Below are 82,542 nucleotides of genomic sequence, written 5' to 3' on the forward strand. Positions count from 1 at the left end.
TTGCGGTGTGTAGCTACTTTACATATGAGTTTTTCCAAGGGAATCTAAACTCATCAAAAGTATTTTGGATTATCCCTATGAGCGACCCTTTATCTATCGCACAGATTTTTATATCTGGTGGAATCGTAGGATTCGAGGCAGTTTTGGGATTGATTATAGTTTTGCTAATCTATGGGATTATTATGGGGCGCGGATATTGTGCCTTTGTGTGTCCTATGAATATGGTAACAGATTTGGCGAATTTCTTAAGGAGAATCCTAAAAATTGATATGATGCAAAAAAAGCTAAATATCACTAGAAGAATAAAATATGGTGTTTTGGCTCTATCTTTATTATTAAGTTTTATGTTTGCTATTCCAGCATTTGATTTGATAAGCCCAATTTCTATGCTTCATCGAGGCATTATCTTTGGAATGGGAGCTGGAATCTTTGGTGTTTTAGCGGTATTTTTATTTGATTTATTTTTTATAAAAAATGGTTTCTGTGGCTATATTTGTCCGCTTGGAGCGACTTATTCACTAATTGGGAAATATAGCTTACTTAGAGTAAAACACGATAAAGATAAATGCACTAAATGTATGAAATGTATCGTAGTTTGCCCAGAGCCACAAGTTTTAGATTTAATTGGTAATAGAAGCGGAACAATCAACAAAATTGATTGTATGAAATGTGCTAGATGCATAGAAGTATGCGATGATGACGCACTAAAATATGGAATTTTTGATTTTAAAATAGGGAGAAAGAAATGAAATATATAAAATTAGCTTTAGCAATGGTTTGTGTTGTATTATTTATTGGTTGTGCGGGTGATACACAAAGCAATATTGCTTTAGATGAAGATGATATTGGGCTTAGGAATACTCCGCTAACTAGCGAAGATGTGAGGTTGAAAGATTTTGCTTATATCTCAACTCCAGCAGGTGAGGGAAAAGTGGTGGATAGGTCATTTGAGAATGCACCACCGATGATTTCACACGATGTTACAGGTATGATGGATATTACAAAAGATTTTAACGCGTGTATTAGTTGCCATGCACCAGAAAATGCTGCTGCGATAAATATAATATCCGTTCCAGCATCTCATACCTATGACACATTTAATGATAAAAAAATAGATGGCATTGCAGATAGTAGGTATAATTGCACATTATGCCATTCTCCACAGGCAAATATAGCACCTATAGTTGGCAATACTTTTAAACCAGATTTTAGAAACGAATCTGATAAGAGAAAATCTAATCTTTTAGATATTCTTGATGAGGGTGTAAATTGAGAGATTATATTGTGATTGTAGGTGGATAAATATTGAGACATATATTTAAAAAATATAGCAATGTATTACCTCCATATTGCAGTGATTCTAAGATATTAGAATCCTGCAATAAATGTTTAGATTCTCCTTGTATTGGAGTTTGTGAAGAAAATATTATCAAAAAAGATAGTAATGGAATCTATTTAGATTTTAAAGAAAGTGGTTGTAGTTTTTGTAAAAAATGTGCCATTGCTTGTATGGAAAATTCATTTGGTTTGCTTGATTTGACTTTAGGCGATAAAATCGTTGCTACTATTCAAATCAATCAATCTAAATGTCTAGCATGGCAAAAAACACTATGTTCTTATTGTCTTGATGTATGCGATAATAAAAGTATAAAATTTATAGGTAGCTTATATCCTGAAGTTGGAGAATCTTGCACTAAATGTGGAATGTGTAAGAGCGTTTGCCCCGTTGATGCAATCATATTAAAATCTTAAGATTAAGGTGTGCTAATGAAGAAAATATTTTTTTATCTTTTATTGTTTAGTTTGATACTATCTGCGAATCAGCCATATAAAAAAATCACTACAAACAATTTTATAACTTCTCTAGATTTATATAAAAATACATTATATGTGTCAACCGATAAAGGCGAGGTGGAAATCTACAATACCAATACAAATAAAAAAATAGGAAGTATAAAATTAGATAGTATAAATGATTATTTTGGTAATAAATTATTGCCAAAAGTTTTTCATACACATACATTAGATGGTAAAAATATATTAATAGTTAGCCAAGACAATAATAGTGGCTCAAAAATATCTATCTATAATAATAAAAAAATGTATGAAGTCAAACCAAATAATCAAACATCAATGATAAGTAAAGCATATTTTATTGATAGCGATAAAATATTATTTGGTTCTTTAAGTAATGAAATATCTCTTTATAGCTTAAGTCAAAAAAAGATGATTTGGCATATACAACCAAGTGAAGCTGTTTTTTCGGATTTGATTTTTGATGAAAATACTGCCATTTCTACGACTGAAGGTGGCATTATATATTTGATTGATTTAGAAAATGGCAATATCATTAAAAGTTTAGAGGGTGCAAATTTTGATAATGTTTATATGTTAGCAAGTGCTAAAAATATTATTTTAAGTGCTGGTAGAGATAAAACTTGTGGAATCTATGATAAGGTAAGTGGCAATTTTAAGCGATTAGAAACAGATTTTTTATCCTATGCTGTTGGAATCTCAAAAGATTCCACACTTGGAGCTGTTAGCTTAAACGAAAATAATGATATTTTGATTTTTAATACAACAACTTTAAGTAGAATTGATATTTTAAAAGGCGGAAATGCTCTGCCAAACACGATAATATTTATTGATAATGAAAATATAATTAGTGGATTTGATAGTAAGAGTATTTTATTTTGGAAAATAGGAGATAAAAAATGAATATTTCAAGCATAATCATTAAAACATTAGTAAAAAATAGAGAGAAATGTGCAGATAATCTCTCAAAAATTGATGGCGTAGAAGTGGCTTTAAGTCAAGATTCTACTATTATTGTAACTATAGAAGCACCAAGCACTAATGAAGAAATAGAGATATTTAAGAAAATAGAAGCAACAGATGGGGTTATTGCCGCTTCAATGCATTATACATATTTTGAAGATGAGCTAAAAGAGGAAATAAAAAATATGAATGATGAATTTACACATATTTTAAATGATGATAGTATCCCAATAGAGCAAGTAAAATATACCGGAAGTGTTAATTATATGATGAATAATAAAAAGAAAAGAATGTAGAATCTTTATAGATATTTTATAAGCAAATATTTTATTAAAGGAAAATTCTATGGAAATTTATCTAGCTGGTGGGTGCTTTTGGGGAATCGAGGCTTATTTTGGATATATAAAAGGCATTAAAGAAACAGATGTAGGTTATGCTAATAGCAAAATACCTAATCCAAGCTATGAGATGGTTTGTTCCGGACAAACAGGAGCTACAGAATGCGTTAGATTGGTTTATGATGCTAATATTATTACATTAGAGCAGATTCTAGGCGAATTTTTTAGTATTATTGACCCAACAACGATAAACAAACAAGGCAATGATATAGGCACACAATATCGCAGTGGAATCTATTTTGTAAATCCCAATGATGAACAAATTATTAAAGATTTTATTATCAAAATAGCCCCAAATTACACAAAACAAATTGTTACAGAAGTTAGCAGATTAGAAAATTATTATAAAGCAGAATCTTATCACCAACAATATTTAAGAAAAAATCCAAGTGGATATTGCCATATTGATTTAAGTAAATTTATTTAAAATACTATTGATAAAATAAGATTCCACATATAGAGCCACTCTACTCTAAAATTATTTAACTATATTAGAAATCGTCTTAAACTCTTCTGCAGTAGAAGTTTTAAGTAAATCAAATAATATACTTTCCATATTTGCTACATTTACATTAAGATTACACATCAAATTTAATGCATTTTGCTTATTAGATATATCCCTTGAGATAACGCAATCTTGTGGCACGATTACATCAAACCCAGCTTGTTTTAAATCTCTAGCAGTTTGTAATACACAAACATGGGCTTCCATTCCAGATATAATTACTTGCCTTATATGTGGATTTTTGGCTAAAAAGTCCAATAATTCACTATTTTCATAGCAACAGCTAAAAACTCTTTTTTCAAAATCTATTTTCTTAATATTTTCTCCAAATAATCCCTCTACACTCTCGCCCAAACCTTTTTTATATTGTAAGGATTGCAAAATTGGCAAACCCAATATATTACAACCATTAATTAGAATCTTATTCTTAGCTAGAAAAACAGCAAATTCCTCTTTTTGCATACCCTGAGCCAATCTATCTTGAATGTCAATTACCAATAAAAGCGATTTTTTTCTATCCATATTAAACATTTTAATCTCCTTAATTTAAGTTTAAATAACATCTTTGTATTTGTAGTATGCCGCACAAGCTCCCTCATTGCTCACCATACAGCTACCAATGGGATTCTGCGGTGTGCAAACCTTGCTAAATACCTTGCAATCAGTTGGCTTTGCAATCCCTCGCAATATATCACCACAAATACAAAGTTTATTATCACTAATGTGCTCTTTAGGTAAGATATTATCAAATATTACCTCAGCATCTATTCTACTATATTCATCTCTTAATCTTAAAGTGGAATCTTTAATATTTCCCAAACCTCTCCACTCAAAATCCTCTCTCGTAACAAAATACTTATTAATCAATTCCTGTGCTCTAAGATTCCCCTCCATTGTAACAACTCTATTGTATTGTATGTCAAGTTTTGCTTGATTTGCATTTATTTGCTTTATTATTCTAAATACAGAATCCATAATATCAAATGGCTCAAATCCACCAACCACAATTGGAATATTATATGTTAAAAGCGGTAGATAGATTTTTGCTCCCGTAATGACACTTACATGAGATGGTGCTATTAGGGCATTAATATTACAAGGTTTAGAATGCAAAATAACCCTCAACGGCGGAGGAACTAAGAGGTGATTAATATGAAAAAAAAGATTATCTACGCCCTGCTCTAATGTTTTATCTATTAATGCAGCAGTCATTGGCGTCGTAGTTTCAAACCCTATTGCAAAAAATACAATCTTTTTATTTTTATTTTCTTTTGCTATCTTTAAGGATTCTAATGGAGAATATACAAATCTTACATCACAACCTTCACTTCGTGCTTTTTGCAGACTTCCATTGCTTCCGGGAATCCTAATCATATCGCCTAAAGTTAGCAGGATTGTATCTTTTTGCTGGGCTATTTTATATGCTTGATTGATTCTATTTTTTGGCATTACACATACAGGGCAACCCGGTCCGTGTATAAAATCAATATTTTCTGGCAGAATCTTATTTAAACCATATTTCATAATACTATGAGTATGACCGCCACAAACCTCCATAATATTCACTTTGGAATTAAGCTTTTTTGCTTCCAATTGTATGTTTTTTAAGATTCCTAGAATCTTATCTTTATCCCTAAAAGAATCAATCAATAAATCCATATTTACCCTTAAAATCATTAATCAAAATATTTGCTTATTATAGATGATATTTTTTTAAAAAGTTTTATAAAAATTAGCAATAAAGTTATAAATAAGAATCAATGTTACAATAACAATATTTGCAATATTTGACAAAAACAATATGATATTATAAAATTTTGCTATTTTTAATTTCAACAATAATAGAGTAAGAAAGGATATTTATGGCTATCATTACAGGATTTCCTAGAATTGGTAAAAATAGGGAGTTAAAGAAAGCATTAGAGGGTTTTTGGGCAAAAAAAATCGATGAAACAGCCCTACATAATGTGGCAAAAGAGCTTAGAAAAGCACATTGGGAGATTCAAAAAAATCTAGAATTTGTAAGTGTAAATGACTTTAGTTATTATGATAATATGCTTGATTTGGCTTATTCACTAGGGGCAATTCCAGAGAGATTCAAACCATATAAAGATTTGGAGTTATATTTTGGAATGGCAAGGGGAACAAACGATGCAATTGCCTGTGAGATGACAAAATGGTTTAATACAAATTATCATTATGTTGTGCCAGAATTAAGCATTGATGATGAATATAAGATTGATGCTAGTTGGATAATAGCACAATACAACGAAGCAAAAGAATTAGGCTATAAGCCAAAAATAAATCTTATCGGGCTTTTTACATTTTTCGCTCTAAGTAAGATTGTTAAGGGTAATCCAAAAGATGTATTTAGAAAGGTTAAAAGTGCGTATTTTGAGCTTATCGAAGAATTAGAAAAATTAGATTCTAATATTGTTATAGAGTTTAGTGAGCCTATTTTTGCTTGTGGCATAGATAAAAAACTAGGTGATTTACAATGTATTTATGAGATTCCAGCTATTGAATGTATCTATAATCATTTATCAAAAAAAGTAAAAACGATAGTTACTACATTTTTCGAACATAGCACGGAATTAACAGAGATTCTATTAAAAACAGATATTTATGGGCTTGGGCTTGACTTTGTTTATGGTAAAAAAAATATAGATTCCATTGAGAAAATTGCAAAAACTAATAAGATTCTCTATATTGGAATAATCGATGGTAGGAATATCTGGCGAAGTGATTTAGAAACTAAGCTTGAGATTTGCAATAAAATCGCACATAAGATTCCAAAAGAAAGGCTTTTTATTAGCTCTAGTTGCTCGTTGCTTCATTCGCCATTTAGCAAGGAAAGTGAAGTAAAAATGGATAAAGAAATACTTTCTTGGCAATGCTATGCAGTAGAAAAGGTTGATGAGATTTTATTACTAGAATCTGTATTTAAAAATGGAATTACAGAAGCAAATGAAGAAAAATGGGAAGAATCTAAAAATATAAATCACCATAGAAAACATTCATCTAAGATTCATAAAAAAGATGTTCAAAATAGATTAAAAGAAAATATTAATATAAATAGAAGTGAAGAGTTTGTAGATAGAATCGCTATCCAAAAAGAAGAATTAGGCTATGAAAGTCTTGCTACAACTACAATTGGTTCATTTCCACAAACTCCGGAGCTTAGGGCATTAAGGTCAAAATACAAGAAAAATGAAATCTCAAAAGATGATTATGATAATGGGATTAAAGAGTATATTAAGGATTGCGTAAGATTCCAAGAAGAAATTGGGCTTGATATTCTAGTGCATGGAGAGCCTGAGCGAAATGATATGGTGGAGTATTTCGGGGAGCAAATGGAGGGCTTTGTATTTAGCCAAAATGCGTGGGTGCAAAGCTATGGAAGTCGATGTGTGAAGCCACCTATTATCTATGGAGATGTTTCTCGTCCTAAACCCATGACCTTAGAGTGGTCAAAATATGCTCAAAGTTTAACTAATAAGATTATGAAAGGAATGCTAACAGGTCCAGTTACGATACTAAATTGGTCGTTTGTTAGAGATGATGTGGAGCGAAAGGAAGTTTGCAAGCAGATTGCATTTGCTATTCGTGATGAGATTAATGATTTACAAAATGGTGGGATAAAGATAATTCAAGTTGATGAAGCAGCATTTAAAGAGGGCTATCCATTACGAGCGGAGAATATCAAGGAGTATGAAACTTGGGCACTAGAATGCTTTAAGCTATCCACTTCAATAGCAAAGCCAAATACGCAGATTCATACACATATGTGTTATAGCGAATTCAATGATATTATAAAAACCATTGAGGATATGGATGCCGATGTAATAAGTATAGAATGTGCTAGAAGCGGAAATTCTCTATTGAAAATATTTAAAGATATTGGATATACGCATGAGATTGGTCCGGGCGTTTATGATATACATAGTCCTAGGATTCCAAGTGTTGATGAGATGGTAGAGCAAATTAAATTACTTCTAGAAGTGTTACCAAAAGAGCAACTTTGGATTAATCCAGATTGTGGATTGAAAACGCGAAAATGGGAGGAAGTCAAACCTGCATTAAAAAATATGGTGGAAGCTGTTCGTCAATTTACAAACAAATAATAATCAAAAATATAGGGATTTTAGATGGAATCTCTATATTTTAACTCTAGTTTTTAAGCAGCGATAATTAAAAAAAATTAAACTAATATAAGTTTGGGTGTAGCTAAAGATTCTAGTTCAGCTACTAGTATTGAGTGAGTGTCTTACCACTTCTAGGCTTACCAGCAAGATAAGCATATCCTTTATCTCTAAGTAAGTGATGATGTTTCAGTGGCTTCATATTAACCCATCAGCTTTTTAAATTCATCAAAAACACCCCTACGAGTAAGGAATTCCCCTAAGCTCTCATTTTTATAGTCATCACAATGGTCTTGTATGATGACTTCATCTAGTTCAGGGAGATTAATCTCAATACTAGGTTTTCCACCCCACATAAGCAATTATAGAAGTTTTTATTAACACAGAAATCAATAAAATTATCATATTCAGCTATACTCATCTATTATCTTTTAAATCTATTTTGGAGTAATGGAATCTATTTTAATCTTATTTAATAAATTTGCAATCTCATCTATTTTAAATTCTAACTCTAATGCCAACTCTTTGTATTCTTTAAAATTCTTTAAAATACCAATGCAATATTTGCAATTTTTCAAATCCATTTCATAAAAAGCTTGTAATAATTTATAATAATACTTTTCTCCATCTTCCATCATATTTTTACTTTCTTGCAAAAAGCCCACAAATTGAAAATCTTTTTTTAATCTAAAAAATGTTTTATAATCCTTGTTTTTAATTGCTTGTAGAGCTTCATCTACCTTTTGCGGATAGGATATGACTTCTTGTATTGTGCGAATCTTTGATGGAATCTTTTTATAATGCATCATTACGGTATTTGCGTCGGTTTTTTTACCTTTTTTTACTAATTCCTTAGCTAAAATTAGCACTTTTCCAAATCTATTTTTAAAATCAATATAGCTTTTTAGCTCTCTAAGTATTGGATTTTTTGCTACCATAGGAATAGCACGAATCTCCATATTATTATTCATTAATTGTTGAAATTCATCAATTGCTTTAATATTTGCTATTAGGGTTGATATTTGATTGTGTTTATCTGGAATGTCTAAATATTTATTTAATATGTCTAATGCCATAAGTTGATTTTTACTACAAGCTAAGGCTTTTGCCTCTAAAATATCAGCCTCAAATTTTGCTTCTAATTGCAGATAAAAATCCTCATTTTGTAAAAATTTATTTTGTGCGACAAATTCATAAGCATCCGCTACATTATTATTTTGTAATAGTGATATGCCATATTCAACAAAAGAATGCAGATTGTAGGCACAAACATTTTTATCCACACTTGCCAACACAACTAAATCATTATCAATAATAAAAGATTTATATTTTTTATTTGGCATAAAGCTATCTAAGATTTTTTCCTCTTTAGAAAAATTCACTATGCCTATCACTCCATTATCATTGAGATAGAAAATATACGAATCTTTATAATAATATATATCAATAATTTGTGCGAAAGTGGCTTGAAATTTATGCACGATAAATTTTGTATCTGTATTTATAATATAAAGCACTCCATTTGTATCACCAAGTGCCAAAAACTTACAATCATCAAAAAATCTAGCACATTTAATAGTCGAGTTTGCCACACAAATAAGAACGCCTACTTTATCCTTGTATTTATCAAATAAAATAACACTTCTATCATATCCCACAGAAACGACAAATCTTTTATTGGGGCTTTCTTTGGCAAATAAAATAAAATCTTTATGTCTATTTGGTATATCAAGCAATTTGCCATTATAGATATTCCATCGGCTCAAAAGCCCATTTTTGCCACCTATTAGAATAGTATCGCCATTATCACTTATTGAAATACTCTCAATCTTAGAATCTTGAATCTTAAATGAGCGAATAGCCTTTGCTTGCTGTGTATCTACAACTATGGCATTTGATTCGCTTGTGTCTATATATGCAAAAAGTGGTAAGGATTTACATATAGAAATCTTGTAAGAATTAAATGAATTCTTTGCTATATTAATCGATATTGTTTTACTGCTATTATTATCTAAAATATCGCTAATCCAATAAACTTCTTCTTTAAAGTCAAATGCAAAAATGGAATTTTGAAAAAGATTTATAGAATCTGCACTAAACTCATTTGATATATTAAATACCGGCTCAATCATTATCGTTCTTTATGGCAAGTATTTTTATAGAATCCACTTCTTTACCTTGCGATAGTGTTACTCTTTTGATGGCATTATTGGCACTTGCATTAATGTGGAATCTATGTTCAACACCATAGAAATTAATAAATCTAATATAAAAATCAACCATACATTTATTTTCAAATATGATTTGTATATCAAACATCTTTTCTAATTTTTTCCTTATTGTTTCGTTAATTATAGTATTATTTTTATCAAAGCTTTCCATTAGAGCATTGTATTCATTTAAAAGCTTGCTACTATTTTCTAGTCTTTGCATTTGTTTGTTTAATATATTTTTATTCCAATCATATAAATCGCTATCAATTAAATCTGTATGTTTTGCCTTTAATTGCTCATATAAAAATTGATTTTTAGTATGTTCGTATTGCAATTTATTACCACTTAAAAAGATTCCCTTTAATTTATTAAGATTAAAAATCTTATTTTTAAGGGAAATTAACTCCTCCTTAGCTTCTCCATAGAGGCAGGGATTTAGAATAAATTCATTATTTTTGCCAACCACATTTCCCACGACTAAAGATTCTTGAATAAATAAAGTATTGTTTGATTGAATCCGCGATATTTTACCTCGTGAAAAATATAATTTAGAGCCATTTACATAATTTATAAGCAAATCATCACATTCAATAAAGCTATTTTCGCAATATCTTATTTCCGCATTCTTTGCTTTTAACTTGCCTTTAAAGTGCAGTATCGAAGCTTTTTGCGTTTCGATATTACTTTTTATATGAACTTGCCCATTTATAAATAAATCTTTGGAGATAATATTCACAGCCCCAATATTCCCAATAATTTTTAGTTTATCGATATTTAGACTAAGTCCGGAGCTAATTATATCTTTTGTGAGATTATCATTTTTCACTACTAGAGAATCGATTTCTTGCTCTTGGATATTAATGATATTTTTGGAATTAATATTATCAAGTGTAACAGTATTTGAGATTAGCATAACCTTACCGACAATCGATACATAGCCATTTGTATCTGCTATATATAGAATCTTATTATCCCTCTCCTCTACTCTAATGCCATAACCCGCTTCAATCCCTATAGGATAAGCTTTTCCTATACCATAAATATTTCCATAAATATCCCTCCAAGGAGAATCATAAATAGGTTTTGTATAATCAAGCAAAACCTCTCCCTCGCTAACCTTAAAAAATCCTCCATTTAATAAAAGGCTATCGTGGGATAAAATGGTGATTTTATTACTTTTTGAGATTATTAACTTAACGGCAAGACTTTTTATTTTTGGCTCTAGGAGTTGGGAGATATTTATCGCATAGTATTCAGGATGACTTTCATTACTACGAAGTTTAGAAGCTATATCAATAATATCTGGATTTATATTATTCCATCCAAGCCCAATTATAATCCCCCTATACGCACATATATTTAATATAGTTTGTTTTATCAGCTTTTCTATATTGTTAGTTTGTGGGATTCTTTGTGTGTATATCAAAGCTTTTAATGTCGTATCATTCTCATTGCTTTGAAGTTGGATTAAAATAGGATAAAACGAACTTTGTCGTTTAAGAATCTCTATTGTGTAGCTTTGTATTATTTTGTATGTTGTATCTATATGTGAATTAATCTCAGCATTATCAATTAAGGTTCTAGCATTTGTATCAATAGAATCCTTTAATAAGAAAGTTTTATATGATGACAAAGAATAATCAAGCAATAATTCATTAATCTTGTATTCTAAAGCAAATTGCTTTAGAATCGATTTAATATTATCGCCATTACGAAAATGCCTATTTTCCATTAATCACCTAAAATAATAATTAGGGAATTTTATCAAAAATATTCATCAAAAGTTTTTGTCATTCATATTTTTATAACTTTTAATTAAAATACACTTACAATCTCACCTTTATAATTTTGCTCTATAAATTCTTTTGTTTTAGGACTTAAAAGAGCATCTTTTAATTTTAGTAATTTTGGATTATTTACATCAACACTCCTAACAACCAAAATATTTGCATAAGGTGAGCGAGAATCTTCCAAAAATAACGCATCTTTACTGCTTAGATTTGCCTGCAATGCGAAATTGCCATTAATCACTGCTCCATCAACATCAGCCAATACTTTTGGTAACATCGCAGCTTCTAGCTGTTTTATTTTTAGATTTTTTGGATTTTCTATAATATCAAGTTCAGTGGCATATAAGTTTGTAGGGTCTTTTAGCTTTATAAGCCCATTATTATGTAATAAAATCAATGCCCTCCCACCATTACTTGGGTCATTTGGAATGACTATTTGAGATTCTGGTTTTAGCTCATCAATATTTGTTATTTTTTTAGAATAAAATCCAAGTGGCTCAATATGGACTTTTGCAATGGATTCAATTTTTAGATTCTTATCTTCAACCATTTTATCTAAATAAGGTTGATGCTGATAGAAATTCGCATCGATTGAGCCATCATCAAGGGAGAGATTCGGTAACACATAATCACTAAATTCTACAATCTCTAAATCTATTCCATCATTTTTTAAATCTTCTTTTATATTTTCTAAGATTCTTGCGTGTGGATTCGGGGTTGCTCCAATTTTTATAGTTTCTAATATTTCATTAGATTCTACATTAGATTCTGTGCTAGATTCCCCACCACAAGCCACAAAGAAAACTCCAACTAACGCCACAAAAACATATTTTATAAATTTCATATTTTCTCCTTTTTATTAATTTGACTTCGCGGACTAGCCAAGCTAGTCCTTGCGATAAGGGGCTTTGCCCCTTTAAACCCCCTAAAGCTACCCACCAATAGTGGGAGAGGCAAAACTTAGGTTTCGCCGACATTAGCGGAATCACTGGTTTTTTTAGATAAGGGGCTTTGCCCCTTTAAACCCCCTAAAGCTTCATTTATTTAGGCTTCGCCTAAAAAACGAGAAAGGTTAAGGTTTTTATTTCGTATTCTGGCACTACTAGACTTTACGACAAGGGATAATTTCTCAGCTACCCACAAAGTTTTTGCGGGAGAGCGAGAAAATAGCTCTCACACCAACTCTATCTGCCAATAGAAACTCACTTTATTGCTTCCCTAAAAATTATTTGTATGAGTTTCGCCAAAGATTCTACCTTAATTTTTTGTTACAGGCACGATTTCGCCCTTATATTTTTGCAAGATAAATTCCTTTACTTCCTTACCCAACAACACTTCTTGGACTTTTAAAATATTTAGATTATTTTCATTGCCTTTTTTAGTGGCAAAAACATTCACATACGAACTTTTATCATTCTCGTGGAAAAATGCCTCTTTGATACTCATACCCGCTTGAAGTGCGTAGTTTGCGTTAATCACCGCCGCATCAACACCATCAACAATTTTTGGTAACATCGCCGCTTCGACTTGGTGAAATTTGAATTTCTTAGGATTTTCGATTATATCAAACTCGGTAGAATCCAAATTATTCCCATCTTTTAGCTTAATTACGCCATTATCATGGAGTAAAATGAGTGCGCGAGAGTAATTCGTAGGGTCGTTTGGAAGTGCGATTGTAGAGCCTTTTTTTATAGAATCTACACTTTTATATTTTTTAGAATAAAAGCCAAGAGGCACGACATACACAGGCTCTAAAGCTATTAAATCAAAACCTCTATCTTTATTTGTTTTCTCTAAATAAGGCTTATGCTGATACATATTTGCGTCGCTTGAGCCATCATTTAGGGCGATATTTGGCGTAACATAGTCGGTGAAACTCTGCACGATTAGATTAATCCCCTGTTTTGCCAAAAGTGGTTTTGCAAACTCTAAAATCTCTGCTGCTGGAACAGGCGTAGCACCGACTTTCACATCAACTAACTTGCCATTTTCTGCCATTAAGCTAGTTAAAAAGACTAATAAAACAAATGCGATTTTTTTCATATTTTCTCCTTTTTATTTTGACTTCGCGGAGGAACTAAGTTCCTCCTTGCGACGAAGGGCTTCACCCTTTCGAAACCCCTAAAGCTACGAATATTTTTGCTAAAGCAAAAAATTCGAGAAAGCTAAGGTTTTTATTTCGTATTCTAGCACTACTAGACTTTACGACGCTTTCAAAACCCCAAAACAAGGCTTTAGCCGAAGTTTCCTGTCAAAGCTATCCACCAAAGGTGGGAGAGGCGAAACCTAGTTTCGCCGGCAATAGTGGAATCACTAGTTTTTTAGCTAAGGACTTAGCCCTTTAAAACCCAAAGTGTAGCTTCCTTAAGCATAGCTTCGTGTAATATTGGCTTTAGCTAATTTCTTTGTCAAACCCCAACGACGCTTCTTGCGGTGTTATGCTTCGCCCAGAATCTAAGCTAATCTAAAAATTGCAAAGTAATTTTTAAGAATCTCGAAAAAAGGCGGTTGGTAAAAAATGCATTTTAGCCACCTAGCAAAGCTTTTTATTACTCCACATAAAATCAATAATCTTAGATTCTAGAATCTAAAAACCCTTATTTTACCTATATTTTCTTAAAAATTTCACTACCAAATCCCCGCTTGTTTGAATGATTTGCACTAAGATTATAATCGTAACAACGGAATACATAAGCACATCTGGGCGATATGTTTGATAGCCAATTCTTATCGCCAAATCTCCCAATCCACCCGCTCCAACTGCTCCTGCCATAGCCGAATAACCAATTAAACTTATTATTGTTATGACTATTGCATTGATTATCGAGGGCAAAGATTCAAGAATCATCATCTTTACAATGATGAATTTTGTTGCACCCATACTTTTTGTAGCTTCTATCAAACCTTTATCAATCTCATCAAATGCCCCCTCAAAAAGCCTAGCTATAAATGGTGTAGCTGAAATGGTAAGCGGAATTATCGCTGTTGTGCTTCCCACACTCGTCCCAACAATCAATCTTGAGAGAGGTAAAAGTAATATGATTAAAATAATAAATGGGAATGAGCGGACAATATTGACAATCCCACCTAGAATCTTATTTATCTTAGGCATTGGTAGAATGGAATTTTTCTTTGTAATACATAGAAATACACCAAGCGGAAGTCCAAAAATCACCGATAAAATGCAAGAAACTGATACCATATAAAGCGTTTCTAATAATGCTTGTAAAATACTATCAAATATCATTTAGCATTCCCTTATAGTAGAATCTTCTTTAGATTCCACTTTTAGATTTTGTATCGTAATGCCCTGCCCTTTTAGCCATTTTAGACATTCATCTACTATAAAATCATTCCCTAAAAATTTTACCACCAAATGCCCCACTTCCGCACTTTGAAACTCCTCGATACTACCACTTAAGATATTTACATCAATATTAAATTTCTTAATCATTTGGCTAATAAGCGGACTAGAGGCGTTTGGACCTGTGAAAATGACCTTATAAACATTGCTTTTATCGCTTAGTTTATCGATGATATTTTTCTCACTTAGTGGCGGTAGATAGGAGATTAGCTCTTTTGTAACTGCTTCTTTTGGATTGATGAAAACCTCTTCTACCTCGCCTCTCTCGATAATCTCGCCATTATTAATTACACACATTTTATTGCAGACCTCTTTTACAACCTCGATTTGATGTGTGATTAGCACCACGCTCAAGCCAAAATCGCTTTGAATCTTCTGCAACAAATGCAAAATTGACTTCGTAGTCTTAGAATCTAGTGCCGAAGTCGCCTCATCGCAAAGTAGCAAATCTGGACTATTTGCCAACGCCCTTGCAATCGCTACTCTCTGCTTCTGTCCGCCACTTAATTGGCTTGGGTAATAATCCACCTTATCACTTAGTCCAACTACCTCTAAAAGTTCATAAACACGGGATTTTATCTTGGATTTTTCCCATTTTGCAATCTCTAGGGCAAATGCCACATTTCCAAACACATTCCTAGAGCTAAGCAAATTAAAATGCTGGAAAATCATACCTATTTTTTGTCTGGCTAGTCGTAATTCGCTTGGATTTAGCTTACTTAAATCCTTGCCATTTACGATAACCTCGCCGCTACTAGGCGTCTCTAGCAAGTTTATAATCCTAATAAGCGTAGATTTCCCCGCCCCGCTAAAGCCGATAACGCCGTAAATATCGCCATTTTCTACCTCTAAATTGATATTTTTTAAAGCATGGAATCCATTTGGATAGATTTTATTAATATTATTTAGCTTAACTATTGAAAATCTCCTAATTATTTATTGAATTCCCTATTTTGGGATAAAAATAGATTTATTTTTAGGTTAAATTGCCCATAAATTCTTATAAAAAATATTGGGATTATAGCAGAAATTATTAAATCTTAATATGTATTTTTAAAAAAATGCTATATTTTTGCTACATAAATTAATTTTCTATTTGGCTTAAAGCTCGTATTTTAAGGATTTTATTAGATTTTATTTCACAAAGCATATTATCTATAATAATTTTAATTTTGCGATTATTTCTGCCAATGTTGGCAAATATGTGGAATCTAGCGAAGAAAATGAGAAAAAAGCCATTGCAGAATCCGCCATAGAATCCAGCGTAGATTCTATGGAATCCACATTGGAATAATCCGCTACAGAATCTAGCATAGAATCTACAGCATCCACACTAAATTCTTTAGATTCTAGCAACCCCAAATCGCCCAAAAATCGCAATATAAATAAAAAACGCCAAGATTCTAGAATCCAAGCTAGATAAATTAGGCTATCTCTACTTTAGATTGCGTAGTAATAAGGCATAAGTGTTACAATCTAGCAACAGAGCAGTTTTTATTATTTATATTGCGGATTTGGCGGAGTTTTTAAATGCGGTGATTTTGTGGATTTTGGCTAAAGTTTGGATTTCATATTTTGCAAGAATTGTAGAGCTTATTTAAGAATCTTATAAGGCTAGGAGAAAGTTTATAAATTCTGCTATACTCTAGGCTTTTAATTTTATGCTTAAAGGGAAAGAAATGCAGAGATTGCAGATAAAACATATTTTTTATTTTTGTATGGTTTTAGTGCCATTTTTGGCTATTGTGCTTTTTAATATCAATAGAGAATCACTTTGGGGAGATGAAGCCTTTAGCGTTATGACAATAGGGGGGGGGGAATCCCAAATGGAATCTAAGTCAATTTTGGGAGATAATATTCTACGATGTCCATCCATTTTTATATAATCTTTTACTTCTTTTCTATTCGAAAATCTTTGGCAATAGCGACTTTATTTTAAGATTTTTTAGTAGCATTTGGATTATTTCTTGTGCTTTTATAAGCTATATCTTGCTACTTAGGTTTATAAATTTTAAAACTGCCTTAATATTTCTTGCTATTTTTATGCTAAATCCAAATACTATTTATTACGCCCAAGAGCTAAGAAACTATGCAATGCTACTTGGAAACTCAAGTATATTTTGCGTTATTTGCTTTATTGTTTATAAAATAATGCAAGGGAAAATAGACAGAAAATATGCCAATAGATTCTACATCGCCCTAGCATTGCTTGGTGTAAGCTTGGTTTTAACGCATTATTATGCATATATTTTTATATTCTCAAGTGGGATTATTATGATTTGCCTTAGTCTAAAGCAAAAAAGATTTATAAAACAAACATTGCTAACATTTATTTTTATTGGACTAGTTGGGATAATATGGCTTGGTGTGCATATAGAAATTGGTGGCTTATTAGATAAGATTCTAGATTCTCACAAGGGGCTTACTTGGGTTCATGATGGGAATCTATTCTCATTAATATTTTCTATTATATTAGCTAGTTTGGGGAAATATGGCTGGGGGATTTTTATTATATCTTGCATTTATTTAGTAGTGAAATATAAGCTGGAGTTTATAAAGATAGTAGCAGATTACTTGCCTTTTATCTTGATTATTATCTTAGAGCTTGGGATTATTAGCCTTATATATCATTTTGGGACAAAGACAATGACAACTAGATATTTTGTGATGCTTTATCCATTTATTTATCTTTTTATAGCAATTGTTTTTAGCATATATTTTAAGAATCTAGTTCCAATTATTTTATTATCTGCACTTATCTTGCATTCGATTTATTTAAGCCATATTTATAAAAAAGAAGATATTAGGGCTGCAAGTGAGTATGTAAGGGGAGAATTTAATCCAAAAAATTGCAAATTACCGATTGGTTGGATTGCCTATGCTAGGTATTTGCCAGAATATGAGATTATAGAAAAGCCTATTTTGCAAGAAAATTGTGATTTGATTTTCTTTGGTGTGGATAACTCTAGTGATTTTAAATCCACGATTGAAACCTTAAAGCAACACAATATTAGCTCATACAAGATAAAAAGCTTTAATGGCGGAATTGTGGTGGTTAAAGATAATTGATTTATAGAAAATGAAAAATAATGATTATTAATCAAATAAACTTCGCTCCACACCCTTAAGTCGATAGAATCCAGAATCTATAGATGCGATTTCCTCTAATGTATCGCGGATTAAATCCTTGCTTGGGATTATGCCATTTTTAAGTAGCGGGATAACCTCCAAGCAAATATCATCAAAACTCACTTTTTTTCTCTGTCGTTCGCAACTTCGTAAAAATGAAATAATAAAATATTTAGTCCTATCTCTAATATCTATAGTATGATTTTTGAATTTTTCACCTTTTTTGATATGGTATTTTTTACTCGTCTCATCGTAATCAAAATGCTGATTTATAATTGGCGTTAGATTCTCAAACATTTTTCCTAGTTCGTGTAAAAATCCAAGCTCCAAGCCTTTTATAGTAAGCTCACCATAGATTTCCTCTAAACTCGCCCCATTATCTTTTGCAATAATTGCTTCAATATTATTCATAACCAAGCCCAAAATATCGCCAAACTGCTCTTGGGTTCTTGCTTTTGGCTTGTCTATTTTTTTGAAATGCATTATAAGCTGTCCGCTTAGCACGGTGAAAGGATTTTGTCGTTTTTTAAAGGTTGTTTGCCCATTATTTTGCCTAACACTTCCAATATATTCAAAGCCGATTTTTTCTGCCTCTTCTACTAGAATCTGCCATAACTGCGGGTCTTGGTGTTGAAAAACAAAGCTTAACCATCGATTATATTTTAATACCCTATACATTTCTTGTAGGCTTTTTATCATTAGTTCGTGGTATTGTGCCCTACTTTTTTCTAAGCTACCTTTTTCTATACATTCTTTTTCTCTTAAATTTTTATCCACTTCAAAATCAAGCCAAGCATTCCACATTGTGCTTAAATCAAGGTAGGGAATCTTAGCTCCATAAGGTGGGTCTGTATAAATATAATCAATGCTTTTAGATTCTATTTCTTTTAGATTTGTTGCGTCTGCTTGAAAGATTTTTTCAGTATTTTCTATAGATGAATTGCTTTTATTTGATTCCCTATTCTTTAGCGTAGAGCCTTGAAAATCTTTAATAATATCTTGCATTGAATGGGAGTAGAGTTTATAAAATATGGGGTAGTTTTCTAACTCCTCTTTACCTTTTATAACTCGTTTAATTTTGCCTCTAAAAACATCATCTATATTAAGAAAATCCGGTTTTGGTGCTATTCTATAACGATAATAGCGACTTATTGCAGATGCTGGACCCCCTTTTGGGGTATTATGATATGTTAAATTAATCAAGGTAACCGTATTATAAAACGCCAATAATAGGCTATATCTAAGATTTCTTTTATGGATTCTAGATTCTTTATTGCCACTTGGAATGGTTTTTTTAAAAATAATTTTTCGCAATATTGCAAGTTCTGCTAATTGCATAGGGCTAAATAGCTTTAAAAGCGAATCCACATCGCTACCTTTTGGCAATATCTCATCTTTTGGAATCCACAGTAAATCTTCTTGTTTTTTAATACTAGCAGTTTCACCAAACTCCTTGTCTATGGCATTTGGATAATATGTTGCATTTTTTAGAATCTCTTTTGCTTGATTTTTATCTTTTGGCTTTAATGTTTCCAATTCACTTATAATCTCTTCGCTTAAATCATAAAATTCGCCTAGATTCACTTTCGCACTCAAAGCTTTTGTTAGAAAAATCGAAAGTGGATTTAAGTCTGTGTGGATTCCAAGTCGATTATTCATCATCGCTTCTATAGCAGTTACGCCACTACCGCCAAATGGGTCGAAAACAACATCTCCTTCATCAGTAAAATTCTTAATATTTAAAGCCACTATATCCCAACTCTGCCTTGTAAAATACGCCGTGCAACCAAAATATCTCGCTTTTGCTTGTTTTTTTGGATTATCAATTGTTTTTGGCAAAGGGCGAGAAAGATACCATTCATCGTCTTTTTTAGGGCTTTTTAGGTTGGGCGTTAGTTGTTTTAGTGATTGCAATGGAGTTGTGAGATATTGCTTTAAGAGTGGAAATTTAGCTTGAAATTCATCTCTTAGATTAATCTCTAGCAATAGATTCTGCCCTAATGTCTCAAAAAGCATAAAATAATATCCATTGCAAAGGGCATAATAAGGGGATTTAATATCTGGATTGATAGCGTAATAAAATGCTTGTCGCTCGGCTTTAGAGCCTAAGTTTATATTTATATTTGGTGCTTTTGCATCTAATACACAATGTGGCTTAGAATCCACATAAAGCACATAATCTGGGAATCTCGTTAATGTGATTTTTTGATTTGAGCCGAGTATGGTTTGGCTTGTGATTTTTAGCGAGAGAGCTAATTCTAATGGCTTTGGATTTTTAGAATCTTTTGCGGTAAAATCGCAGTGTTGCAAGAGTGGCATAATGATAAATTCCCTAATGGAATCTTCCTTAATCCCCCCCCCATATCGTCTAATAAATTAAAATTTATCATAGTTTGCCTTTGAGATATTTATAAACATTGTCAATCTATACGATAGTGAGCCCCAAGGCTTTCTTTTCGATTTAATGCTTGGGTGATTATTTGTTTGGCGACTAAAAGTCTTAGTTTTAATAATCTCCCAATCTCACTAAGAAGCATCACTTCAATCCCACCAAGTGCAGAATCCAAACCACTTTGCGTTCTTGCTATGCCGACTTTATTCCACATAATTTCTCGTAAAATATTTTTTAATCGCTCATCGCCATCTTTTTCTAAGATTTCATTATTTAATGGAAAGTGTCGTTCTCCTGTGCTAATTGTGGAATCTATGATATTATTTGCAGCGATTTTGCCAAATACAAGTCCCTCTAAAAGCGAATTTGAAGCAAGTCTATTTGCTCCGTGTGTGCCGTTATTCGCACATTCACCTATTGCATAAAGATTTTCCATATTTATTACCCTAGCATCTACATCTGTGGCGATTCCGCCCATAGAGTAATGAAATGCTGGTGAAATAGGGATTCTATCTTGCGGAATCCTAAGCCCATAAGAAGTAAGCTGACGATAGATATTTGGAAATCTACTCTTAAAACCATCTTCGCTAAAATTACTTAAATCCATATATGCTTGTTGCTTATTCTTCATACAATAATCAAAAATAGCCCTTGATACAATATCTCTTGGTGCTAATTCACCCCTTTTATCATAATCAAATAAAAATCTCTTATTATTTCCATCTACTATCATTCCTCCATCGCCTCTAACTGCCTCGCTAATTAGTTGTTTTCTGGCGTGTGGAGATTCCACATAAACGGTTGGGTGAAATTGTAACATCTCCATATCTCTTAATTCCAAATTATGTTCTAGCATAATCCCGTGTAAATCACTGCTTATTGTATATGCATTTGTATGATACTTGAATAATCCACCTACTCCGCCACTGGCTATCACAACATTATTAGCATATATATTTAGAATCCCTTTTAGTGTCCTAACACAAACACCATATACTTTTTTATCCTCTATTAATAAGTCTATAATAGTAGCATTCTTCCACAATGTATGTTTAAGATTCTTGATTAAATGAGTATGTAGCATTCGCCCTGTGCCATCTCCATTGCTATGAATTATCCGCGATATGCTATGTCCGCCCTCTTTGGCAAATAAGATATTATTATTAGAATCTCTATCAATATTAAAATCTTCTTTTATTAATTCATCTAAAACTTCCAAACTACCTTCACTTAAAAGCTTGAGAGCATTTTTATTGTTTAGATTACTTCCTGCATCAAGTGTATCTTTGATATGTAAAGGAATATCATCTTTGCCATTTGCAATAGTGATTCCACCTTGTGCATAGAATGTATTGCATTCCCAAGGTTGAGCTTTGCATAATATCAAAACCTTAAGATTCTGTGGCAAATGCCTAGCACAATATAGCCCTGCAACCCCTGCTCCAATGATTATAACATCGTATTTCATTATTTATCTTTCTTCTATTGTTTTTGACGTTGTTTCTTGGGATTCTGTGGAATCATTTGAATAAAATGGGTCTGCCTTATAACCACAACCAGCTAAAATAAAACAAATAAAATATGCTACAATTACTCTATGAAAAATATTCAATCTATCATCTCCAATATTACAAAACAAAGTCAATTTAAACCTTTAAATAGATTTAAAATTATAAACAAACTAATAGCCACATTACCATATAATCTAAGAAAATCCGCTCTTTATTCTAGCATAAAAGGTGAAATGCTTCTAATCGCATTTAATCACCCAACAAGTGTGAGCGAATTTAATAATTATAAACAAAAAATTATGTTAGATATATTAGAGCAATTAAAGATTCTATATAAAGATACCAAATATTTTGATGAAATAAAGGATATTAAAACGATAAAAGCCTATTTGCCTAGAAATATTTTAAATAATTTTGATATGCCCGGAATGGAAAATATAACTGAAAATGCTATGATTGAATACTACAAAGAGCGTGCAAATGGTAGTTTTTATATCTCCAAAGATAGTCCATTTTATAATCACTTTAAGGAAATACAATCAATCATAAAAAATAATCAATGACATTAGTAGATAAAATTAAGCAAATGCCACCAAATAGTGGAATCTATCAATATTTCGATGCACAATCTAAGATTCTATATATTGGCAAAGCTAAGAATCTAAAAAAACGAGTAAAAAGCTATTTTAATATAAAAGATAATATTGTTTTACCCGCACAGAATCTAAGCCCCAGAATCTCAAATATGGTGCAAAAAATAGATGATATAAAAACTATTCTTGTTAATAATGAACACGATGCATTGATATTAGAAAATTCGCTCATAAAGCAATTAAAACCAAAATATAATATTTTACTTCGTGATGATAAAACATATCCATATATCTTAATCGATAAAGAAGTTGATTTCCCACGATTAGAGATTGTAAGAAAGATTGATAATAATAAAAATTTTCTATATTTTGGACCTTATTCAAGCGGGATAAAAGATATTATTGATAGTATTTATGAATTTATTCCATTAGTGCAGAAAAAAAGTTGTATAAATGCCAAAGAGGCTTGTTTATTTTATCAAATAAAACGATGTTATGCACCTTGTGTTGGAAAAATCAGCAAGGAAGAATATGCAAAAATATTATTAAATGCTATAAATCTTTTAGAAAATCCAAATAAATTAATACATATGCTAAATGATAAAATGCAAAACCTAGCAAAAGATTTACGATTCGAAGAAGCAAATATACTAAAACATAGAATCCAAAAGATAAAACAAATAGCAAATGTAAATGTGGTTGATTTAGCGAAATTATATAATTTTGATATTTTTACTATTTTGACAATGGATAATAAAAGTGTTTTGGTTAAGATGTTTATGAGAGATGGCAAGATTACATTTAGTGATTATTATTTTATTCATCATAATGATAATGATGTTAATCTAGATTATCTCTACACCCAAGCATTAATAAGCCACTACAAGCATAATCCGCCATTAAAGTTGGATTCTATCTTATTGCCAATAGAGTTAGAATCTAAGCAAGATATTATGGATTTTCTCTATTTTAATTTTAATAAAAAAATAAAGATTCTAGCACCAAAAAATGGCGATAAAAAAAATCTTATAGACTTAGCACTTAAAAATGCAAAAAATATCCTAGAAAACAATAAGGAAAATAAAATAGCAGAATCTATCAAATCCCTATTATCTTTGGAAAATATTCCTTTTAGGATTGAGGTATTTGACACTAGCCATCATAGCGGAAGTAATAGCGTTGGAGGAATGGTTGTTTTTGAAGATAATAATTTTGTTAAAAATAGCTATAGAAAGTATTTACTTCAAGGAAATGATGAATATTCACAAATGCAAGAAATGCTAACTAGGAGAGCAAAAGATTTTGAGCTAGTCCCACCGCCTGATTTATGGCTACTTGATGGCGGAAAAGGACAGATAAATATTGCTCTAGAGATTCTACATTCAAGTGGGGCTAATGTCGATGTAGTCGCTATAGCAAAGGAAAAGATAGATTATAAAGCACATCGTGCAAAAGGTGGGGCAAAGGATATTTTACGCTCCAAAAATTTAGAGATTCACCTTGATAAAAACGATGAGAGATTATTATTTTTACAAAAACTGCGAGATGAAGCACATAGATATGCTATAGCTTTCCATAGAAAGAAAAAAACAAATAGCATTAAGAATCTCTCCTACACACCATCACAATTGAAAAAATTATTAAATTATTTTGGTTCATTTGAGAATATAAACAAAGCTAATAAAGAGTTTATAAAGCAGATTCTAAGGCAAAAATAGATACGAATTTTTCTTTACTTGCAAATATTTTAAGCAATATATTGTAAAATTATCTCTTTAAATATCTCTAGCATATAAGGGTGAAATTGGCTGATAAGAAACTTTTTTTCTATGTGGTATTCCTACTATCTTTTAGCGTTATAATAGCATATTCACTCGGTGCTTACGCAATAGAATACTATGGCTATAATGAATTTCATTTCCTTATAAGACAATCATTTGCCGTTATACTTGGAATCTTGATTATGTGGATATTCTCACAAATTCACCCATCAAAGCTTATAAATAAATTTGGATTCTTTATTTTCTTTTTCTCTATTTTTCTTATTATAATAATGCAATTTTTACCCGATAGCTTTGCAAGTAGTGCTGGTGGTGCTAAAAGATGGATTAGATTGCCGGGATTTTCACTTGCACCATCAGAGTTTTTTAAGATTGGATTTATTGTATTTTTAGCTTGGAGTTTCTCAAGAAAATTTGTAGGCAAAGAGCGAGATAGCATTGGAGCGGAATTTCTAGCATTATTGCCTTATATTGTGGTTTTTGCTTTTATTATATTTTTTATCGCAGTTATGCAAAACGACTTAGGACAAGTTGTCTTAATGGCGATAATCTTAGGGATTATGCTACTTTTTGCAGGTGGAAGCCTAAAATTGGTTGGAATGCTATTTCTCGGGGTTTCAAGTTTGGCTATTATATCCATAGTTACAAGTGCGCATAGAATAATGAGGATAAAAACTTGGTGGGGCAGCATTCAAGATTTAGTTTTATCCATATTCCCTGAAAATATCGCACAAACAATGAGGATAGAAAATACGCCTGAACCATATCAAATATATTATTCCATCGTTGCTATGAATAATGGCGGAATCTTGGGCGAAGGGTTAGGGAATGGCGTTATTAAACTTGGATTTTTAAGTGAGGTTCACACAGATATTGTTTTAGCTGGGCTTACTGAGGAGCTTGGTTTGCTTGGACTTAGTATTTTTGTATTAATATTTGCATTGATACTACATAGAATCTTTAAGATAGCAAATCGTGTAAAAAATAATGTTTATTCGCTATTTTGCATAGGAATTGCTGTTATGCTTGGATTCTCATTTTTGATAAATGCATTTGGTATAACAGGAATAATCCCCATAAAAGGTATCGCCGTGCCATTTTTAAGCTATGGTGGAAGTGCTATTTTAGCATCTTGTGTGGCGATTGGAATGGTGCTTTCAATAAGCAAAACAATAAAATAAATTTATCTAGGAAATATTATGAAAGTTACACTTTTGCATTACACTCCCATTTATATTTGTTCTCACGCAATCAGGACTTGTTGGCAGAGTTTTTCTAAAGGCGATTGTGGTGGCGAAAAGGATTTGGAGCTAATCGATAGAGTGGGTAATAAATTTAAACACGCAAGCACTTTGGAACATTTATATTATAATTTTTACATTCAAGGGATTTCTAGGGCGTGTTTGCAAGAGTTAGCACGACATAGAATCGCCTCTCTAAGCGTAAAATCCACTCGCTACACACTAAAAGAGCTAAAGGGCGAAGAATCTTTTCTACCAATAAATGCGGAAAATATAAAAAGGGCTAAAAAATATGTAGTTTTAATGGGGGAATCTAGTGGAGATTCCATTGTGGAATCCAAAGTAGAATCCGCAGAATCTAGCATAGATTCCGCCACAAATCTAGCAGAATCTATAGAATCCAAAGCAGATTCCAAGCTAGATTCACAAATCGCTAAAGTAGATTCTGCCTCGATTCACGCACTAGAAAATTTACGATTGATTTTATTAGAAAATACCAGCTTAGATATTGCAAAATACGCTTTAATAGAATCCTATAAAACAGAATTGACTTGGAGTATAAATGCACGAAGTTTGCAAAATTTTCTAATGCTTCGTAGCTCTAAGAGTGCATTAAGAGAGATTCGACATTTGGCATTAAGCATATATGAGGCATTGCCAGAAGAGCATAAATTTATTTTTCTCCCATATATCAATGAAAAATAGCTAGATTAATCTAATCTTTTGCTAAAAATTCATTATAAGCATTGATAAATCGTTCATCATTGACTTGTCTAAAAAATGGCAATCCATATAAATTTAGCTTATGATTTATCCTAATATCTGGATTTTTGTATTTTAGGTATGCTAAAAATTCCTCTTTCCAAGAATCATTTCCCTCCAAATGCTTACCTTTTGCTTCAATAAAACATTCTATACTAAAAAAATCCTTATTTTTCTTTTTTCCAAAAAATATAAAATCTGGCTCAAATCCCACTAAATAGCTTTCTTTGTCTTTGCGGTCATCATATAGCTTGAATTCTTCAAATCCCTCATTTCTCACAACAAACCATTTTGAAAAAATATTATCAATTTCATTTTTTCTGCTATCTATAAAATTTAAAAAATCAATCTCTAATTGACTATCTTTTAATATGGTTTTATAATAAAGCCATTCGTAGTTTAAATCATCTTTGTGTTTAGTGGTAAATATGATTCTCTCTTTCATCTCAAATTCATATACTTTAAAATCGCTAATCTCATATTCTTGTTTCATTTTTTCCTTGATGGTTTTAAAACTCTCAAGTATGAATTTAGCAATTTCTAGTTTATTTTCTGTAGTAAATGATTGTTTTTTATGAAATAAAATAGATATTTTCCCTAAGTAGTTTTCAATAAAATCCTTCTTGCTAGAACAATTAAATATTTCTATATCATTAAAACTTATTTGTAGAATATTCATAGCCTTTAAAAAATATTGATTCTCAATAGAATTGATATTTTTAGCAACCAAATCATTACTATCTTTTTTGGATTCCTTAAAATCCTCTTCGTTTAGTAAAATATCTTTAGAAATCAATGGAATCTCAATCTTTCTAATTTCCGTTTTTACATCCTCTATATTTATTTTAAATTCTTTTTTTACTTGCTTATTATTTTTAGCATAGAATATTTTCTCATTTTTGATTTTTTCTTTTAGTGTTGGATTGGGCTTTAAGTGGATTTTTTCTTTAGTATCTTCTAGGAGCAATCCATACTCTCTTATAGATTTATTTAGGTCTTCTATAAAACTAACTTCATTTAAAGTGTGGTAAGTTAATCTTTCTAATATGCTTAATTCATTATTCAAATCATTGTCAAATTTTCTTTTATATCGTAATTCGTCATCAAATTCATTTATCAAAAAAGGGCAATATCTCGCACCCCGCCCTATTAATTGAGCTTCTTTTGTTGTATAACTTTTTTTTGAGCCTTTGCCTAAGCGAACTATATCAAATAGATTTAAAACATCCCAGCCTTCATTAAGCTTATCAACTGCAAAAATTATCCTTATAAGATTATCTCTATCCTCTAATGAGTTTAATAAAAGTTGGTTTTGCTCTACTTCTTTATCATCATTTGTATTTAAAATATATTCTTTCTTAAAATTATTTTTTAAAAATCTTGCCAATGTCCCAAACATTGCCTCTTTAAACTCTGTTTTATAAAAATCAAAATGTTGTTTTAATATCTCATTATTTTCAAAATTAATATTTTTATAAAAATCCTCTATAACAAACCCATCTATATTATCTAGGAAATCGATAAATTTACATTGATTTTCTTTTGAAGTGGCAATATTTTCGCTTTTAAATAAAATGACAGGCTTTAGCTTTTCACCTTTTTTATTTGCCACAAGCTCTCTATATAAACTCATAAGCAATGCTCCTAAAAATCTATCATTTAAGTCATCACTTTCATATTTAAAAAGAAGGATTCTCTTGGCATATCCATCTCCACAAAATTTTTTTAAATCATATTCATAGATTATTTTATCTTGGTATTTTTCTGCTACATTTTTATCCTTAGGTATAGTCGCACTAAATTCAAGTAGTAGATTTTCATCATTTGTATTAAAAGCTTTATTGATGATAGTCTCCCAATCATCAATATTTTCTTGTTCTGTTTTATTTAGCTTTTTAGTGTTTGAGTTTAGATGATGTGCTTCATCGGCTAGAAATACAAGCTTTTTGTTTTCCAAATCTTGCAGAGTTAAAGCATTTTCTCTCTCATATTTAAAAAGAGAAAATAAAGATTGAATAGTAGTAAAATATATATTTATAGCATTTTCCTTGCTTTCATCAAGATTATTAATTGTATTAATCTCTATATTTTCACTTTTTATTAATATATTTTCATTAAATAAATATTTATTAGAATATTTATTTACAAAATTTTCTTTTGTTTTCTCTAAAATTGAATGTGAATTAACGAAAAACACAAAATCCCTATATCCCCTTTTATAGCAATCCAGCATTAATGCCGCCATTACTACCGTTTTCCCACTACCAGTCGCCATATTAAACATTAGGTGATTTTTCTTAAATGTATCATTATTTGCCATATAGAATTTTAAGGCTTCTTGTTGATATTCCCTTAATTCCTTGCTTAGATTATCCCTAATATGGCTTGGAATCTCCATTTTATTAAATGTCTGTTTGCCGATTTCAATTAGAATATTTTCATATAGCTTACTCATTTTCGCCCCCATTTTCGGCATTCTTATAGAAAATATCATTTAGCTTTTTAGTCAATTCATCGATATTGTAATCCCCATCTTTAATGTCCCCATAGAGCACATAGTCCATATTAGAATCTAGTATTAAGTGCAATATTTTCTTTTTAGATTCTAACTCCAAGCTCTCAAACTCCCCATCTTTCAGCATTTCCCTTATATCCACGCGATAGTCTATAAACGCCTTAGTTTTTAGCTCATCATAGATTTTTGTAAGATTAGATTCATCATTTAGATTCTCTATCTTTTCCTTATATGCCACATTTAACGGCATTAGCTCCATATAGATAAAGGAATTTTTAGCGTAATATTTATCGTTTTTATCTAAATCCGGATTCTTAGGATTCCAACCAACCGCCTTGGAGATTCCCCCTTGTTCGCCATTTACTACTTTTTTAAGTCGCTCTTTTGTGATAGATTCTATATAGTCCATTTGCTCGATACCGATATAGCGGCGATTCATCTTGTGAGCGACGGCAAGTGTGGTGCCACTGCCGGCGAAAAAGTCCATAACAAGGTCGTTTTCTTGTGTGGAGATTTCGATTATTCTTTTTAGGAGTGCTTCTGGCTTTGGAGTGCTAAAAAGCTTGTCTTTTTGCGATAAATCGGGGAGTTTGCCTTTCGCTTCGTCAATAGACGCCCAAGTCTTATTTCCTTGCTCAAGGCTACACAACCCCAATTTATCATCAAAAATACTTCGCTCATTTTGAGAATCTAAAAATAGGGCTTTGATTTCATCTTTTGCATTTGCTGTATTCGATAGATTTATCCAAATTGTTTCAGGTATACTGCCGTCATGTTCATTCAAAAATAATTTTCTATAAAGATTGTTATTTATTACAATCAATTTATTTGCATTGTCTAATTCTTGCATTGTTTGTTGTGAAACAAGCCACTCTTTAGAATCTATGAAAACTCCGCTATTTGTAGTATAAGAATAAGCTCTACTTCCACCTTGCCCCCTTCTTCTCCACAATGCCAATTTTCTATATTTTCCACGCGAATCGTTATCTGGATTCTGATATTGCTCTAATGTTTGTTGCTCCAATTCAATTTTTGAAAATGCCAAGTTTTGTATACTTTTGGCGTAAACTAAAATATATTCACCTACCCTACTTAAAAATTTTGCCGAATTGTCTTTACCCCTTTTTCTGTGCCAAGTAATATTAGCCACAAAATTTTCCCGTCCAAAAATCTCATCGCATAGCACTTTTAAATATGCCTGTTCGTTGTCGTCGCATTGGATAAATATCACGCCGTCATCTCGTAAAAACTCCCTTGCTACTTCAAGGCGATTTTTCATAAACACAAGCCAAGTGGAGTGGGAAAATCTATCATTATAATTAAAGCTATCATTGCCCGTGTTATAAGGCGGGTCGATATAGATTAGCTTTACTTGCTTTGCGAATTTTTTCTTTATGGAGTGAAGTGCTAGGAGATTATTGCCCTTTATAAGCAAGTTTGGAGAATCTTTAAGGGCGGAAATTAGAGAATCTAAATCGCTAGAATCTGTATTTTTGGGGGTTTTGGAATCTTGGGAATCTGAATCTTTGGAATCTGCATTTTTGGAATCCACATTCGCAGAGTCTAAATTTAAAGAATCTTTAGAATCTGCGGAATCCGTGCTTTTAGAATCCGGATTCTTAGAATCTTTAAAATCCGGATTTTTGACATTTTTGGAATCTGTATTCTTGGAATCGTCCGCAGAATCTGCGGAATTTGTAGAATCTAAATCGTTAGAATCCGGATTCGCGAAATCTAAGCTTAAAGATTTCTCAAGATTAGATTCTAAGCCTTTAAGCCCCCCCCCCATACATACAGAATCTTTTAGTGAATCACCACTAACGGCGAAAGTAAAACTTTCGCTTCTCGGGGCGTCAGTCCCTGAATCTTTGGCAAGGAAACTTCGCTCCGCTTGTTTTGGGTGGTCAAGGGGGCGAAGCCTTTCGTCGCAAGGAGTAGTTTCGCCACTTCGCGAAGTCAAACTAATGAGTTCAAAATTACAAAGAACTTTCGGTTTAAAAAGCACATCGATTTCATCAAATGCAAGGACTTCGTTAAAGAAAATCTCATTTTGCTTTTGGCTATCCTTGCTCTGTCCTCCCTTCAAAACGCAATCTTTAAAGGCAAAGTTAAGCACCACTTCATAATTTGTTTTTAAAAATGCTTTGTTTTTATTGCCAAGTCCAATCTTACTTGAAAATGCACTATAGCTACCATTTAACATTTTAAAATCTAAAAAAGTTAAAAAATCGCTTTGTTTAAACAATAAAATATCATTAATTTTTATAAAAAATCTATTCTTAAATTCTTGTGAAAATTTACTTTCATTTAACAAATATTCTAATAATTCTTTATCGTATTTTTGTGCTAGATTCCGCACGAAAGATAATGTTTCAAATCGTTTTTTCAAGTCTTGCAATAGCTCATTTATCATAATAAACCCTTTTTATTTTTAAAGTCAATATTATAAATTTTATATTTTAAAATCTAGCTTTGATTATAAAGAGATGAAAGATTTAGATTTGGTGGAGCTGTGGAGAATTGAACTCCAGTCCGAAAACTAGCCTAACAAAGACCTCGACATACTTAAGAAGAAATGAAGCTAAATCTTTTGCATATTACACTTCAAAAATATGCAAGTGGCGATTTTGCACTTTGTTATTTTCTATTTTCGCCATTAGAAATAACGCATCTAACTTAGGTTTAAGAATAAATGTTTAGTTAGAATCACAAAAATCCCGCTCCAAAAGCGTTGTTAAACCTACGCTGCTCTCGCGTAGGCTGGAGCTAGTTTATTATTGTTTGCGTTTAAATTTATTTGATGATTTTACAGTGTCAATCAAACTGGTATGCAATCTCTGCTATCTAAATCCTCGTCGAACGCCAAATCAGCCCCAAAACTTTTAATAAACATTAAAAAATGATTAAAAGTTTGCCATTCTACACTCTTAAAATAGTTTTTGTCAAGAATCTAATTTATTAATTTTTATGTATAATCCAAGCCTAAAATTAAAAGATATTAATTTATGAAAGAAAAACAATGAAAGAAAAATTTTTTTTAATGAATATAAACTGCGTAATTTGTGGCGAAAAAATAAAAAATAAATTAGAAAAATTAGATTCTGTGAAGTATGTAAATATTGATATAAATAATAATATATTAGAAATAGACACAGATAATATCCATCTTGTAGAAAATACAATAAAATCAATAGAGCCAAATGTAAGATTCCAAAAAAATAAGCCAATTGAAGAAGAATTTAACACTAAAAAGAACTTCATATTATTAGGAAGCCTTATAGTGGCATTTTTTCTTAGCCTTATTACCATTCACTTTAATGAGAATCAAATATTTACAAATATTGCCATAGTCGTTTTAGTCGCTATTTATCTAATATCTGGAAAAGATATTTTTATAAATGCTTTTAGGAATGTTAAAACATTAAATTTCTTTGATGAAAATTCATTAATGTTTATTGCTACTTTAGCGGCATTTGCCATAGGTGCGTATGAAGAAGCTGTGGCTGTTATGCTCTTTTTTAGAACTGGAGAATTTTTACAAGATTTGGCAGTGCATAATTCTAAACATTCAATAAAGGCATTGCTTGAGATTGCACCAAATATAGCACATTTAAAGCAAGATTCTAATATCTTAGATATTTCACCACAGGAATTAAAAATCAATGATATTGTTTTAGTAAAGCCCGGAGAAAAGATACCAATTGATGGCATTGTGATAAATGGCGAAAGCAGTGTTGATACAAAAGCACTTACAGGAGAGCCTATACCAAAGATAGCAAAAAAAGATTCTAAGGTTTTAGGCGGAACATTGAATCTAAATGGTATTTTAGAAGTCAAAACAACAAAATTATATAACGATTCTAGTGTATCAAAGATAATAGATTTAGTCCAAAATGCAAGTATGAATAAAGCAAAAACAGAGAGTTTCATTACGCAATTTGCTAGAATCTACACTCCTATAGTATTTTGCATAGCTTTAATTATTGCGATTTTACCACCATTATTTGGAATGGGTGATTTTCAAATGTGGATTTATCGCTCTTTGGTAGTTCTAATGGTAAGTTGTCCTTGTGCACTTGTGATTAGCGTTCCATTGGCTTATTTTGGCGGTATTGGAAGCGCATCTAAAAATTCTATTTTAATTAAAGGTGCAAATTATCTAGAGGCTTTAAGTAATGTTACAAATATAGCATTTGATAAAACAGGGACACTTACAAAAGGTGTTTTTAAAATAACGCAAATAATCCCATCAAATGGATTTAGCAAAGATGATGTTTTACAATATGCTTTTTGTGCTGAAAATTTCTCAAACCACCCTATTGCATTAGCCATAAAAGAAGAATATAAAAATACGCTAAATAATAATCACAAATGCCATAATACAAAATTCGAGCAAATAAGTGGATTAGGTATAAAAGCGACTTGTAATTATCAAAATATATTAGTTGGAAATGATAAAATCCTACACATACACAATATAAAGCACGATACTTGCAATATCAATGGAACTGTCGCACATATAGCTATAGGCGATACTTATGCAGGATATATTTTAATAGCTGATGAGTTGAAAGATGACACAAAGGAAGCAATAGAGAATTTACGAAAATTAGGAGTAGAAAAAATCGCTATGCTAACAGGAGATAATGAATTTGCTTCAAAAGAAATAGCCACAGAATTAGGGTTTGATGAGGTGAGATATAATCTTTTGCCAGAAGAAAAAGCACAGATTTTTAGTGAATTTAAACATAATGCAAAAGGTAAAAGTATTTTTGTTGGAGATGGTATAAATGATGCTCCAAGTATAGCAATGGCAGATGTGGGCGTTAGTATGGGTAGTCTTGGTAGTGATGTAAGCAAAGAGAGTGCAGATGTTTTAATCATCAATGATAAGATTTCAAGTTTAGTAAAAGTGATTCAAATCGCAAAGAAAACAAAAATAATAATCTGGCAGAATATCGCATTTGCACTTGGTGTAAAAGTATTGTTTATCATACTTGGATTATTTGGCGTAGCTACGATGTGGGAAGCGGTATTTGGCGATGTTGGTGTAGCACTTTTAGCATTACTAAACTCAATGAGAATCTTAAAAGTTTAAAATCTCAATAATCTTATAGATTGCATTTTAATATAGAATCTTAAGTTTAGATTCCAAAGCACGAGTAAGGGAGAGTTTATCGATATTATCTAGCCCTATGCCTATTGGCACAACTTGTGCGATTTTAGAAAACCTTAGATTTAAGTCTTTTAGTTTATCCTCTATAAAATCATCGCATCACTCGCAAATGTCGGGTAGAAATTTACTTTTTACGATGTGTAGAAACAAATCCTTAAAATATTAAATCTCATAAATCTTGCAATTAGAGTTTTGCAATCTTAAGAATCTAAAGGATTGAATATTTAATTAAATTCCTATTTTGCAGTTATATAAATATAAGAATTAGATTTAGCTTATTTTAATCTCACATAATGGGAATCTAGAATCTTATAAAATTCTTACAATTCTTACGAATCCTTAGAATCTAAGATTTTATAGATTTGGATAAGCCACTCTAGCTTAGGACTCTTTTACAAAATTATAGAATTTTGAATTATAATAGCTTGATTGGCAATTAATAACTGCCCCAATTATTAGGAAATCATATCTTTAGCAAGTTTCCTGCTATAGTAATTCTAAATCTCCTTTTATTTAAGGTTGTTTGGATTTATGTAGCTTCCACTGCTGAAATTATATAAAAAATTTATTTTCATTATTTCTTTTTTTATTACTATTCTATAAACTTTTTTATAAACCAATATTATATTTTTTATTCTCATTATTTATAAAGCTAGGTTTTAATTATTTAGCATTCTATAGCCATCACAGCCGGATTGACTTCCTAAATCACAGGCTTTGCCATAAAATTCTTTTGCTTTTAAAAAATCTTGTTTGATAGCTTCTCCTTTATGAAACATAAGTCCAAGATTATCACAACCACTCGCATTTCCATCATCACAGGCTATTTCAAAAAGCACAACTGCCTTAAAGTAATTTTGTTTAACTCCTTGTCCTTTGTAAAACATCATCCCAAGATTATAACAACCACTTGTAAATCCGCCATCACAGGCTTTTTGATATAATTCAAGTGCCTTAAAATAATTCTGTTCAACTCCTTCATATATGCCACTAAGTTCAAAGCAACCTAAGGCATAACCACCATCACAAGCTTTTTCAAAATATTTAATTGCTTTAAAATAATCTTGTTTAACTCCTTTTCCGCTGTAATACATACGACTATATGTATACCCAAGTTCAAAACAACCAGCTACTTCCTTACTATCACAGGATATTTGAAAATATTCAATTGCTTTTAAATAATCTTGTTTAATGCCTAGTCCATATGCATACATAAAACCAAGTTCAGTGCATGCCTGTATAATTTTACCATCACAAGCTTTGTTATAATACTCAACTGCTTTTTGATAATCACCTTTTAGAAACATTTCAAATCCTAAAGTAAAATCATCTCCCCACGATAAAATCACTAATCCTAATAACATTACTAGTTTTTTCATCGTCAACCCCTGTTTTTAGAAATCACAATTTTACATTAACTACAAAAGCTATTCCTCTCCATAGCTAAAATGAACCTTTGTTTCTACGCCTAGATTCTCACGGATATTAATATAACTTGGTGAAAAATATAAAAATAATGCAAAGTCGTCATATCCACTTCCCTGCCGAACTTTCACATTAAAATCCCCCGGAATGCTCGATTGCAATGCTAGTGTTTGCACTCCATAGACGATATTTCCAATTGAATAAATGCTAATATTTTCTGGCAAAATAAGATTATTTTCTAGCACTTTTAGATTACTTGGGTGGGCAGTGTTGATATACCAATCTTGCGTTTGAGACTTTGGAAAGCGGCTATTTGGCGAAAGAACGCTTTCAAAATCCACGACCTTACACACTGGTGATTTACAAAAAAACTCATATTGGATTTTTGGATTTGCCACTAGAGCGGTGTTTTTATTTGCATTTTCTACAAGTGAGATTCTCCCACGCATTAGGGCGATACGCCAATCACTCCTAATCTTTGGCTTTATAAAATACACAGGATATTTTTCATTCTCATTATAAAACTCGATTCTAAAATAAGTATCATTTAGATTGATAATATTTGAATGAAAAACATCAAGTGGCGTTAGATTTCTATCTTTTATCCCAGAGCTTGAGAGACGACGAACCACCCTAGACTGCGAGTTTTCCACGAAAGTATCTTTTGGTATTATGGAATCTGGAATATTCTCACTAATAAGCAAAAAATTATTTTTATTATCTTCTAGCTTTAGGCTAATATCCCTAGCAAAGCAGTCTTTAGTAAAATTCCGCAAAAGCTCATTTTTATCATTTATCGCATTTATGCTAAGCCTAGCAGTGGGGAGAAAGGGAATCGCTGGGATAAAAGTGTGCTGATTGTAATAGAGCTGTTTGCCGATATTTTCATAATCAATAAAAAACGAATATGGCAGAATCTCCACTCGCTTTTTAATAATAATTGGCTTTTGGCAAGGGATTTTGCCGACATTTGCGATATTAATATCTCTTGGAATCTCACTTAGACATTTTCCAGACATTCTATCATCACTATCTAATCTATGCCCTAAGATAATCTCTAGCTCACCACTTGCCACATCTAAAAAATCTATATTAATGTTATTTTGTATATATCTACCATTTTTAAACACAAAACTACCATTTATACTTTCCCCTATTGGGTTACAAAGACCATTATCACGATTAAATCTAATAGAAAGTGGCAATAAAACATCACTAAAACCCTCATCAATCTCACCATTTATCGTTCTAGCTGTCGCATTTGCATTAATATTTATAGGATATGTTTGCGACTTTAAAATCAAATCAACATTATTTTGCGTTGAGAGTTGAGATATATTTGACGATGGAATCCCTTGTGTATTTAGACTAAATATAGAATCTTGGGCAGTTTTTATTGTTAGGTTTATATCAAAATCATTTGGCACAACAGTTATAGGCTGAGTTGTTTGCGATACTATTGTATTATTTTGCATAAAATGACAAGAAACATAAGCTTTATTAAATGATGAAGAATAAGCAAAATTATAATTTAGCACATAACTAAATCCATTACCGCTAAGCTTTGAAACACTTTTTCTGCCAAATGTATCGATAAATTCACAATATTTTGAATTAATATTTTGTGGATAGGTAATCCTACCATTGGCATCTAATGCATAAAATAAAACATTGATTTTACCATTTTGACCACTTACTTTAGTGTAGATTCTATTATTATAATTTTTTAGTATCTCAACTAAACAAGCAATCTTTGTATAATCGCTACCATTGCATAATTTTTCTGCTTCTTTAAAAACAGGAAATTCTACGATTAATGGTGCTTGAGTAATCTTATCTTGTGCATTCAAAAGATAAAAAAATGTAAAGATTAAGAGTATTTTTTTCATAATTTTCCCCAAAAATTTTCCCTAATTATAGAATCTTCAAACCTCATATTGCAAGATTCTAGCAAATCCGCTTTGTTTTGTATCTATCAACTTAAATGGCACTTCAAATGCCCTATTTTGTGCGATATGGCGGAGGGTTAGACCACGATAATGCTTGGAAAAATGTGTGCTTTTCCTACTATTTTCCTTGCCATTTTCCTTGCCATTTTTAAAAAACTCAATTTTAGTGTGTGGGAAAGTAAGCTTATAGGCTTTTGTGTAAAATTCCGCCCTTAAATCTAGGACTTCGCTAGACTTAAGGAGAGAATCTAAATGCGTTTTAAAATCTTTATAAATCGCTACAATATCGATATTTGCGAACTTTTCGCCCTGCTTTAGCTTATAATATGGAATCTTATCGCCCCCTAAAATCGCCCCAAAAAGATTGCTAAAAATAACCACATTTTTACGCAAAAACTCCACGCTTGTTGTATCTAGCGAGGCTACATCAAGTGCCTTAAACGCCACGCCGCTATAAAGAAAAATAGATTCTATGGTATTAGCGGAATCTAGATTGCTACAGGCATTTAGCGTATCTATGCCAATTTTGCCGACTAACTTTTTAGCGCCAAAAATCCGTGCAACTTCGCTACTTGGAGATTTACGCAAGACTTCCAAATAAGATTCCAAAATCCGCATACGATTTGTGCGTAAATCCTCCCCAAAAAGCAAGGAATCTAAAAAGCCAAATTTGGGATTTGAGCTCCCCTTGTAGATAAAATTCTTATCCTCGCTTGGGCTAAATAAAATCTTTAAATCTTTCATTTAGAGCCTATATTTAAAGCTTGTTTGGGGGCGGGATTTGGCGTTATTTTTTTCGCTAGATTCTACGCTAATTTTTATGCTAGATTCTGTGCGATTTGCACTGGATTTCACGCCGTTTTTTATGCGGTTTATGCCGACTTTCACGCTAGATTCCACGCTATTTTTGATGCCAATCACGCTATTTTTCACACCAAGATAATATAAACCTGCTGTGGTCCGTGCACTCCAAAGACGGTTTGAAGCTCAATGTCCGCAGTTCGGCTTGGTCCAGCGATTAATATTAGATTGCTAGGGAGTTTCTCGCTAGATTCCACGGATTTGGCAGATTCCCCAGATTCCCCAGATTCCACGGATTTCGCAGATTCCCCAGATTCTGCTGATTTAACGCCACCGCGAAGTAGCTCCAATCCCTCCGGGAGCGATTTAACGATATTTTTCCGCTCCAAAATCACAATGCAATTTTTTGTAATTAGCGAAGCCAAGCGCGGGTGTTTTGGCGAAGACGCAAGTCCAAAAATCCCCACATCAGCGATACCGCATTTCGCATACACTATCGAAGTATCCACGCCAAAAAGCTCATCTCTGGCATTATCCACGCTTTTTTCATATGGCTTGATATTAAAGCCGCTCAATGCCGAAAAGTCTAATTCGCTTAATTCCAAGTTATAAATCACATTTTTTGCCTCAATTTCTTTTAGAATCTCGCCGATTTTTGCCACAATCGCTTTGGAATCTGCACTAGATTCCACGATAATCGCCTTATTTGCACTCTGCATAGCGACATAATCGCCCTCTAAATTCCCAGAATCTTTGATTAGATTCTTGTAATCTTTTTTCACGCCTCTTAATTTATTTTGTTTCAGTGCGTTTTTCGCACTTAGTAAAATGGCTTCTTTACTCATAAATCACCCCTTTAAGATTTTTTACCTTAGAGTGCAAACTCGCATCTAGGGCTGGATAGCTCCTACAGCTTAGCCACTGCTTTAGCCCCGGGATAATCCCGCCAAAGGCTTTCCCAAGCCCTCCAAAAATCCGCACTTGCGTAATTAGCAATCGCCACTTAAAGCCACTGGTCGCAAAGCTAGTGAAAACCGCAAAGCTATTTTTTTCTAGCGAACTTCTATGCGTCTCTTTATAGCCCACAACGCCCCCTCTGCCCTCTCCAGCCTTCTCACTTCGCAAATCTCTAATTAAACTAGCAAGTGGAATCTTAACTGGGCAAACCTCGCTACATCGCTCACAAAGGGAGCAGAAGTTTAGCATTGGGGCACAGTTATTTAGCCCAAAAATCTGTGGCGATATGACCTCGCCGATTGGTCCCGGGTAGGTCGATAGATAGGAGTGTCCGCCGATTTTATCATACACTGGGCAGTGATTTAGACAAGTGCCACAGCGGATACAGCTCAAAGCTCGATAATAGTGGCTATCAGCTAGAATCTTGGAGCGATTATTATCAAGCAAGATTATATGCACTTCTTTTGGTCCATCTAACTCGCCCTCTTGGCGTGGGGAGGCGATGATATTATTATAGCAGCTGATATTTGCCCCAGTGGCACTTGGCACAAGGAGCAAGTCTAAAATACTCGCATCTTCAAAGCTCTCCACAATCTTCTCAATCCCGCAAATTGCGATATGTATATCACACGCAGTCGTGCTCATACGCCCATTGCCCTCATTTTCAATAAGCCATATCGCGCCCTCATTTGCGATAGCAAAATTCACGCCAGAAAGACCTATTCTAAAATCCTTAAATTCCTTTCTTAAGTGCGTCCTTGCGATGTTATTTAGCTTTTCTGGCTCACTTTCAAGCGGTGCATTTAGCTTATCTTTAAAGATTTCGCCAATCTCATAGCGATTTTTATGAATGGCGGGAGCTACGATATGCACTGGTGGCTCATCGATTAGCTGGATTATAAGCTCACCTAAGTCCGTCTCAATGGCGTTTATACCATTATCTTTCAAATAATGATTTAGCCCAATCTCCTCGCTTGCCATTGATTTCCCTTTTAAAATCACATTGGCATTATTTTTTTGCATAAGCGAGAGAATGATTTCATTCGCCTCTTTAGAATCTTTCGCCCAATGGACTTTAAAGCCATTTTTAGTAGCGTTTCGCTCGAAGTTTTCTAGCAAAGTTGGCAGGTTCGCCAAAGCATTTTGCTTGACTTTTCGCCCTAGCTCACGCAACTCCTCCCAGTTTGTATAGCGATTGGCAATGGTATTTTTTCGATTTTTCTTTAAGATTCCCATTGCAGATTTTAAGTTCTTCCGCATTTGCTTATCGTTTAATTTATTATGGACAATTTCCTCGTATTGCTCTCCGGAATGAAAATTTTGTGAATGATTTTCGCTCATAATGTCCCCCTTATAGATTTATGCGCTGGGCGATGAAGTCGTATAAATGCACGCTTTTTACCCCAGCCCCGCTCTTTTCCATTGCCCCAGTGATATTCATCAAGCACCCCGCATCACCAGACACGAGATAATCAACGCCCCTACTTTTAATATCTGCAATTTTCTCTTCCACCATCGCTTTTGAAATCTCCGGCTCTTTTATGGAGAATGTCCCGCCGAATCCACAACATTCCTCTTCCCTCTCTAGCTCCACTAATTCCACATTATTTAATTGGCGGATTAATGCTTTTGAAGATTCTATACTTTTTGCGACCCGCAAAGCATGGCAGTTTGAATGCCAAGTAACCTTGACCTTTTCGCCCTTATCCTCGTATTTTACTTTTAATTCTTTTAGTAAAAAGTCGCTTAGCTCATAAATTCTAGAGCAGAACTCTTTTACCACACTATAATCCCCGTCATCGGCGAAAAGCTCCAAATAATCGACCTTCATCACCCCAGCACATGAGCCAGATGGCACGATTATGGGATATGGTTTGTCAAATAATGCGATATTATGCATTGCGATTTTTTTCGTGTATTCGTAGAATCCAGAATTATAACTCGGCTGACCGCAACAAGTTTGGTCTTTTTTGAAAATTACCTCAACGCCTTGCTGTTGTAGTAATTTGATTGCATTTAAACAAGTATTAGAATACGCTATTCCCCCAAGACAAGTAGCAAAAAAATACGCTTTCATCTCTTTCTATCTCCTCCTTTAAAGTTGAATGCGTTTAAATTTTATCGTAAAAAGTTAAAAGTTTATGCCACAATGTTGTATAGTTGGATTAAAAATTCAGCAAAATTACTGCAAAAATAACTACAACAATTCCCAAAATGCTAATGGCATTTAATTTTTCGTTATAAAGCAAATATCCGCCAATGCAAGTGCCTAATATCCCAACCGCTCCCCAAGTAGAATAAGCCACGCTTAAAGGAAAATATTCCAATGTAAAAGATAGTAAAATAAATGCTACAATGACTAAGAAAACCGCACCAAAACCGAATATTTTATGTTTAAAACCATTAGATTTTTTTAATAATAAATTAGCACATATATCAAGAAAAGCGGAAGCGATAATAATCAATAAATATACACTCATTTTTCTTTTGCCTCACCGATATTAATTAATACAATCCCTGTAATAGCAAGTATTATCCCTATAGCTTGTTTAGTTGTTACAATCTCATCAAATATAAATAATGACATTAAAACAATCAAACTAGAGCCTAAAACCTCCCATATGGCATAGGCTATACCTACTTTAATCTTTGTAAGTGCTAGTGCTAATAGATAATATGAAAGTGTTATAAAAACTACCATAAAAATGTAGCCAAATAATCTACCATCTCCAACTTTCAAGAATCCAGCTGAAACTACTTCTGTAATAATTGCTAGTAGTAGAAAAAACCAAGCAAGAATCTTTTTTCGTTCAACATTATTCATAATTATCCTTATATGCAAAAAAAATTAATCTTTGCTAATTATAATATCCTCTATAATATCGCCCTGCTCTATTTTATCAAGCACTTCAAAACTTTTTTCGTCATTTCTTTGGATTCCGCCAAATACGGTATGCACTCCATCTAGATGTGGACAAGGCACAAAACATATAAAAAATTGGCTTCCGCCTGTATCTTTTCCTGCATGTGCCATACTTAAAGCCCCTTTTATATGTAGTTTTGGATTGTTTTCCACTTCGCATTTGATTCTATATCCCGGACCACCCATACCAGCTAACTTTGGATTACTTTTACTAAAAGGACAACCGCCCTGTGCCATAAATCCTTTTATCACTCTATGAAATGTTAAACCTTTATAGAATCCGCTATTTGCCAAAACAACAAAATTAGTAACCGCCTGTGGTGCTGAATCTCCATAAAGCTTTAGCTTGATTTTGCCTTTAGAAGTGCATATAGTTGCATATTTGCTATTTTCTAATAATGTTTCATCTATATCAAATATTTTTAAATCTTCCATTTATATTTCCTTATCATAATTAATTTGATTGCAATTTTACCGATATTTTTGTGAAGTTTTAGATATTTGGAGTAATCGTTTGTTCTTAAAAATAATATTATGTATTCTTTTAAGCACTTTTATCTACTCAAAAGAATATATGATAATAGATAAAAATGATTGGATTGCAGGTGCTATAAAACTTGATATAAATTTCGCCAATGGTGCATTTGGAAGTAAATTTGGAATCTTTTTAGATGATAATACGATAATTACAAGCTCCGCTATAACAAATATAGGATTCCCAAGTGATATAAATGTAAAAATAAAAGATAGCAAAGTTGATTTAATAATCTGCATTGCAAAAGCAAGATTAGTGGTAAGTGATGAAAATACTGCTTTGGCGATGTTAAAAATCACTCATTATACAGATGATTATTGTAATTATTCTAATAAAAAGCTATATCACCAAGAATTAATAAATAATCAAAAAATAAATTTCCGCAACAATTATAAATCTAAGGAAATAGAAACGATAAGCGACAATAGTCCGTTTTTAATACAAAACTACAAAAAAACAATTATTTATGAGCAAGGATTCCCATACTTTGATAAAAATGGAAGATTTATCGGCATATCAAGCAATAATAATATAATAAATATAGATAGTATAAATAAATTTATGCAACGATTTAGGTATTTCAAACTACAAGATTAAGATTCTCTAAAACATTGATATTAATAATATATAAAAGTAAGTGTTAAAGTGGAAATTTGGAATTTTTATTTTAGAATACAAACTTAGAAATTTTATTAAAAAGGTATTAGGATTTGAATATTTTATTTTTTGGGACGCCATTATTTGCAAGGATAATTCTAGAATCTTTGATTAATGATGATTATTTTAAGATAATTGGGCTTGTAACACAAATAGATAAACCATTTGGCAGAAAGATGGAGCTAAAAGCACCACAAACAAAGGAATTCTTGCAATCTATTAAAAGCAATATTCCAATCTATCAGCCAAAAAATCTTAATGATTTAAGATTTATATATGATTTAAAACCAGATATTATTTTGGTCGTAGCTTACGGGAAAATCATACCAAAAGAAATTATTAATAATTTTTATTGTATTAATATTCATGGCTCTATTTTGCCAAAAAGTCGCGGAGCTAGTCCTATACAAGATATGATTTTAAAAAATCAAAATCTTATTGGAACAAGTATTATAAAAATGAGTGAAAACCTTGATAGTGGCGATATACTAGGAATAAGATATATGATAAATAAACAATTAGATATTGAATATACAACCAAGATTCTAGCCCAAAATAGTGCAAAATTAATTATAAAAATACTAAAGATTCTAGATTCTATAAAGCCTTTACCACAAATACATGTAGATTCTAGTTATTGCAAAAAAATTGAAAAAATTGATGGGTTAGTTATGTTTGATAATGCAAATAAGATTTATTTAAAATATTTAGCATATAAAATTTGGCCAAATATATATCTAAAAAATGGCACAAAGCTTTTTGATATTAAGATAAATGATATAGATTCTAAGAATAAAGAAGGGGAGATTCTAGCTATCAATAAAGATTCTATTATCATTGGTTGCAAAAAAGGAAGTTTAAGCATTAAAATATTGCAAGATGTAGGGAAAAATAAGGTTGATTCTGTATCGTATCTAAGAGGAAAAAGATTAAAAATAGGTAGTTTGCTTATAGATTAATAATATGAAAATAGTAACATTTAAAACACTACCATCAACACAACAATATTTAATAACATTAATTAAGGATAATAAAATAAAGCAACCTACTTGCATTGTAGCAAATAAGCAAGATTCTGGTATCGGCTCAAGGGGCAATAAATGGGTAGAAGTTGAAAAGGGTTTGTATTTTTCATTTTGTATGCCTTTAATTAGCCTACCAAATGATTTAAAATTAGAATCTATGTCGATTTTTTTTGGATTTATTTTTAAGCAGAATCTAGCAAATATCGGCTCTAAAGTCTGGCTAAAATATCCTAATGATTTATATGTAGAGCAGAATAAGATTGGTGGGATAATCTGCAATATAGTAAATGGCTTTGTTGTTTGTGGCATTGGTTTAAACATAGAATCTAAAAACTTCGCCACTATTGATAATGGACTTATTGTGGATTATGATGATTTTTTAGAAACATATTTTAGCAGTATAGATAATTATAGTTGGAATAAGGTTTTTACCAAATATAGCCAAGAATTTCATCAAAATGAGCGGTTTTCTTTTCATTATAAAAATAAGATTCTATCCTTTAAAAATGCTAAATTACTCCCAGACGGTGCGATAAAAATCAATAATGATATTATCTATTCTATAAGATAAATGATAATCGAATAAAAGTAAAATTAAACTATTTTTTATAATATAGTAAGATTTAATTTATATAAAAAAAGTTACAATACCTAATCTAGTTTTAGAGAGTTAAACTAAGATTTAGGAAGTTAGAGCTTTTCACAAATAAATATTTCAAAATAACAATTATTAAGGGCTAATATAATGAATAAGTGCGAGATAATAACCATTGCAAACCAAAAAGGCGGTGTAGGTAAAACTACTACAGCAGTGAATTTATCTGCTTCGTTAGCATATAAAGGTAAAAAAGTATTATTGATTGATGCTGACCCGCAGTCAAATGCAACTACAAGCTTAGGTATTTATAGAAATGATGTGGAATTTTATCTTTATCATGTTCTTACTGATTCTAAGAAATTATCTCAAATTATTAAAAAAACTGATACTAAGAATCTATTTTTAGCACCTTCAAATATTGGATTAGTTGGTTTTGAAAAAGAATTTTATAATAAAAGAACTCAAGGTAGGGAATTAATATTAAAGAAAAAAATAGCCGAAGTAACCGAAGATTATGATTTTATTATATTAGATTCTCCTCCAGCATTAGGACCACTTACAATGAATGCTTTGAGTGCATCAGATTCTGTTTTAATACCAATACAATGTGAATTTTTTGCATTAGAGGGTTTAGCACAGCTACTAAGCACGATTAAAATGCTAAAAGAGCAAATCAACCCAAATCTAAGCATTAAAGGTTTTTTACCTACAATGTATGCATCTCAAAATAATCTTGCAAAACAAGTTATTTATGATTTATCGCAACATTTTGATAAATATATGTTTAAGGATATTAATTCTCAAAATTTAACCATTCCAAGAAGTGTGAAATTAGCGGAATCTCCTAGTTTTGGTAAGCCAATACTGCTTTATGATATGCGTTCAAATGGAAGTATTGCCTATCAAAATCTAGCTGAAGCAATATTGCAAGGAGTATAATGGCAAAGAAAAAAGCACTTGGTCGCGGATTAAGTGCATTAATCGGTGAAGTAGAACAAGCTTATGAGAATAATTTAAACGATAATTCTGCTTTGGTTGTTGAGATTGATATTGATTTAATAAAACCAAATCCATTGCAACCAAGAAAAACATTTAACGAATCTTCTTTGATTGAGCTGTCAAATTCAATCAAAGAGCACGGGATTCTGCAACCCATATTAATATATGAAGATAATAATGAATATTTTTTAATAGCAGGTGAAAGAAGATTAAAAGCTTCTAAAATCGCCAATCTTCAAACGATTAGAGCTATTGTTGTAGATATTAAATTAGAAAAACTTAGAGAATTAGCCTTAATAGAAAATATACAAAGAGAGGATTTGAATCCTATCGATTTGGCACTTTCCTATGACGCGTTGATAAAAGATTATAATATTACGCAAGATGAGCTTGCATCAAAGCTACAAAAAAGTAGAACGCAAATTACAAATACACTTGCTTTATTGCGTTTGCCAAAAGACGCACAAAAGCTATTAATCGAAGGTAGAATCTCACAAGGACATGCAAAGGTTTTAGTAAATCTTAGTAATGATGATTTCACTTTGGCGTTAAACTCGATAATTGGTCAAAAGCTTTCAGTAAGGGAAACGGAAAATTTAGTTAAGAATATTAAGACTGCTCCTAAAAATCATAATAAAAAGCAAATCATTGAATTTAAAGATGATTTATCAAAGCTATCAAATATATTCCAATCTATTGATATTGATACAAAAATTAGTAATAATTCATTAATTTTAAAATTTAAAACTAAGGAAAAAGTAAATAGGTTAATAAAAATTTTAAGTAATTTGAATAATTTATAACAAAAAATAATAACTAATTTGTTAATATTATGTCATTTATTTTAAATAACTAAAGTTAGCTACTTTGCTAAAGAGGAGAGGTAATGGGTATAAGTTTAAATCCGGAGTTAATGTTACTTGTATTTTTCTTATTCATTCTATGTATGATTCTATTGAATAAATGGCTTTATAAGCCAATTTTAGAATTTATGGATTCTAGAGATAATATGATTAAAAATGATTTAGAGAATGCAAGTAGCAATGATAGTGAGATAGAAGAAATACAAACTAAGATTAACAATATCTTAGAAAATGCCAAAAAGGAAGCAACTTCATTAAGAGAAAGGGCATACGAACAGGCAAAATTAAACTATGACAAAAATATTCAAGAAATAAAAAATTCTAATGAAAAAGATTTAGCAAACTTTATGGAATCTATCAAAAAAGAGAAAGAAGAGCTAAAAAAATCACTTCTTACTAAAATGCCAGATTTTAAGAAAAGTTTAAATGCAAAATTAAAAGAAATGTAATTTAAGGAGAGGTATGTAATGCATAAAATATTATTTATATTATTGCCAGTATTTGCATTTGCAGCAGATGTTGATATAGCAAATAGTGATATTATAGAGCGAACAATAAATTTTGCTATATTTGTTGCAATTCTTTGGTATTTACTAGCAAATAGAATAAAATCTGCCCTAAAGGCAAGACAAGATGGAATCTCTAGTCAATTGAATGCAGTCCAAGATAAATTAGCTCAATCTAAAGCCAAAAAAGAAGATATGTTAAAATCCCTAGAACAATCCAAACAAAAAGCAGAAGAAATAGTAGCTAATGCTAAAAAAGAGGCTTTTATTATTACCCAAAATATAGAAGAACAATGCAAAAATGATATTGAGATTCTAAATAAAAATCATCAAGAATTGCTAAGTTTTGAACAAAAACGAATGAAAAAAGCTGTTATTGATGATATTTTAGATGAGCTTTTAATCAAAAATGATGTAAAGCTTGATAAAAACGATTACATAGATATACTTTTAAAAAGGGTTGCATAATGAATTCGCTAGTATCAAAAAAATATACAAAAGCATTAGTATCAGCGATAGGCATAAAAGGGGCTTCTAAAGCATTAGATACTTTATATTTAATATCTAATTGTTTTAGTGATGCCAAATTTAGTGCTATTGTTAATTCTCCAACAGTATCAAAATCTAAAAAAGAATCTTTGATTTTATCAGTTGTTGAAATAAAAGATAAAAAAATAATAAACTTCATAAAAATTCTCAATCAAAAAAATAGATTGAGCGAGATTCCGCTAATATGTGATGAATTAAAAAGATATATTAACTCTAGTAATAATGAATATGAACTTATAGTTTATTCATCATTTAAGTTGGATTCTAAAGACTTAGAGCATATCAAAAAAGAGATGGGTAAAAGACTAGGAGTATCATTATATGCTACAGAAAAACCAATGGATACGGAGGGGGTAAGATTGTTTGTAGATGGTATTAGTGTTGAAACTTCATTTTTAAAAAATGGATTTTCTAATAGTTTAAGAAATTATATTTTAAAAGCATTTTAAATTTAAGAAGGAGTAAAAATGTCAAATAAGATTCAAGTAGATGAAATAAGCTCAATCATAAAGCAAAGAATAGATGATTTTGAGTTAAAAATTGATATAGATGAAGTTGGGACAGTTATTAGCTATGCTGATGGTGTTGCTAGAGTCTATGGATTAAAAAATGTTATGTATTATGAAATGGTAGAATTTGACACTGGAGATAAAGGATTAGCCTTAAATCTCGAAGATAATAGCGTAGGTGTTGTTATACTTGGAATTGGAAAGGATATAAAAGAGGGAGTTTCTGTTAAAAGACTTGGAACTCTTATGAGTGTGCCTGTTGGAGATGCTGTTGTAGGAAGAGTTGTAAATACTTTAGGTGAGCCAATAGATGGAAAAGGAAGTATTGAAGCAAAAGAACAAAGATTTATCGAGATAAAAGCACCCGGAATTATGGCTAGAAAGTCCGTTCATGAGCCACTACAAACAGGAATCAAAGCGATTGATGCACTTGTGCCAATTGGTAGAGGACAAAGAGAGCTTATAATAGGTGATAGACAAACAGGTAAAACAACTGTTGCGGTAGATACTATTATAAACCAAAAAGGACAAGATGTAATTTGTATATATGTAGCCATTGGACAAAAAGAATCCACAGTCGCGCAAGTAGTTAGAAAATTAGAAGAACACGGCGCGATGGAATACACAATAATAGTCAATGCTTCGGCTTCGGATTCTGCTACTATGCAGTTTTTAGCACCATATGCAGGTGTAACAATGGGTGAATATTTTAGAGATAATTCAAGACATGCATTAATTATTTATGATGATTTGAGTAAGCACGCTGTTTCATATCGAGAAATGTCATTAATCCTAAGAAGACCACCGGGTCGTGAAGCATTTCCCGGAGATGTATTTTATCTACATTCAAGACTACTAGAAAGAGCTGCGAAATTAAGTGATGAGCTAGGTGCTGGTTCGCTTACTGCTTTACCTATCATTGAAACACAAGCGGGCGATGTGGCAGCATATATCCCAACAAATGTTATATCAATTACAGATGGACAAATATTCCTAGAAACAGATTTATTCTATTCTGGTATAAGACCTGCAATAAATGTGGGCTTATCTGTATCAAGAGTTGGTGGAGCTGCACAAGTAAAGGCAATGAAACAAGTATCTGGGACTTTGCGATTAGACTTAGCACAATATAGGGAGTTACAAGCGTTTTCACAATTTGCATCAGATTTAGATGAAGGCAGTAGAAAACAGCTTGATAGAGGTCAAAGAATGGTAGAAATATTAAAACAACCTCCATATTCTCCACTATCTGTTGAGAGACAAATTGTTATTATTTTCGCAGGAGCAAGAGGCTATTTAGATAGTATCCCAGTTAATAAAATCACAAAGTTTGAATCTGACCTTTATCCTTTTATAGAGGCTAAATATCCTAAAATATTTGAGGTTTTAATCAGCAAAAAAACAATAGATTCTGATTTAGAAACATTATTAAAACAAGCTCTAGAAGAATTTAAAAATACTTTTTCAATATAAATAAGGTTGAAATATGGGGAATAGTTTAAAAGATATTAGAAAAGAAATCTCAAGTATAAAAAATATTCAAAAAACTACAAGGGCAATGAAACTTGTGGCAAATTCTAAGCTTAAAAAAGCAGTAGAAGCAGCCAAACGAAGTAAGATTTATTCTGCTAAGCTAAATGAAGTTTTTAATGAAATTATCCAAAAAACTTTATCGGGGAATATGTTTGAAAAAAATGATATTTTATTTGTAGATAAAACACGACAAGTAAAAATGGTGGATATTATTTTTGTAACTTCTGATAAGGGCTTATGTGGAGCTTTTAACTCAAATACCATCAAAGCAGTTGTCCATCTTATGAATGAATATAAAAATAATGGAATTAAGATTCGATTAAGAGGTATTGGTAAAACGGGGATTAGATATTTTCATTTTAATGAAATAGAGTTATACGACCAATCTACAACTTTATCATCGAATCCTAGTGATGAAGGTGCATCTGAATTTATTATGAAAGCTGTGAATGATTATATAAATGGCGTTACAGATAAAGTTATAATAGTTCATAATGGATTTAAAAATATGTTATCTCAAGAAATACAGATAACAGAGATTATGCCATTTTGTATAGATTTAGATAGTATCACAAAAGAAGTTCAAAATGATGGTGAAATGCTAATAGAGCCTACAGACAACGAAAAAATGATTCTAGAGGAATTAGCAAAACAATATATAAATTACAATATGTTTTATGCCTTGATAGATTCTCTAGCTGCAGAGCTTAGCTCAAGAATGCAAGCTATGGATACTGCTACTAAAAATGCATCTGAATTAGTAAAAGATTTAACAATTAAACTTAATAAATCTAGACAAGCAGCGATTACTACTGAATTGGTAGAAATAAATGCTGGTGTAGAAGCAATGAAATAAAAATAAATAGGAGTAAATAGATGAATACAAAAGGAATAATTTCGCAAATAATGGGTCCTGTCGTTGATATTGATTTTGATGGATATTTGCCAAAAATTTATGAAGCAATCGATGTTGATTATTCAATGAATGGGGAAAACAAAAAGCTAGTATTAGAAGTCGCTTCCCATTTAGGAGATAATAGAGTTAGAACAATTGCTATGGATATGACAGAAGGTCTTAAAAGAGGTCAGGAAGTTAAAGCAAGAGGTGCTATGATAGAAGTGCCTGTTGGCGAAGAAGTTTTAGGAAGAATCCTAAATGTTATCGGTGATGTTATAGATGAGGGTGCACCATTAAAAGGAAAAATAAAGCTACCTATACATCGTTCCGCTCCAGTGTTTGAAGACCAAAGCACAAAAACAGAAATGTTTGAAACAGGTATTAAGGTTGTAGATTTATTAGCCCCTTATTCAAAAGGTGGTAAAGTTGGATTATTTGGTGGTGCTGGGGTTGGCAAAACAGTTATTATTATGGAATTAATACACAATGTCGCCTATAAACATAGTGGATATTCAATCTTTGCTGGAGTTGGAGAGCGAACAAGAGAAGGGAATGACCTTTATAATGAAATGAAAGAAAGTGGTGTATTAGATAAGGTTGCATTATGCTATGGTCAAATGAATGAACCACCTGGAGCTAGAAATAGAATAGCATTTACAGGTCTTACAATGGCAGAGTATTTTAGAGATGAAAAAGGGCTTGATGTGCTAATGTTTATAGATAACATCTTTAGATACGCACAATCTGGAGCTGAAATGTCCGCATTACTTGGTAGGATTCCATCAGCCGTTGGTTATCAACCTACCCTTGCTACTGAAATGGGTAAATTACAAGAGCGAATTACTTCTACCAAAAAAGGCTCTATTACTTCGGTTCAAGCTGTTTATGTCCCAGCGGACGACTTGACTGACCCAGCTCCCGCATCAGTCTTTGCTCACTTAGATGCAACAACAGTTTTAGATAGAAAGATTGCAGAAAAGGCAATTTATCCAGCAGTTGACCCATTGGGCTCTACTTCTAGAATCCTAGACCCGCATATAGTCGGCGAAAAACACCATAAGATTGCAATAGGCGTTCAGCAAGTATTGCAAAAATATAAGGATTTACAAGATATTATCGCATTGCTTGGAATGGACGAATTATCAGAGGAAGATAAGCGAACAGTTGGAAGAGCAAGAAAAATTGAGCGATTCCTATCACAACCATTCTTCGTAGCGGAAGTCTTCACAGGTAGTCCGGGTAAATATGTCGCTTTAGAAGACACGCTTGAAGGATTTAGTGGAATCTTGGATGGTAAATATGATGATATTCCTGAAGCAGCGTTTTATATGGTTGGCAATATACAAGAAGTATTAGATAAAGCAGAAAAACTTAAAGCTTAATTATTTTAAGTTAAACTAAATTTAAGGTTTATATAAATTATGGAAAATAACAATATAAAATTATCTATAGTAACCCCTTATGGAATGATATTTGATGGTGAAGTAAAAGCCGTAAATCTACCCGGAGAAGAGGGTGAATTTGGTGTTCTTCCCGGACATTGCGATTTTTTATCTTTGCTAAAAGCTGGGGTTATTGATATAGATATGAAAGATGGTAAAAAAGAATTAATCGCCATAAATTGGGGATATGCTAAAGTAAATACAACAAATGTTGATATTCTAGCAAATGGTGCTGTTGCGATTACTGGTAATTCTGATAGTGAAATATCTAAAGCAATAGATAATGCAAAAAGCCTACTTGAAGATGCCGCTTCTGATAAAGTATTGCTTTCATCAGTATTACATAAAATAGAGACTAATGCTAAACAAATTGTATAGTAGCATATTAAGGAGTATTATTTTTGAGTAGTTTTTTTTCTGATATGGGAGCTATTACTTGGTTTGTTTTAGCTTGGCTATCAATCTATTTTATAGCAAACATTTGGATTTTTATATGGAGATTTTTAAAGTTAAGCGATATTTTAAATGCAGAAAAAGGAACATTGGAATTACTTAATAATAATATGCTACCAATAAAAGAATCTGTATTTTCTAATATCTTAAATAGTAATAAAAAAATCGATGCAGAAACGCTTAATATGTATAAAATAAAAGCTATAAAGCAACTTACTACTGGTTTATCTATGCTTAGTATTATCTCATCAACTGCACCATTTATTGGATTATTTGGAACGGTAGTTGAGATATTGGAAGCATTTTATTACTTAGGTGGCGAGGGAAAAGTATCATTTGATATTATAGCTCCAATCATATCAAAAGCATTAATTGCTACTGCATTTGGAATATTAACAGCTATTCCAGCATATTCATTTTATGTGCTTTTAAAAAGAAAAGCTTACGAAGCCACAACCTATCTAGATATGCAAATTAATATTATTTTAAGTGCCACAAAAGATATTAATCCTAAAATCACATTAAAATAATATCTTATAAGGAATTGTTTTGGGAAATAATGGTGATTTTAATTGGGACGAACTGCCAGACTTAAACATTACACCTTTGGTGGATATTATGCTTGTTTTACTTGCAATTCTTATGGTAACAACACCAACCATTGTTTATAAAGAAGATATTGTATTAGCAAAAGGTTCTAAAACACAAAAAGTTATAGACGACCCTATTATAGAGATTAGAATAGATAAAAATAAAAATATCTATATAAAAGATTCTGTATTTTCTTATAAAAATTTTACTGATAGTTTTATTCTATTTTCATCAACTTACAATAAAGACACAGAAGTGAGAATAAGAGCAGACAAAGATATTGTATATGGTGATGTTATATTTGTATTAAAAACTATCAAGGAAGCAGGTTTTTTAAAGGCATCTTTAATAACAAATGGCTAAAACTAATAATGTAGATAATCTATACTTTGCACTTAGTGGCATTTTTGCAGTATTTTTATATATTTTATTGCTTTTTTTTATCGCTTTTATATTAAATAGTAATAACCATATTAAAATATCGATTAACAACCCAAGTAAGATTAGTAGTATAAATGTAAGTTTAGTAGATGAAGTTATTGAGCAAATTCCACAAAATATTCCTAAAAAGCCATCTCCACAAAATACAAATAAAGGTAAAGCTAAAACTAAAGAAAGCGGTTCTAAAACTCCTATTGCAGGATTCGGGGCTAGTGATTTATTTGAAAAAATAGATACGAAAAATCTAAAACCAACAAAAGAGGATTTACCTCTTGCGGATAATAGAGATAAAATTGCATTAAATAAACAAAAAACAGATGATAATGATGCTATAAAAAATGAAAAATTAAATGAGATTCTGCAAAAAACACAAAATATAATGCAAACTTTACAGAATCTAAATGAGAATATCTCAATATCGGATTCTGCTACTAGTAAATTTTGTGATAAATATAGTGATTATTGCAATAAATTAGCAGAATTATTGTATTCAAATTGGAATATTAAAAGTAGTTTTGATACGACATTATCATCAACTGTGATAATTAGAATTAGTAAAGATGGAATTTTTAGCTATACTATCAAAAAAAAATCTGGTAACGACAATTTCGATAATGATTTAGAAGAATCCTTAGAAAAACTTAAAAATACAACATTTCCAACATTAGATGATGTCGATATAGATAGATTAGAAGTAATATTTAGAAATAAAAAAGGAGATTAAATGATAAAAAAGATTCTTGTTTTTTTTATTTTTATCGTTAATGCATTTGCATTTGATGCAACTATTGAGATAATAAAAGATACAACAAAATTGCCAAATATTATGGTGGAGAATCTAAATAGTAATAAAAATAGTGCATTAACTGCTAATAAAATATATAAGATGCTTATAGCAGACCTAAAAGTTAGCGGACACTTCAATGTTTTAGAAAATAATAATGGCAATAATAATATTGATTATGCCACACAAGCAGCAAATAATATAAATTTGGTTGCAAAATTAGAAAGTAGTGTAAGTAAAAATGAAATTATAACAAATCTTGTTGTTTATGATATAAATATCAAACAAGTAGTATTATCCAAGCAATATACCGTAAATCAAGATTCTAGGTATCCTTTTTTGGCACATAAAATGGCTATTGATATAAATAATTATATAAAAGCACCATCGATTGATTGGATGAATAGATTTGTAGTATTTTCAAAATATACAAAACCAGAAGAAAGCCATATTGTGGTTGCAGATTACACTCTTACATTTCAAAATACAATCATTAGAAATGGTTTAAATATTTTTCCAAAATGGGCAAATAGCGAACAAGATAGCATATATTTTACAAAATATCTAGATTCTCCAACTCTCATAAAATACAATATTTATACTGGTAAAATGGAGCAACTTCTATCTAGTGATGGATTACTTATAACCTCCGATGTAAGTTTAGATGGAAGTAAAGTATTACTTAGTATGGCACCTAATGGACAACCAGATATTTACTTATATGATACTAACAAAAAATCTACTCAAAGGCTCACGAATTATAGCGGTATTGATGTTGGTGGAAATTTCATAGATAATGAAAAAGGCATTATGTTTATATCCGATAGAATGGGGTATCCAAATATTTTCTCATTAGATTTATCAACAAAATTAATCAATCAACTTGTATATCACGGAAGAAATAATAGCTCTGCGAGTGCACATAATGAATATATTGTTTATTCAAGTAGAGAAAGTGAAAATGAATTTGGGAATAATTTATTTAACCTTTATTTAATTTCAATAAAAAGTGATTATATAAGACGATTAACTGCAAATGGTGTAAATCAAATGCCAAGATTTTCAAGAGATGGCGGGAGTATTATGTTTATAAAAAATACAGATACAGAAAGCTCACTTGGTATCATTAGATTAAACTATAATAAAAGCTATCTATTTCCTTTAGCAAATGAAAAAATACAAGCGATAGATTGGTAAAAAATTATTGACAATAATATTATAATTTAGCTAGAATATTCACTTAATTCACAAAAAAGAGGAGAAACGAAAAGTGAAAAAAATATTAATCATTGGTTCATTAGTCATAGCTTTTGTAATTGCTGGGTGCTCAGAAAAAGCAGATGTAGAAGTAGATGGAACTACTACACAAGTATCATCAGATGGCACTACTACAACAACTAGCACTAGTGGAGATGGAGTGATGACTGGTTCATCATCAGATTCAGATAACGCAATGGGTGGTAATGTAAGTGGTAATGAATTACATTCAGTATATTTTGCATTTGATAAATTCAATATAGAAGGTGATAGAAATATTCAAACAATTAAAACTAATTCGAAATTAATCACAGATAGCGTTTATGAAGTAAGAGTAGAAGGAAATACCGATGAATGGGGAAGTGATGAATATAATTATGCACTTGGATTAAAAAGAGCCTCTTCTGTTAAAGATGCACTTGTAAATAATGATGTCCCTGTTAATAAAATTAAGCTTGTAAGCTATGGTGAGAGCAAACCTAGATGCACAGAAAAAACAAAAGAATGCTGGAGAGAAAATAGAAGAGTTGATTTTGTTTTAATTCCAAATGCTCAATAATATAGAAAATTTTTATATTTTAAGTTAATATTTGTGAAAGCTATATTAATTTTTATATTATTCTTTAGCCTTGTATGGGCTAAAGAACCATCTGCTTTTGAGCTACAAAATGGTAACACAAAAAAAGAAATACAAAGTATTAAAAATAAGAGTGAACAACAATCCAATAAAATATTTGAATTAGATAATCGTGTTAAACAACTAGAAACTTCTTTAGAGGGTTTAAAAAGTATTTATGAAGGATATGCTTTAAACATAAAAGAAATAAACGATAAGATTAATACAAATGATAATACTAATATTCAAAAAAATGATATTCAAAATCTACAAGAACAAGTGCTAAACAACACAAACAATATACAATTGCTAAAAAATAGTTTAGATAGTATCAATAATGCTATCAACCAAATTCAAGAAATATTATCTGCTGAAATAGAAAAACAAAATGATAATGCTACAAAACCAATTAATACTAATAGGATAAATGACAATAATACTACAAATCCTAAAGTTAGCACAGAATCTATAAAGGATTCTAGCAATATAGATTTTGACAAAGATACAACAAGAAGAGGTGATATTTTTAAAGAAGCTAGAAGCTTAACTTATGCAAAAAAATTCAATGAAGCAATTGCTAGATATAAATGGTTTATTGAAATTGATTATAAAAAAGCAGAATCTAATTATATGTTAGGCAATATCGCATATGAACAAAATCGCTATAATGATGCGATTTATTATTATAAAGAGAGTGCTATTTTAGATGATAAAGCCACCTATATGCCTCGCTTACTTTTAAATAGTGCAAATTCTTTTAGAGTTTTAAAAGACATAGATAATGCAAAAAACTTTTATAATTCATTATTGTCATTATTCCCTAATAGCAATGAGGCAAAAGAAGCAAAAAGTCAATTAGATAAATTAAAATAAAGGAATATTATGAGCAAAATTGAAAAAAATCATCTAGTAGCCATAAACTATACAGTTACAGATAAGAGCAGTGGCGAGATATTAGATTCCAATAAAGACGAAGAGCAACCTTTTACCTTTTTGCTTGGACAAAATCAAGTTATTATAGGTTTAGAAAATGCCTTAATAGGAAAAGCTGTAGGAAGTAATTTTAAAGTTGAAATTAAACCTGAAGATGCATATGGAATAAAAAACCCTGATTTCTTACAAGAAGTGCCAAAAGACCAATTTAGCGGAATTGAATTAGTAAAAGGAATGACACTTTTTGGTCAAAGTGAAGATGGACAAACTATTCAAGTTATTGTTGATGAGATTGGTGAAGATTCTATTATGGTGGATTATAATCACCCACTAGCTGGAAAAACATTATTATTTGATGTAGAAGTATTATCTAGCAAAGAACCAACCCAAGAAGAAATACTAGAATTAACATCTTCATCTTGTGGTTGTGGTCATAGTTCTGGTGAATGCTGTGGTGGCTCTCATCATAAAGATGGTGAAAGTTGCTGTGGCAAACATTAATCAAATATCAATGTTTTAAAATCAATCTACAAAGGTTATTTGATGAAACTTGCTTTTATTTTTCCCGGACAAGGAAGTCAAGCTATTGGAATGGGGAAAGAATTTTATGAGAATTACAGCATTGCAAAAGAATTATTTGATACTGCAAGTGATATATTAAAAATTGATATGAAAAATCTCCTTTTTGAAGATAATGACAATATCAATAAAACACAATTTACACAACCAGCAATCTTATTAGTAAGTTATATATCATATATATTATTTAACAAGCAAAATAAAAGTATGCCTATATTCACTTTAGGACATTCATTAGGCGAGATTACAGCAAATGTAGTGGTTAATGGAATCTCTTTTGAAAATGCGATAAGCCTAGTTTATAAAAGAGGTGAGTTAATGCAAAAAGCTTGTGATGGCTTAGAAGCTGGAATGGCTGTTGTAATGGGGCTAGATGATAATATTTTAGAAGATTTCTGTAAGCAAAAAGAAAATATTTGGTGTGCTAACTATAATAGTGATGGACAAAATGTATTGGCTGGATTAAAAAAAGAGCTATTGAAAGCAGAAAATGAGATAAAAAATCTTGGAGCAAAAAGATTCTTAATGCTTCCTATGTCTGTTGCTAGTCATTGTCCGCTTTTAAATAGTATGTGTGATGAATTTAAAAATATTTTAGATAATGCTTTAGTGGATAATTTTACCTCTGAAGTCATATCAAATGCAACGATGGAATCCTATAAAAGTAAAGCCAAAGCATTAGAACTTCTCACTATGCAGCTTACAAAACCTGTTTTTTACAAACAATCCATTCAAGCAAATCAAGATAGAATCGATTGCTTCATAGAGTTTGGATATGGCAATGTATTAAAAGGCTTAAATAAGCGATTAGGAAGCAAACCGACATATTGTGTTTCAAATATTTCTAGCCTTGAATCTACATTAAATGAGATAAATAAATAGGACAATAATGAAAACAATAGCAATAATTGGTGCAATGCAAGAGGAGATTACTCCGCTTTTGGCATATTTTAAAGACTATGATACAAAAAATATTGGTGGCAATTCATACTATATAGCAAATTACAAAAACTATAAAATCATAATAGCATATAGCAAGATAGGTAAGATTCACGCTGCTTTAACCTGCTCTAGTATGATTTTATGTTTTAATGCTGATTACATTATATTCACAGGCGTTGCGGGTGGATTAAGTAGTGATTTAAAGATTGGAGATATAGTTCTTGCAACCTCACTTTGCCAATATGATGTTGATATTACCGCTTTTGGACATCCACTTGGTTTTATTCCAGAAAGTAGTGTTTATATTAATACGAATAAAATACTAAATGATATAGCAAAACAAGTAGCGAAAGATAAAAATATACCACTCAAAGACGGCATAATCGCATCTGGCGATACCTTTGTATCTAATAGAGATAAAAAACAATGGATTATTGAGAACTTTAATGCTTGTGCTGTAGAAATGGAAGGTGCTAGTATAGCTGTTGTATCAAATTTATTAAATATTCCATTTTGTGTAATTCGCTCTATTAGTGATAGTGCAGATGATAATGCAGATATAAATTTTGATGAATTTCTATCAACTTCTGCTATAAAAAGTGCTTCTTTTGTATTATCTATGGTTGATAAAATTATAAAAATATAGTCATCAATTTTTATCTAATTAAGGGAATAATATTTAAGAAATTTGTGAGGCTATATGCCTCACAAAAGGAGTTAAACAAAGCATGAATAACATATAACAATATTGTTATATGTTTTAATTATAGAATCTTAAATGATTTATAATACCAATTCCTCTACTCTCTTGCCATAAGCTAAGTCGGCTTTTTTGAAATGCTCGATTTGCTTTTTCTTAATCTCTACTGGCACACCTTCCATTGCTCGTTTGATATTTTGGCAAAGCACCTCTTTTTGCGCATCACTCATCAATCGATACAAATCGCCCGGCTGTGTGTAGTAATCATCATCATAATCCCTAAAGTCAAAATGCCCCGCGATGTGTGCGTCATCTTGGATTTTACTTGCATCAAAGTTCGGCTCCTCTACACCACTTTCTTCCTCATAGCCCGGTAACGAACTTGGATTGTAGTTGATAAGTCCGCCGTAGTTGCCATTTTGCATAAAGCCATCTCGGCTTGTGTTGTGATACGGGCATTTTGGCGCATTTACTGGAAGCTGAGTGTGATTTACACCAAGTCTATATCGTTGTGTGTCGCCATAGCTGAAAAGTCGCCCTTGTAGCATTCTATCCGGGCTAAAGCTAATGCCCGGCACGATGTTTGCTGGGTTGAAGGCACTTTGCTCGACTTCTGCGAAGTAGTTTTCCGGATTTTTATTTAGCTCCAAGATTCCCACTTCAATTAGTGGATATTGCTTATGCGACCAAGTTTTAGTCAAGTCAAATGGGTGGAATCCGCAAGTTTTCGCCTCTGCCTCTGGCATAATTTGAATGCAGAATCTCCATTTTGGGAAATTGCCCTTTTCGATATTTTCATATAAATCTCGCTGTGCGGATTCTCGGCATTTACCCACGACTTCGGCTGCTTCCTCGTCTGTGTAGTTTTCGATTCCTTGCATGGATTTAAAGTGGAATTTCACCCAGAATCGCTCATTTTTCGCATTGATAAAGCTATAAGTGTGGCTTCCAAATCCGTGCATTTGGCGGAAATTCTTTGGTAGTCCTCTATCGCTCATCAGGATTGTTACTTGGTGTAAAGATTCAGGGTGCAGGCTCCAAAAGTCCCACGCCGCAGTTGCACTTCGCAAGTTTGTCTTTGGGTCTCGTTTTTGAGTGTGGATAAAATCTGGGAATTTCAACGCATCGCGGATAAAAAATACTGGAGTATTATTACCAACTAAATCCCAATTCCCTTCCTCTGTATAAACCTTTAGGGCGAATCCTCTTACATCTCGCTCCGCGTCTGCTGCACCTCGCTCACCTGCCACGGTTGAAAATCGCAAGAATACTGGAGTTTCCTTGCCGATTTTGTTGAAAACTTTGGCTTTTGTGTATTTCGTAATATCGTGGGTGATAGTTAGCTTACCATATGCCCCACTTCCCTTGGCGTGAACCACACGCTCTGGGATTCTCTCTCTATCGAAATGTGCTAGTTTCTCTAAAAACCACACATTTTGCAATAGCATTGGTCCTCTTGGTCCCATTGTTAGGGAGTTTTGATTATTATCTACCGGGGTTCCCGTCGCTGTCGTCATTTTTAAATTTTTCATAAAAATTCTCCTTTTTCAAAATTGAGATTTGATTATACAACATTAAATATTAAAAATTATTAAAAAATAAAAATTATTATTTAAAAAATATTAAAAACAATACTAATATCTTATGAAAGCGTCGCTAAAATTTAGTAAGATTTTATAATCTAAGCCAATAAAAATTGGACTTAGATTTGATTTTAGCCTACAAGAGCACGATTTGCGTATAATTCACCAAGCTCAAAAGCTTTCTTATTTACATCTGCAACCTTAGCAGGAACTTTTGAAAGCATAGTTTCATAAACAATATCTCTATCAACACATTTAGTAAGTGTAACTGTGATTGCAAGTGCAACAACAGATTGCGTTACGGCATTGCCTACTTCCTCTTTTGCGATAGTTATAATAGGAATCTTGTAGATTCTATATTTTTCATAATCCTCTTTTGCAGGATTTACTAGATTACTTTCAACTACAACTATTGCATTGTCTTTCAAATCAACCTTGAATTGATTGTAGCTGATTTGTGCCGTTGAAAGCATAAAATCGATTGATTGTGCATATGGATATAGAATCTCATTATTATCAAGTAAAATATCAACCTTAGTAGGACCGCCACGAACTTGGCTCGTATAAGTCGCTGCTTTCACTCCATAGCCTTTATCCTTGATTTTCGCTTCTGCTAGAATCTCCCCAGCTAATAAAACACCCTGTCCCCCAACACCTGTAAAGCGAAGCTCTGTCATTTCTTGCCTCCTTTAGCCTTTGCTACAACTTTATTAAAATACGCATTGCAATATTCTTCTTTGCTTGTGTCATTTTTTAAGATTCCAGTTACAAATTTATTTTCTTGTTCTTCTGGGCTTAGTTTTTCATACTCCATCTTAGAAACCAATCTAGAATCTATCCAATTAAGCATATCTACAGCCTCAATCATCTTATTTTTTCTACCTAAATTAACATGACAATTACTATGAATATCAAAAAAGCTAAATCCTTCGTGCTTAAAACCGGAAGCAAGGATGCTCTCTAATTTCTGTGGTTTTGTAACACCACCTCTAGCCACAAACGAAGCCCCCGCAGCATCTGCCAATTTACAAGGGTCAAATGTGTAATCAATATTTCCATATTGTGCAGTAACCGTCCAAAAATCCCTAGGCGTAGTTGGTGAAGTTTGAGAGTTTGTCAAACCATAAATAAAATTATTAATTAAAATAAAATTTATATCAATATTTCGTCTACAGGCGTGAATTGTATGATTTCCACCGATTGCCATTCCATCACCATCACCAGAAATAACAATAACATGTTTTTTTGGATTTGTTAGCTTGATACCTGTGGCATATGCCAAAGTCCGCCCGTGTGTGGTGTGAACGGTATTACAATTCAAATATGATGAGAATCTCCCGCTACAGCCAATCCCACTTACAACGCAAACATCATTCATATCCCAACCAATATTTTCTATTGCTCTAATAACAGTTTTTAAGATTACTCCATCACCACAACCCCAACACCAAAGTGTAGGCATTTTATCCATTCTTAGATATGTATCATAATTATATGCCATTTTACAACCCTTTTACTTCATTTATAATTTCATTAGGAGAGATAGCTCTACCATTTGCTTTTCCATAAAATTTGACCTCTTTTTTCATTATTCGTTCAATTTCTTTTACATATTGACCTAAATTCAATTCAACTACCAGAATCTTTTTAAATCTAGCTCCAATTTCTGCTATCTTTTTTTCTGGAGATGGCCAAATTGTAATAGGTCTAAAAAGTCCAATTTTTATATTATTTTTTCGTAATTCATTTATCGCCTCTTTTGCAGATAATGAAGCAGAGCCATAGGCAATAAGTAGAATCTCTGCATCTTCAAGCATATATTCTTCATATTCTTCAATCTTAGAAGCTTTTGAATTTATTTTATTAAATAATCTAGCAATTAATTCACTACTTAATTTTTCATCTTCTGTTGGGAATCCTGTATATCCGTGAGTAAGCCCTGTAATGTGATATTTATATCCGGTAAAAAATGGATTTAAAATCGCACTTTCATCATTTGGAACTTGATATGGCTTATAATCTTTTGGGTCGCCATCGAATTTTCGTCTACTTATAAGGCTTTTTTGCACCTCATCGAGTTCTGGTAAAAAAGCTTTTCCATGCATATGTCCCAATGTTTCATCAAGCAATAAAAAAACAGGGGTCATTAACTCTTCTGCTAGATTAAATGCCCTAATAGTTTGTGTATAAGTCTCACTTAAACTTCCCGGGCAAAGTGCAATAGAACAATAATCACCATGTGTTGGAGATTTAGCTTGATTTATATCACCTTGTGATACTCTCGTAGGAAGCCCTGTTGATGGACCACCACGCATAACATTAACAATAACCAATGGAATTTCTGCCATAAAAGCATATCCAATCTGCTCTGCTTTCAATGAAATGCCGGGACCAGAACTAGCTGTTAGTGATTTTGCTCCGCCCATTGAAGCACCAATAGCTACAGAAATACCAGCTATTTCATCTTCCATTTGTATAAAAACACCATCATTTTTTGGTAAAAGAACACTCATAGTGTGTGCAACTTCACTTGATGGAGTTATTGGATATCCGCCAAAAAACTTACAACCAGCATCAATAGCTGCAATTGCTACTAATTCATTTCCCTCTGAAACAATATCTCTCATATCTATTTTCCTTATAATACCATATATTTATTTTCTTTGATTTTTGCCGCCATTTCCTTTGCCTCTTTAGTAAGTTTTGCGAATTTAAATTCTTTCCTATCTGCCACATGTATGGCAAAATCTGGACAAGATAGCTCACAATTATTACAACCTATACAACTATTTGGGTTTATAATATCAATAATCTTGCCATTTATAGAGCTTTTATCAAATCTCATAGCAAGAGTTCCACTTGGACATACATCAACACAAATATCACAAGCCTTACATCTATCATAATCAACCCACACAGGAACATTTACTGGTGTCTGCAAACTGCTCATTTTTACTCCTTAATTGACTAACCTTTGTTTTATATAAATTATACAACTTAATTGTAATTACTAATAAAGAATTTTTATCCATTCCAAACATTTTTTTGCAGTATTTTTAAAAAAATTGTAACATTTTTGCATAGAGTAATGATTAATTAAATTATTAATATAGCCTATAGTATTATGAAATAGGCTATTTAATATTTTCTAAATGTTTTTCGTAGTTATTTGAAAAGCTATGAGTTCCTGAAGAATTTTTTACAAAATATAAATAATCAACTTTTGCAGGGCGAATCGTAGCAATAATAGCATCCATACTAGCACTTCCTACTGGATAGGGCGGAATCCCTTTATATTTGTAGGTATTATAAACGCTTTTATCATTTCTAATTCTTTGTGGAGTAATTTTTTGATGAGAATATTCACCATAATTAAGAGAGCCGTCCATTTGAAGTGGCATTTTTAGTTTTAATCGATTGTATATTACAGCCGCAATAATTGGCATTTCAGCGATATTTGCAGCTTCTTTTTGCACAATTGAAGCAATTGTTACATAATTAAACCATTGTTTTTCATCATATCGCCCGAGAATCTTAATTGCATTCTTTTTGTGCTGTTTCATCGACTGCCCGATTAAATAACCCATCAAATATCTAGGACCTATATCTATTGGAACTTTATAAGTATCTGGATAAATCACACCATCTGGATAAGAAGTATTTTCATAATATGCATCCCAAAGTTCCTGTTTATCTAATCCTAAGGTAGCGCTAATATCTTCTATGAAAAAATACATAGTTTCACCCGGAATTAGCTTTAATTCCTTTAATGCAGCTTTAGAATTTGTAAGCTGATATAAAAAACTACCTTTCGAGGTTTCTTGATTTATTGCATTTGTAGGATGAATCTCTATCCAACCACTTTGAGGAGAACCAATGAAACGCAATAAAAATAAATCTAATTTATTAACATCTAAATTATTTTTTTCTAAATGTGTTATAATTCCGCCAATACTCCCTTTTGGAACATTAATAACACTGGGATAAGAAGCACTCAAACTTAAATAATAGAAAATAGATATGATAAAAAATAAGGCTACATTTAGAAAAACATATAGCAAAATTGCCGTTCTACTCATTATTATTCTACTTTTTTTATTGATTTTTAAAACCCTAAGCGATGGCATTAGAATAAATAGTTTATCCATTGCAGGAATTAAGATTGACGGATTATATCTAAAATTAGACAAAAAGTTAGTATTAGATATTGATAATATAGACTTAGGAGTAATACAAATAGCCAAAGATTCTGCCCCTCCAAGTATAGCAGATATAGCAAATATTGTGCGAAGGGCTATTTGGGTAACTTCATTTTTTGAGCATTTGGATATATCAAATATACAATATGCAAATGAAAGCTCATCAATCTACTTCGATGGAAATCAATATAAAATAAATATCCCATATGTCCTAGCGGCTTTCAAATTAAAAAATGATGGTGATGATATATTTTTAGATATTGACACACTTAAGGTCAAAAAAGAGGAATTAGACATAAAAGGCAGAATCTTATATCTCAAAAAGGGCAATATCTTTGCATTTGACCTAGAAAGCTATATAAACAATCGATTGGACAATACAATAACATTTCAAGGACAAACTGATTTCAAACATCTAAATATTGTATTAGATTCTACAATGTTAAATTCTATCGATGTTTTAGCACCTTATATTAAGGTATTGGATACTAATGTTTATGAATGGATTTACAAAAAAGCTAAATTTGATAGTGTAACGATAAATCGTGCATACCTAGATATAAAAAATATACAATCAAATGATATTGGGAAAAAAATTATAGATAATCTATATGCAAGCGGATTAGTCGAAAATGTAAGTTTAAAAATAGAAGATGAGCTATCCCCAATAGTAACAAAACAAGTCGCTATAATATTCGATAAAGGGAAATTGAGTTTTAAAACACATAATGCTTCTTATGATGGAGTTATAGTAGATAGCGGACAAGTAGATATTTCTAATTTCGTAGAAAAACAACTATTATTAGAGCTAAATCTTACCGCAAAACACGCCATATTAGATGAAAGAATACTTGGAATCTTAAATTATTATGGGATAAATATTCCCGTAACGCAAAAAGATGGTTTTGGAGATGGTTTTATTAATCTTGATATTTTATTGCCAACGCATGAATTGGGAGTAGTAGTTAAACCAAATGGATTCTTCAAAGTTGTAGATTCCAATATAAAAGTTAGCGGGGTGGATTTATTTGTAAAAGATGCAAATATCTATATAGAAGAAGATTCTGTGTTGATAGTGGATTCGTATGCACGATTTAAGGATATTTTAGATACAAAAGTAGATATTATGGTTGATACACTAAATAAAAAAATCGATTTAGTGGCAAATCCTAGTTATTTTAAATTAAGCGATGAAAAAACAGCAGATATATTAGATTTTAGCAATCAAACGATAAATGCCAAAATGGATTTTAGTGGTGATGATTTTTTAGTTGATTTTGCAAACTATGATATACATATCAAAGCAAATGATTCTATTAATGTAGATATTAATAATATAAGCAAGATTCTCCCATATTCGCCAATCTTAAAACTACTTGATATAAATAGTGGTAATATAAAATTAAGCATAAAAGATATTGAAAACATCAATCTAAGAGCAACTATAGAGAATCTAAATTATCCAATTTATAGATTAGATGGAAGTAAGATTACTGCTATAAATATTAATGGAAGCATCACAAAAGATACCATTTCATTAAATGATTCAAATCACCAAATAGAATCTTCAATAGATATAAATAGCGGAGATATAGAGCTAAAAGCACATAATGTAGCGGTGGATATAAATGAGATATTAGATTCTAAGATTCCAATATTTGCAAATATGACAAATGATAGTAATGACAATGAAACAAAATCATATACAAATATATTGATAAATGGCACTAATATCATAATAAAGCTTTTTGGTTACAACATACATTTAGATGACGGAATGCTAAAAACCACACAAAATGGATTTATTAGCAATGGTAAAAATAAAAATGGCATAGCAAATCTCATTTTAGATAATGGCGTAATGGATATTGATGCAAATAATTTTAATGATGAATTTGTAAATAAAATGTTTAACAACGAGATTGTTGCAGGAGGGACATTTGGACTAGTTGGAATCTACAAAGATAGTAAATTCTTAGGCGATATAACTATGGCAAATACTAGCATAAAAAATATGGCTTCGTTGCAAAATATGCTTTCATTTATTGATGCGATACCTTCACTTGTGGTTTTTAAGCTTCCGGGATTTAGCACAAGTGGATATGAAGTAGATAATGCAACAATTCGCATAGGAATAAATAATGAATTTATTGCATTAGAAAATATCAATATAAATGGTAGCTCAGTTGATATTGACGGTGAGGGCGTTATCGACCTAAAAACAAAGGAATTGAATATTGATTTAAGCTTATCAACAATGAAGAGTTTAAGTTCTATTTTAAATAAGATTCCCATAATAGGATATGTTTTACTTGGAGATGATGGAAAAATCACAACAGAAGTTAAAGTTTCAGGGAAAATTGAAGACCCAAAAATGGAATTATCATTATTAGAAGATACAGCAAAAGCACCTGTAAATATTATAAAACGGATATTTTCACCATTTCAATTACTCGTAGATGAGCTAAAAAAAGAAAGTGAAGAAAAGGGAAATCGCTAAAATAAATCTTAATCTTTGATTAAATCATTAAATCTCAAGGATTCTATCTTAAATAATCATTTGATAAATAAGCAGCAATTTGCCCAAATGCTATTCCACCATCATTTGGCGGAATCTTATCGTGCATATAATAGATTATTTTTCTTTTATTAAGCTCACAAATGAGCCTATCACAAAGAATCTTATTTTGAAAAACGCCACCACTAAAAACCACTATAGCATTTTCTCTAACTATTACATCTACTACTATTGCAACTAGTGTATTAATAAACTTTGATGCTATTTTCACTTTTTCCCCATATTTATAATCTTGTAGAATCTCCCTAAACATAGAATCTAAAATAATCTCATTATGGATTATTTCATATTTATAAGATTCTGTGATATTTTTATCATATAAAGATTCTATAATCATTCCACTCTCGCCCTCATAACTCTGCTTTTCTACACCACAAAAAAATGCGACAAAATCAAAGATTCTGCCCACTGATGATGTTAAAAAACAATTTAGATTCTGCTTATAGATTTGATAATAAATATTGATATTTTCTATTGGTAACTCATCTAATATCTTATTTCCAAAAATACTAAAAAGAATGCCAGCTACTATTTTTTTATTATCTCTTATATAGTTATTATCACCTATAATAGGGAAATATTTAAAATGCAAGATTCTTTTTAGTGTATTTTTTTCTTTTATAAAAAATACACCGCCCCAAATATTATTATCTTCTCCAAAGCCCGTTCCATCAAAAATAATGCCTAAGATTCTATCTTTTTTATAAATATTATTATCAAATAAAACGCTATAGAAATGTGCTCTGTGATGGTAGATTCTAAAAAGTTTGGCATTAAATTTAGAGCTAAGAGACAAAGCGATTTTACTAGATTGATACTGCGAATGTGCATCACAAAGTATAATTGCTGGTTTGAGTTTATAAATATCCAAAAAAAGATTAATTGTTTGTTGAAATAAATTTATAGAATCTACGCTCTCCAAATCACCGATAAATGGCGATATAATCACAAAATTTTTATAAAATATGGCAATTTGGTTTTTTTGATTTGCACCAAGTGCTAAAATAACGCTAGAAGTATAAAAATCAATTTTAACACTAAGCGGATAATATCCTCTAGCTGCTCGTAGTAAGATTCGCTTTTTATTTTCTAAAATAATATTCACACTATCATCAATTGGATTTATAATATCTCTATTGTAATCAACCAAATAATCAAAAACATTGGCAATCTTTTTAAAAGCTTCATCTTTTGTGGTAACCAAAGGCTCTCCTGAGAGATTAGCAGAAGTAAATATTAATGGTTTTTTTTGATTTCTAAAAAGCAGTTTATGCAATGGACTATAAGCGATAATAACGCCTATCGTGTCTAAGTTTGGTGCTAGATTTGATGGAAATGTTATTTTTGGATTTTTGAGTAATAGAATGGGGGAGATTGGATTATTTAGGGTTTTTTCTTCCATATCACTTATATGAAAATACCGCTTCAAATGTGCTAAATCTCGAAACATAATCGCAAAAGGTTTGCTTGGGCGATTTTTTAGTATTCTTAATCTATCTATAACATTAAAATCAATCTTGCAAACAAAATTAAATCCACCAATACCTTTAATAGCCAGAATCTTATTTTTATAAATGAGATTCTGGGCTTGTTTAATAACACAAATATTTCTATCTTTTGGAGATTCTACATTTGGTATTTTTTTAGATTTATTACTAGAATCTAGATTCTCATTACAATCCTTAGCATTTTTATCAAATATACTTAAGCTAATACCGCATTTATGGCAAGAATTAGGCTGTGCGTGGAATCTCCTATCCATAGTATTATTATATTCATTATTGCAAATCTCACACATTACAAAATTGCTCATTGCTGTATTTTTTCTATCATAGGGAAGAGATTTTATTATGCTATATCTAGGACCACAATTAATGCAATTTATAAAGGCATAAAGATGCCTTCTATTTGAAGTGGAGTTGAACTCTCTTAAACAATCATTGCAAATCGCCAAATCTTGCGGAATAGCAGAATATATTAGATTTCCAATCTCTAATGTGCTTTTTTTGATAGTAAAATCTTTGTAGATGATTTTTGATTTTATTTTTTTTATAAATATATTACTAATAATTGCATTTTGTGGGATTCTCAATGGAATGGCTTTAATAAAATATGTAATATTTTTCTCTAATTTATCTTGGATTACTATCTCAACACCACTTCCCACATTTTTCACATAGCCTTTTAGGGCAAATTCATTAGCTAGATTATATATAAATGGGCGAAATCCCACACCTTGAACTATTCCATATATATTTATTTTACAAGTTTGCAAAAATATTCCTTAAAATAATTAAAATTATAAACTCCTTTTAAGCTTATCTTGCTTAAGATATTACGATATTATCGTATATAACTAAAGGTTAATACTTTAATATTAGGATTTTATCCTAAAAATTTATTTTGGAGAGTATTTTGAAGAGCATTTATGTAGGAAATATGCCTTATAACGCTAATGAAGAGCAGTTAAAAGAGCTATTTGGAAATTATGGCGAAGTTAAATCAGTTAAAATCATTATTGACAGGGAAACAAGAAAACCAAAAGGTTTTTGTTTTGTAGAAATGGAAGACAATGATGCGTTAAAGGCTATTGAAAATTTGAATAATGCTGATTTTTTAGGCAGAAGCTTAAGAGTAAATGAAGCAAAAAGCAGAATTTAAAGTTTAAATTTAACTCTTGGGCATCCAAGAGTTATTTCTTATCTCCATTTATAAACTTTCATCTCACTTCTAACTCATTTCTAAGATATTATTGTATAGTATTTATATAAGAAAAAATTTGTATTAGAATCTAAATCTCATTAAAGCTAGTTAGATAAAAATCTAAATCTATAAATTTAATATTGTAAAATTTTAAGAAATATTATAAAGCTTGATATTGTTCAAATATTTTTAAAGGAAATACTATGGTAGCACTATCTTATATTCAAGATAAATCAAAATATGGTTTAGAGATTAACAAAGTTTATAATGAAGATTGTATGATAGCAATGAAAAAAATTAAAGATAGTTCTATACCTTTTATATTAACAGATATTCCTTATGATGCTGTAAATAGAAGTAGCAATGGACTAAGAAATTTAGATAAAAAATATGCAGATATTATCACATTTGACTTAAATAAATTTTTAGAAGAAATATACAGAATTACATCAAATAGCGTTGTAATATTTTGTGGAAAAGAACAATTTAGCAATATTTACGAGTATTTTGCATCCAAAAAAGGAACAGTAAGACCTATTATTTGGGAAAAATCAAATCCCAACCCTATGAATGGACAACATATATATCTAAGTGGTGTAGAAATGGCTGTGTGGTTTAAAAAAAGTGGTGCTAAAACTTTTAATGCTTATTGTAAAAATACAGTATTTAAGTATCCAAATGGAAGAAGTAAGCTACACCCCACAGAAAAAAATCATGAATTATTAAAACATTTAATTTTAGATAATAGCAATGAAAATGATTTGGTATTCGACCCTTGTTTTGGAAGTGGCTCACATTTATTTGTGGCAAAAAAATTAAATAGAAAATATCTAGGTTTTGAGATAAATAAAGAATATTTCTCAATTGCTGTAAAAGAAAGAAATCTATAAAGATTCTATATCTTTTTGTAGCCTAAGTATTTTTTGATTTCATTAGATTTATTTTTTAGGTTTTCAATTGTATCAAAATAGCAATTTGTAGATTCTATTAGTTTTGAAACCTTAATAGGCAAAAATGCAGAGCCATGTAAATCTCCCAATCCCTCTTTATTATTTAGTTTGGTTTTTTCTAATAGTTCATTTAAGTTATTATCAACATATCTTACAATCTCATCTTTTGTAACTAAAAGAATCTTATCTGGCATATAATCTTTTGTGGGATTTATAATTTCTAATGTTTGATTGTAAAAAAGAACTATTATTGCATCTAGATAATCTTTTTGATAATATTTGCCAACCTTATCTACCTTTAAACCATATATTGATTCGAACTTTTTAAAAATATCAATTGATGAGTATTCTTTGCCTCTAATTCCTTTTGAATATGCAGAAACAAAGTCATATCTTAAATCTCCCCATTGTGCAAAATTTTGAGAATATTGAACATCGATTTTGATACTATTTATATCAGTAACTAAATCTACAGCTGTAGTATTTGCAGTATTATTTCTCTTTGTAAAAATCCCTAGTTCATTAAGTATTTTTATACTTAGATTCTCTATGTATGAAGTTTTGGTAACTCTATAGTTTGGCATATTATCCCTTAATGTAATCCTTAAAAATACTATCATAAAAATAATTAAAATTCATTTTGGTATGCAAATATTAGAATATAAAAAATTACCAATAGTTAGCAATGCTTAGGAATCTTAAAATAGTAATTTTAAACAATTTTTGTTATAATAATTCGTTTTAAAATTTCAAATTAAAAGAGAGGAATAAATGATAAAGTTATTTGTTAAATTTATTGCTATGGGCGTTATATTCTCAAGTGCATTATTTGCCGATATGGTTGTTCCTGCAACTGCATTACCTCAAAATGCACAAGCATTTATTAGTAGCAATTTTCAGGGTGCAAATATTGTCTATGTTGAGCAAGATTATAATGATTTTGAAGTAAGATTATCAAATGGCGTCAAAATAGATTTTTATAGAGATGGGACTTGGAAAGATATAGAAAGCTATGGTGGTATAAACCCGAGCATATTACCTGCCCCTGTCGCACAAACAATAGCAAAAACATATCCAAATATAGCCATTGTAAAAGTGGATAAAGAATGGAATGGATTTGAAGTAAAAATGGCAAATATGTTGAAAATCTACCTAGATATAAATGGTAACTTACTAGGACAAAAATACGACGATTAATTTACTTAAAATCTTTAGTTGCTTTAGAGTAACTAAAGATTAAATTTCACAATAAACTTTGCAGAATCTAAATGCAGAATCTCAATAAAATCCCTTAAACCTTAATAATTTCATTTTAATATCCTCTAAAACAAGAATCTTCCGCCAATCCTAATATCAAGATAATTTGGAAGTTTATAATTTTCAATATCTTTAGTAATAAGACTAGATTGAACAGATATATCTATAAAATTAACTATATTCATACCAGCTGTTATTATCGTCCCATAAGGATTCGCTCTCAAATCCCCCATAGCCCCAAGCCTAAAATCCAACCACGAAGCATCGAATATAACGCCACCGCCCACCATTTGATTTTTCTTATTTGGGTCTAAAGTGCTATTTGGCAATATATCTATATCTGCTAATATGGTAAATCTCCAAATCTCAAATCCAACTCCAGTGCGAAATTGACTATCCAACCTCATTTTACCACTTGAAGTTTTAATCTTTGGAGCATTTAGATTCTTACCTACAAATCCAAGTGAAAACCAATCTATAGTATAGAGACCGCCAATATCAATACCGAATGTGTTAGTTTGCTTTATCTTATCTTTTAAATCAAAATTAAATTTTAGATTCTCTAGATTAAGTGTTTGGTTACTATACGCACTAATAGCGTGGATATATTTTAATGTAGCTCCTATATGAAAATCTCCTGCAACAAATGGTATAGTATGTCCATAGGCAATAGGAACTTCTATCAATGCAATATTATTTGAATATAATGTATGTTTGGCATTTGGACTTAAAATAGAATAGTTATTGTAACTATCAGCAGTCGAGCTATAAAGTGATATATCATTATCATTAATACCAATTTCATAATAGTTATTAGAAGAGTTTACTATGATTCTATTATGGGTTTTATCCATTTCAAGATTCATAAATCCATACACACTTGCCAAAACCCCAAAGCCAATAGCACCCCTTTCTTTGTTTCCGCCAATGTGGAATACAAAGCCATTATTGCTATGAATCTTTAGGCTATTACTTTGTAATGATTTATCGATGATAATATAATCATCTAAAAGTCTATCGATAGAGTTATTTGCACCGCGATTAATAGTAATACCGCCAATAGCATTGAGTAGATTAGAGATATTAATACTTGAGCCATTTTTTATTGATTCTACTAAGCCATCAATCTTATTAGTATCAAGATTATCAATAATGCTTTTTAGGATTCCAACATCACTACCACTTGCACCAACTTTATCTATCGCAGAACTTAAATCATTTTTTATTTGCGTAAATTTACTAAGTTTTTCATCAGCACTTAGGTTTTTTAATTTATTTATTGAATCATCAATATCGCTTCCGCTCTGCCCTGTTATAGTATCAATATAGCTCTTTAAACTAGATGTATCAGTAATTCCAGAAGTAAAAGTAGAGTTTGTAACATTCTTTAAAACATCGCTTATTAAACCCAAATCGCTATAATTTCTACTAGAAACAGATGAAGCAGCTCTTAATATGGATTTACTTTCTGCTAATTTTGCCACCGTATCAGGGAGATTCTGTATATTTTTATAATCAATATCCGCAAGTTGTGCTAGATTATTTTCTCCATAACCAACACCAAAACTATAAGCGATATTATATTTTCTATTTACCCCTAATATGGCAGGATTATAAAAAAGTGCCCAACTATTTTTCTTATAGGCTACCCCTGCTCCACCCACACTTGCAGGAGTGTTTCCCATAGAACCAAATTCTAATGCTATGCAAAAATGAAATCCTATAAAAATCAACAAGCCCAACCATTTCATAAAAAACCCTTTTTAAAAGCTAAAGCCTCCTCCAATTTTAACACCAAATTCAGATGGCATTTTTACATTATTTATTTTAACTAGATTTGTATTAGAAAATATTGATATATCTATAAAAGTAAACCCAAGTCCTCCAGATATAAGCCAACCCTCATCACCCTTTAGTATATTTTTCGCTACACCAAGTCTAAAGTCAAATATACCTGCATTAAACATTCCCCCAAGAGATACATACTGAACCTTATCCTTTGGCATACCATTGCCCAAACCTTTAAATTCAATATTTGGTTTTAAATCAACATCAAGGGCAATAGTAGTCATTGGTATAACCTTAGTTGATATACCAAGCCTATATTGTGAATCCAACTTTAAGCCATCGATTCCGCTTGTATTAATATCTGGAGAATTTAGATTCTTGCCAACAACACCAATAACAAATACATCAAGTGGTAAAGAATAAGCCAAACCAATATCAATGCCATAAGTATTAGTAGATACACCACCAGAAGCCGAAAAAGCCTTAGTAATAGAATCTGAAATAACTGTATTATCGCTAAATTTCTCACTTACCAAACTATGTTGTGCAAATATATATTTCGCACTAGCTCCTATATGAAAATGCCCAACAGCACTAGAAATCCTTATTGCATAGCTTAATGGAAGTTCAACAATATCAAGTCCATTTGTAATAATATAGGCGTTAGTTGCACTATTAATATCAGTGCCTGAGGTAATATTTCCGGTGAAATTAACACTTCCGCGTTTTGTATAGAAAAGACCAATTCCAATTGATGAAGATAGAGATGGACCTAGGAAAATAGGGATTTGCAAAGCTACTCCATTCTCAGAAGTCATAGTCATACTATTATCTTGTAGAATATTATTTAAAGCATTAATATCTGCGATACTAGATAGTGGTATTTTGGATAATTCAGATAAATTATTTTCCTTTAGCCTAACCCCTAGTGAATATCCTATTTTAAAGCCTTTATCTACACTTTGTAATGCTGGATTATAATACGCACTAAAAGGCGAATGTGCAACCCCTACGCCACTTCCACCCATACCAAAAGCTTGATTTCCCATATAACCAAATTCTAAGGCATTTAAGCTACCTACAAAAGCACTAGAACAAATAAATAAAGAATAAATAAACTTTTTCAATTCTTAAATCCTTAAAACTATTTTGCAATAAGCACCGGAATTGGAGAAGCAGTGATAAATAAATCTTGATGTGAATTAAAGATTCTATGTAAAAGAGAGGATTCGCTCTCACCAATCACAAGCAAATCGTGGTCATTTGCAAGCTCTAGTAAAACATCTCCAGCATTACCTTTTTTAATAATCTTATTCACTTTGATATTATGTTTTAAAAACTCCTCTTCAAATTCTTTTAATAAATCGTCAGATTCTATATCTTGTGCAGAGAAAATATGTTTATAGTCGTAGATTCCGCTTTCTGCATAAACCATCACTTCGGATATAACATGTAATAGCGTAATATCAAATTCACTAACTCCACTAAAAAGATTAACTAAACAACTTACGGCTTTTCTACACTCTTTTGTGTCGCTTACACCAAATAAAATATGTTTCATAATAAATCCCTTTCTATAATTAATTAAAAATGTTTTTTATTCTATCAAAAAATTCTGGCTTATACAAAATGATTTTAATAATAGAATCTTTTTTCACCATATCTTTATTATTAAATATTGCCAAAGAATTACTTTTCATAAGTGGTGCTATTTGTGCTCCTTGATATTTCGCATTATTATATGCACTAAAATAGCCATTTTCAAAGTTTCCTAATACAATATGAGATGTTTTATTGGTAACGAAAAAATCTGTTTTGTTGATTGCATTTATTTCTTTAAAATACAAATCCTTAGATAAACTCATTTTTTGAATCAATATTGACATACAAAACATACAATGAAAAAATGCCCCTATAGGATTCCCCGGCAATGATAAAATAAATTTACTATCTTTATTTGAAAATATCATAGGTCTTCCGGGCTTGATATTAATAGAATCTACTAGGATTTTTGCATCTATTTTTTCTAAAACCTTATGAATATAATCTTTATCGCCAACGCTAACGCCACCACTTGTTATAACAATATCATATTTCTTTAGTGCTTTTTGTAAAGATTTTGATATGCTATCTACATTATCATCTAAGATTCCGCCATATTTGATGGAACAATTTAGCGGACTTAATATGGACTTTAAAAAATATGAATTAATATCATAGATTTGATTTTCATTGAGCTTAGAATCCAACCTTGCAATCTCATTTCCACTACCAAAAATAATAATTTTTACCTTTTTTGCAACTTTTACTTTATCGATTCCTTGAGAAGCTAGAATCCCAATGCTTTGTGCATCGATTAAAGCTCCTTTTTTTAGTAGAATCTCGCCTTTTTTAAAATCTTCACCTTTTAACTTTATGCTTTGATTTAATTGTGGAGTAGAATCTAAAAAAAGATTATTATCTTTTAATGTAGTTAATTCTTTTTGAATAACTGCTTGTGCCCCTTTGGGAATCCTAGCTCCTGTCATAATTTTCACTGCTTCATTATTTTTAAGATTAATTTTTACTTTATTTCCTGCAAATATACTATCTTTTATTACATAGCTTTTATGCCCGATTCTCAAAGCATAGCCGTCCATCGCAGAATTATCAAATCTAGGAACATTATATTTACAAATAATATCTTCATATAAGATTCTATGTAAAGCAGAATCCAAACCAATCTCTTTGCAACCCTTTGTTTTAACCTGTAATTTATATAAAAAATCAAAAAATTCATCTAAATTAAGCATAAAGTCTCCTTATTAAAATTCCATTAATCTTATCATTTTATAGCTCTCTGCCATTTTAGAGGCAATAAGAGAAATATCATCGATTTTATCAAACGAAATAGCACAAAGCTCTCTTGCTGCCAACTGCCCGAATCCTAATGAAGTTAATGTATGAGATGGCTTAATAAACCCAAGATAGCAATCTTGAGAGCCAGATAAAAAAATATTATCTAGATATAAATGCTGTATGAGATTCCTAGTATTTATATGCCTAAAACGAAGTGGAAGTGTGTTTGGTGCGAAATCTTGTGCAAATAAATCAATGTCATTTTCTAGCAATTCTTTTAGTTTTGCAAATAAATCCATATTAGTGGAATCTGTAATAATCTGCTCATCTAATGCCCTACAAAAAGCTTCACTAACACCTTTTTTATACAATGTAGAAGTGTATATTTTATCACTTAATATTAAGCCAAATCCACTTGGGAGACCAAAAGTAGCTCCATTTATCAATGCAATATCACTCATACCAATATCCATTCCAAGCCTACTTGCATAGCTTATATCAAGTGCTAGGGTTGCATTTTTGATATTTGGAATCTTATTGATACTAAAAATATCTTCATTAATTAAAGGCAATATAATCAATGTAGAATCCTTAGCTAATAATTCATCATCAATTTTCATCAAATCGCAATAAAGATTCTTCATATCTATACGCTCAATCTCAATAACATTTGAGATAATCTCAAGTGAGCGACGAATCTCATAATGCAAAGAATCAATATAATAAATCTTTTTAAAATTCATAAAAAGCTCTAAAAATCCACCTATTGCAAAATTAAAAGGTAGTGCATAATTCTTAGAAAATCGTTGTTTTAACTTATCCCTAGAAAGCTCTAATTCCTGCTCTTTTATGGCAATTGAATTAAAATTAAAATCAGGGATAAGCAACGATGATAGCTCTTTATTAAGTGGTGGATTTACTAAAAAATCTAATCTAATTTCTTTCATTCTTTTACTTTTATTGGCTTTTAAGTAGCATTCTTTTATTGTCTATTTTCATAATATCACCATAATTATCTAAATAATCCAAATAGCAAATAATATATTTTCTACTAATATTATAATGCTTTTTAAAAATAGGAATGTCAATGTATCCCTCATTTTTTATAATTTTTCTTAAAGATTCCATCATATTATTTAATATATTGGTTAGTATAAAAAAATTATGATTCAAGCGAATCACCTTTCTACTCTTGGTTAAATACTTTAAAACACTATCTCCTAATTTTCTATCAATACATAATTTATTATAGATATTATATGGTGCTTCTGGCGTTATATTGCCTAATTCTAATTCTTTTATAATGGAATCTTTTGCATAGGTAAAAATATCGCCAATATCGCTTTTAGAGCTTATATAAAGATTCTCATTACTTTTTTGAATCACAGCATTTTGCTCTAATTCATCTATTAGTGATTGAGTGAAAGATAATGAACTCCATTTGATTTGATTATTAATACTAGTTGCACTAAAAATAGCATTTTTATTTTTTTTAATAAGATTTAAAATGGTTTCTTTTATTATATTTCTTACCTCTAAACTATACACCACAAAAGCATTTTCATCAACAAAAATATCATTTATTTTTTTGGCAATCTCTATACTTTCTTTATGAGTGAGATTAAATCTTTGGAGGGATTGTATCAGCCCGAATCCGCATTTATGGGCATTTACTAGAATCTTAAAAGCATCTATAAAATTATCATCAAATAAATAATATAAATATTCTAATTTTTGGGCTTTTTTCATTGGGTCAGTTATTGGATTAAGAATCATTCCACCACCTATTGTTTTGGCATTATCCCTTAAAATAAATCGCTCTTTAAAAATACCAAAAATAGGTTCTTCTAGATTTAATGTTGCAAATAGTTTATCATCGCATTTTTCTAAGATATTTATACTCGCATTCATTCGTTTAGAACCAATGAAAAAAGAAATATGCTGTCCATTTATAATCTTTTGTAGTGGAAAAACAACACAATCAATCTTATTAAATCCTCTTAGAATCCCCTTTTTACTTAGGAGCATTCCTTTTTTTATCATTTCGTGAGAAATAGAAAGATTAAAAGCGATTCTTTGTGCAATTTGAGTAGATTCCACTTCCTTATCGTGATTATGTATATGCTTGATTGTAGCTTCTTTGTTTAACTCACAGATTATTACTTTATCATTTTTCTTAATCTCACCGCTTAGAATAGTCCCTGTAACAATCGTCCCAAAACCTTTCTTACTAAAAACTCTATCGCAGTAATATCTAAAAAAACTACTTGTTTGTTTTTGCATTGCTGTTAGATTAGATAGAATCTTTTTTGCTTTGTTTATGGAATCTTCATCATAGATAGAAAACTCGCTCATTTCTATCAAATCAAGTTTTAATTCATCTAATAATGTTTTTACTTGTTTTTTGACTTCTAGGATTCTATCTTTTGATATTAAATCACATTTTGTAATAAATACTAGGATTCTAGTAATTCCTAATAATTTTGCAATATGTAAATGCTCTATACTTTGTGGCATAATGCCATCATCTCCCGCCACAATCAACGCTAAAACATCAACCCCAAATGCACCTGAAATCATATTTTTTACTAATTTTTCGTGTCCGGGCACATCAATAAAAGAAATATTATTATTACCTAAAATAATATGTGAAAAGCTAATATCAATAGTCATTCCTCGCTCTTTTTCATCGCTTCGCTCATCACCATCATAATGATTTATCGCCTTAATAAACGATGTTTTGCCGTGGTCAATATGCCCAGAAAGACCAACTATAATATTATTCACCTTTATCTCCATTTGCTATTTTCTCTAAAATATCTATAATAATATTCATTTCATCATCTTGTATAGTGCGGACATCAAGAGCTACTTTATTATCCACAATCCTAGCTATAAGGAGATATTTTCTTAATATTTTTTCTAATTCCACAGCTCGCATTCCAGCTATTTCCAAGCTAATGCCATAAGATTCAAATATTTGATTTGGTAAGCTCCCACCACCAGCAAGACTATCTAAAGGAATAATATTTGGATTAAAAAATTTATCAATATGTTTTGACAAATATATAGCCTTTTTATGTAATTCATCTTTATTTAAAGATAGCATTTTTATTGTGGGAATCTCATCTAGATTATTTTCTATATATCGCTTTAATGTCGCTTGTAGTATTAAAATAGTAATCTTATCTACGCGTAATGCACGAAGAAGCGGATTTTGTTTTAATTGTTCTATTAAATCTTTTCTACCAAGTATTATTCCAGCTTGGATAGAACCAAATAGCTTATCACCACTAAAGCTAAGTAATGATGGTGGATTTTTGCAAATATCCACAAGTGATGGCTCATTACAAATAATGCCTTTAAAATACCCGCTACCTAAATCATAATAATCGATAATATTATGATAATTGCAAAGTGTGCTAATATCCTGCATACTAGTTTCTTGGGTAAATCCTAGAATCTCAAAGTTTGATTTATGTGCTTTCATAATTATCCTAGAATCTTCACTAATTGCGTTTTTATAATCCTCTAATCTTGTTTTATTTGTTGTGCCAACCTCTACTAATCTAACTCCTGCATTATTCATAATATCTGGAATCCTAAAACTTCCGCCAATCTCAATTAACTCACCACGAGAAATAATAGCTTCTTTATTTTTTGCAAAGGTATTTAGTATTAAAAAAACAGCCGCAGCATTGTTATTAACGATTAAAGCACTTTGTGTATTAAAAATACCACATAACATATTTGTAATATGGCTATATCGCTCTCCTCTCTTAGCCTTATCTAAGTCATATTCAAGATTATTATAGTGGCTTAAAAGTGGAAATATCTCATTAAATAAATTATTATGAAATATACTTCTACCTAGATTTGTTTGCAAAACAACACCTGTTGCATTTATAAGCGGCTTTAGTGTATATGAAGTTATTTTTATGTATTCCTTATTTATCTCATCAATAATATACTTACTCAAATCATCTTTAATAGAAAAATTATCGCTTAATATAAGATTTTTTATCTCGTTTATCTTTTTTGTTATGATATTTTTTAAAATATCTTTATTGGCGTTTGTAAATATAGGATTTTGAAGAATCTTTTCTACCTGTGGAATCTGCCTTAATTGCTCTTTTTGTTTATTGTTATGCATTGATACCTTTTATAATAATTTAAAGTGTATTGTAGTAATTATTTACATAGTTTTCATTTAATTTATTAAACTATAAAACAAATAGCTTATTAGTTATGCTAGAATGTCATTTTTGTAACATCTGCTATTTCTTTTGGAAGGCTTGCAAATCTGGTGATTGCCACAGACTTCAAATCTGCTGGGTGGCTAAGTGTTTAGCTACTGGGGAGTTCGATTCTCTCGCCTTCTCACCAAACTTTCTAATATAAATAACTTACGATTTTTTGAATGATTAATAATTAAATATAGCATTAAATAAATGTAGAATCTAAAAAATTCCTAGATTCTCACAGATTCCATATCACGCATTAAATATTATGAATTTCCTATTTCCATTTACCACCCAACCTTAACATTAAAAAACCCACTATTTTGTATAGTTTCATCTCCAAAGTTTCCTAGATAGTTTAGACCTAGTTCGATATTTGAAGTTACGGCATAGTTTACTCCAAGTCCAAAGTAAGCGATGAATCTATCTATTCCAATGTCATATTTCTGCACTACAGCATTTAGAATCTCTACTTTACCTTGTGGATTATTTAGTGCGTATTTAAGTCCAAGAATAGAATCTAATCCAATATTATCATTAAACTTAACACCATAATTCACACCCAAATCAGCATAGAATATATTTGTAAAACTTCCTAAGTAATTAGCCCCAGCAAAGTAGGATTTGGAATCTAATCCACTAGATTCTAC

82 protein-coding genes, 1 tRNA gene and 1 other RNA gene (1 of these 84 cut by a window edge) are annotated in these 82,542 nt (G+C 31.1%); 42 read left to right on the forward strand and 42 right to left on the reverse strand.

Annotated features, from left to right (window positions below; all coding sequences use genetic code 11):
- The 6 genes in view from napH to msrA are tightly spaced (at most 49 nt apart) and all read left to right on the forward strand, a layout consistent with a single transcriptional unit that may run on beyond the window.
- Positions 1–749: the 3' portion of a quinol dehydrogenase ferredoxin subunit NapH gene (gene napH, locus CCY99_RS04960; RefSeq protein WP_112060307.1), read on the forward strand. It extends 61 nt beyond the left edge of the window; the window shows 749 of its 810 coding nt (coding positions 62–810); its start codon lies off the left edge, out of view; it ends in the stop codon at positions 747–749.
- The gene (locus tag CCY99_RS04965) at positions 746–1,273 is read left to right on the forward strand and encodes a nitrate reductase cytochrome c-type subunit (RefSeq protein WP_112060308.1); all 528 of its coding nucleotides are present in this window, start codon (positions 746–748) and stop codon (positions 1,271–1,273) included. Before napH ends, CCY99_RS04965 begins: the two co-directional genes overlap by 4 nt.
- Positions 1,274–1,305: 32 nt before the next feature.
- Entirely contained in the window at positions 1,306–1,752 is a 447-nt protein-coding gene (locus tag CCY99_RS04970) for a 4Fe-4S binding protein (RefSeq protein ID WP_112060309.1), read from the forward strand.
- Positions 1,753–1,767: 15 nt separating this feature from the next.
- On the forward strand, positions 1,768–2,718 hold the full coding sequence (locus CCY99_RS04975; RefSeq protein ID WP_112060310.1) for a hypothetical protein: 951 nt from the start codon (positions 1,768–1,770) through the stop codon (positions 2,716–2,718).
- A complete protein-coding gene (locus CCY99_RS04980) occupies positions 2,715–3,074 on the forward strand; it encodes a chaperone NapD (protein ID WP_112060311.1) in 360 nt (119 codons plus the stop codon). Before CCY99_RS04975 ends, CCY99_RS04980 begins: the two co-directional genes overlap by 4 nt.
- A gap of 49 nt (positions 3,075–3,123) precedes the next feature.
- Complete coding sequence (msrA, locus tag CCY99_RS04985) at positions 3,124–3,603, forward strand: peptide-methionine (S)-S-oxide reductase MsrA (protein ID WP_112060312.1); 480 nt, start codon at positions 3,124–3,126, stop codon at positions 3,601–3,603.
- Between the two features lie 51 nt (positions 3,604–3,654).
- On the opposite strand, the gene CCY99_RS04990 is transcribed toward msrA, so the two are convergent.
- Positions 3,655–4,212 carry an isochorismatase family protein gene (locus CCY99_RS04990; RefSeq protein ID WP_112060313.1) on the reverse strand — a complete coding sequence of 186 codons (558 nt, stop codon included), beginning with the start codon at positions 4,210–4,212 and terminating at the stop codon, positions 3,655–3,657.
- Positions 4,213–4,233: 21 nt separating this feature from the next.
- Positions 4,234–5,340 carry a hydrogenase formation protein HypD gene (gene hypD, locus CCY99_RS04995; RefSeq protein WP_258443496.1) on the reverse strand — a complete coding sequence of 369 codons (1,107 nt, stop codon included), beginning with the start codon at positions 5,338–5,340 and terminating at the stop codon, positions 4,234–4,236.
- Between the two features lie 203 nt (positions 5,341–5,543).
- On the opposite strand from hypD, the gene metE reads away from it, so the two are divergent.
- Positions 5,544–7,805 (forward strand): 5-methyltetrahydropteroyltriglutamate--homocysteine S-methyltransferase, encoded by a 2,262-nt coding sequence (metE, locus tag CCY99_RS05000; protein ID WP_112060315.1) that lies wholly within the window; start codon positions 5,544–5,546, stop codon positions 7,803–7,805.
- Between the two features lie 221 nt (positions 7,806–8,026).
- On the opposite strand, the gene CCY99_RS09560 is transcribed toward metE, so the two are convergent.
- The 8 genes from CCY99_RS09560 to CCY99_RS05035 form a co-directional block, all read right to left on the reverse strand.
- The gene (locus tag CCY99_RS09560; RefSeq protein WP_181646849.1) at positions 8,027–8,179 is read right to left on the reverse strand and encodes a hypothetical protein; all 153 of its coding nucleotides are present in this window, start codon (positions 8,177–8,179) and stop codon (positions 8,027–8,029) included.
- 81 nt (positions 8,180–8,260) lie between these two features.
- Positions 8,261–9,955 carry a hypothetical protein gene (locus CCY99_RS05005; protein ID WP_112060316.1) on the reverse strand — a complete coding sequence of 565 codons (1,695 nt, stop codon included), beginning with the start codon at positions 9,953–9,955 and terminating at the stop codon, positions 8,261–8,263.
- A complete protein-coding gene (locus tag CCY99_RS05010) occupies positions 9,948–11,768 on the reverse strand; it encodes a hypothetical protein (protein ID WP_112060317.1) in 1,821 nt (606 codons plus the stop codon). The genes CCY99_RS05005 and CCY99_RS05010 overlap by 8 nt, the downstream gene beginning before the upstream one ends.
- An 83-nt stretch (positions 11,769–11,851) precedes the next feature.
- Positions 11,852–12,670: a MetQ/NlpA family ABC transporter substrate-binding protein gene (locus CCY99_RS05015; protein ID WP_112060318.1), complete on the reverse strand. Its 819-nt coding sequence runs from the start codon at positions 12,668–12,670 to the stop codon at positions 11,852–11,854.
- Between the two features lie 413 nt (positions 12,671–13,083).
- Positions 13,084–13,869 (reverse strand): MetQ/NlpA family ABC transporter substrate-binding protein, encoded by a 786-nt coding sequence (locus CCY99_RS05020; RefSeq protein WP_112060319.1) that lies wholly within the window; start codon positions 13,867–13,869, stop codon positions 13,084–13,086.
- A gap of 559 nt (positions 13,870–14,428) precedes the next feature.
- Complete coding sequence (locus tag CCY99_RS05025; protein ID WP_112060320.1) at positions 14,429–15,073, reverse strand: methionine ABC transporter permease; 645 nt, start codon at positions 15,071–15,073, stop codon at positions 14,429–14,431.
- Positions 15,074–16,108: a methionine ABC transporter ATP-binding protein gene (locus tag CCY99_RS05030; RefSeq protein WP_112060321.1), complete on the reverse strand. Its 1,035-nt coding sequence runs from the start codon at positions 16,106–16,108 to the stop codon at positions 15,074–15,076.
- A gap of 237 nt (positions 16,109–16,345) precedes the next feature.
- A complete protein-coding gene (locus CCY99_RS05035) occupies positions 16,346–16,570 on the reverse strand; it encodes a hypothetical protein (RefSeq protein ID WP_112060322.1) in 225 nt (74 codons plus the stop codon).
- A gap of 86 nt (positions 16,571–16,656) precedes the next feature.
- On the opposite strand from CCY99_RS05035, the gene CCY99_RS09905 reads away from it, so the two are divergent.
- From CCY99_RS09905 to CCY99_RS05045, 3 genes are all read left to right on the forward strand, one after another.
- Complete coding sequence (locus CCY99_RS09905) at positions 16,657–16,791, forward strand: hypothetical protein (RefSeq protein WP_258443503.1); 135 nt, start codon at positions 16,657–16,659, stop codon at positions 16,789–16,791.
- Between the two features lie 78 nt (positions 16,792–16,869).
- Positions 16,870–17,076, forward strand: coding sequence for a hypothetical protein (locus tag CCY99_RS05040; protein WP_146744942.1), 207 nt, complete (start codon positions 16,870–16,872; stop codon positions 17,074–17,076).
- 25 nt (positions 17,077–17,101) lie between these two features.
- A complete protein-coding gene (locus tag CCY99_RS05045) occupies positions 17,102–18,259 on the forward strand; it encodes a hypothetical protein (RefSeq protein ID WP_258443559.1) in 1,158 nt (385 codons plus the stop codon).
- A gap of 27 nt (positions 18,260–18,286) precedes the next feature.
- Here the strand turns inward: CCY99_RS05045 and CCY99_RS05050 are convergent, their stop codons facing one another.
- From CCY99_RS05050 to CCY99_RS09565, 4 genes are read right to left on the reverse strand one after another with little or no spacing between them, the layout of a single operon-like run.
- Positions 18,287–20,638 carry a DNA methyltransferase gene (locus tag CCY99_RS05050; protein ID WP_112060325.1) on the reverse strand — a complete coding sequence of 784 codons (2,352 nt, stop codon included), beginning with the start codon at positions 20,636–20,638 and terminating at the stop codon, positions 18,287–18,289.
- Entirely contained in the window at positions 20,578–20,709 is a 132-nt protein-coding gene (locus CCY99_RS09910) for a hypothetical protein (protein WP_258443506.1), read from the reverse strand. The genes CCY99_RS05050 and CCY99_RS09910 overlap by 61 nt, the downstream gene beginning before the upstream one ends.
- Positions 20,710–20,739: 30 nt before the next feature.
- On the reverse strand, positions 20,740–22,179 hold the full coding sequence (locus CCY99_RS05055; RefSeq protein WP_112060326.1) for an FAD-dependent oxidoreductase: 1,440 nt from the start codon (positions 22,177–22,179) through the stop codon (positions 20,740–20,742).
- 3 nt (positions 22,180–22,182) lie between these two features.
- The gene (locus CCY99_RS09565) at positions 22,183–22,323 is read right to left on the reverse strand and encodes a hypothetical protein (protein ID WP_181646854.1); all 141 of its coding nucleotides are present in this window, start codon (positions 22,321–22,323) and stop codon (positions 22,183–22,185) included.
- Here CCY99_RS09565 and CCY99_RS05060 point away from each other — a divergent pair.
- From CCY99_RS05060 to thyX, 4 genes are all read left to right on the forward strand, one after another.
- Positions 22,309–22,785, forward strand: a complete 477-nt coding sequence (locus CCY99_RS05060; protein ID WP_112060327.1) for a hypothetical protein — start codon at positions 22,309–22,311, stop codon at positions 22,783–22,785. The two genes, CCY99_RS09565 and CCY99_RS05060, sit on opposite strands and share 15 nt — an antisense overlap.
- Positions 22,782–24,533 (forward strand): excinuclease ABC subunit UvrC, encoded by a 1,752-nt coding sequence (gene uvrC / locus CCY99_RS05065; RefSeq protein WP_112060328.1) that lies wholly within the window; start codon positions 22,782–22,784, stop codon positions 24,531–24,533. The genes CCY99_RS05060 and uvrC overlap by 4 nt, the downstream gene beginning before the upstream one ends.
- Positions 24,534–24,613: 80 nt before the next feature.
- Positions 24,614–25,777 carry an FtsW/RodA/SpoVE family cell cycle protein gene (locus tag CCY99_RS05070; protein WP_346436870.1) on the forward strand — a complete coding sequence of 388 codons (1,164 nt, stop codon included), beginning with the start codon at positions 24,614–24,616 and terminating at the stop codon, positions 25,775–25,777.
- Positions 25,778–25,795: 18 nt separating this feature from the next.
- Positions 25,796–26,542: an FAD-dependent thymidylate synthase gene (gene thyX / locus CCY99_RS05075; RefSeq protein ID WP_112060330.1), complete on the forward strand. Its 747-nt coding sequence runs from the start codon at positions 25,796–25,798 to the stop codon at positions 26,540–26,542.
- Positions 26,543–26,552: 10 nt separating this feature from the next.
- Here the strand turns inward: thyX and CCY99_RS05080 are convergent, their stop codons facing one another.
- From CCY99_RS05080 to ssrA, 3 genes are all read right to left on the reverse strand, one after another.
- A complete protein-coding gene (locus tag CCY99_RS05080) occupies positions 26,553–29,054 on the reverse strand; it encodes a DEAD/DEAH box helicase family protein (RefSeq protein ID WP_258443512.1) in 2,502 nt (833 codons plus the stop codon).
- Positions 29,047–31,527, reverse strand: a complete 2,481-nt coding sequence (locus CCY99_RS05085) for a site-specific DNA-methyltransferase (protein ID WP_112060331.1) — start codon at positions 31,525–31,527, stop codon at positions 29,047–29,049. Before CCY99_RS05085 ends, CCY99_RS05080 begins: the two co-directional genes overlap by 8 nt.
- An 89-nt stretch (positions 31,528–31,616) precedes the next feature.
- Positions 31,617–31,989, reverse strand: a transfer-messenger RNA (tmRNA) gene (gene ssrA, locus CCY99_RS05090).
- A gap of 144 nt (positions 31,990–32,133) precedes the next feature.
- On the opposite strand from ssrA, the gene CCY99_RS05095 reads away from it, so the two are divergent.
- Positions 32,134–34,212 (forward strand): heavy metal translocating P-type ATPase, encoded by a 2,079-nt coding sequence (locus tag CCY99_RS05095; RefSeq protein ID WP_112060332.1) that lies wholly within the window; start codon positions 32,134–32,136, stop codon positions 34,210–34,212.
- 737 nt (positions 34,213–34,949) lie between these two features.
- On the opposite strand, the gene CCY99_RS05100 is transcribed toward CCY99_RS05095, so the two are convergent.
- The 3 genes from CCY99_RS05100 to yaaA are packed head-to-tail and all read right to left on the reverse strand — an operon-like array spanning position 34,950 to position 38,408.
- The gene (locus CCY99_RS05100; protein ID WP_112060333.1) at positions 34,950–35,669 is read right to left on the reverse strand and encodes a tetratricopeptide repeat protein; all 720 of its coding nucleotides are present in this window, start codon (positions 35,667–35,669) and stop codon (positions 34,950–34,952) included.
- A gap of 48 nt (positions 35,670–35,717) precedes the next feature.
- Positions 35,718–37,604: a hypothetical protein gene (locus CCY99_RS05105; RefSeq protein WP_112060334.1), complete on the reverse strand. Its 1,887-nt coding sequence runs from the start codon at positions 37,602–37,604 to the stop codon at positions 35,718–35,720.
- Positions 37,605–37,640: 36 nt separating this feature from the next.
- On the reverse strand, positions 37,641–38,408 hold the full coding sequence (yaaA, locus tag CCY99_RS05110; RefSeq protein ID WP_112060335.1) for a peroxide stress protein YaaA: 768 nt from the start codon (positions 38,406–38,408) through the stop codon (positions 37,641–37,643).
- A gap of 37 nt (positions 38,409–38,445) precedes the next feature.
- Between yaaA and CCY99_RS09570 the strand changes: the two genes are divergently transcribed.
- Positions 38,446–38,607, forward strand: coding sequence for a hypothetical protein (locus CCY99_RS09570; protein ID WP_181646850.1), 162 nt, complete (start codon positions 38,446–38,448; stop codon positions 38,605–38,607).
- Here CCY99_RS09570 and CCY99_RS05120 read toward each other — a convergent pair.
- From CCY99_RS05120 to CCY99_RS05145, 6 genes are all read right to left on the reverse strand, one after another.
- Complete coding sequence (locus CCY99_RS05120) at positions 38,594–39,310, reverse strand: lactate utilization protein C (protein ID WP_112060337.1); 717 nt, start codon at positions 39,308–39,310, stop codon at positions 38,594–38,596. The genes CCY99_RS09570 and CCY99_RS05120 overlap by 14 nt on opposite strands.
- On the reverse strand, positions 39,303–40,763 hold the full coding sequence (locus CCY99_RS05125; RefSeq protein ID WP_112060338.1) for a LutB/LldF family L-lactate oxidation iron-sulfur protein: 1,461 nt from the start codon (positions 40,761–40,763) through the stop codon (positions 39,303–39,305). The genes CCY99_RS05120 and CCY99_RS05125 overlap by 8 nt, the downstream gene beginning before the upstream one ends.
- A 10-nt stretch (positions 40,764–40,773) precedes the next feature.
- Positions 40,774–41,499: a (Fe-S)-binding protein gene (locus CCY99_RS05130; protein ID WP_112060339.1), complete on the reverse strand. Its 726-nt coding sequence runs from the start codon at positions 41,497–41,499 to the stop codon at positions 40,774–40,776.
- A gap of 88 nt (positions 41,500–41,587) precedes the next feature.
- Complete coding sequence (locus tag CCY99_RS05135) at positions 41,588–41,902, reverse strand: SMR family transporter (RefSeq protein WP_112060340.1); 315 nt, start codon at positions 41,900–41,902, stop codon at positions 41,588–41,590.
- Positions 41,899–42,246: an SMR family transporter gene (locus tag CCY99_RS05140; RefSeq protein WP_112060341.1), complete on the reverse strand. Its 348-nt coding sequence runs from the start codon at positions 42,244–42,246 to the stop codon at positions 41,899–41,901. The genes CCY99_RS05135 and CCY99_RS05140 overlap by 4 nt, the downstream gene beginning before the upstream one ends.
- A 24-nt stretch (positions 42,247–42,270) precedes the next feature.
- Positions 42,271–42,780 (reverse strand): peptidylprolyl isomerase, encoded by a 510-nt coding sequence (locus CCY99_RS05145; protein WP_112060342.1) that lies wholly within the window; start codon positions 42,778–42,780, stop codon positions 42,271–42,273.
- 79 nt (positions 42,781–42,859) lie between these two features.
- Between CCY99_RS05145 and CCY99_RS05150 the strand changes: the two genes are divergently transcribed.
- The 21 genes from CCY99_RS05150 to CCY99_RS05250 all read left to right on the forward strand — a co-directional run bounded on the left by CCY99_RS05150 (position 42,860) and on the right by CCY99_RS05250 (position 59,701).
- Positions 42,860–43,477, forward strand: coding sequence for a hypothetical protein (locus CCY99_RS05150; RefSeq protein ID WP_112060343.1), 618 nt, complete (start codon positions 42,860–42,862; stop codon positions 43,475–43,477).
- Between the two features lie 113 nt (positions 43,478–43,590).
- Complete coding sequence (locus CCY99_RS05155; protein WP_112060344.1) at positions 43,591–44,496, forward strand: methionyl-tRNA formyltransferase; 906 nt, start codon at positions 43,591–43,593, stop codon at positions 44,494–44,496.
- A 4-nt stretch (positions 44,497–44,500) separates the two neighbouring features.
- Positions 44,501–45,133: a biotin--[acetyl-CoA-carboxylase] ligase gene (locus CCY99_RS05160; protein ID WP_112060345.1), complete on the forward strand. Its 633-nt coding sequence runs from the start codon at positions 44,501–44,503 to the stop codon at positions 45,131–45,133.
- Between the two features lie 174 nt (positions 45,134–45,307).
- Positions 45,308–46,099 carry an AAA family ATPase gene (locus CCY99_RS05165; protein WP_112060346.1) on the forward strand — a complete coding sequence of 264 codons (792 nt, stop codon included), beginning with the start codon at positions 45,308–45,310 and terminating at the stop codon, positions 46,097–46,099.
- Entirely contained in the window at positions 46,099–46,962 is an 864-nt protein-coding gene (locus CCY99_RS05170; protein ID WP_112060347.1) for a ParB/RepB/Spo0J family partition protein, read from the forward strand. Before CCY99_RS05165 ends, CCY99_RS05170 begins: the two co-directional genes overlap by 1 nt.
- An 83-nt stretch (positions 46,963–47,045) precedes the next feature.
- A complete protein-coding gene (locus CCY99_RS05175) occupies positions 47,046–47,471 on the forward strand; it encodes a F0F1 ATP synthase subunit B' (protein ID WP_112060348.1) in 426 nt (141 codons plus the stop codon).
- Positions 47,472–47,489: 18 nt separating this feature from the next.
- Complete coding sequence (locus CCY99_RS05180) at positions 47,490–47,996, forward strand: F0F1 ATP synthase subunit B (protein ID WP_112060349.1); 507 nt, start codon at positions 47,490–47,492, stop codon at positions 47,994–47,996.
- A complete protein-coding gene (locus tag CCY99_RS05185; RefSeq protein ID WP_112060350.1) occupies positions 47,996–48,526 on the forward strand; it encodes a F0F1 ATP synthase subunit delta in 531 nt (176 codons plus the stop codon). Before CCY99_RS05180 ends, CCY99_RS05185 begins: the two co-directional genes overlap by 1 nt.
- 18 nt (positions 48,527–48,544) lie before the next feature.
- Positions 48,545–50,059: a F0F1 ATP synthase subunit alpha gene (atpA, locus tag CCY99_RS05190; RefSeq protein WP_112060351.1), complete on the forward strand. Its 1,515-nt coding sequence runs from the start codon at positions 48,545–48,547 to the stop codon at positions 50,057–50,059.
- 13 nt (positions 50,060–50,072) lie between these two features.
- Positions 50,073–50,975, forward strand: coding sequence for an ATP synthase F1 subunit gamma (atpG, locus tag CCY99_RS05195; RefSeq protein WP_112060352.1), 903 nt, complete (start codon positions 50,073–50,075; stop codon positions 50,973–50,975).
- 20 nt (positions 50,976–50,995) lie between these two features.
- Positions 50,996–52,399, forward strand: coding sequence for a F0F1 ATP synthase subunit beta (atpD, locus tag CCY99_RS05200; protein ID WP_112060353.1), 1,404 nt, complete (start codon positions 50,996–50,998; stop codon positions 52,397–52,399).
- A gap of 39 nt (positions 52,400–52,438) precedes the next feature.
- Positions 52,439–52,837, forward strand: coding sequence for an ATP synthase F1 subunit epsilon (gene atpC, locus CCY99_RS05205; RefSeq protein ID WP_112060354.1), 399 nt, complete (start codon positions 52,439–52,441; stop codon positions 52,835–52,837).
- Positions 52,838–52,860: 23 nt separating this feature from the next.
- Positions 52,861–53,442, forward strand: coding sequence for a MotA/TolQ/ExbB proton channel family protein (locus tag CCY99_RS05210; RefSeq protein ID WP_346436878.1), 582 nt, complete (start codon positions 52,861–52,863; stop codon positions 53,440–53,442).
- Positions 53,443–53,461: 19 nt separating this feature from the next.
- Positions 53,462–53,866, forward strand: coding sequence for a biopolymer transporter ExbD (locus CCY99_RS05215; RefSeq protein WP_258443537.1), 405 nt, complete (start codon positions 53,462–53,464; stop codon positions 53,864–53,866).
- A complete protein-coding gene (locus CCY99_RS05220) occupies positions 53,859–54,668 on the forward strand; it encodes an energy transducer TonB (protein WP_112060355.1) in 810 nt (269 codons plus the stop codon). The genes CCY99_RS05215 and CCY99_RS05220 overlap by 8 nt, the downstream gene beginning before the upstream one ends.
- Positions 54,669–55,925, forward strand: a complete 1,257-nt coding sequence (gene tolB / locus CCY99_RS05225) for a Tol-Pal system protein TolB (protein ID WP_112060356.1) — start codon at positions 54,669–54,671, stop codon at positions 55,923–55,925.
- A gap of 73 nt (positions 55,926–55,998) precedes the next feature.
- Positions 55,999–56,544 (forward strand): OmpA family protein, encoded by a 546-nt coding sequence (locus tag CCY99_RS05230; protein WP_112060357.1) that lies wholly within the window; start codon positions 55,999–56,001, stop codon positions 56,542–56,544.
- A 33-nt stretch (positions 56,545–56,577) separates the two neighbouring features.
- Positions 56,578–57,474, forward strand: coding sequence for a tetratricopeptide repeat protein (locus CCY99_RS05235; RefSeq protein ID WP_181646851.1), 897 nt, complete (start codon positions 56,578–56,580; stop codon positions 57,472–57,474).
- A 9-nt stretch (positions 57,475–57,483) separates the two neighbouring features.
- The gene (locus CCY99_RS05240) at positions 57,484–58,035 is read left to right on the forward strand and encodes a peptidylprolyl isomerase (RefSeq protein ID WP_112060359.1); all 552 of its coding nucleotides are present in this window, start codon (positions 57,484–57,486) and stop codon (positions 58,033–58,035) included.
- Between the two features lie 42 nt (positions 58,036–58,077).
- A complete protein-coding gene (fabD, locus tag CCY99_RS05245) occupies positions 58,078–58,995 on the forward strand; it encodes an ACP S-malonyltransferase (RefSeq protein ID WP_112060360.1) in 918 nt (305 codons plus the stop codon).
- A 7-nt stretch (positions 58,996–59,002) separates the two neighbouring features.
- Positions 59,003–59,701, forward strand: a complete 699-nt coding sequence (locus tag CCY99_RS05250) for a 5'-methylthioadenosine/adenosylhomocysteine nucleosidase (RefSeq protein ID WP_112060361.1) — start codon at positions 59,003–59,005, stop codon at positions 59,699–59,701.
- 137 nt (positions 59,702–59,838) lie between these two features.
- Here the strand turns inward: CCY99_RS05250 and CCY99_RS05255 are convergent, their stop codons facing one another.
- The 6 genes from CCY99_RS05255 to mltG all read right to left on the reverse strand — a co-directional run bounded on the left by CCY99_RS05255 (position 59,839) and on the right by mltG (position 65,417).
- Positions 59,839–61,287, reverse strand: a complete 1,449-nt coding sequence (locus tag CCY99_RS05255) for a catalase (RefSeq protein ID WP_112060362.1) — start codon at positions 61,285–61,287, stop codon at positions 59,839–59,841.
- A 182-nt stretch (positions 61,288–61,469) separates the two neighbouring features.
- Positions 61,470–62,015, reverse strand: coding sequence for a 2-oxoacid:acceptor oxidoreductase family protein (locus tag CCY99_RS05260; RefSeq protein ID WP_112060363.1), 546 nt, complete (start codon positions 62,013–62,015; stop codon positions 61,470–61,472).
- The gene (locus CCY99_RS05265; protein ID WP_112060364.1) at positions 62,012–62,839 is read right to left on the reverse strand and encodes a 2-oxoglutarate ferredoxin oxidoreductase subunit beta; all 828 of its coding nucleotides are present in this window, start codon (positions 62,837–62,839) and stop codon (positions 62,012–62,014) included. Before CCY99_RS05265 ends, CCY99_RS05260 begins: the two co-directional genes overlap by 4 nt.
- Before the next feature lies 1 nt (position 62,840).
- Positions 62,841–63,965: a 2-oxoglutarate synthase subunit alpha gene (locus CCY99_RS05270; protein WP_112060365.1), complete on the reverse strand. Its 1,125-nt coding sequence runs from the start codon at positions 63,963–63,965 to the stop codon at positions 62,841–62,843.
- An 11-nt stretch (positions 63,966–63,976) separates the two neighbouring features.
- Positions 63,977–64,288: a 4Fe-4S binding protein gene (locus CCY99_RS05275; protein ID WP_112060366.1), complete on the reverse strand. Its 312-nt coding sequence runs from the start codon at positions 64,286–64,288 to the stop codon at positions 63,977–63,979.
- A gap of 184 nt (positions 64,289–64,472) precedes the next feature.
- On the reverse strand, positions 64,473–65,417 hold the full coding sequence (mltG, locus tag CCY99_RS05280) for an endolytic transglycosylase MltG (RefSeq protein WP_112060367.1): 945 nt from the start codon (positions 65,415–65,417) through the stop codon (positions 64,473–64,475).
- Here mltG and CCY99_RS05285 point away from each other — a divergent pair.
- The gene (locus CCY99_RS05285) at positions 65,359–68,037 is read left to right on the forward strand and encodes an AsmA-like C-terminal domain-containing protein (RefSeq protein WP_112060368.1); all 2,679 of its coding nucleotides are present in this window, start codon (positions 65,359–65,361) and stop codon (positions 68,035–68,037) included. The two genes, mltG and CCY99_RS05285, sit on opposite strands and share 59 nt — an antisense overlap.
- 43 nt (positions 68,038–68,080) lie before the next feature.
- Here the strand turns inward: CCY99_RS05285 and hypF are convergent, their stop codons facing one another.
- A complete protein-coding gene (gene hypF, locus CCY99_RS05290; protein WP_181646852.1) occupies positions 68,081–70,390 on the reverse strand; it encodes a carbamoyltransferase HypF in 2,310 nt (769 codons plus the stop codon).
- A gap of 140 nt (positions 70,391–70,530) precedes the next feature.
- On the opposite strand from hypF, the gene CCY99_RS05295 reads away from it, so the two are divergent.
- On the forward strand, positions 70,531–70,776 hold the full coding sequence (locus CCY99_RS05295) for an RNA-binding protein (protein WP_220092240.1): 246 nt from the start codon (positions 70,531–70,533) through the stop codon (positions 70,774–70,776).
- A gap of 245 nt (positions 70,777–71,021) precedes the next feature.
- On the forward strand, positions 71,022–71,708 hold the full coding sequence (locus CCY99_RS05300) for a site-specific DNA-methyltransferase (RefSeq protein WP_112060370.1): 687 nt from the start codon (positions 71,022–71,024) through the stop codon (positions 71,706–71,708).
- A gap of 5 nt (positions 71,709–71,713) precedes the next feature.
- On the opposite strand, the gene CCY99_RS05305 is transcribed toward CCY99_RS05300, so the two are convergent.
- Entirely contained in the window at positions 71,714–72,352 is a 639-nt protein-coding gene (locus CCY99_RS05305; protein ID WP_112060371.1) for a hypothetical protein, read from the reverse strand.
- A gap of 187 nt (positions 72,353–72,539) precedes the next feature.
- Between CCY99_RS05305 and CCY99_RS05310 the strand changes: the two genes are divergently transcribed.
- Positions 72,540–72,965: a PepSY-like domain-containing protein gene (locus CCY99_RS05310; protein WP_112060372.1), complete on the forward strand. Its 426-nt coding sequence runs from the start codon at positions 72,540–72,542 to the stop codon at positions 72,963–72,965.
- Between the two features lie 125 nt (positions 72,966–73,090).
- On the opposite strand, the gene traF (CCY99_RS05315) is transcribed toward CCY99_RS05310, so the two are convergent.
- From traF (CCY99_RS05315) to selA, 7 genes are read right to left on the reverse strand one after another with little or no spacing between them, the layout of a single operon-like run.
- On the reverse strand, positions 73,091–74,776 hold the full coding sequence (traF, locus tag CCY99_RS05315) for a conjugal transfer protein TraF (RefSeq protein ID WP_112060373.1): 1,686 nt from the start codon (positions 74,774–74,776) through the stop codon (positions 73,091–73,093).
- 12 nt (positions 74,777–74,788) lie between these two features.
- Positions 74,789–75,940, reverse strand: a complete 1,152-nt coding sequence (gene traF / locus CCY99_RS05320) for a conjugal transfer protein TraF (protein WP_112060374.1) — start codon at positions 75,938–75,940, stop codon at positions 74,789–74,791.
- 17 nt (positions 75,941–75,957) lie between these two features.
- Positions 75,958–76,374: a universal stress protein gene (locus CCY99_RS05325; protein WP_112060375.1), complete on the reverse strand. Its 417-nt coding sequence runs from the start codon at positions 76,372–76,374 to the stop codon at positions 75,958–75,960.
- Between the two features lie 19 nt (positions 76,375–76,393).
- Positions 76,394–77,605, reverse strand: coding sequence for a molybdopterin molybdotransferase MoeA (locus CCY99_RS05330; protein WP_112060376.1), 1,212 nt, complete (start codon positions 77,603–77,605; stop codon positions 76,394–76,396).
- A 12-nt stretch (positions 77,606–77,617) separates the two neighbouring features.
- On the reverse strand, positions 77,618–78,598 hold the full coding sequence (locus CCY99_RS05335; protein WP_112060377.1) for a hypothetical protein: 981 nt from the start codon (positions 78,596–78,598) through the stop codon (positions 77,618–77,620).
- 10 nt (positions 78,599–78,608) lie between these two features.
- Positions 78,609–80,438 (reverse strand): selenocysteine-specific translation elongation factor, encoded by a 1,830-nt coding sequence (gene selB / locus CCY99_RS05340; RefSeq protein ID WP_181646853.1) that lies wholly within the window; start codon positions 80,436–80,438, stop codon positions 78,609–78,611.
- Complete coding sequence (selA, locus tag CCY99_RS05345; protein WP_112060379.1) at positions 80,431–81,804, reverse strand: L-seryl-tRNA(Sec) selenium transferase; 1,374 nt, start codon at positions 81,802–81,804, stop codon at positions 80,431–80,433. The genes selB and selA overlap by 8 nt, the downstream gene beginning before the upstream one ends.
- Before the next feature lie 135 nt (positions 81,805–81,939).
- On the opposite strand from selA, the gene CCY99_RS05350 reads away from it, so the two are divergent.
- Positions 81,940–82,037, forward strand: a tRNA-Sec gene (locus CCY99_RS05350).
- A 142-nt stretch (positions 82,038–82,179) separates the two neighbouring features.
- Here CCY99_RS05350 and CCY99_RS05355 read toward each other — a convergent pair.
- The coding region (locus CCY99_RS05355) for an autotransporter outer membrane beta-barrel domain-containing protein (RefSeq protein ID WP_146744945.1) at positions 82,180–82,542 on the reverse strand (363 nt) is incomplete at its 5' end.

The organism is Helicobacter sp. 16-1353 (genome assembly GCF_003288815.1).
In the GTDB taxonomy this organism is placed as follows: domain Bacteria; phylum Campylobacterota; class Campylobacteria; order Campylobacterales; family Helicobacteraceae; genus NHYM01.

Bases quoted from the DNA above. Each gene is read 5' to 3' on its own strand.
- CCY99_RS04965 (WP_112060308.1), top strand. From the start codon at position 746: ATGAAATATATAAAATTAGCTTTAGCAATGGTTTGTGTTGTATTATTT.
- CCY99_RS04975 (WP_112060310.1), top strand. From the start codon at position 1,768: ATGAAGAAAATATTTTTTTATCTTTTATTGTTTAGTTTGATACTATCT.
- CCY99_RS04980 (WP_112060311.1), top strand. From the start codon at position 2,715: ATGAATATTTCAAGCATAATCATTAAAACATTAGTAAAAAATAGAGAG.
- msrA (WP_112060312.1), top strand. From the start codon at position 3,124: ATGGAAATTTATCTAGCTGGTGGGTGCTTTTGGGGAATCGAGGCTTAT.
- CCY99_RS04990 (WP_112060313.1), bottom strand. From the start codon at position 4,212: ATGTTTAATATGGATAGAAAAAAATCGCTTTTATTGGTAATTGACATT.
- hypD (WP_258443496.1), bottom strand. From the start codon at position 5,340: ATGGATTTATTGATTGATTCTTTTAGGGATAAAGATAAGATTCTAGGA.
- metE (WP_112060315.1), top strand. From the start codon at position 5,544: ATGGCTATCATTACAGGATTTCCTAGAATTGGTAAAAATAGGGAGTTA.
- CCY99_RS09560 (WP_181646849.1), bottom strand. From the start codon at position 8,179: ATGTGGGGTGGAAAACCTAGTATTGAGATTAATCTCCCTGAACTAGAT.
- CCY99_RS05005 (WP_112060316.1), bottom strand. From the start codon at position 9,955: ATGATTGAGCCGGTATTTAATATATCAAATGAGTTTAGTGCAGATTCT.
- CCY99_RS05010 (WP_112060317.1), bottom strand. From the start codon at position 11,768: ATGGAAAATAGGCATTTTCGTAATGGCGATAATATTAAATCGATTCTA.
- CCY99_RS05015 (WP_112060318.1), bottom strand. From the start codon at position 12,670: ATGAAATTTATAAAATATGTTTTTGTGGCGTTAGTTGGAGTTTTCTTT.
- CCY99_RS05020 (WP_112060319.1), bottom strand. From the start codon at position 13,869: ATGAAAAAAATCGCATTTGTTTTATTAGTCTTTTTAACTAGCTTAATG.
- CCY99_RS05025 (WP_112060320.1), bottom strand. From the start codon at position 15,073: ATGATATTTGATAGTATTTTACAAGCATTATTAGAAACGCTTTATATG.
- CCY99_RS05040 (WP_146744942.1), top strand. From the start codon at position 16,870: ATGCAGAGATTGCAGATAAAACATATTTTTTATTTTTGTATGGTTTTA.
- CCY99_RS05050 (WP_112060325.1), bottom strand. From the start codon at position 20,638: ATGCCACTCTTGCAACACTGCGATTTTACCGCAAAAGATTCTAAAAAT.
- CCY99_RS09910 (WP_258443506.1), bottom strand. From the start codon at position 20,709: ATGATAAATTTTAATTTATTAGACGATATGGGGGGGGGATTAAGGAAG.
- CCY99_RS05055 (WP_112060326.1), bottom strand. From the start codon at position 22,179: ATGAAATACGATGTTATAATCATTGGAGCAGGGGTTGCAGGGCTATAT.
- CCY99_RS05060 (WP_112060327.1), top strand. From the start codon at position 22,309: ATGAAAAATATTCAATCTATCATCTCCAATATTACAAAACAAAGTCAA.
- uvrC (WP_112060328.1), top strand. From the start codon at position 22,782: ATGACATTAGTAGATAAAATTAAGCAAATGCCACCAAATAGTGGAATC.
- thyX (WP_112060330.1), top strand. From the start codon at position 25,796: ATGAAAGTTACACTTTTGCATTACACTCCCATTTATATTTGTTCTCAC.
- CCY99_RS05080 (WP_258443512.1), bottom strand. From the start codon at position 29,054: ATGAGTAAGCTATATGAAAATATTCTAATTGAAATCGGCAAACAGACA.
- CCY99_RS05085 (WP_112060331.1), bottom strand. From the start codon at position 31,527: ATGATAAATGAGCTATTGCAAGACTTGAAAAAACGATTTGAAACATTA.
- CCY99_RS05095 (WP_112060332.1), top strand. From the start codon at position 32,134: ATGAAAGAAAAATTTTTTTTAATGAATATAAACTGCGTAATTTGTGGC.
- CCY99_RS05100 (WP_112060333.1), bottom strand. From the start codon at position 35,669: ATGAAAAAACTAGTAATGTTATTAGGATTAGTGATTTTATCGTGGGGA.
- CCY99_RS05105 (WP_112060334.1), bottom strand. From the start codon at position 37,604: ATGAAAAAAATACTCTTAATCTTTACATTTTTTTATCTTTTGAATGCA.
- yaaA (WP_112060335.1), bottom strand. From the start codon at position 38,408: ATGAAAGATTTAAAGATTTTATTTAGCCCAAGCGAGGATAAGAATTTT.
- CCY99_RS05120 (WP_112060337.1), bottom strand. From the start codon at position 39,310: ATGAGTAAAGAAGCCATTTTACTAAGTGCGAAAAACGCACTGAAACAA.
- CCY99_RS05125 (WP_112060338.1), bottom strand. From the start codon at position 40,763: ATGAGCGAAAATCATTCACAAAATTTTCATTCCGGAGAGCAATACGAG.
- CCY99_RS05130 (WP_112060339.1), bottom strand. From the start codon at position 41,499: ATGAAAGCGTATTTTTTTGCTACTTGTCTTGGGGGAATAGCGTATTCT.
- CCY99_RS05135 (WP_112060340.1), bottom strand. From the start codon at position 41,902: ATGAGTGTATATTTATTGATTATTATCGCTTCCGCTTTTCTTGATATA.
- CCY99_RS05140 (WP_112060341.1), bottom strand. From the start codon at position 42,246: ATGAATAATGTTGAACGAAAAAAGATTCTTGCTTGGTTTTTTCTACTA.
- CCY99_RS05145 (WP_112060342.1), bottom strand. From the start codon at position 42,780: ATGGAAGATTTAAAAATATTTGATATAGATGAAACATTATTAGAAAAT.
- CCY99_RS05160 (WP_112060345.1), top strand. From the start codon at position 44,501: ATGAAAATAGTAACATTTAAAACACTACCATCAACACAACAATATTTA.
- CCY99_RS05165 (WP_112060346.1), top strand. From the start codon at position 45,308: ATGAATAAGTGCGAGATAATAACCATTGCAAACCAAAAAGGCGGTGTA.
- CCY99_RS05170 (WP_112060347.1), top strand. From the start codon at position 46,099: ATGGCAAAGAAAAAAGCACTTGGTCGCGGATTAAGTGCATTAATCGGT.
- CCY99_RS05175 (WP_112060348.1), top strand. From the start codon at position 47,046: ATGGGTATAAGTTTAAATCCGGAGTTAATGTTACTTGTATTTTTCTTA.
- CCY99_RS05180 (WP_112060349.1), top strand. From the start codon at position 47,490: ATGCATAAAATATTATTTATATTATTGCCAGTATTTGCATTTGCAGCA.
- CCY99_RS05185 (WP_112060350.1), top strand. From the start codon at position 47,996: ATGAATTCGCTAGTATCAAAAAAATATACAAAAGCATTAGTATCAGCG.
- atpA (WP_112060351.1), top strand. From the start codon at position 48,545: ATGTCAAATAAGATTCAAGTAGATGAAATAAGCTCAATCATAAAGCAA.
- atpG (WP_112060352.1), top strand. From the start codon at position 50,073: ATGGGGAATAGTTTAAAAGATATTAGAAAAGAAATCTCAAGTATAAAA.
- atpD (WP_112060353.1), top strand. From the start codon at position 50,996: ATGAATACAAAAGGAATAATTTCGCAAATAATGGGTCCTGTCGTTGAT.
- atpC (WP_112060354.1), top strand. From the start codon at position 52,439: ATGGAAAATAACAATATAAAATTATCTATAGTAACCCCTTATGGAATG.
- CCY99_RS05220 (WP_112060355.1), top strand. From the start codon at position 53,859: ATGGCTAAAACTAATAATGTAGATAATCTATACTTTGCACTTAGTGGC.
- tolB (WP_112060356.1), top strand. From the start codon at position 54,669: ATGATAAAAAAGATTCTTGTTTTTTTTATTTTTATCGTTAATGCATTT.
- CCY99_RS05240 (WP_112060359.1), top strand. From the start codon at position 57,484: ATGAGCAAAATTGAAAAAAATCATCTAGTAGCCATAAACTATACAGTT.
- fabD (WP_112060360.1), top strand. From the start codon at position 58,078: ATGAAACTTGCTTTTATTTTTCCCGGACAAGGAAGTCAAGCTATTGGA.
- CCY99_RS05250 (WP_112060361.1), top strand. From the start codon at position 59,003: ATGAAAACAATAGCAATAATTGGTGCAATGCAAGAGGAGATTACTCCG.
- CCY99_RS05255 (WP_112060362.1), bottom strand. From the start codon at position 61,287: ATGAAAAATTTAAAAATGACGACAGCGACGGGAACCCCGGTAGATAAT.
- CCY99_RS05260 (WP_112060363.1), bottom strand. From the start codon at position 62,015: ATGACAGAGCTTCGCTTTACAGGTGTTGGGGGACAGGGTGTTTTATTA.
- CCY99_RS05265 (WP_112060364.1), bottom strand. From the start codon at position 62,839: ATGGCATATAATTATGATACATATCTAAGAATGGATAAAATGCCTACA.
- CCY99_RS05270 (WP_112060365.1), bottom strand. From the start codon at position 63,965: ATGAGAGATATTGTTTCAGAGGGAAATGAATTAGTAGCAATTGCAGCT.
- CCY99_RS05275 (WP_112060366.1), bottom strand. From the start codon at position 64,288: ATGAGCAGTTTGCAGACACCAGTAAATGTTCCTGTGTGGGTTGATTAT.
- CCY99_RS05285 (WP_112060368.1), top strand. From the start codon at position 65,359: ATGATAAAAAATAAGGCTACATTTAGAAAAACATATAGCAAAATTGCC.
- mltG (WP_112060367.1), bottom strand. From the start codon at position 65,417: ATGAGTAGAACGGCAATTTTGCTATATGTTTTTCTAAATGTAGCCTTA.
- CCY99_RS05300 (WP_112060370.1), top strand. From the start codon at position 71,022: ATGGTAGCACTATCTTATATTCAAGATAAATCAAAATATGGTTTAGAG.
- CCY99_RS05305 (WP_112060371.1), bottom strand. From the start codon at position 72,352: ATGCCAAACTATAGAGTTACCAAAACTTCATACATAGAGAATCTAAGT.
- CCY99_RS05310 (WP_112060372.1), top strand. From the start codon at position 72,540: ATGATAAAGTTATTTGTTAAATTTATTGCTATGGGCGTTATATTCTCA.
- traF (WP_112060373.1), bottom strand. From the start codon at position 74,776: ATGAAATGGTTGGGCTTGTTGATTTTTATAGGATTTCATTTTTGCATA.
- CCY99_RS05325 (WP_112060375.1), bottom strand. From the start codon at position 76,374: ATGAAACATATTTTATTTGGTGTAAGCGACACAAAAGAGTGTAGAAAA.
- CCY99_RS05330 (WP_112060376.1), bottom strand. From the start codon at position 77,605: ATGCTTAATTTAGATGAATTTTTTGATTTTTTATATAAATTACAGGTT.
- CCY99_RS05335 (WP_112060377.1), bottom strand. From the start codon at position 78,598: ATGAAAGAAATTAGATTAGATTTTTTAGTAAATCCACCACTTAATAAA.
- selA (WP_112060379.1), bottom strand. From the start codon at position 81,804: ATGCATAACAATAAACAAAAAGAGCAATTAAGGCAGATTCCACAGGTA.